Origin of the sequence: Nitrosococcus wardiae, from assembly GCF_004421105.1 — a bacterium.
GTDB lineage: Bacteria > Pseudomonadota > Gammaproteobacteria > Nitrosococcales > Nitrosococcaceae > Nitrosococcus > Nitrosococcus wardiae.
The window spans coordinates 1085441-1200783 of record NZ_CP038033.1 but is presented as its reverse complement, the minus strand read 5'-3'; the positions used below and the strand labels follow the sequence as shown (position 1 = coordinate 1200783).

Annotated in this window: 113 protein-coding genes, 1 tRNA gene and 3 pseudogenes (2 of these 117 running past the window's edge); 49 read left to right on the top strand and 68 right to left on the bottom strand. The window is 52.1% G+C overall.

The genetic code is table 11. The features are described 5' to 3' along the window. Positions 1 to 1692: the 3' portion of a chloride channel protein gene (locus E3U44_RS05870; RefSeq protein WP_206054908.1), read on the top strand. The gene continues 27 nt to the left of window position 1, outside the view; 1692 of the gene's 1719 nt are visible here — the last part of the coding sequence; its start codon lies off the left edge, out of view; it ends in the stop codon at positions 1690 to 1692. A gap of 33 nt (positions 1693 to 1725) precedes the next feature. On the opposite strand, the gene E3U44_RS05865 is transcribed toward E3U44_RS05870, so the two are convergent. The 4 genes from E3U44_RS05865 to E3U44_RS05850 form a co-directional block, all read right to left on the bottom strand. After that, a complete protein-coding gene (locus tag E3U44_RS05865; protein ID WP_134357121.1) occupies positions 1726 to 2172 on the bottom strand; it encodes a hypothetical protein in 447 nt (148 codons plus the stop codon). A gap of 156 nt (positions 2173 to 2328) precedes the next feature. Then, positions 2329 to 3216 (bottom strand): protease HtpX, encoded by an 888-nt coding sequence (gene htpX, locus E3U44_RS05860; protein WP_134357120.1) that lies wholly within the window; start codon positions 3214 to 3216, stop codon positions 2329 to 2331. Positions 3217 to 3330: 114 nt separating this feature from the next. Further along, entirely contained in the window at positions 3331 to 4956 is a 1626-nt protein-coding gene (locus tag E3U44_RS05855; protein WP_134357118.1) for an alpha-amylase family glycosyl hydrolase, read from the bottom strand. 226 nt (positions 4957 to 5182) lie between these two features. Beyond that, positions 5183 to 6337: a polysaccharide pyruvyl transferase family protein gene (locus E3U44_RS05850; protein WP_134357117.1), complete on the bottom strand. Its 1155-nt coding sequence runs from the start codon at positions 6335 to 6337 to the stop codon at positions 5183 to 5185. Between the two features lie 314 nt (positions 6338 to 6651). On the opposite strand from E3U44_RS05850, the gene E3U44_RS05845 reads away from it, so the two are divergent. The 6 genes from E3U44_RS05845 to E3U44_RS05820 all read left to right on the top strand — a co-directional run bounded on the left by E3U44_RS05845 (position 6652) and on the right by E3U44_RS05820 (position 13692). Further along, positions 6652 to 8787 (top strand): DUF2868 domain-containing protein, encoded by a 2136-nt coding sequence (locus E3U44_RS05845; RefSeq protein WP_166805003.1) that lies wholly within the window; start codon positions 6652 to 6654, stop codon positions 8785 to 8787. Beyond that, a complete protein-coding gene (locus E3U44_RS05840; RefSeq protein WP_134357114.1) occupies positions 8784 to 10250 on the top strand; it encodes a DUF3482 domain-containing protein in 1467 nt (488 codons plus the stop codon). The genes E3U44_RS05845 and E3U44_RS05840 overlap by 4 nt, the downstream gene beginning before the upstream one ends. Before the next feature lie 130 nt (positions 10251 to 10380). Continuing rightward, positions 10381 to 10587, top strand: coding sequence for a hypothetical protein (locus E3U44_RS05835; RefSeq protein ID WP_134357112.1), 207 nt, complete (start codon positions 10381 to 10383; stop codon positions 10585 to 10587). 173 nt (positions 10588 to 10760) lie between these two features. Further along, on the top strand, positions 10761 to 11207 hold the full coding sequence (locus tag E3U44_RS05830; RefSeq protein ID WP_134357110.1) for a DUF2892 domain-containing protein: 447 nt from the start codon (positions 10761 to 10763) through the stop codon (positions 11205 to 11207). A 109-nt stretch (positions 11208 to 11316) separates the two neighbouring features. Continuing rightward, positions 11317 to 12129 carry an OBAP family protein gene (locus E3U44_RS05825; RefSeq protein WP_240761740.1) on the top strand — a complete coding sequence of 271 codons (813 nt, stop codon included), beginning with the start codon at positions 11317 to 11319 and terminating at the stop codon, positions 12127 to 12129. Positions 12130 to 12153: 24 nt separating this feature from the next. Beyond that, complete coding sequence (locus tag E3U44_RS05820; RefSeq protein WP_134357109.1) at positions 12154 to 13692, top strand: FAD-dependent oxidoreductase; 1539 nt, start codon at positions 12154 to 12156, stop codon at positions 13690 to 13692. 172 nt (positions 13693 to 13864) lie between these two features. Here the strand turns inward: E3U44_RS05820 and E3U44_RS05815 are convergent, their stop codons facing one another. The 4 genes from E3U44_RS05815 to E3U44_RS05800 all read right to left on the bottom strand — a co-directional run bounded on the left by E3U44_RS05815 (position 13865) and on the right by E3U44_RS05800 (position 17281). Further along, positions 13865 to 14017 (bottom strand): metallothionein, encoded by a 153-nt coding sequence (locus tag E3U44_RS05815; RefSeq protein WP_240761804.1) that lies wholly within the window; start codon positions 14015 to 14017, stop codon positions 13865 to 13867. 110 nt (positions 14018 to 14127) lie between these two features. Then, positions 14128 to 14424 carry a hypothetical protein gene (locus E3U44_RS05810; RefSeq protein ID WP_134357106.1) on the bottom strand — a complete coding sequence of 99 codons (297 nt, stop codon included), beginning with the start codon at positions 14422 to 14424 and terminating at the stop codon, positions 14128 to 14130. A gap of 217 nt (positions 14425 to 14641) precedes the next feature. Further along, entirely contained in the window at positions 14642 to 16072 is a 1431-nt protein-coding gene (locus tag E3U44_RS05805) for an FAD-dependent oxidoreductase (protein WP_134357104.1), read from the bottom strand. Positions 16073 to 16075: 3 nt separating this feature from the next. Then, positions 16076 to 17281 carry a mechanosensitive ion channel family protein gene (locus E3U44_RS05800; protein WP_240761739.1) on the bottom strand — a complete coding sequence of 402 codons (1206 nt, stop codon included), beginning with the start codon at positions 17279 to 17281 and terminating at the stop codon, positions 16076 to 16078. Positions 17282 to 17814: 533 nt separating this feature from the next. Between E3U44_RS05800 and E3U44_RS05795 the strand changes: the two genes are divergently transcribed. The 4 genes from E3U44_RS05795 to E3U44_RS05780 all read left to right on the top strand — a co-directional run bounded on the left by E3U44_RS05795 (position 17815) and on the right by E3U44_RS05780 (position 20682). Beyond that, entirely contained in the window at positions 17815 to 18036 is a 222-nt protein-coding gene (locus E3U44_RS05795; RefSeq protein WP_134357100.1) for a hypothetical protein, read from the top strand. Between the two features lie 21 nt (positions 18037 to 18057). Next, on the top strand, positions 18058 to 18765 hold the full coding sequence (locus E3U44_RS05790) for a metallophosphoesterase family protein (protein WP_134357099.1): 708 nt from the start codon (positions 18058 to 18060) through the stop codon (positions 18763 to 18765). A 139-nt stretch (positions 18766 to 18904) separates the two neighbouring features. Next, positions 18905 to 19474, top strand: coding sequence for an alpha/beta fold hydrolase (locus E3U44_RS05785; RefSeq protein WP_134357097.1), 570 nt, complete (start codon positions 18905 to 18907; stop codon positions 19472 to 19474). Then, positions 19471 to 20682 (top strand): hypothetical protein, encoded by a 1212-nt coding sequence (locus E3U44_RS05780; RefSeq protein WP_134357096.1) that lies wholly within the window; start codon positions 19471 to 19473, stop codon positions 20680 to 20682. The genes E3U44_RS05785 and E3U44_RS05780 overlap by 4 nt, the downstream gene beginning before the upstream one ends. Here the strand turns inward: E3U44_RS05780 and E3U44_RS05775 are convergent. Continuing rightward, complete coding sequence (locus tag E3U44_RS05775) at positions 20679 to 20981, bottom strand: hypothetical protein (protein ID WP_134357095.1); 303 nt, start codon at positions 20979 to 20981, stop codon at positions 20679 to 20681. The two genes, E3U44_RS05780 and E3U44_RS05775, sit on opposite strands and share 4 nt — an antisense overlap. Positions 20982 to 21284: 303 nt before the next feature. On the opposite strand from E3U44_RS05775, the gene E3U44_RS05770 reads away from it, so the two are divergent. Together E3U44_RS05770 and E3U44_RS05765 are read left to right on the top strand one after the other, a co-directional pair. Beyond that, positions 21285 to 22037 carry a YgaP-like transmembrane domain gene (locus E3U44_RS05770; RefSeq protein WP_134357093.1) on the top strand — a complete coding sequence of 251 codons (753 nt, stop codon included), beginning with the start codon at positions 21285 to 21287 and terminating at the stop codon, positions 22035 to 22037. A gap of 20 nt (positions 22038 to 22057) precedes the next feature. Then, on the top strand, positions 22058 to 23227 hold the full coding sequence (locus E3U44_RS05765; protein WP_134357092.1) for a zinc-dependent alcohol dehydrogenase: 1170 nt from the start codon (positions 22058 to 22060) through the stop codon (positions 23225 to 23227). Here E3U44_RS05765 and E3U44_RS05760 read toward each other — a convergent pair. Then, complete coding sequence (locus E3U44_RS05760; RefSeq protein WP_134357091.1) at positions 23216 to 23452, bottom strand: PQQ-dependent sugar dehydrogenase; 237 nt, start codon at positions 23450 to 23452, stop codon at positions 23216 to 23218. The two genes, E3U44_RS05765 and E3U44_RS05760, sit on opposite strands and share 12 nt — an antisense overlap. On the opposite strand from E3U44_RS05760, the gene E3U44_RS05755 reads away from it, so the two are divergent. After that, positions 23447 to 24454 carry a potassium channel family protein gene (locus E3U44_RS05755; protein ID WP_134357089.1) on the top strand — a complete coding sequence of 336 codons (1008 nt, stop codon included), beginning with the start codon at positions 23447 to 23449 and terminating at the stop codon, positions 24452 to 24454. The genes E3U44_RS05760 and E3U44_RS05755 overlap by 6 nt on opposite strands. A 114-nt stretch (positions 24455 to 24568) precedes the next feature. Here the strand turns inward: E3U44_RS05755 and E3U44_RS05750 are convergent, their stop codons facing one another. From E3U44_RS05750 to E3U44_RS05735, 4 genes are all read right to left on the bottom strand, one after another. Continuing rightward, entirely contained in the window at positions 24569 to 24886 is a 318-nt protein-coding gene (locus E3U44_RS05750; RefSeq protein ID WP_206054905.1) for a hypothetical protein, read from the bottom strand. A 245-nt stretch (positions 24887 to 25131) separates the two neighbouring features. Further along, positions 25132 to 26469 (bottom strand): metalloprotease PmbA, encoded by a 1338-nt coding sequence (pmbA, locus tag E3U44_RS05745; RefSeq protein ID WP_166805001.1) that lies wholly within the window; start codon positions 26467 to 26469, stop codon positions 25132 to 25134. A gap of 67 nt (positions 26470 to 26536) precedes the next feature. Continuing rightward, complete coding sequence (locus E3U44_RS05740) at positions 26537 to 26941, bottom strand: M67 family metallopeptidase (protein WP_134357088.1); 405 nt, start codon at positions 26939 to 26941, stop codon at positions 26537 to 26539. Positions 26942 to 26964: 23 nt separating this feature from the next. Then, positions 26965 to 27711: a HesA/MoeB/ThiF family protein gene (locus tag E3U44_RS05735; RefSeq protein WP_134357087.1), complete on the bottom strand. Its 747-nt coding sequence runs from the start codon at positions 27709 to 27711 to the stop codon at positions 26965 to 26967. Between the two features lie 398 nt (positions 27712 to 28109). On the opposite strand from E3U44_RS05735, the gene E3U44_RS05730 reads away from it, so the two are divergent. The 4 genes and pseudogenes from E3U44_RS05730 to E3U44_RS05715 all read left to right on the top strand — a co-directional run. Beyond that, positions 28110 to 29072: a MerR family transcriptional regulator gene (locus E3U44_RS05730; protein WP_134357085.1), complete on the top strand. Its 963-nt coding sequence runs from the start codon at positions 28110 to 28112 to the stop codon at positions 29070 to 29072. A 157-nt stretch (positions 29073 to 29229) separates the two neighbouring features. Further along, positions 29230 to 29997: pseudogene (locus E3U44_RS05725) on the top strand (SDR family NAD(P)-dependent oxidoreductase). 8 nt (positions 29998 to 30005) lie between these two features. Then, the gene (locus tag E3U44_RS05720) at positions 30006 to 30146 is read left to right on the top strand and encodes a deoxyribodipyrimidine photo-lyase (RefSeq protein ID WP_134357084.1); all 141 of its coding nucleotides are present in this window, start codon (positions 30006 to 30008) and stop codon (positions 30144 to 30146) included. Between the two features lie 10 nt (positions 30147 to 30156). Then, positions 30157 to 30774 (top strand): annotated as a pseudogene (locus E3U44_RS05715) (FAD-binding domain-containing protein); the annotation flags it as partial. A 76-nt stretch (positions 30775 to 30850) separates the two neighbouring features. On the opposite strand, the gene E3U44_RS05710 reads toward E3U44_RS05715, so the two are convergent. Both E3U44_RS05710 and E3U44_RS05705 read right to left on the bottom strand, forming a co-directional pair. Continuing rightward, the gene (locus E3U44_RS05710) at positions 30851 to 31693 is read right to left on the bottom strand and encodes a transposase (protein WP_134357082.1); all 843 of its coding nucleotides are present in this window, start codon (positions 31691 to 31693) and stop codon (positions 30851 to 30853) included. Further along, positions 31645 to 32277: an FkbM family methyltransferase gene (locus E3U44_RS05705; RefSeq protein ID WP_166805000.1), complete on the bottom strand. Its 633-nt coding sequence runs from the start codon at positions 32275 to 32277 to the stop codon at positions 31645 to 31647. Before E3U44_RS05705 ends, E3U44_RS05710 begins: the two co-directional genes overlap by 49 nt. Positions 32278 to 32831: 554 nt before the next feature. On the opposite strand from E3U44_RS05705, the gene E3U44_RS05700 reads away from it, so the two are divergent. Continuing rightward, a complete protein-coding gene (locus tag E3U44_RS05700; protein WP_134357079.1) occupies positions 32832 to 33197 on the top strand; it encodes a TraK family protein in 366 nt (121 codons plus the stop codon). A gap of 11 nt (positions 33198 to 33208) precedes the next feature. Further along, positions 33209 to 34057: a P-loop NTPase family protein gene (locus E3U44_RS05695; RefSeq protein WP_134357078.1), complete on the top strand. Its 849-nt coding sequence runs from the start codon at positions 33209 to 33211 to the stop codon at positions 34055 to 34057. Between the two features lie 94 nt (positions 34058 to 34151). Here the strand turns inward: E3U44_RS05695 and E3U44_RS05690 are convergent, their stop codons facing one another. After that, complete coding sequence (locus E3U44_RS05690) at positions 34152 to 34739, bottom strand: OsmC family protein (RefSeq protein ID WP_134357077.1); 588 nt, start codon at positions 34737 to 34739, stop codon at positions 34152 to 34154. Positions 34740 to 35139: 400 nt separating this feature from the next. Between E3U44_RS05690 and E3U44_RS05685 the strand changes: the two genes are divergently transcribed. Beyond that, the gene (locus tag E3U44_RS05685; RefSeq protein WP_134357075.1) at positions 35140 to 36177 is read left to right on the top strand and encodes a GlxA family transcriptional regulator; all 1038 of its coding nucleotides are present in this window, start codon (positions 35140 to 35142) and stop codon (positions 36175 to 36177) included. A 227-nt stretch (positions 36178 to 36404) separates the two neighbouring features. On the opposite strand, the gene E3U44_RS05680 is transcribed toward E3U44_RS05685, so the two are convergent. From E3U44_RS05680 to E3U44_RS05645, 8 genes are all read right to left on the bottom strand, one after another. Then, complete coding sequence (locus E3U44_RS05680) at positions 36405 to 36719, bottom strand: HigA family addiction module antitoxin (RefSeq protein ID WP_134357074.1); 315 nt, start codon at positions 36717 to 36719, stop codon at positions 36405 to 36407. Between the two features lie 15 nt (positions 36720 to 36734). Beyond that, positions 36735 to 37016, bottom strand: a complete 282-nt coding sequence (locus E3U44_RS05675; RefSeq protein WP_134357073.1) for a type II toxin-antitoxin system RelE/ParE family toxin — start codon at positions 37014 to 37016, stop codon at positions 36735 to 36737. 452 nt (positions 37017 to 37468) lie between these two features. Beyond that, positions 37469 to 38599 carry a RelA/SpoT domain-containing protein gene (locus E3U44_RS05670; protein WP_134357071.1) on the bottom strand — a complete coding sequence of 377 codons (1131 nt, stop codon included), beginning with the start codon at positions 38597 to 38599 and terminating at the stop codon, positions 37469 to 37471. 300 nt (positions 38600 to 38899) lie between these two features. Then, complete coding sequence (locus E3U44_RS05665) at positions 38900 to 40399, bottom strand: TIR domain-containing anti-phage reverse transcriptase (RefSeq protein ID WP_166804999.1); 1500 nt, start codon at positions 40397 to 40399, stop codon at positions 38900 to 38902. A gap of 648 nt (positions 40400 to 41047) precedes the next feature. After that, positions 41048 to 42064 (bottom strand): YbgA family protein, encoded by a 1017-nt coding sequence (locus E3U44_RS05660; RefSeq protein ID WP_206054904.1) that lies wholly within the window; start codon positions 42062 to 42064, stop codon positions 41048 to 41050. A 63-nt stretch (positions 42065 to 42127) separates the two neighbouring features. Further along, positions 42128 to 42979: a peptide chain release factor N(5)-glutamine methyltransferase gene (gene prmC / locus E3U44_RS05655; RefSeq protein WP_134357069.1), complete on the bottom strand. Its 852-nt coding sequence runs from the start codon at positions 42977 to 42979 to the stop codon at positions 42128 to 42130. 488 nt (positions 42980 to 43467) lie between these two features. Then, a complete protein-coding gene (locus tag E3U44_RS05650; RefSeq protein WP_134357068.1) occupies positions 43468 to 44514 on the bottom strand; it encodes a response regulator in 1047 nt (348 codons plus the stop codon). Between the two features lie 155 nt (positions 44515 to 44669). Next, complete coding sequence (locus E3U44_RS05645; protein ID WP_134357067.1) at positions 44670 to 46034, bottom strand: NAD-dependent succinate-semialdehyde dehydrogenase; 1365 nt, start codon at positions 46032 to 46034, stop codon at positions 44670 to 44672. Between the two features lie 151 nt (positions 46035 to 46185). Here E3U44_RS05645 and E3U44_RS05640 point away from each other — a divergent pair, with 151 nt between their 5' ends. The 3 genes from E3U44_RS05640 to E3U44_RS05630 are packed head-to-tail and all read left to right on the top strand — an operon-like array spanning position 46186 to position 50028. Further along, positions 46186 to 47169, top strand: a complete 984-nt coding sequence (locus E3U44_RS05640; protein ID WP_134357065.1) for a complex I NDUFA9 subunit family protein — start codon at positions 46186 to 46188, stop codon at positions 47167 to 47169. An 8-nt stretch (positions 47170 to 47177) separates the two neighbouring features. After that, positions 47178 to 48389, top strand: a complete 1212-nt coding sequence (locus E3U44_RS05635; RefSeq protein WP_134357063.1) for a multifunctional CCA addition/repair protein — start codon at positions 47178 to 47180, stop codon at positions 48387 to 48389. 58 nt (positions 48390 to 48447) lie between these two features. Then, entirely contained in the window at positions 48448 to 50028 is a 1581-nt protein-coding gene (locus E3U44_RS05630) for a bifunctional aminoglycoside phosphotransferase/ATP-binding protein (protein WP_134357062.1), read from the top strand. A gap of 96 nt (positions 50029 to 50124) precedes the next feature. Here the strand turns inward: E3U44_RS05630 and E3U44_RS05625 are convergent, their stop codons facing one another. The 8 genes from E3U44_RS05625 to E3U44_RS05590 form a co-directional block, all read right to left on the bottom strand. Continuing rightward, on the bottom strand, positions 50125 to 51282 hold the full coding sequence (locus tag E3U44_RS05625) for a transposase (protein WP_206054903.1): 1158 nt from the start codon (positions 51280 to 51282) through the stop codon (positions 50125 to 50127). 328 nt (positions 51283 to 51610) lie between these two features. Next, positions 51611 to 53701: an EAL domain-containing protein gene (locus tag E3U44_RS05620; protein ID WP_134357060.1), complete on the bottom strand. Its 2091-nt coding sequence runs from the start codon at positions 53699 to 53701 to the stop codon at positions 51611 to 51613. Further along, a complete protein-coding gene (locus tag E3U44_RS05615; RefSeq protein WP_134357058.1) occupies positions 53661 to 54575 on the bottom strand; it encodes a lysophospholipid acyltransferase family protein in 915 nt (304 codons plus the stop codon). The genes E3U44_RS05620 and E3U44_RS05615 overlap by 41 nt, the downstream gene beginning before the upstream one ends. After that, positions 54568 to 55107 carry a D-glycero-beta-D-manno-heptose 1,7-bisphosphate 7-phosphatase gene (gene gmhB / locus E3U44_RS05610; RefSeq protein WP_134357056.1) on the bottom strand — a complete coding sequence of 180 codons (540 nt, stop codon included), beginning with the start codon at positions 55105 to 55107 and terminating at the stop codon, positions 54568 to 54570. Before gmhB ends, E3U44_RS05615 begins: the two co-directional genes overlap by 8 nt. A gap of 27 nt (positions 55108 to 55134) precedes the next feature. After that, positions 55135 to 57210 carry a glycine--tRNA ligase subunit beta gene (glyS, locus tag E3U44_RS05605; protein ID WP_134357054.1) on the bottom strand — a complete coding sequence of 692 codons (2076 nt, stop codon included), beginning with the start codon at positions 57208 to 57210 and terminating at the stop codon, positions 55135 to 55137. Beyond that, a complete protein-coding gene (glyQ, locus tag E3U44_RS05600) occupies positions 57203 to 58147 on the bottom strand; it encodes a glycine--tRNA ligase subunit alpha (RefSeq protein ID WP_134357052.1) in 945 nt (314 codons plus the stop codon). Before glyQ ends, glyS begins: the two co-directional genes overlap by 8 nt. Before the next feature lie 108 nt (positions 58148 to 58255). Continuing rightward, a complete protein-coding gene (locus tag E3U44_RS05595) occupies positions 58256 to 62020 on the bottom strand; it encodes a translocation/assembly module TamB domain-containing protein (RefSeq protein WP_134357050.1) in 3765 nt (1254 codons plus the stop codon). Further along, complete coding sequence (locus tag E3U44_RS05590; RefSeq protein ID WP_240761738.1) at positions 62017 to 63798, bottom strand: autotransporter assembly complex protein TamA; 1782 nt, start codon at positions 63796 to 63798, stop codon at positions 62017 to 62019. Before E3U44_RS05590 ends, E3U44_RS05595 begins: the two co-directional genes overlap by 4 nt. 204 nt (positions 63799 to 64002) lie before the next feature. Between E3U44_RS05590 and gshB the strand changes: the two genes are divergently transcribed. The 11 genes from gshB (at position 64003) to E3U44_RS05535 (ending at position 72547) form a co-directional block, all read left to right on the top strand. After that, entirely contained in the window at positions 64003 to 64965 is a 963-nt protein-coding gene (gene gshB / locus E3U44_RS05585; protein WP_134357048.1) for a glutathione synthase, read from the top strand. A gap of 8 nt (positions 64966 to 64973) precedes the next feature. Then, positions 64974 to 65888 carry a TonB family protein gene (locus tag E3U44_RS05580; protein ID WP_134357047.1) on the top strand — a complete coding sequence of 305 codons (915 nt, stop codon included), beginning with the start codon at positions 64974 to 64976 and terminating at the stop codon, positions 65886 to 65888. Positions 65889 to 65927: 39 nt separating this feature from the next. Continuing rightward, complete coding sequence (locus E3U44_RS05575) at positions 65928 to 66491, top strand: YqgE/AlgH family protein (protein ID WP_134357045.1); 564 nt, start codon at positions 65928 to 65930, stop codon at positions 66489 to 66491. After that, positions 66488 to 66931 (top strand): Holliday junction resolvase RuvX, encoded by a 444-nt coding sequence (gene ruvX, locus E3U44_RS05570; protein ID WP_134357043.1) that lies wholly within the window; start codon positions 66488 to 66490, stop codon positions 66929 to 66931. Before E3U44_RS05575 ends, ruvX begins: the two co-directional genes overlap by 4 nt. A gap of 43 nt (positions 66932 to 66974) precedes the next feature. Next, on the top strand, positions 66975 to 67508 hold the full coding sequence (gene pyrR / locus E3U44_RS05565) for a bifunctional pyr operon transcriptional regulator/uracil phosphoribosyltransferase PyrR (RefSeq protein WP_134357042.1): 534 nt from the start codon (positions 66975 to 66977) through the stop codon (positions 67506 to 67508). Then, positions 67505 to 68479, top strand: coding sequence for an aspartate carbamoyltransferase catalytic subunit (locus tag E3U44_RS05560; protein WP_134357040.1), 975 nt, complete (start codon positions 67505 to 67507; stop codon positions 68477 to 68479). The genes pyrR and E3U44_RS05560 overlap by 4 nt, the downstream gene beginning before the upstream one ends. Continuing rightward, positions 68479 to 69768 (top strand): dihydroorotase, encoded by a 1290-nt coding sequence (locus E3U44_RS05555; RefSeq protein ID WP_134357039.1) that lies wholly within the window; start codon positions 68479 to 68481, stop codon positions 69766 to 69768. The genes E3U44_RS05560 and E3U44_RS05555 overlap by 1 nt, the downstream gene beginning before the upstream one ends. Next, positions 69765 to 70640 (top strand): dihydroorotate dehydrogenase electron transfer subunit, encoded by an 876-nt coding sequence (locus E3U44_RS05550; protein ID WP_134357037.1) that lies wholly within the window; start codon positions 69765 to 69767, stop codon positions 70638 to 70640. The genes E3U44_RS05555 and E3U44_RS05550 overlap by 4 nt, the downstream gene beginning before the upstream one ends. Before the next feature lie 128 nt (positions 70641 to 70768). After that, positions 70769 to 70987, top strand: coding sequence for a hypothetical protein (locus E3U44_RS05545; protein ID WP_134357036.1), 219 nt, complete (start codon positions 70769 to 70771; stop codon positions 70985 to 70987). After that, complete coding sequence (locus E3U44_RS20555; protein ID WP_134357034.1) at positions 70984 to 71262, top strand: ParE family toxin-like protein; 279 nt, start codon at positions 70984 to 70986, stop codon at positions 71260 to 71262. The genes E3U44_RS05545 and E3U44_RS20555 overlap by 4 nt, the downstream gene beginning before the upstream one ends. Positions 71263 to 71863: 601 nt before the next feature. Continuing rightward, on the top strand, positions 71864 to 72547 hold the full coding sequence (locus tag E3U44_RS05535) for a lipid-binding SYLF domain-containing protein (RefSeq protein ID WP_134357033.1): 684 nt from the start codon (positions 71864 to 71866) through the stop codon (positions 72545 to 72547). A gap of 428 nt (positions 72548 to 72975) precedes the next feature. On the opposite strand, the gene E3U44_RS05525 is transcribed toward E3U44_RS05535, so the two are convergent. After that, on the bottom strand, positions 72976 to 73905 hold the full coding sequence (locus E3U44_RS05525) for a mechanosensitive ion channel family protein (RefSeq protein ID WP_134357032.1): 930 nt from the start codon (positions 73903 to 73905) through the stop codon (positions 72976 to 72978). Between the two features lie 152 nt (positions 73906 to 74057). Between E3U44_RS05525 and E3U44_RS05520 the strand changes: the two genes are divergently transcribed. Then, positions 74058 to 75845, top strand: coding sequence for a glycoside hydrolase family 15 protein (locus E3U44_RS05520; RefSeq protein ID WP_134357031.1), 1788 nt, complete (start codon positions 74058 to 74060; stop codon positions 75843 to 75845). A gap of 103 nt (positions 75846 to 75948) precedes the next feature. Here the strand turns inward: E3U44_RS05520 and E3U44_RS05515 are convergent, their stop codons facing one another. Beyond that, positions 75949 to 77883, bottom strand: coding sequence for an AsmA family protein (locus tag E3U44_RS05515; RefSeq protein ID WP_134357030.1), 1935 nt, complete (start codon positions 77881 to 77883; stop codon positions 75949 to 75951). 437 nt (positions 77884 to 78320) lie between these two features. Here E3U44_RS05515 and E3U44_RS05510 point away from each other — a divergent pair, with 437 nt between their 5' ends. The 4 genes from E3U44_RS05510 to E3U44_RS05495 all read left to right on the top strand — a co-directional run bounded on the left by E3U44_RS05510 (position 78321) and on the right by E3U44_RS05495 (position 82217). Next, the gene (locus E3U44_RS05510) at positions 78321 to 79220 is read left to right on the top strand and encodes a phospholipase D-like domain-containing protein (RefSeq protein ID WP_134357029.1); all 900 of its coding nucleotides are present in this window, start codon (positions 78321 to 78323) and stop codon (positions 79218 to 79220) included. Then, positions 79213 to 79449: a phospholipase D-like domain-containing protein gene (locus E3U44_RS05505; protein ID WP_134357028.1), complete on the top strand. Its 237-nt coding sequence runs from the start codon at positions 79213 to 79215 to the stop codon at positions 79447 to 79449. Before E3U44_RS05510 ends, E3U44_RS05505 begins: the two co-directional genes overlap by 8 nt. Positions 79450 to 79632: 183 nt before the next feature. Continuing rightward, the gene (nirK, locus tag E3U44_RS05500) at positions 79633 to 81393 is read left to right on the top strand and encodes a copper-containing nitrite reductase (protein WP_206054902.1); all 1761 of its coding nucleotides are present in this window, start codon (positions 79633 to 79635) and stop codon (positions 81391 to 81393) included. 248 nt (positions 81394 to 81641) lie between these two features. Further along, positions 81642 to 82217, top strand: a complete 576-nt coding sequence (locus E3U44_RS05495) for a queuosine precursor transporter (protein WP_240761737.1) — start codon at positions 81642 to 81644, stop codon at positions 82215 to 82217. Positions 82218 to 82261: 44 nt separating this feature from the next. Here the strand turns inward: E3U44_RS05495 and E3U44_RS05490 are convergent, their stop codons facing one another. The 3 genes from E3U44_RS05490 to E3U44_RS05480 form a co-directional block, all read right to left on the bottom strand. Continuing rightward, positions 82262 to 83383: an RNA-guided endonuclease InsQ/TnpB family protein gene (locus E3U44_RS05490; RefSeq protein WP_134357027.1), complete on the bottom strand. Its 1122-nt coding sequence runs from the start codon at positions 83381 to 83383 to the stop codon at positions 82262 to 82264. After that, positions 83384 to 83779, bottom strand: a complete 396-nt coding sequence (gene tnpA, locus E3U44_RS05485; RefSeq protein WP_134359671.1) for an IS200/IS605 family transposase — start codon at positions 83777 to 83779, stop codon at positions 83384 to 83386. Between the two features lie 256 nt (positions 83780 to 84035). Beyond that, entirely contained in the window at positions 84036 to 84722 is a 687-nt protein-coding gene (locus tag E3U44_RS05480; protein ID WP_134357026.1) for a hypothetical protein, read from the bottom strand. A 437-nt stretch (positions 84723 to 85159) separates the two neighbouring features. Between E3U44_RS05480 and E3U44_RS05475 the strand changes: the two genes are divergently transcribed. The 3 genes from E3U44_RS05475 to E3U44_RS05465 are packed head-to-tail and all read left to right on the top strand — an operon-like array spanning position 85160 to position 87733. Beyond that, positions 85160 to 86620, top strand: a complete 1461-nt coding sequence (locus E3U44_RS05475) for a M48 family metalloprotease (RefSeq protein WP_134357025.1) — start codon at positions 85160 to 85162, stop codon at positions 86618 to 86620. 33 nt (positions 86621 to 86653) lie between these two features. Beyond that, positions 86654 to 87217: a Slp family lipoprotein gene (locus E3U44_RS05470; protein WP_134357024.1), complete on the top strand. Its 564-nt coding sequence runs from the start codon at positions 86654 to 86656 to the stop codon at positions 87215 to 87217. Positions 87218 to 87238: 21 nt separating this feature from the next. Continuing rightward, entirely contained in the window at positions 87239 to 87733 is a 495-nt protein-coding gene (locus E3U44_RS05465; protein WP_134357023.1) for a Slp family lipoprotein, read from the top strand. A 131-nt stretch (positions 87734 to 87864) separates the two neighbouring features. On the opposite strand, the gene E3U44_RS05460 is transcribed toward E3U44_RS05465, so the two are convergent. Beyond that, positions 87865 to 89064, bottom strand: a complete 1200-nt coding sequence (locus E3U44_RS05460; protein ID WP_166804998.1) for a hypothetical protein — start codon at positions 89062 to 89064, stop codon at positions 87865 to 87867. 213 nt (positions 89065 to 89277) lie between these two features. Beyond that, complete coding sequence (locus E3U44_RS05455) at positions 89278 to 89952, bottom strand: hypothetical protein (protein WP_134357021.1); 675 nt, start codon at positions 89950 to 89952, stop codon at positions 89278 to 89280. Between the two features lie 257 nt (positions 89953 to 90209). Between E3U44_RS05455 and E3U44_RS05450 the strand changes: the two genes are divergently transcribed. Continuing rightward, complete coding sequence (locus tag E3U44_RS05450; RefSeq protein ID WP_240761736.1) at positions 90210 to 92072, top strand: PQQ-dependent sugar dehydrogenase; 1863 nt, start codon at positions 90210 to 90212, stop codon at positions 92070 to 92072. Positions 92073 to 92202: 130 nt separating this feature from the next. Here E3U44_RS05450 and E3U44_RS05445 read toward each other — a convergent pair whose 3' ends face one another. The 4 genes from E3U44_RS05445 to E3U44_RS05430 all read right to left on the bottom strand — a co-directional run bounded on the left by E3U44_RS05445 (position 92203) and on the right by E3U44_RS05430 (position 96164). After that, positions 92203 to 93129, bottom strand: coding sequence for an alpha/beta hydrolase (locus E3U44_RS05445; protein WP_134357020.1), 927 nt, complete (start codon positions 93127 to 93129; stop codon positions 92203 to 92205). Between the two features lie 215 nt (positions 93130 to 93344). Next, positions 93345 to 94160 (bottom strand): SDR family oxidoreductase, encoded by an 816-nt coding sequence (locus E3U44_RS05440; protein ID WP_134357019.1) that lies wholly within the window; start codon positions 94158 to 94160, stop codon positions 93345 to 93347. 141 nt (positions 94161 to 94301) lie between these two features. After that, a complete protein-coding gene (locus E3U44_RS05435) occupies positions 94302 to 95084 on the bottom strand; it encodes an enoyl-CoA hydratase (protein WP_206054901.1) in 783 nt (260 codons plus the stop codon). A gap of 210 nt (positions 95085 to 95294) precedes the next feature. Further along, positions 95295 to 96164, bottom strand: coding sequence for a DMT family transporter (locus E3U44_RS05430; RefSeq protein WP_134357018.1), 870 nt, complete (start codon positions 96162 to 96164; stop codon positions 95295 to 95297). A 473-nt stretch (positions 96165 to 96637) separates the two neighbouring features. Here E3U44_RS05430 and E3U44_RS05425 point away from each other — a divergent pair, with 473 nt between their 5' ends. The 3 genes from E3U44_RS05425 (at position 96638) to E3U44_RS05415 (ending at position 99455) form a co-directional block, all read left to right on the top strand. Then, positions 96638 to 97153 (top strand): hypothetical protein, encoded by a 516-nt coding sequence (locus E3U44_RS05425; RefSeq protein WP_134357017.1) that lies wholly within the window; start codon positions 96638 to 96640, stop codon positions 97151 to 97153. Positions 97154 to 97256: 103 nt separating this feature from the next. Continuing rightward, positions 97257 to 97490 carry a hypothetical protein gene (locus tag E3U44_RS05420; protein ID WP_338040782.1) on the top strand — a complete coding sequence of 78 codons (234 nt, stop codon included), beginning with the start codon at positions 97257 to 97259 and terminating at the stop codon, positions 97488 to 97490. 288 nt (positions 97491 to 97778) lie between these two features. Beyond that, the gene (locus E3U44_RS05415; RefSeq protein ID WP_240761735.1) at positions 97779 to 99455 is read left to right on the top strand and encodes a tetratricopeptide repeat protein; all 1677 of its coding nucleotides are present in this window, start codon (positions 97779 to 97781) and stop codon (positions 99453 to 99455) included. A 357-nt stretch (positions 99456 to 99812) separates the two neighbouring features. On the opposite strand, the gene E3U44_RS05405 is transcribed toward E3U44_RS05415, so the two are convergent. Both E3U44_RS05405 and E3U44_RS05400 read right to left on the bottom strand, forming a co-directional pair. Beyond that, a complete protein-coding gene (locus E3U44_RS05405; RefSeq protein WP_134359668.1) occupies positions 99813 to 100250 on the bottom strand; it encodes a DUF29 domain-containing protein in 438 nt (145 codons plus the stop codon). A gap of 107 nt (positions 100251 to 100357) precedes the next feature. Continuing rightward, positions 100358 to 101398, bottom strand: a complete 1041-nt coding sequence (locus E3U44_RS05400; protein ID WP_134357016.1) for an ORF6N domain-containing protein — start codon at positions 101396 to 101398, stop codon at positions 100358 to 100360. A gap of 1331 nt (positions 101399 to 102729) precedes the next feature. Between E3U44_RS05400 and E3U44_RS05390 the strand changes: the two genes are divergently transcribed. Next, positions 102730 to 103773, top strand: a complete 1044-nt coding sequence (locus E3U44_RS05390; protein ID WP_134357014.1) for an LPO_1073/Vpar_1526 family protein — start codon at positions 102730 to 102732, stop codon at positions 103771 to 103773. A 234-nt stretch (positions 103774 to 104007) separates the two neighbouring features. Here E3U44_RS05390 and E3U44_RS05385 read toward each other — a convergent pair whose 3' ends face one another. The 11 genes and pseudogenes from E3U44_RS05385 to E3U44_RS20300 form a co-directional block, all read right to left on the bottom strand. Beyond that, positions 104008 to 104220, bottom strand: coding sequence for a type II toxin-antitoxin system HicA family toxin (locus tag E3U44_RS05385; RefSeq protein WP_134357013.1), 213 nt, complete (start codon positions 104218 to 104220; stop codon positions 104008 to 104010). Then, positions 104217 to 104423: a type II toxin-antitoxin system HicB family antitoxin gene (locus E3U44_RS05380; RefSeq protein WP_134357012.1), complete on the bottom strand. Its 207-nt coding sequence runs from the start codon at positions 104421 to 104423 to the stop codon at positions 104217 to 104219. Before E3U44_RS05380 ends, E3U44_RS05385 begins: the two co-directional genes overlap by 4 nt. Positions 104424 to 104465: 42 nt before the next feature. Next, entirely contained in the window at positions 104466 to 104651 is a 186-nt protein-coding gene (locus E3U44_RS05375; RefSeq protein ID WP_338040781.1) for a type II toxin-antitoxin system RelE family toxin, read from the bottom strand. A 171-nt stretch (positions 104652 to 104822) separates the two neighbouring features. After that, the gene (gene relB, locus E3U44_RS20550; protein WP_420812606.1) at positions 104823 to 104936 is read right to left on the bottom strand and encodes a type II toxin-antitoxin system RelB family antitoxin; all 114 of its coding nucleotides are present in this window, start codon (positions 104934 to 104936) and stop codon (positions 104823 to 104825) included. Positions 104937 to 105123: 187 nt separating this feature from the next. Further along, complete coding sequence (locus E3U44_RS05365; RefSeq protein WP_134357011.1) at positions 105124 to 105297, bottom strand: type II toxin-antitoxin system HicB family antitoxin; 174 nt, start codon at positions 105295 to 105297, stop codon at positions 105124 to 105126. Between the two features lie 109 nt (positions 105298 to 105406). Continuing rightward, positions 105407 to 105670: a hypothetical protein gene (locus E3U44_RS05355; RefSeq protein WP_134357010.1), complete on the bottom strand. Its 264-nt coding sequence runs from the start codon at positions 105668 to 105670 to the stop codon at positions 105407 to 105409. Positions 105671 to 105713: 43 nt separating this feature from the next. Next, positions 105714 to 106163 (bottom strand): DUF29 domain-containing protein, encoded by a 450-nt coding sequence (locus E3U44_RS05350; RefSeq protein ID WP_134357009.1) that lies wholly within the window; start codon positions 106161 to 106163, stop codon positions 105714 to 105716. A gap of 213 nt (positions 106164 to 106376) precedes the next feature. Then, positions 106377 to 106559 carry a hypothetical protein gene (locus E3U44_RS05345; RefSeq protein ID WP_134357008.1) on the bottom strand — a complete coding sequence of 61 codons (183 nt, stop codon included), beginning with the start codon at positions 106557 to 106559 and terminating at the stop codon, positions 106377 to 106379. Between the two features lie 161 nt (positions 106560 to 106720). Then, the gene (locus E3U44_RS20305) at positions 106721 to 106903 is read right to left on the bottom strand and encodes a terminase gpA endonuclease subunit (RefSeq protein WP_276321980.1); all 183 of its coding nucleotides are present in this window, start codon (positions 106901 to 106903) and stop codon (positions 106721 to 106723) included. After that, positions 106839 to 107306: a terminase gpA endonuclease subunit gene (locus tag E3U44_RS19860; RefSeq protein WP_240761734.1), complete on the bottom strand. Its 468-nt coding sequence runs from the start codon at positions 107304 to 107306 to the stop codon at positions 106839 to 106841. The genes E3U44_RS20305 and E3U44_RS19860 overlap by 65 nt, the downstream gene beginning before the upstream one ends. Before the next feature lie 110 nt (positions 107307 to 107416). Continuing rightward, a pseudogene (locus E3U44_RS20300) lies at positions 107417 to 108016 on the bottom strand (phage terminase large subunit family protein); the annotation flags it as partial. A 193-nt stretch (positions 108017 to 108209) separates the two neighbouring features. Here E3U44_RS20300 and E3U44_RS19545 point away from each other — a divergent pair. Beyond that, on the top strand, positions 108210 to 108383 hold the full coding sequence (locus tag E3U44_RS19545) for a hypothetical protein (RefSeq protein ID WP_206054899.1): 174 nt from the start codon (positions 108210 to 108212) through the stop codon (positions 108381 to 108383). A 14-nt stretch (positions 108384 to 108397) separates the two neighbouring features. Here E3U44_RS19545 and E3U44_RS05330 read toward each other — a convergent pair. The 11 genes from E3U44_RS05330 to ruvB form a co-directional block, all read right to left on the bottom strand. After that, positions 108398 to 108473: transfer RNA gene (locus tag E3U44_RS05330), tRNA-Lys, on the bottom strand. A gap of 59 nt (positions 108474 to 108532) precedes the next feature. Then, entirely contained in the window at positions 108533 to 109207 is a 675-nt protein-coding gene (queC, locus tag E3U44_RS05325) for a 7-cyano-7-deazaguanine synthase QueC (protein WP_134357007.1), read from the bottom strand. After that, complete coding sequence (gene queE / locus E3U44_RS05320; protein WP_134357006.1) at positions 109204 to 109845, bottom strand: 7-carboxy-7-deazaguanine synthase QueE; 642 nt, start codon at positions 109843 to 109845, stop codon at positions 109204 to 109206. The genes queC and queE overlap by 4 nt, the downstream gene beginning before the upstream one ends. Positions 109846 to 109890: 45 nt before the next feature. After that, on the bottom strand, positions 109891 to 110661 hold the full coding sequence (gene ybgF / locus E3U44_RS05315; protein WP_206054897.1) for a tol-pal system protein YbgF: 771 nt from the start codon (positions 110659 to 110661) through the stop codon (positions 109891 to 109893). Positions 110662 to 110663: 2 nt separating this feature from the next. Continuing rightward, a complete protein-coding gene (gene pal, locus E3U44_RS05310) occupies positions 110664 to 111236 on the bottom strand; it encodes a peptidoglycan-associated lipoprotein Pal (RefSeq protein ID WP_134357004.1) in 573 nt (190 codons plus the stop codon). A gap of 34 nt (positions 111237 to 111270) precedes the next feature. Continuing rightward, positions 111271 to 112557, bottom strand: a complete 1287-nt coding sequence (tolB, locus tag E3U44_RS05305) for a Tol-Pal system beta propeller repeat protein TolB (protein WP_420812605.1) — start codon at positions 112555 to 112557, stop codon at positions 111271 to 111273. 6 nt (positions 112558 to 112563) lie between these two features. Then, positions 112564 to 113454, bottom strand: a complete 891-nt coding sequence (gene tolA / locus E3U44_RS05300; RefSeq protein WP_134357002.1) for a cell envelope integrity protein TolA — start codon at positions 113452 to 113454, stop codon at positions 112564 to 112566. A 9-nt stretch (positions 113455 to 113463) separates the two neighbouring features. Next, the gene (tolR, locus tag E3U44_RS05295) at positions 113464 to 113910 is read right to left on the bottom strand and encodes a protein TolR (protein WP_134357001.1); all 447 of its coding nucleotides are present in this window, start codon (positions 113908 to 113910) and stop codon (positions 113464 to 113466) included. 9 nt (positions 113911 to 113919) lie between these two features. Next, on the bottom strand, positions 113920 to 114597 hold the full coding sequence (gene tolQ / locus E3U44_RS05290; RefSeq protein ID WP_134357000.1) for a protein TolQ: 678 nt from the start codon (positions 114595 to 114597) through the stop codon (positions 113920 to 113922). Further along, the gene (gene ybgC, locus E3U44_RS05285; RefSeq protein ID WP_134356999.1) at positions 114587 to 114994 is read right to left on the bottom strand and encodes a tol-pal system-associated acyl-CoA thioesterase; all 408 of its coding nucleotides are present in this window, start codon (positions 114992 to 114994) and stop codon (positions 114587 to 114589) included. The genes tolQ and ybgC overlap by 11 nt, the downstream gene beginning before the upstream one ends. Next, on the bottom strand, positions 114987 to 115343 hold the final stretch of the coding sequence (gene ruvB, locus E3U44_RS05280; RefSeq protein WP_134356998.1) for a Holliday junction branch migration DNA helicase RuvB. 690 nt of this gene lie beyond the right edge of the window; the window shows 357 of its 1047 coding nt (coding positions 691-1047); the start codon falls outside the window, past its right edge — the gene reads right to left on this strand; its stop codon occupies positions 114987 to 114989. The genes ybgC and ruvB overlap by 8 nt, the downstream gene beginning before the upstream one ends.

The window sequence follows — 115343 nt, the reverse complement described above, 5'->3', positions numbered from 1 at the left end:
AATTTACGAATACGCGTTGCCTCAGTAGAAGCCCTGCCCCAACTCTCTCTTCTCGGTTTGCTAGCTGGGCTGTTGGCAGGGACCGTCACGGTAGCCTTTCGGCTAGCAGTAGATATAGATCAGACTGCCCTCCTCCCTAGTCATCAGGTCGATGACTTCGAAAGCCTCAATTGGATCGGACGGTTATTGCTTCCCACCCTGGGGGGGTTGGGTATCGGCTTACTACAAGAGATTGCCCATACCTACCGAACAGTAGGAGTAGTCCATGTCCTGGAACGGATCGCCTATTATCAAGGCCGTCTGCCTTGGCGCAATGCCCTGCAACAATTCGTGACTGCAGCCCTTTCAATTATCTATGGGCACTCGGTAGGGCGCGAAGGTCCCAGTGTGCACTTAGGCGCTGCCAGCGGCAGCTTACTGGGACAATGGCTGGAATTACCTAATAATGCTCTCCGTACCCTGGTGGCCTGCGGTATTGCCGCAGCTATTGCGGCCTCCTTTAATACTCCCTTGGCGGGAGTCATCTTCTCTATGGAAGTGATCATGATGCAGTATCAGCTCGCCGGAGTGGCACCCATCATCCTAGCTGCCGTAGTAGGGGCAGCTATCGCTTGGGCCGTGTTTGGACCTTCTCCAGCTTTTTCCGTACCTCCTACCGAAATGCAGTCCCTGCTCGATCTCCCTTACCTGGTGCTAATTGGGCTCGTAGTGGGCATTTTAGCAGCCACCTATAATTGGCTACTGCGATTTTTTTCCAGACTGGGAAATAGCCGGCCTGTTTGGCAACGCTGCACTGCCGCCGGGCTGCTGGTCGGCCTTTGTGGGATTGCCGTCCCTGAAATTATGGGCCTTGGCTATGATACGGTAAACGCCGCTCTCCTCGGTCAGCTTGGCCTGGGGACTCTGGTGGCCATTACGACCCTTAAATTATTTGCTACCACCGCCTGTGTGGGCTTAGGGATACCAGGGGGACTGATTGGTCCCACCCTCGTCATTGGTACGGCGGCAGGTGGAGCACTAGGCATTATCGGTACGGCCTTGCTCCCACAAGAGGCCTCCCCTCTCGCCCTTTATGCCATGGTGGGAATGGCTGCCATGATGAGCGCTACTTTACAAGCGCCTCTGGCAGCTCTCATGGCCTTAGTGGAACTGACGGCCGATCCCCATATTCTCTTTCCAGGAATGTTGGCGGTGGTCGTGGCCAATCTGGGAGCGAAAGAACTGTTTCATCAGGAAGCCCTCTTTCTGATGCTGTTGCGAACCCGCGGTCTGGATTATCATTATGCGCCTACGGCCCTCAAACTCCGACAAACTGGAGTTGCAAGCGTGATGGATCGTCGCTTTGTGGAACTCCCCGTTACCATAGACCGAAAAACCATGGCCCAAGCCCTAGCAAAAAATCCCCGCTGGGTAGTGGTGAAGCAAGATTTCCGACCCATCTCCGTGATACAAGCCGCTGATGTGGCCCGGGCCTTAAGTGAAGAAAGCCTGGATCTTCTTGATCTCATGGAAATCCCCGCAGCCCGAGAAGATATCCGACCTATCCCCTTCCACGCAACACTCCAGGAAGCCCTGGAAATCCTCGATACCAGCCATGCCAACATGCTGTATGTCGAACGGCGCATAGGGCCTACCAGCACGCGAATTTATGGGGTATTAAGCCGGCAAGATATCGAGTCTTATTACGGCTAAATGTCAGCGGAAAACAGCATGGATTTTATTAACCTAGGGTTCTATTTTGGATTTCTTCTGCTGCGCATAAACTACGGCGATCCCGTAAATTATCGCAACACCAATTAAATCAATCCATAAGGCAGGGGGAGTAGCAATTACAAGGCCCATGAGGAAAAGAGGCCAACCGAGAATGGGGGAGAAAAAACGGTGAGTGAAAGGATTCCAATAACTTCCTAGCCCCTCAAGCGCACGAAGCACGGTATCGGGATGTTGCTTGGCGATTAGCGTAAGCAGACCCAACATGCTTAGAAAGATTCCCAATTTAGGCTCGAAGCCACCGGCTTCAGCGGTAAGGAGAATTCCACTGAGAAAAGTAACCCCAGCCGTCACGCCCGCAACTTGCTTTTCATGCTGCTGAAGGAATTTTATCGGGACCTGATTGCGGAGAAAATAGGCTCCCAGCAAAAAAACAGTGATTAAAAAAAGTAATGTGTACATCCCAGCACCGATAGATAAATTTGTTAATTTTAAAGATAGTGCTCAGCGAGCAGGGTTTCAACCCCTTTAATAGGGGCTCGTCGTGTCCCCACTGGTTCCACGTCCCTCTCGGCGCTTCCTTCACTTAGGGAATAAGGGAGAGAATAAAGCGAGTGCTTAACGCAAAGCCTTTAAAGCCGCGATGCGCTCTTCCAAAGGAGGGTGGGTACGAAACAGTTTGGTCAGGTGCTTTCTCATTCCCCCATTGATACCAAAGGCCCTCATCTCGGAAGGCAAATGTGAGGGCTCTGCAACACGCCCTAGACGCTCTAGAGCAGCGATCATCTTCTGCCGACCCGCTAAATTCGCTCCCCCCGCATCAGCGCGGAACTCGCGGTAGCGGCTAAACCAAAATACAATCATGGAAGCCAGAATACCAAATAGGATCTCGGCAATAATCGTAGTTATCCAGAAACCCATACCCGGTCCTGCATAGGCCTCTTCGCTGGGACGCAGGGCGCGATCTACCATATAGCCCACGATCCGGGCCAGAGCGATGACAAAGGTGTTGAGCACCCCTTGAATCAGAGCCAAAGTGACCATATCGCCGTTCGCCACGTGGCTTATCTCATGAGCTAATACGGCTTCTATCTCATCCTGCGTCATCTGCTCTAACAGACCTGTACTCACTGCGACCAAGGCATTATTACGGTTGCCACCAGTGGCAAAGGCATTAGGAGCTGGCGAAGTGTAAATCGCTACCTCTGGCATACCAATTCCTGCCCGTCTAGCCTGGGCCCGAACTGTTTCTACTAACCATTGCTCAGCCGAGTTTTTGGGCTGTTCGATAATCTGAGCGCCCGTAACACGCTTGGCAATCCACTTGGACAGGGCAAGTGAAATAAACGAGCCGCCCATCCCAAAAATGGCTGCAAAGATAAGCAAGCCAGTCATATCGATACCCGCCTGACTGAGGAAGCGATTGGCACCGAGTACATTAACAACAATGCCAAGCACTACTAGAATGGCTAAGTTAGTGAGCAGAAATAGCATCACGCGTTTCATGGGATCCTCTCGATAAAAAAGCTTACTACGTACTCCTGCAAACTGCCCGTGAGTGCAGGAGAATTCACGCCCATCATCCAGCACCCGGGAAGTTTATGAACGCGCTGACATTTCCTACTCTGCCTCTTTGCAGAACTGGATGATCACCGCTTCATTCGGCCGCAGTGTCATTGCTTCTGCCAACCTGTTTTTTCCCGGTGAAATTTCCTCTGTGGATAGCACCAACCGTGCCACACCCGTCTCCTTGGGCACTTGAAAACGGTGGTATTCCTGGCTCACATTGAGTGCCACCACAAAGGTGTCACTTTCGCCGTGGTAACGACGATAGGCCAGCAGCGGAGGGGTAACGGGAATAGGGTCGTACTCCCCGACACACAGTGCCGGGGCACTTTGCCGCAGAGCGATAAGGCGCCGGTAAAGCGAAAGCATGGACTGGGGGTCTGCGCGCTCCCGCTCGACATTGATTTCTTGAAAGTCCTTGGTGAGCGGCAACCAAGGCATGCCCTCACTAAAGCCCGCATTGCGCCCGGGAGTCCACGGCATCGGCGTGCGGTAGGCGTCGCGGCCAAGTCCTTTGCCGGGGCAGTTGAGTCCACGGGGGTCCATCACCTCCTCCGGTGCCATAGAGACATTCTCCATGCCAAGCTCATCCCCATAATACAGGGTCGGCGTCCCCCGCAGTGTGAGGAGTAAAACAGCCGCAGAACGCGCCTGCTGGCGGCCAATGCGGCTCGCCACCCGGGGCTGGTCATGATTGCCCAGCACCCAGTTCGGCCACTCATCTTCGGGCACGGAGGCTTCGTATTCATCAATCACTTCACGCAGGTGCGCGGCATCCCAAGGCGTGGAGAGCAAGTGGAAATTAAAAGGCAGCTGTGCCCCAGATTGCTCAAGGCCATAATACTTCACCAGATTAGCAATCGGCGCATAAACTTCAGCGATGAGCAGCCGCTCATCATACGCATTGATCACCTTCCGCATTTCCGCCACCACCTCATGGACCTCCGGTTGATCGGCCGAATAAGCAGGGATAAGGGCATTATAGGGGGAATGGGTAGCTGCATCATAATCGGGATTGGGCGGGTTGTCCCGGAGATGCTCATCTTTGATCATATGCCAAACCACATCCACCCGGAAACCGTCGACTCCTTTATCGAGCCAAAACCGCATCACCTCCGTCATCGCCTGGCGCACCTCGGGATGACGCCAGTTGAGGTCCGGTTGCCCGGGGAGAAAAGCATGGTAATAATATTGGCCGCTTGGCGCATGCCAGGTCCAGGCACTCCCACCGAATTCACTGAGCCAGTTGTTGGGAGGGCCACCCCCTGGCGCAGGATCAGCCCATAAATACCAATCCCGCTTGGCGCTCGTGCGTGACTGACAAGCCTCTTTGAACCACGGGTGCTGATCCGAGGTGTGATTGGGCACGAAATCCAAAATAAGTTTGATACCTCGCTGGTGGACTTCCGCGAGAAGACGCTCGAAATCCCTGAGGGTGCCAAACAGGGGATGGATGGCGGTGTAATCGCTGATATCATAACCGAAGTCTTTCATCGGCGAAGGATAAATGGGTGAAATCCAAATCCCATTGACGCCTAGCCATTCCAAATAGTCGAGACGCTGGCGAATACCCTCTAAATCACCTACCCCGTCGCCATCAGCATCGAAGAAAGATCGTGGATAAATCTGGTAGACAATTCCCCTCTGCCACCATAAATAATCATCCTGCGAACGAACCACCTATATTTTTCCTCCCTTTATCTCACGGCGTTTGGGTCAGCTGGGGTTTTCAGTTTCCTGGTACCGTGGCTTGCTCCTGCAAAAACTACCCTTGGTATTGGATATAGCCCATTATCAGGAAAGTCACAAGGAATGGGGTTAAATGCAGAGAGTGAAGGATTCTGAGAAGGTCAGCCCCTGAAATCAGCCTCACCTAGGGGCCTGCAATGAGTATTGCCCCTTTAAATCAATTATCTTCGTTGGGTGGAGCTAATGCACTCTGGCTGGTTTTAGATCTGGCTTTCTCAACCAATAATTGAGTAGCCAATGTATTGTTCTCCTCCGCTCTGCTTTTCAAAGAGGGCAGTGCGCGCCGTATTCTAGCTTGCAAGGAGCGGCGCCGATCCCATGATTGATCGAGATGAGCGATCAAACGACCTGCATTGACCAGCTTAAATGGGGGCGTTTCAATATCCAAATCTTCCAAAAATCCGCCCACTTTGGAGGAATAAGGCAAAGCAACGAAAGGTATCCCCTGTAATGCAGCAAAGATGAGGAAATGCAGCCGCATACCGACCGCAAATGAGAAATAGCTCATCAAGGACAGCATTTGCCCGGGAGTGTATTCGCCTTTTAATACTGTTGCCCTCGGGGCACGCAGCATCTGAGCAATGACCGCATGGGCATGTTGCACATCCAAGACCTGCCGCTCCATAGGAATAAACACCACATCTGCATCAAAGCGATCAACCATGAAATCAGCCGCATTTGCTAACAGGGCATGATAGACCTTCTGGTCAATATCCGGTGCTGCTACTCCGGGTTCACGCACGGACATACCGACGATACGATGTCTTCCGGCTAAGCCTTCATTTTTTAATGCACCCCCCGCAAGAGGCTCGGGCACCGCCAGCAGGGCGGGATCGGCGGTGACGATAATCTCGCGATAAACGCCTACTTCTTCTAATAAATACCTCGCCTTTTTTTCCCGCACGGTGACAATGGCCGCCTGATTTAAATTGTCTCGTACCAGTTTTTGTGCACTCGGATCATGCAATGGTCCAGCACTTACTGCATACACCATCACAGGCACTCCCAATTCATGGGCCAGTGCCACTTCCCTCAAATAGATCTTAGCCTCCGCATCGAACAAAATCCCCCCACCGCCAAGTAGGAACAAATCAAGGCGCTGAATTTCTGGCAATACTTCGTCCCGCGATAATTTGCGCACGGGAATTGCCCGCTCCACTTTCTGGCGCTTTAGGGTATCTTCGGGATCTCTAGAGAAAACGGTAATCTCTACGGGCACAGTGCGGCGCAACTCACTCACCATAACCTGTAGTATGGCTTCATCCCCAAGGTTCAAACCACCATAAGAGCCGGATATGCCTACTTTAAACATTACCTTAAACCGTTTTAACCGCAGCTTGCGTGAAATAGCGGACTAGTTCATGGTTAATATAGCTATATTTCCTGGGACTGATAATTACTGCGCAAAGTCTCTTCCTATGGAATGCAAAAAACCCCAGGGAAGAAATTACCCATAGAACCTTTCCCCAGAATAATGGCGAGAAATCGATTAGAATACCTCGTAATACTGAAAGCGAAAGCGGAAATGGCAGCTATGCTGTCAAAGGAAGCTCTTTACTTATCGCTATGATTACCAACGCAAATAGACCCAATCCACCCCATTCAGCCGAGGAGGGCACTTCACTGGTGCGGCCTAATCTAGACCGGCGACTTTTGGCCGAAGCGGTTCGGTTCCATGAGGAAGCCCAAGGACCTTCCCTCAATGAGGACCAAGCCGATACTGTAGGTCGAAAAACAGGAGGGAATCTGGAACAGCGAATTATTGCTCGCGCCCAATCCCTGTCCATCGCCCCATCCTTGCAAGAGGCTTTGCATCAACTGCATAGCGCCTTCGCCTTAGCCACTGTCATCGGCTTGGTGCTCGCCATCTTCGCCGGAGCAACGACGGCGAGGATGGCCCTGGGATCGGAGACCGAAGGGCCCGTCAATTTCTTCTGGGTACTCGGTAGTATCCTCGGCGTAAATACTATCGCTCTCATCGCCTGGATAACCTTGATATTTATTCAGCCGGGTATCACCACTACCGGGTCATTGGGCGCCGCTGCTTTTGCCCTAGGACGGCGGCTTAATTATTGGCTGCACAAAGGGCCACCCCATGTGGCTGCAGCTCAAGCGGTTGGTTCAGTATACGCCCGTAGCCCTATTGGCCGTTGGACCCTGAGCGCTGTCAGCCATGCCATATGGCTCGCCTTTCTCGTCAGCAGCCTGGTGTTAGCTATTTTTCTTCTAAGCATTAAAGAATACAGCTTTGCTTGGGAAACAACGATCTTATCTGACCGCACCTACGTCGCGTTAACACGGACCCTGGCCAGTGTGCCCGAGGCCTTAGGATTTACCACCCCCGATACCGACCAGATTGTGGCCAGCCATTGGACAGGAACAGGGGATTTTTCTCCCGAGGCCCGAGAGGCCTGGTCAGGATTGCTGGCAGGATCTATCATTGCTTACGGTATCTTGCCGCGGGCCTTACTGCTGTTATTAAGCTTGCTGCTGCGTTGGCAGGCAGGACGACACTTTAGGCTAGATACCAGTCGGCCAGGCTATTCCCGCCTGCGGAACCGGTTGATGCCCGTCTCCCGAACTATCGGCATCATTGATACTGAAGAAACTCCCGAGACCGCCTATGGGGAGGAGACACTCAAAGATGAAGCCCTATTAGCTCAAACCACTGGCCCCATCGCTATTCTCGGACTTGAAATCGACCCCCCCCAATCGGATTGGCCTCCTCCCCTGGAAGGCATTGACTGGCTGGATCTGGGCTTTGTGGACGATCGTAGTCAGCGGCACCACGCCCTCGAGAGAATCCTATCGGCACTCCAAAAGCCCCGCCTCATTGTGGTCGTGTGCTCCCTCACGGCAACGCCGGACCGGGGAACCCGGGCCTTTGTCCATGAGCTGCAGCATACCAGCCATCTTCCCGTCATTATTGTCCTGACAGAAGGTCAACATTTACGCAATAGGGGCGATGGTAAGCAAGTGGCCCAACGCCTTGCCGATTGGCGCCAAATCGCTGCCGAGGCTAAGGTAAAAAATGAACGAGTTATGGAAGTAGATCTCGATCACCTAACCGATGTCAGTCGCACTAAGTTGGCTAAGCGATTGGGAATCAAACCGAGCACTTTGGTAACCCAGCGTCGTGTTGAAAAGGCTTTTGCAGTTATTCTTGAACATCTAAATCACTGGACTCAGGAGCCCAATGCTAGCGAGCAGGCCGAACTGCACCGCCAAATCGCACAACTTTATCGCGGCGAACGCCAGTCCTGGCAAGCGCTATTACAAACCAAGGCCCAGGAGGGCGGCAATCAAGTGGCTCAGCTCCAAACCAGCGCGTCCCGCATGATGGATCTGCTGCCCGACCGGCTGCGCCGGAGTTCCAAGTGGTTGGCTGCGGGTGCCCTCACGGGTGCGATGGGCTGCGTGGCAGCCTCTACCTTAGTTACTCCCGCAGCTATTGCGGCCTTACCCGCTTGGGTTGGACTGGGAGCTGCTATCTCAGCGGCTCTGCAGCCCCTTATGCCGAAACGGGAAAACGTCATCGCACCGGAGCGGATTGATCTCACCGAGGCGGTGAATAGTGCGGCCCTGTTTGCGATTGTGTTGGAGCTGCAGGGGCGCGATGAGGCGACTATCACGCGAATTATCGATCAGGTGGCTATCGAAAACGAGCCACCCCCGATTGCTAATCCAGCCGCTGCGCGCACTTGGCTGGATACGCTGCGCCAGCGACTGGATCTAGCCTTAGCCAGGGAGAGAGGGGCGTGACGCTGCCGGTGCTCAAGACCGCGGTAGTGGGCCATACCAACACCGGTAAAACTTCGCTGCTACGCACACTGACCCGAGATGCTAACTTCGGCGAGGTATCTAACCGGCACGCCACCACCCGCCATGTGGAAGGCGCCTCTCTGCTTGTGGAGGGAGTTCCCCTTATCGAACTTTACGATACACCCGGTTTAGAAGATTCCATCGGTCTACTAGAACACCTAGAGTCTCTAAAAACAGACCGCTACACTGCTTGGATCGAAGTGTTGCACCAATTCCTCGATAGCCCGGCAGCACACGGCGAGTTCGAGCAAGAAGCCAAAGCCCTCCACCAGGTGTTAGCCAGCGATATCGCATTATATGTGATCGATGCCCGAGACCGGGTGCGAGGCAAACACCGAGATGAATTGGAAATTCTGGGGCGTACTGCCAAGCCCGTCGTACCGGTGCTCAACTTTGTGGTCAGCCCCGAAGCTAGGACGCAAGAGTGGCGGGAGCATTTAAGCCGGGTCAACATGCATGCGGTGGTGGAGTTCGATACGGTCGTCTTCAATGAACTGGGAGAACGGCGGCTATTCGAAAAAATGCAGACCTTATCGGATCAGTTCTACCCAACCTTGGAAGCTGTGATTCAGGACCGGGTCCGCCAACGGGCGAATTTGATCCGTGCTTCGGCAGACCTGGTAGCCGATCTACTAATTGATGTCGCTGCCTATATGATCACGATTCCCGCCGATACCCAGAGATCCGTAACTGCTATGGAGTCTCTCAAACAGGCTGTGCGTAAGCGGGAACAACAATGTGTCGATGATTTGCTGGAGCTATTTCGGTTTCGAACCGATGATTACGAATCTGATATCTTGCCTATTGAAGAAGGACAATGGGGACTCGATCTGTTTAGCCCGGCCTCTTTAAAGCAATTCGGTATCAGGGCCGGCAGTGGTGCAGCCGCGGGTGGAATGGCAGGTTTAGCCGTTGATGCTATGACAGGAGGACTTAGTCTAGGTGCCGCCGCCGCTTTAGGCGCTGCCTTGGGGGCTTTATGGAGCGGGTCCCGGACCCATGGTAAGCGCCTGGCTGACCGGCTGCGGGGGTTCACTGAACTGCGTGTCAACGAGGCAACGCTACGTTTGCTAGCCGTCCGCCAGATCGACCTGGTCCAGGCCTTACTGCGACGGGGCCACGCCAGTCAGGAAAAGATCCACTTAAGCGCTAAAAGTGAAGTCGGCAAAAAGGTCTGGATGGCTCAGAAACTGCCCGACTCACTTGAGCAGGCACGGCTCAATCCCTCCTGGTCACGCTTAGGAAATCCCGATCCCACAGCCATCAACATGGCCTCCAGCCGATTAGCCGCTAAAGAGGAATTGGCTGGAATCGTGGAGACCGGCTTAGTGGAGTCTATGGGTGATCCCGCCCTGACAAACAATGGCCGGCGCTTGAATCCTCAGTATTCGGGTAACGCCTAAGCGTTTTTTACATCTCAAGGTTTATAAATACCACCTAGGCAATTATCGCTCGTCTACTATAGTTAATTAGTACACTACCAGACTTTAAAAGAAGGTACAGGGTAGGAAATATGGACGAAAGGAGGAAACGATGGCAAACGTTCCTTTTAAAGATAAAGACTATGATCTCGTCAGTACTATTTACCATGCTTCCCAAGGAGCCTCAATCTGCAATCAGTATGCTACCGATGCAGACAAAGAAGGCGACAGCGAAGCAGCCCAGTTCTTTAAAGAAGTTCAAGAGCAAAATATGAGGCTAGTGCAAAAGGGTAAAGACCTGCTTAAGAAACGGATATAACATCGCTGCTTAAATACCGCAGGCTACTTCTTATTACCATCCAAAAAGGGGCTTTTACGCCCCTTTTCCTTTTTTAGCGTGCAGCTACTAAATTTTTTTCTAGAATAACAGTAAAGCTTGCGGTATAGCCGTATTTCTATGAAATGCCTTATAGACCCACAGGAGGTGCTCTCATGGCATGGGCAGAAACACCCTACCGAGTTACTGAACATACAGCCGAGAAAATTAATTGGCGCATTGAGGAGGAAATGCGGGAGCGGTTAAATCACTATGCCCTCTATCCCGAGGGTATCAACCAACGGCTGCAGGAATTGGATGAAGAGTGGGATATTGAGCGTACTTTGGAGGCCAATGCTGCTAGCTTCTCCCTGGCGGGGTTGACGCTGGGGTTAGCAGTGAACCGCAAATTTCTGCTATTACCGCTGGCGGTATCGGCTTTTCTTTTGCAGCACGCTATTCAGGGCTGGTGTCCACCGCTACCGCTGTTCCGCCGCCTAGGCGTACGCACCCAGCACGAGATAGAAACCGAGCGCACTGCATTGAAGATCCTACGCGGTGATTTTGATGAAATCAGTCATGAAGACCACCCCGCTACGGCGGTAAATACCGTGCAAAGGTAAAGGTAACAGGGGCCTGAAAGTGGGATATTGTCTCCCTTGGAAATTTAGGGGAAACGGGGGCAATTCACCGGAACACCACATCATGTGCAATGCCTCAGGAGAATGAATAATGGTTAAAAAGGGAGCACGAATGTTTTTTGCCGGTAGCGTTTTTATCACTCTTGAAACAGGATGTACAGACAGCGATACGGTGGGACCGGCCGTAGAGGCGGAAGGACAACCTGAAAGTACCAAAACAAAGGTGCTAGAAGCGGGAGCCGGAGTTCTGCAACGTGATGCGCCTACGGACAAGCTCAATATTTATCTTGTTGGCTTTCATCCGCTGAAAAATGATCCCCAACACCAATTCGAGGCGCACCATTTCTGCCAGCAGGTTAACGAAGATTTCATGCAATGCGTCCTTTACGATGGCAACACATCCGATGCTAATCTTAATGGTATCGAATACATTATCTCCGAGCGTTTGTTCGACAGCCTGCCTGAGGAGGAGCAGCAGTATTGGCATCCCCATAACGGGGAAATCCTCTCAGGTCAACTTGTTGCTCCCAATCTGCCCGAAGTAGCAGATAAAGAGTTGATGCAAAGCAAAATGAACAGCTATGGTAAAACTTGGCACACGTGGAATGTCACCTACGGCAACGAGTCCAACGATCGACTGCCGCTTGGCGAGCCGGCACTTGGCTGGTCTTTCAACCGTTTCGGTGAGGCTCAGCCAGGGCTACTGGAAAACCGCGATCGACGAATGGGTATCAGCACCGAGGAGCGGCGGCGCCAGCGTCAGGATCTCATCCCACTTGCCCACCCCCAGGCAGGGGTCGATGCGCTCAAGGGCGCTTTCGAAAGACCGACCAAACCCATTCCGGACGTAGTAGACAAATCCACATCTGCCGCCTCTGATCTAAAGAAAAGACCCAACCCCTAACTTGCCCTCCTGGAGGAAACTTTTATGGCCGATGTGATATCTGCTAAATCGGAGCCCTACTGGGTAGCCACGGCGCCAAGTTCTTCCTTTCAACCCCTTAAAGAGGAACTCTCCGTCGATGTTGCCGTCATCGGGGGCGGCATTGTGGGAATTAGCGCAGCCGCCCTCGTAAAGCGCACTGGGCGAACGGTGGCCGTGCTAGAAGCACAGCGCGTCGGCACTCAAGTGACGGGGGGCTCCACGGCCAAGATCACTTCTCAACATCGATTAATTTACACGAATTTAATCAAAAATTTTGGCAAAGAAAATGCCCGCATCTACGCCCAATCCAATCAAGAGGCGATAGAGAAAATTGCCCAATTTATCGCAGAGTACCAAATTGAATGCGATTTCGAACGTCAGGCCGCCTATACCTATACCCAATCCAGAGATAAAGTCGCGGCTATCGAAAAGGAAGTGGAAGTGGCCGCTGAACTTGGGCTACCAGCCTCTTTGGTACGGGAGACATCACTGCCATTTCCCATTGAAGGTGCCATTTGCTTTGATCATCAAGCCCAGTTTAACCCCTGCAAATACCTAAAATCCATCGCTCAAGCCATTGCCGATGAGAGTTGCTATGTTTTTGAAGAAACACGGGTTTTAGATGTAAAGGAGGGCACTCCTTGCGAAATCATTACGGCCAGTGGAAAAGTAAAGGCTAAGGAAGTGATTGTCGCTACCCACATGCCGATCCTGGACCGGGGAGGATTTTTCAGCAAGGTTTATCCTCAGGCTCACTTGGCGCTCGCGGCACGCCTTGAGAACGACAGAGTACTGGAGGGCATGTTCATTAGCACTGATGAACCGACCCACTCCATCCGTACTGCCAATGATGAACAGGGCACTATCCTCATTGTAGTTGGGCCTAGCTTTAGACCCGGCCACGAGACCGATACCGCACAAGGATATAAGAATCTTGAAGCGTTTGTCCGTTCTCACTTTACTATCCGATCGGTAGAATACCGGTGGATGAATATGGATTACCATTCCATGGATGGTGTACCTTATATTGGTAAGCTCCTGCCAACCACCAAACACATCTACGTGGCCACCGGGTTTAATGCCTGGGGCATTACCAATGGCACCGTCGCCGCTCTGATTCTATCGGACGCCGTTCTGGGTAAATCAAATCTCTGGGCTGAATTCTATGACGCCACCCGGCTCAAGCTGGCCGTCTCGGCAAAAAATTTTATTGAGCAAAACATCCATACCGCCAAAGATTTCATTCAAGATCGTCTGACCTCCTATCCGGACAAGTCCCCCTCCGACTTAGCACCAGGAGAAGGTTCACTCATGAAAGTCCAAGGTGAAAAGATAGCGGCTTATAAAGATCCCCAAGGCAAACTACACTTGCTCTCTCCGGTGTGTACCCATATGGGATGTCACGTGGCCTGGAATAATATGGAAAAAAGCTGGGACTGTTCTTGCCATGGCTCGCGCTTTCGCTACGATGGCACTGTCCTCCACGGACCGGCGGTTAGAGCTCTTGAGCCCAAATCAATCTCCTTGCCAGAGAAAGAATAATCAAGATGCCCGTTCAGATTAAAGCGCGGAGGCGATAGAGGCGGGATTTAAAAACTTCCATAACCCTGTTTCCTCTACCCACCGTTCGCCTCCGCAATGATTCGGGTTGAAAGAGAGTAGCGAGCAGGTGTAGTGACTACAGCGCTGTTTGCACTTTTAAGAAGCCGTTACCCTATGTATCACGCTGGCTGCTGCTGCAAGAACATTGTTCATGTTCGCAACCTTGGCCCCTAGCACAAGCCTCGCTGCAGTATAGCCGTTCGTTTTTCTTCACAGCTTGCTCAGCAGTAACAACACATAAGCACGAATCATAGGCACATTTCATCGTCGGACTCTGGGTTTCAGTATTCATTTCCTTTCTCTACCTAGTCTCCTCTTTATAGAAGTAAGAAGCACAGGGCAAAAAATAGTCAAATTAGACGATTGTTAATAACTTTATTGCTCTGCCTCATTTTTCTTTTCATCTGGCATAGTGACCTCCACATCGGGCACGGTGACGGTTTTCTCTTCTTTCTCCACCTCTACCTCAGGCACTTCTATCTGCTTTTCCTCTGTACCCACGTCAACATCCGCTGTATCAACATCGTATTCTGGCATTTGACCAGGCTCTGTTTTAACATCCATATCAACTTCTGGCATTTTACCCTCTTGCGTTTCTTCAACCTCGCAACCAACAAGTAAGAGCGCAAGTGCCAAGAAAAATGCATTGAAACTCAGATTCTTGTAATCCATAGTGTCTCCCATTCGCTTGATTTTCCTACATCCTGGAAACAAGTATTGTGGTAATCTCTCCCTTGCTCCCGCCACAGTACTCCTATCTTTAATTAAAGACTTATCTTGAATAGTAGTACAGGCTAAACATGCCTGCCTGAATATTTAACCTGTTAGACCTATGAGAGAGAAGAAGGATCAGATGGCCAAAAGCTTTAGTGGGGTTGGGGGTTACTGCTTATCTTGCCTTACCTGGGGGCTTTCCTAGGCTTGCTCTCTGCCGTATCAATTCATTTTGCACTTCCTTAGCAGGCACATCCCTAGGCACTAACCGCTTATGCGCGGCCAAGGCCGCACAAACCCCAGCCCCTTGGCCTGTGGCCATGGCAATAGGCATAACGCGGTAGGAGGATAGCGCTTCGTGGGTTCCCGAAATACAACGGCCGGCCACTAATATCCCCTCCACTTGCTGGGGAATAAGACAGCGTAGGGGAATATCATAAAATTCGCCCGGAGGGAGCCTTTTAAGTACCGTACCCGGACCCGTCGGATTATGAATATCCACTGGGTAAGTGCTACGGGCAATAGCATCATCAAATTTTCGCGCCTGCAAAACATCATCAACGGTAAGTTCGTATTCGCCTTGTATCCGCCGCGTCTCGCGGACTCCCACCGTCGTTCCTGTTTGTACCGCATAGGCTTTTTCAAAGCCGGGCACATAGTGGCGGAAAAAAGCCATGATCTGGCGCAGTTGCCGCCGCCCTTCCCATTCCGCATAGGCCAAATCCCAAACGTCAGTACCCCAAACGCGGGTGATGCGGGTCATGTTGACGGCAATCTCTCGCTCATGGGGCGTGGCAAAAAACAAAGCCTCTTCACGCGGCAGATCAAGTTCGCCCGATTCCGTGGCCTTCTTCACCAAATCCCAAAGGCCATGCACCCCACGCCACTGATCGGGATGCTCCCGCACATAATTTTCAAACGCGCTACGCTCAAAGTCCACCATACGACACATTAAAGTCATCGGCTGCACCAGATTGTCATCCTCGCGACCAATAGTAAAAGGCGCCCCAGCATGAGCGGCAATATCCCCATCGCCGGTGCAATCGATGAAGATGCGCGCTTTAATCACTAGCGGACCTGATTTGGTTTCAAATACCACACCGTCCAAATTGCTGTCGCCTATCACGTCAGTGGCTAAAGCATGGAATAAAAACTGCACCCCCGCCTGATCCAACATCTCTAAGGCGATAAATTTAAATATTTCAGGATCAAAGGGCACCACGTAGCCTGTTTCTAAAGAGGGGGAAATGGCTCCTCCCGCTGCTATCAACCGCTGAAGAAAATCCGCTACGGTACCGGCAATCACCGGATCACCCGGCCCATGATCAGTAGGCAATAGGGTGGCTACGCCTGCCTTTTCCTTGGCGGGATGTTGGGTATGAAAGGACATCAGCGGCATGACTAAGGCCGCCGTTGCATTGCCTCCCAAAAAGCCATAACGCTCAACCAGGATCACTTCAGCTCCCGCTTGAGCGGCGCCCATGGCAGCGCCAATACCGGCTGGTCCGCCACCAACCACAAGCACATCTGTTTCTGCAGCTATTCTCGCAGTTCGAGCGGGGATTTCTATTTTTGGTAGCAATAAAGGACGGCTGAGTACAGGCACAACTTAGCTCCTTAGCCTCGAGTCTTCGAGTAGATCAACTTCCCTGCGGGGATACCCACCAATGATGCGATCCTGATGTTCAGGGCGTGCTGTTTCAATAGAGAGGGCTAGAATCAGCTCACTCGCCCATCGCCGCCGCTGTCTGACCGGCACCAAATAGCGGATGGTGCAGTTGGTCCACGCCTCTGCCAACGAGAAATACACTTGCGGTTCGTCTTCCACATCGAATGCCAACCGCTCGCGCTCTAACAAGCGCCGATACTCGGCGGCAGGTTTACGCATCACCGGGCCAACAACTTCCCGGGCGACGCGCCGGAAGATCTCGACGGTGTAGGCGAGATCACTCTCATTGGCGATGGCGAACGCCACTTCATCCCACACATAGGGAAAATCGCGGCTGTAGTTGATGATATTCGAGCGGAGAATTTCCCAATTCGGAAAAGTAATAAAAGCTCCCGTCGGTTGTGCACCAGCTACGTGCTTATCAGGCCCACCTGCCTCCCAGACGGTGGTCGTTAAAATGTCAATGCGGTATACATCACCAAAGACCTCGCCAACGGCAATGCGGTCCCCCGGCCGATAATAGTCTCGCAATGCATTAAGCACCCAGCCGGTAAAACTTTCAATCGGCGTTTGCAGCGCCCACGAAAGCGCCAGCCCAGCCAACCCCACCGATCCCACCAAGGCTCTCGGATCACCCGCAACAACACTGAGACCTGCGCCAATGGCGATTAAGAAAAAAGCGATGCGCACCAGTGCTGCAATCGCTTCACTACGTTCCCACCCCCGAAGAAACCTATGGGTAACGGCGCGAAAGGCCTTGCCTAACAGCCAAGCTGCCACGAGGAACAACAAGGCGATCAGAATTTTCGGCAACAACCCGTAAAAAACGCTTAGAAAATCACGGATAGTGGTGGTCGCCTCCTCCAGCGAGGCCTCCGGATCCGCCTTAATAGGTTGTTTAACCGCCGACTCATTGGGCGCGGGGGCTGTCTTAGTGCTATTCGGCTCTTGGCCAGCCGTTTCCTCCACACCGCCGAACAGCAACAGCAGCACTGCGGTCAGCGCAACGGCTAAAGCCGTTCCTTGCCGAAATTTTTTCAGTCGAGACCGCGCGCCGCGCTCATAAGCGCGGGCATTTACCTTTCTGCGTGGCGAATGCGCAGCTTTTCGTCGTGCCGGCGGCCTTAACCGAATCCGGCTTTTCATTGGTTTAGCTAGTCGCTTCCTTAGGCGTCGCGGCACGGATTGGTCCTAATGCTTTATTTCAAGTAAGACTAGCAGCTTGCTACTATGAAACAAGCATGCTTCGCCGATTACCACTGCCGAAGTAGGCTAGATTTTGCTGTACGGCAGGGGTTTAATGACTCGCCGACTTTGAGCCCCCTTATTGCCTTAACTCTGCCACTTGCTAAGATAAAATGAGTTCCACGAATGATTAGGAAGCTAAAACCCATGACCGAGCAATCGCAACTTGCGCCATCTGAGCGCTTTTATCGCGATACGTTGGTTAAACTGCAAGAGCATAATTATTCACAGTGCAGCTAGTGGACTGACGCCAGTCAATGATAACTGGTTTGAGCGTACGCCCCGAACAAAACTCTATGGTATTGAAGTGAGCTGTATCCGAGTCGAGGAACTGATTTGGTCTAAACTTTATGTACAGGACCGATACCGCTTTGACGGAGCGGAGGTTAATCATTTGCTGTTAAGGCAAGGACTGGAAACGTCTATCGCAACATATGGAACAACATTGGCAGCTTCTTTTGTCTGCATTAGTCAATTTTCAGTTCGTTTATCCAACAGACCGGGATATTGTCCCCGGCTGGCTAATCACGGAATTGCTTGATCGCTATAAGCAGCTGATGAAAATGCCATTGCCCTATCGTAAAGTCTGCCGAGGGCCGCTTTTGAGCCACTCTCAATATGAGATTGACCAACGTGAATGGGGCTATCTTGCCTAAAAATTAAAGAGGAGAAAACCATTGCGAGTTGCTGCCATAGGGGATATTCACCTAGACGAGCATCGCCGAGGAACAATGCAGCTACTTTTTTCCCAGATTTCGGAACAGGCCGATGTCCTGGTGCTTGCTGGAGATCTGACTAACCACGGGACGCCTGCTGAGGCTAAAGTGGTGGTAGAGGAGCTAGCTGGCTGCCAGATTCCCGTAGTTGCCGTCCTTGGAAACCATGATTACGAAAGTAATGCAGCAGATGAACTCCGAGACATTCTCAAATCTGCCCATATTAGCCTCCTCGACGAGGAATCCTTCATCCATGGAAACATCGGTTTTGTAGGCCTTAAAGGGTTTATGGGCGGATTCGGCCGCTATATTTTGACCCCTTTCGGGGAGCTCGACATTAAACGCTTTGTTCAAGTAACCGTGGATGACGCCCTCCACTTGGAAGGCATGCTCTCCAATTTGGAAACCGATCGGAAAATCGTCGTGCTCCATTATGCGCCAATTCCAGACACAGTGATAGGCGAGCCGCCGGAAATCTTTCCTTTTCTCGGTTGCTCACGCCTGTCCCATCCGATTGATAATTTCCAGGTCGATGCTGTCTTCCACGGCCACGCTCACCATGGAACACCTGCTGCTAAAACAGCAGCAGGTGTTCCCGTATACAATGTCGCCTATCCTCTCATGGCTAAGCACTTTCCCGATCAACCCTACCGGCTGGTTGAAGTATAAAACTCTCCAGTTTATCTTGGCATACTTCTTCTGGATTGGACTTTCGTCAGGGGTGGGTAGCCGCTTCACCCAGGTGAGAAATGCACTCAGGATTATCTCGCTTTTCCTAAATCGCCGTTATGTTAAGAGAGGCGACTGAATGGGATCCTGGCAACTCCTCTTTAAAACTGCTTGGAAAACCGGCCTCCCGGTGGATGCCTGGGAGGTCGATGCACACCTTGGATACTATACCCGCCGTCTGCTGGTAAACCAACTCCATACGGATGTGGTGGAAAATGCTCGAAATACCGGTTATACCCGAATTTGGCTCATAGGTATTTCTCTCGGCGGACTCGGCTCTCTTCTCTATGCCCGTGAGCACCCTGAGGCGATAAGCGGTATGGTTGTGCTCGCGCCTTTTCTCGGTAATTCATCACTGGTACGCGAGATCCGCAAGGCAGGCGGTGTTGCAAATTGGAAGCCAACAGCCGTTCAGCCCGGTGATTATCAGCGGCACTTATGGCAATGGTTGCAGGGTTATCTAAACCCACACACTGCACTACCGCGCCTTTACCTAGGCTTTGGGGAAAACGATAAATTCGCACCAAGCAATCGCTTATTAGCGGAAATTCTTCCTAGAGAACAGGTTTTCATCGCTTCAGGTGGGCACAATTGGCCTACCTGGAAGCACTTGTGGCAACGAATTCTTGCAGCAGGATTTTTTAGATGACCCACGACTTCCAGCATAGCGCTGACGGTGAACATAAGGCTCACCTCATTGAATTGGGATGGCTTATTATCAATCCGCTAGAGCCCGTGGAAGAGGACTCCATTTCTCAAGGGCGGACTCGAATGCTGCAATATCTGCAGTATCAATTTCCTCAATTTGAGTGGCGGATGCCCGTTATCAAGCGAGCAGAACCCCCTCAAGACACGCTGGAGGCACCGGCAGACTTATTACAAAAAGGCATACATGAACGGGAAATCCGGCACTGGGACTATGCCTTTGTGGTCACCCGCGCTGATTTAAAAAGCTATTACAAACCCTATGCTCTGGCCATCTCCTCCCGGGCAGTCAGTGTCGCCGTACTTTCTACTGCGCGGCTCTCCTTTCAGTCGACTGCGGATAAAGATAACGCCTTAATGGCTCAGCAGATCTTCGCCCTGGGGATGCACCTATTAGGTGATTTAAATGATCTTCCCCATGAAAATGATCCCCAAGGATTTATGTATCCCCCTCAAGCCATTGACGATCTGGACCAGATGAATAGCTACTCGCAAAAAGAACAAGATCAGCTTGCGGAGGCCTTCTCGGAGGTGGCCGACATTCGCTTGGAGGAACAATCTCAGGCAAGCAAAACTCGGCCCTCACTGTTCTATCTTAAAGTCCTCTGGAATAGTAGCGGCGATATTGCCAACGCTGTTATTCAAGCCAAACCTTGGGAATTTCCTTTTCGCTTAAGCCGCTTAACGGCGGCAGCCCTTTCCACTTTACTGATCCTGATAATTACCGCCGAAGTATGGGAACTAGGAATGAGTCAACCGCCGCCTCTGGTCGCTGGACTCTCCTTTGTGGCCTTGATTGGCACAAGCCTTTTTATTCTAAAACGACAACGGTTATTGTTGCGCCGTAGCAAGCGAAGGTTAACTGAGCAGGCGGTGATTACAAATGTTGCGATTACCATCGTTGTGGTATTGGGTATGATGACCACTTACCTCATGTTATTTTCATTAGCGCTATTTTTAGGCATGGTTTTCTATAACCCAACTCTCCTCCAAGGATGGGTCGCTTCCCTGGAGGGCCATATTTACCTCCAGCATTATTTAGTACTTGCCGGATTTATCGCCTCATTAGGGATACTGATGGGTTCACTGGGCGCATCCTTTGAAGGCCAGCGTTATTTTCGTCATGTGACCTACGTAGATGAGGAAATTTAAGGTTGGCTGTCTTTTTTCCTAAGCCCTTCCCCACGTTGGCGCTTGATGAACAAAATAAAGGCGGCCGGCACATGGACTGCGCCAAAACCGTTAAGAAAAGCTAAAAGAGGAAAAATCCCTTCCGCTTCTTGGTAACGGTCTACCGAAATAATTCCTATCCCCACGCCAATCACTCCTAGGATTAGACGCGTTACCCAACTCTGAGCAGCATTGGCGGTATGAAAGGGTATACGATATTGGGCATAGACTGCTGCGCCTAGCATGATCAAAGTCCAAATAAAGGTTCCTATCATTTCCATGCTACCCCATTCCTCTTACTACCCACTTTGCATTTGATCTCTTTCATTTCGTGTTTCCAAGCAATTTTAGGCGTTTTTCTAGGTTTTATTTGCTTTTTAAGGATAACTTAGGGATAACCCTTATTGTAATAGCTGTAAAAGAACTCTTAATTCTAAATTAAAGAAGGGGACCCTGTTCTAAAGATCTGCCATAGACGCTCTTCCAAAGTCCCTGTCATGTCAGTACCTATGAATAAAATATGAAGTGTTTTAGGAGTACGTCAAAACCTTCACTGAGATACTTATCCTATTGGGAGATCCATCATGACAATCAGTTCAACCTACACTCCAGCTTCCTCCCACGCGATAAGAGTACCGGTTGAAGAATCGAGTGCTGTGAATGTGGGCCAAACGGAGCGCCTACTCTCTACGTTTGGCGGAGGATTTCTGGCATACAAAGGCTTGCAAGCCCGGAGTAAAGGCGGAATTTTGTTGACACTGATGGGCGGCGCACTGATTTATCGAGGGATCACCGGCCATTGCCCCGCTTACCAGTCGTTAAATATCGACACCTCTGAACCGGAAGAAAAGATTTCTCCCATTGAAATTCACGAAACACTTACTATTAATAAACCACGCGCCGAAGTCTACGAATTCTGGAATCATCTGGAAAATCTACCCCAGGTGATGCACCACCTTCAATCTGTAACCACCACCACAGATAAATACTCCCATTGGGTAGCCCGTGCGCCTAAGGGCCTCACCACCCTCGAATGGGATGCAGAGATTATCGAGGTACGGGAAAATGAACTTATAGCCTGGCAATCGCTGCCGGACGCCGATGTAAACAATGCGGGCATTATCCGCTTCCAGGATGCACCGGGTGGACGCGGTACTGAAGTGCATATAAATATTATATATCGCCCTCCTGCAAGTGTAATTGGTACTGCCCTGGCACGACTGCTCAACCCCATCACCTCACAAGTAATCAAAGAAGATATACGCCGTTTCAAAAGCCTGATGGAAACCGGCGAGATACCCACCACCGAAGGACAGCCCCAGGGCGGTAACCTCTAAAGCCATTAAGGAGCACCCTAATGAGAGCACTTTGCTGGTACAGTTCCCATGATGTACGAATTGAGACGGTGCCTGATCCAAAAATTCTAAATCCCCGAGATGCCATCCTTAAAATCACTTTAACGGCTATCTGCGGTTCGGATCTGCACTTGTATGACGGCTACATTCCCACTATGGAAAAAGGTGATATTCTCGGCCATGAGTGTATGGGCGAGGTGGTCGAGGTGGGAGCTAAGGTTAATAATCTTAAACCTGGGGATCGGGTAGTTGTCCCTTTTACCATCTCCTGCGGGAATTGCTACTTCTGCACCCACAGTGAATACTCTCTGTGCGACAACTCCAATCCTAATGCCTATATGGCTGAAAAGCTATTTGGTTATTCACCGGCCGGGCTATTTGGCTATTCCCATATGCTTGGTGGCTATGCCGGTGGTCAGGCCGAATATGTGCGCGTCCCCTTTGCGGATATCGGTCCCATCAAGATTCCTGAAGGCCTAACCGATGAGCAGGTTCTGTTCCTTTCGGATATTTTTCCTACCGGTTATCAAGCCGCTGAAAACTGTACCATTCGTCCTGGCGATACCATAGCAGTCTGGGGCTGCGGCCCAGTAGGCCAATTTGCAATTGTGAGCGCCTATCTGCTCGGTGCCAGCCGTGTCATCGCTATCGATCGTTTTCCGGAGCGCCTGGAAATGGCCAGAACCCAGGGCAAGGCGGAGGTGCTTAATTATGAAGAAAACGATGTCCTAACGGCGCTTAAAGACATGACGGGTGGACTCGGACCTGATGCCTGTATTGATGCGGTAGGTTTAGAATCTCACGGCTTCGGCATTGTTGGCTGGTATGATAAGGCCAAACAGGCTGTACGTCTGCAAACGGATCGACCCACTGCCCTGCGCGAAACCATCCAGGCCTGCCGCAAAGGCGGAACAGTTTCCATCCCTGGCGTCTATGGTGGCGTCATAGACAAGCTGCCTATGGGTGCAGCTTTTAATAAAGCACTAACCCTGAAGATGGGCCAAACCCATGTACAACGGTACCTGCCTAAATTGCTTGAGCATATCGAGCAAGGAGACCTCGATCCCTCCTTTGTGATTACTCATCAGCTAAACTTGGATGAGGCTCCTGACGCCTATGAGATCTTTAGAAACAAACAGCAGGAATGTATTAAGGTGGTATTACGGCCTTAGACCACCTTTTAACTGGATAAGCTGGCCACTATCAGAAAGCACCAAGAAAGAGCCATCAGGAGCAGCAGCCACATCCCGGAGGCGGCCAAATTTATTCTTCAACAGAAATTCCTCTTCAGTGACTTCCCCCTCGTCGCCCAATTTCAAGCGAAGCAGTGATTGGCCGCGAAGATTGGCCACAAACAGATCGCCCTTCCATTCTGGACACGAGAGGCTATTATGCACTGGATCAGTTTTATCTCAGGTCTGCTGATACTTTTATGCTTGGTTTTCGAAATTTTTTGGACCACTCTGGGCGAAGGAGGCGGGCCCTTAACGAACCGCATCACACAACTGCTCTGGCACCTTCTGCGCAGTCACCCTATACCCCATCGTTTACTCTCATTTTTTGGAATTCAAATTGTATTAGCCGTTATTGCTATCTGGATTTGTCTTCTGTGGCTTGGCTGGCTACTCGTCTTTTGGGGGAGTACTGAAGCTGTTATCAACAGCCAGACTCGCCTGCCCGCCGATTTCGGGGCCCGCGTTTACTTTACCGGCTTCACTATTTTTACCCTCGGAACAGGCGACTATGTCCCCCAAGGTAGCTTCTGGCAAGTGCTGACCGCTATCGCTTCCCTCAGCGGACTATTCCTGATAACTTTTACCATTACCTATCTAGTCCCGGTGGTGCAAGCGGCTGCGCACAAAAGGATGGTGGCACTGACACTTTTCAGCCTCGGTAGCACGCCACAAGCCATCCTAGCCAATACTTGGAATGGACGAGACTGGTCCACCTTGGAGCAGCATCTGACTACGTTGATGCCCGAATTGGCCACCTTGAAGCAACACTATGTCACTTACCCGGTGCTGAACTATTTTAATGCTTCTAACTCCTCCGAGGTTATCAGCCTGCGCCTAGCGGCATTGGACGAAGTGCTTACTATTCTTGCCTATGGCCTCAAAGAAGGGGAACAATGCTTCCCACACGGCTTGCTTCATCCTACTCGTCAATTGCTGTCGAGTTGCCTACAGGTTATGGCACGCGCTTACGCGCTCAAGCACCCCCAGAAAATTCCACCTTCACCGAATCTTTCTATCCTAGCCGATCACGGCATGCCCGTAATCACTCAAAAGCAGTTTCAATGCAATTTAGCCCAGTTAGAAAAGCGTCGCGCCCTTTGGCTGGCGCTGATACAAGAAACAGGTTGGTCCTGGCTCAAACAGCAACCCCATACTCACATTTGAAAGCAGCACATCTGTTTGTAATACAGTATCCTATACTGCTTCCTTTATAAAACAGCGCGTTGTGGTGTTTATATTAGGGAGCCCCTAGGGGGCCAATAAAATCAAACCTGAAAATCAACTTACCGCAGGGTTATGGCGACTGATAAGTTTATTGAACCGGCTCTTATCTCCCTCTGGTGATTGCTTCTCGATCACTAACGCAAGCTCTCTTTCCTCGAACTTATCAAACCACTGCTCCCAAGAGATGCCCTCAAGCGACTGCTCGCCGCTGTAGCCGGGAAAATCAATGCGAATCATCCCCACGTCATCGGTGTCTCCCGTACCTTTGACCCGAGCGGGGGTACCCCCTCGCTCTTCAGCCCACTTCTTAATCTTCTCATGGTCTGTCAGGACCATACTCTTCTGCGAGCCTGATGTCTTTGAACGTGCCATAATGCTGTCCCTCTTGCTAAAGCCAATGAGCTGCCGCAATCTACTGCTTCCCAGGGGGGTGAGCTATCCAATCAATGTCGCATACCGAGCGAAAAAGCTGCTAGAAAACTAACCCTTATAAGGCTAGCGAAGAAGCTGCCAAAAATCCAAGAAATCAATCCTACACTGGAGCAGTTTTGGCTGAATGACTCTGAAGAGTAACGGCAAAAGCAAGCGCTATCAGGTGCCCGAGATAGAATGCTTCTCTATTTACCGGCTACCATCATCCCTTGGATTAAAACGGAACCGGTGCGAATATTGCCCCGCTTTTCCACATCCGTACCCACGTCCTCTATCCCCAAGAACATATCCCGCAAATTGCTCGCGAGAGTAATTTCGCTCACCGGGAACTGAATCTCACCATTTTCTACCCAAAAGCCGGCCGCCCCATGGGAATAATCACCAGTCACTAAATTAACCCCCATGCCCATTAACTCGGTCACCAGGAAGCCACGGTTCATTTGCTTGAGGAGAGCAGGCTGATCCCGCTGGCCAGAATCGATGATAAGGTTATGAACCCCACCGGCATTCCCAGTCGTTTTCATTCCCAGTTTCCGTGCCTCATAGCTGCCTAGAACATAGCCTTGAAGCACACCGCCAATCACGATATCCCGGGCTTGGGTAGCCACTCCCTCATTGTCAAAGGCGGCACTACCCAGCGCCTTATGCAAGTGAGGCTGTTCGTGAATGTGGAGAAAAGAAGGAAAAACTTGCTTGCCCAGATGGTCAAGGAGAAAAGAGGACCGGCGATACAGAGCCCCACCCCGAATTGCGGCAACGAAATGGGCAAACAAACGGGACGCCACTTCCGCGGCAAACAGCACCGGCACAATGCCCGTCGGCAAGCGCCGCGGGTTAAGGCGGGCTACCGTACGTTGAGCCGCTTTGGTACCCACCGCTTCGGCAGACTCCAGTTCTCTCCAGTCCCGGGCCGTGGTGTACCAGTAATCCCGCTGCATTCCTGCTTCAGTCCGGGCCACCAGGGCGCAACTCAAACTATGTCGAGTGCTGGCATACCCCCCCAAAAAGCCATGGCTATTGGCATACACCCGATAGCCCTCCCGAGTAGAGAGATCCGCTCCCTCCGAGGTGACGATCCGATTGTCAAAGCCACGGCCCGCCTCCTCGCAGCGACGAGCCACGGCAATGGCCTCTTCCACACTCAATGCCCAAGGATGGCAGAGATCCAGATCCGGGATTTCCCGAGCCATCAGCTCGGGTTCGGCTAATCCCGCGCAAGCATCAGGAGCAGTATAGCGGGCAATACAGGCTGCCTCACGAACCGTCTCTTTCAGAGCTACAGCGCGCAAGTCAGAAGTGCTTGCCGAGCCTTTTCGGTGGCCGAAGTAGAGCGTCACGCTAAGCCGCTTATCATTGTGGTGCGCTACTGTTTCTACCTCGCCTAGGCGAACGCTTACCGAAAGACCAATTTGCGCACCAATCTCCACCTCGGCCGCTGTCGCCCCAAGTGTCTGGGCTTCATCCAGCACCTCTTCCGCCATTTGCTTCAAAGTAGCCGGCTCTCTATTCTCGGGCAAACTCATGAACTCTCCTGGTGCCAAATTCTCGGCAGGGGAAGTATCGCCATTGGCATGTCCACGCTAAGGTAAATTACAACTGGAGTTCAATTTCCTTATAGGCTTCCCCCTGTAACCGAAAGCCCCGCATCTCCAGCACCCCTTTCGTATTCAGGGAAATAATGAGATACAAAGCATCCGGATAAGCTGCCTGGGCCAGATCACTTTTTGAAGGCAAGGGGGGAGTCTCGGGATGGGAGTGGTAGATGCCAAATAACTCCTCCCCCCCCTCGCGCATACGACGCATAGCCTCGATCTGGCCTTGCGGGTCCATGAAAAACTGCCGTTGCGGGTCGGAAGCAATATTGTTTATCGGATAGCAGTTAGAGGGAATGCCATTACGGGCACCAATTAATCCACAGATTTCCCGCCGGGAACTCGCTTGTGCTTGATGCAGCAGTTGGTTAACCATAGTTCGCGGAAGCATTACTTCTGTCATTTGGCTAACTCCTGTGATCTATCTTAGAAATCATTACAGATAGGGCATTGGGGATCCCTGCGAATCCGGATCTCACGCCAACGCATCTCCAAGGCATCGAGCAACAACAATCGATCCTGCAGGCTTTGGCCTATACCCAACAGCAGCTTGAGAGTTTCCATGGCTTGAACACTCCCAATCATACCCAACAAGGGCGCGATTACTCCCGTTTGGGAACAGGTCTCTTCGCTTTCTTCTCCTTCACGAAAGAGGCAGTGGTAGCAGGCTCCGTCTGGTCGCCGGCTATCAAACACCGCCACCTGCCCTTCCATGCGGATGGCAGCACCCGAAACCAATGGCCGCCCTCTCTGAACGCAGGCGATATTTACGGCAAACCGGGTGGCAAAATTATCACTTCCATCCACTACCACATCTGCCTGAGCAACTGCTGCCTCTAAGTCCTCACCCTCCAGCCGATCAGCCACTACTCGCACCTCCACCTCCGGGTTCAAACCTTGGAGGCGACGACGGGCTGATTCTACTTTAGGTAAGCCAATAGCTTCGCTATCGTGCAGAATTTGTCGCTGTAAATTGGAGAGTTCTACCTGGTCAGGATCCACAAGAGTCAACTGCCCTACCCCCGCTCCAGCAAGATATAAGGCGACCGGTGAACCTAAACCGCCGACCCCGATCACTAAGACCCGGGCATTAAGCAGTTTTCGCTGGCCTGCAAGATCAATCTGAGGCAGCAAAATCTGACGGCTATAACGTAAAAGCTGCTGATCATTCATATTGCCACCGATAATGTGCCTGAAGCTTTCGGGTGAGATACTAGCATAATCCTAGAACGGCAGTGGGACGTGCCAAGTAGTAGGGCCACGACGCGACGGCACCGTGCCCCCCCCACAAAGAGGAGCAACCTCCCCAACCAGCCGCCAGTCGTGCAATCGGGCACGTAGCCGCGTCACCTCAATGGGAAAGCAGATCAGCGGCTAGAAAGTCACCATTCATAGCACCTCTCCTGTGCTTCCAAGCGCTCAACTGCCGTTTCCAGGATTATAGGCTACCTCCCGTGGGCATCGGAGCAGGCGAGAATGAAAATGAATAAGTTCCCCTTTATATTCCTAGTTGAGCTCCAGATAATTGTTGTCTATTATTGTACAAAACTTATACAACAATATTTATTATCATGGCAGATCACAGTCCAGACCCCAAAAACCCGCCAATACCTCCTCCCAAGTTCCAGGAGGAAACCCCAGAAGCCCTCTACCCCATTCGCGAGGTAGCCCTACGCACGGGGGCCAATCCGGTGACACTTCGCGCCTGGGAACGCCGTTATGGCCTCATCAAACCTCGCCGTACTCCCAAAGGACATCGTCTTTATTCCGAAGCGGACATCAACCTCGTCCACCGCATTATCACCCTCCTGAGCTCGGGTCTTGCGATTAGCCAAATTCGCCCTTTGCTAGAAAAACCGGAGGCTACCAGTGAAATGGGAGAGGCAATGGCCACGACTACTTGGAAAGAGCAAGCGGAAGCATTACTAGAGGCCATTCACTACTTCAATGAAAACGCTATTGACGCCATCTATCATAATACTTTTTCCCTCTACCCTACTGAACTCACGTTACGGCGGTTGCTTCAGCCTACCCTGGACAAACTGCGCCAAGACCGGGAACGCCTAGAACTCGGAGCCGCCGAAGAAGGTTTCTTCAAAAATTACCTGAAATACCGGTTAGGTGCACGAATTCAGCAGCAAAATCCACGCAATTCTGGTCCCAGGCTTCTTTTTGCCTGTTTGCCCAATGACCATAATGAAATGGAATTGCTGATTAATACTTTTGTTATTGTCAGCCACAACTACCGGGCGCTTCTACTGGGGGAGAACATCCCCTTAACCCAGATTGCCCAAGCCGCCAGTAAAGCAAGATTCCAGGGGGTAGTGCTGCAAGGGAACGTCGCTCCCACGCCCCATATCATCGAATCAGAGTTACCCGAACTTGTACAAAAACTTTCAATACCCCTATTTATTATGGGGCAAACCGCAGCTCGTTTTGAATATGAGATTAGCGCCCAAGGGGCCATTCCACTGCCTATGGATTTTCAACCCCTGCTGGAAAAACTCAATACCCAATTGGTGCATCAGGATTAGTCCCCACAAACAAATTAAACCGCTTGCTCTAAAGAGATATGCACAGGTGTCTAAACGATAGCATCAAGCCAAGAAACCAGGAGGTTCCTAACAGTTCCATTTTTTACAGACGGAAAATAATTTTGCTAAATAAGCCCAGCACTTACACCGGGGTACTTTGACTAAAAGGAGGTGCCCACTGACTAAAACCGCGCTCATTACAGGCGCAGCCGGCGGACTCGGACATAGCCTTGAAGAACGTCTGAGCGGTAAAGGTTGGCAACTTGCCCTTGTTTCCCGTGATTCGGATCGTCTCCAAAGCCTCGATAGGGGTGGAACGGCATTATACCTCACCGGAGATGTCTCCACTGCCCAGGGCGCTGAACAAATCATCACCGAATGCGTCGAATGCTGGGGTCACCCCCCCTGAAGCCCTCGCCCATTGCGCAGGCAGCACCCTGATTATCCCCCTACATCGACCCCCGGAGGAGCAATATCGGGCCTGCCTTGCCGCCAATCTGGATAGCGCTTTTTACACCCTGAAGGCTTGGATTCAGCTTGCCTGCACCATAAACAGGGAGGCACAGCGGTGCTCGTCAGCTCTGTAGCAGCCCGCATTGGGGTGGTTAACCATGAGGCCATTGCCGCAGCTAAAGCGGCAGTAGAGGGATTGGCTCGCTCTGCCGCGACCACTTATGCCAGCCACGGCATTCGGGTCAACGCCATCGCCCCCGGACTTCTGCGTAGTCCCGCCACGGAGCGGTTATTCATGGGGGGGAAAGCGGAAGCGCAAATCGCTGCCCAATATCCTCTGGGCCGCTATGGCAGCACCGAAGATGCCGCTGCTGCCATGGCCTGGCTGCTCTCCGATGAAGCCCAGTGGATCACCGGCCAAATTTTACCCGTGGACGGCGGCTTTTCTGCTTCCCGACCCTTAGTCCGTTAGCAATCCCCATGGCTCAGCCTACTGCTTTGGTCTGGTTCCGCCGCGACTTGCGATTAGGCGATAATCCGGCCTTAGCTGCGGCCTGCGCGCTAGGGGGACAAGTGATCCCTGTCTATCCAGATCCAGACTCAAATGGACAGGTGAGCTGAACTTACTGCCGGCGGCCAAGCCTACCTCCGGCAGCTTGGCTGGCGGGAGTTTGCCTACCACTTGCTCTACCACTTCCCGAAAACACCAGAGAAACCCTTACACGAGGGTTTTACCCATTTTCCCTGGGCCGAAGACTATGCTGAAGCCCTAACCGCCTGGTAACAAGGCAGAACAGGCATTCCCCTGGTGGACGCGGGGATGCGAGAGCTATGGCAAACCGGTTGGATGCATAACCGGGTGCGGATGATTGCCGCCTCCTTGCTGACCAAAAATTTGCAAATCCCGTGGCAAGAGGGGGAGCGTTGGTTCTGGGAAACCCTAGTCGATGCCGACCTGGCCAATAACACCCTAGGCTGGCAATGGGTGGCGGGATGTGGGGCCGATGCCGCCCCCTACTTCCGTGTTTTCAACCCGGTGCTCCAGGGTAAAAAATTTAATCCTGAAGGGAAATACGTACAACAATGGGTTCCTGAACTCCGGAAAATCTCCAAACAACATATCCATGAACCTTGGAAAGAGGCGAGGCAACCCCTCTCAACCCCCGGGAGTTCCAGTGGATATTATCCACTCCCCGGAAATGTTAGGGGTCAAGTCTTGATTTGTGCTTTACTACACATGATAACCTAAAATCCGCAGGTATGCACAGACGGCAATTTAAGTTCAAAGATAAGCTATCTTTCCCACAAGTAGCAAATACCCAAAATTATGTTTTATCGGCAGCCCTGATGATGCGACTAATACGCGAATAGTGAAGGCCAAAGTGTGCACCAATTTCCTTCATACTGTACCCACCACTAGCGTATGCCTGCACAATAGCGGTATCCCTATCATGATACTTTTTGGAAAAGTACTCTAAGGGTTTCGCCACCGGCCGTCTTTGGGCTGAGGGGATTTCGCTCAAATCCTGTTCAGAGTCCAGCTGCCGCTGCATCTTCTCCACAAAGGACGCCGACCCTAAATAGATTTGATTCTTAAGTTGCTCCCAGGGACTGGGTTGATTCTTCCCCTCGGAAACAAAAGCCCGGTAACGTTTTATCGCCTCTCCCTTGCGCCGGGAAAAAGCTGATAATATCCACTTACTGTGCAGCCACATCGGCCCTTTTCCCAGCCCTGCAGTAGCCCGATAACTGCTCCAGGGCCAGTCCTTTGCGCTTCGCGCCTTCCGAGCACGAACGGGATTAAGCACGATGTAGCGCGCCAGTTCTAATAAATAAGCTTTTTTTTGCACAAGAATGGCTTTATAGCGCCCCTGAAAAACATGCCCTACCCGTTTGTGCCTGGCATTAAAGCGCTGAGTGTAGACACCGTTAAGGTGGCGCATCCCCTTGGCCAGGTTGCCATCGGGCGTCTCGACCAAGAGGTGATAATGGTTATCCATCAAGCAATAGGCATGCAGGACCCAATTGAACCGCTCACATACCTCCCCCAGGACACCAAGATATATTTTTCGATCAGCATCATCCTGATAGATATCTTCCTTCCTGTCACCCCGGGAGGTCACATGATAGAGCGCACCAGAAAATTCAATACGTAAAGGACGAGCCATAAGACAAACATTACCACAAAATTTAACAAAAAGCAGCCAACAAGACCTGACCCTAAAATTCCTTCAATAGCCAATTGCTGAATTCGTGGCCAATGGGACCCCTCGATACCGCAAAGCACCTGCCATTCAGCACGTTCAACATCCACTTTCAGCAGGTCTACATCAAGTTCTGGACGCTCCGCAAGAAAGGTCGATAATCGTCGTATGGAAATATTCATATGCTGGGGCCGATCCCACACTTTTCTAACCAGCGCTCGGAATAAAGGACGACCGATGAGGCGTGCCCACCAACGGCTCTCAACTGCTCGGAACGCTACAAACATCTTATCCATTAGTTCGGAATCCAACTGACGAGGGTGAAGGGTAGAGTTTCCTGGCACTAAGGGGTAGTAACTCAACTCTCCCTCCCCATCGAAGTCAGCAACTCCCTCCAGAAACATTTCTACCGACTGACCTTGCAGGTTCTTCTTCAGAATCTCAAAGGTAGGAGGAGCTGGCTCAAAGCAGAAGATCCGAGCTTGCGGGTAAGTACGAAGCACGCGCCAGGCAAAGAGCCCTATATTGGCTCCTACATCCAGGACCACGGGCTTTTCCGGCAGAGGGTCGAGAGAGCCCAGATAGCAGTCCTCTTCAAAAATTTCTTGATAGATATAGTGGGCTTCAGCCGGGCTGGGAGCCAGAATCTATCGAAACGGATCAAACGAGGTATCTCTCAGTACATGTTACCTGCTCGCCGAACCTGCCAGGCCAGAGCAAGGGGGCGGAAGGGGGACTCCAAAAGAAGAACACAACTAAGTTTAGAGGCTCTAGATACCAATGAACAGATTACATGACCCACTATTGTCAATGGTAGTTGAAAATCGACACCCAGTAAGACCAACCCACCCCACCGAAATTAGACAGACGAAACAACATAATATAATGCGGAAGATGGGGACTCTTCCTATGCATAAACCTCCCATAACTTTGGCGTAAGAAAACCAGGTCCTCCTGGTGAATGTGCTCCAATATATCGCTCCCAAACCTACTGGCTAAGGGAAAAACCGTTGAGAGTCAAAATGTGCTTACAGTGCGGTTAAAGTGTGGTAAAGTGACGTTGCGTGTGGGATAGTGAGGATAGATGCGATAAGGGGGATCTATGGCCCTATCTGACGAATTAAAACAACGTACTCAGGCCCGTGGCGGCCAACGGGGCGATGGGCGGCAAGCATTTTTAGCTCAACGCCGTGAGATCGCCCGGGCGTTGAAAGACGGCTACCCGGCCAAAACCGTGTGGGCGCTGCTGCACGAGAAAGGAACCATGCCAGTCCAGTATCGGACCTTTATGGAATATGTGAACCGTTACCTCAAGGACTGCGAGCAGCCACAGCAGACACGTCCTTCTGAAAAACCGCCCTCACCGCCCCTGAACAAACCCAAGAAAGCAGTCAAACCAGCTAAAAAATCCTTGACCAAACGCTTTAAGTTTGACGCGAGAGGCAAAAGCAAAGAAGATCTCATTTAGGAGAGTACCCCATGGCACGAGCGCATTTTACCCTGCAAGGAAAAGGCGGCGTTGGCAAAAGTCTGGTCTCCGCGCTGATTGCCCAGCATCGCCAAGAAAATCACGTTCCCCTGATCTGTGTGGATACCGACCCGGTAAATGCCACTTTTTCCGGTTATACGGCTTTTTCGGTCAAGCGGATAGAGTTATTAAAAGAGAACACGATTGATGAGCGGGAATTTGATCGGCTCATGGAACTCATCGCGGAAAACCGGGATGCGGAAGTAGTCATCGATAATGGAGCGTCCAGCTTTATCCCCCTGTCCTCCTATCTGGTGGAGAACGAGGCAATAGACATGCTCCAGGCTCTCGGCCACTCGGTCGTCATTCACCCGGTAGTCACCGGCGGTCAATCGCTGCTCGATACCCTCTCCGGCTTTGATGCCCTCGCCAGCCAATTTCCAGCCTCAGCGGAAATGGTGGTATGGCTGAATCACTATTTCGGTCCTATTGAAAAAGAAGGCAAGACTTTCGAGAAAATGAAAGTTTTCCAGGACCACCAAGGACGGGTAAAGGGGATTGTGACGATTGACCGCTATAACCAGGCAACCTTTGGGGAAGACGTGCAACAAATGCTCGAAGACCGGATGACCTTTAATCAGGCAATTGAGTCCGAGCACTTTAAACTCATGTCCAAACACCGCCTCAAAATAATGAAAAAGTCTCTGTTTGAGCAAATGGACCGGGTATTAGGGGTGCCAGAAAAGGAAAAGCCTATAGCTGCAAAACCCGCCACGGCAAAGCCTGCGGCAAAAGCCGCGACGGCAACGGCCGAAGCGGCAAAAAAACGGAAAAAACCGAGCAGTGCCTCTAAAACTTGATTAGAAGGAAGGGAAAAGAAACCTTAGGCTCTTGCAGCCAACCCATAATGCCCGACTAAGGCGAGTCATCTAGGTTGGCTGCTAAGCCAAGCTCTTATTTTGCTTCCACTTGAATATCCACGTTCGCTCCCTGGGTAATGGTATTAAACACCGGCGAGTACTCGGTTAATTTTTTAAGGCGTTCCATATTATCCACATCAGCCTTAACCTTAAAGCTCACCCGGATGTCGCTAAAGCCCTTCGGGACATCATTAGAAAGCCCCAAAAAACCACGCAGATCAATATCGCCTTCAATCTCAGACTCCAGTTCCTCAATGTGGATGCCCCGCACTGCGGCATGAGCCACCATGCTGGTGGTGACACAAGCGGCTAGGGCGTTAAGCAGATATTCCACCGGATTGGCGCCCTCATCACCCCCCGCCAATAGAGGGGGTTCGTCTGCATGCAGTACAAACGCTTGTTTGTGTGCTATTTCTTGCTTGGCACCGTAGAAACCAGTAATCGTGCTGGAATTATGGTTACCCCCTAGCCATGTATTGCGCGCGCGGAATTTGCATTGCCCTAGAGCAGGCTCCTGCTCGATAGCATGAACAGTTCCTTGCAGAATATCCATATTGATGCCATTGGCATACACGCTGTTGGTGAGGGTTTGCTCCTGCTGATTCGTTGTCTGAGTGGTCATTGGCTTTCTCCTAATAAAGAGGTCGATTTTCAGTGGGCCGCCTAGGTGGTGTAACAATCTGGAAGCGACTTGAGATACACAATAAACCTTGACAAGCGGTTACATAAGATGGATTGTGGCCAATAACGGGGCATTTGTGCCACTAATTAAAGAATCTACCCGCAGAGAAGAGTCCGAGACCTTCCGACTTCAGATAAGGGCTCTCCTCTAAGGGTATTCCTGGATAGAACTCCCGTGAGCATAAAAATAAACTTACACTTAAGAGCCTCTTTAATGTCGCCTGGCCACGAGGCGGAAAATTCGTGGTATTTGGCCTTCCCAATAGCCCGGATCCCCCTCATTTCTTCCGGGCTATTTTTTTTATGGGCCCCCGGTGCTCCAGTCAGCAAAGGCAATCGTTATGGCAGGTTCCAATAAGGGCCCAATAGAAACCTTGATTGTCGCCGTACCAGAGACTGCGGGCTCCGCCCTATACGGGATGGTGGATGTACTCCTAGCAGCCGGAAATATATGGCAGACTCTGGTGCGCACAGAACCGGAACAGAGGCTATTCCAAATCCGCATCGTCGCCCCCACTAGGGAAGCCTTCAAATGCGGTCATGGTATTCCAGTTGCCCCTGATTTCTCGGTCGCGGACAATCCCAAGGCCCGAATCTTGATATTGCCTGAGCTCTGGCTAGGTCCGGACGAGGACCTACATGGGCGCTATCCAGAACTCATGGAGTGGATCTGCCGTAAGTATAAAGAAGGCACCCTGCTTTACTCTGCCTGCTCCGGTACAGTGATGCTGGCCGAAACCGGTTTGCTCGATGGTTGCGAGGCCACTTCCCACTGGGGCTATCAAGATCTTTTCGGTAAACGATATCCGAAAATCCGTTTCCGTCCAGAACCGAACCTTGTTTTTGCCGATCCGGCAGGCCGGATCGTCACTGCCGGCGGCACCACTTCTTGGCACGATCTTGCCATCCACATCATCTCGCGCCATTGCAGTCCGGGAGAAGCACTGCGTATTGCCAAAGTGTATCTTCTGAAATGGCACGGGGAAGGCCAATTACCCTATGCCACTCTGGTGCGCAGAAATCCCCATGCCGATTCTGTGGTGCGGACCTGCGAGCAATGGCTTAGCCACCATTTCCGAGAAACAGACGCCATCAGGCAGGTGATCGAGTTATCCAAAATCCCCGAACGCACCCTGAAGCGGCGCTTCAAGGCAGCTACCGGCTCTACGCTTATCGAATACTTACAGAACTTGCGCGTGGAAGAGGCAAAGCGCCTACTCGAATCTGGATCAATGCCTGTAGACGAAATCAGTGTGGAAGTCGGTTACGAAGACCCCTCTTTCTTCCGGAGGCTGTTCAAACGATTAACCGGCCTTTCCCCGAGTCAGTATCGCCGCATGTTCCAACCGGTTTTCAGAGCTTCAGAGACCATAGAGTGATTACAGTAATCTCCTTTTCTGGCTGTACCAATAGGGTCAGGTCTTAATTAGCATCCAATGGGATCAGGTGTTGCTTAATACGTATCTGCGATCTTAGTAATAGACCAGATATGCAAATAAAGAAAACACAAAATGTGCGTTGATTTTCTTACACCAAAAATAGACCATAAATCAAATATTATTGTGCATCGGTAAATAGCAATAGGAAAGGCCTGGCCCCTTGCCCATTATGCAGCGTCCAATGGCTTGATTCGGGCAATCTCGTCTTTAACTGACTTAGCTGCCGCCCACAGATCGATTGCGCGCTGCGCATTCAACCAAAACTCTGGAGAGTTACCAAACAGACGACCAAGCCGTAGGGCCATTTCCGGACTGACAGCCCGCCGTTCACGTAGTAGTTCATTGACGGACTGGCGTGATACACCGAGCGCTTCGGCCAAACCCGCTACAGTCAACCCATAGTCTGGAATAAAATCTTCCCGCAGCATTTCCCCCGGATGAGTCGGTTTGCGTTGCATACCAGTAGTGTTGGGAATAGCCATAGTTGTCACCTCATTTCAATGATAGCCGCACACTTCAACATCGTATGCGTCACCGTTTTCAAAACGAAAGCAGATACGCCATTGAGCATTGATTGATATGGCATGCTGCCCCTTCCGATCGCCAGAAAGCGTGTGAAGCCGATTACCAGGCGGAACTTTCAAATCGCCCAGTTGTTCCGCCAAATGAACATATTCAAGTTTACGGGCTGCCCTTGGAGCAGCATCTGCAGGGAATTTCTTTGAAACTCCTTTGCAAAAAAGCTCTTGGGTGCGCTTATCTGCGAAGGTCTTGATCATACAAGGAAGCGTATTCTGTCACGTGACGCATGTCAAGAAGTGGGTAGGTTGAGCTGCATAACGTGGACGATGAGTCGCGCTTAAGGATGACGGGGCTTTGCGGCGCGAATAATTTACTTGGTCAGCCCATCTGTTCGGCCGCCGTAGATGCACCGACCGACCGGCGGGTAAACCTTGTCATCAAGGACCATTAGTTGGTGTTGGTGACCACCAGGCATGGTTATGCATCCAATGGGATCAGGTGTTGCCTAATACGCATCTGCGATCTTTTAGTAATCAGCCGGATAGACGAATAGTGAAGGCAAAAAGTATACGTTGATTTTCTTACACAAAAAGCGGACCACAAATCAAATATTATCGCGAATTGGTAAATAGCATAGAGAAAGGCCTGACCCTGTTTTCGATGGTAGACCCCACTTTGATTAGGCGCGAAGTTGATTAACTTGTTACACTCATAACCCTGATTCATTCAAAATTCGACGAAATAAGTTGGGCCTTATCGAAGATTTAATTATAAGCATGAGATATTTTAAAAAATCAGTGGAATCTGCAAAATAGTTCGGATAAGCCTCTTTAATACCTCCTACCGCAGTTGTAGATACTAATGCAACAACTATATCCTTATTTTCTGCTGTTTCCTTTTCATACTCTAGGTACATTTTCTCCGCCTCTTCGTTCTCCGTATCATCAAATAACGTTGAGGACACTTCCGCCTTCCGGGTATCTACTTTGAGCAACACGTATCCTTCAACTTTTCTTTGAGAAATGTGCTCGTCTGCAGCTTTAAGTGAATGAGCAAAAGCTTCGAGATTTTTTACGACATCTAAGGATGATTCATAGGCCTGGATTTCAAAGCGTGTTTCTGCGAATTTTGTTTTTTTTTCTATTTTTGATTTATAAGCATTTAGTTGTTCTTCATATTTTTTAGTGTTAAATAAATGAATTTCATCCATTAATGCAAAATGCTCAGAAACTAGCTTGAAAAAATCCTTCCAGTCTTGCTCACCCTGGCTTGACTTTAGTGCCTGCCCCGTGAACAGATCGACTATTTCCAGGGCTGTTGCCCAATCATGTTGTATCGTCGTCCTTAGTTGAATCTCTATTAGTTTGTGATCACCCCTTTGATCTTCAAAGCTACCTATTAAGTGGTAACCTCTATATCCATCGTCTTTGGGTTTTTTTATGTAGTCCTTATATCGAATTTTTCCTAATTGATTTCTAAACTCTGGACGTCTTCTCAACTCCCGAACTATTTGATAAAGCTTCTTTGTATTAGAAACAATGGCCCTGCACCCGCCAATATCCTGCATATTCTTCAACTTCATCTTCGGAAAACGTCGCAGTTTTGCGACGATAGAGACATAACGTTTTAACCGCTTTGCAAAAATTGCAGCTTTGTCACGGTTGCCAGCTTCTTCTTTTAATATGGAAAGTGCTTTCTCTAGTGGATATTCGTGCTGAAAACGCCAGTAGGAAAGTACATCCATAGCTTTGTTGAACTTATCTATGTCATCGAATATGTTATCGGAGAGAAACATCTCACCAGCTTTAATAATCTCTTTTCCCGAGTATTTTTCTTTCATCTAGCCTTTATCAATAACAACTGGAGAGAATGTAATCGGGGAGTTGGCCAGGAGTTACGGGGTCAGGCCTGGTATCATGCATTTCTGCACCCCACCCATGGAGTTAGGTCTCGCGCCGTGCATTCCTGAAATCTTGATAATTAGCCTAATAGAAAAATCATGAAAACCGATCTGTAAATAGAAGATTAACATGAACCAGACAAAAAGGCATTATACAAGACCTGAGCTCGTTTTTCGGAAAGGCCTCCCCCTATTTTCATTCACAAGAGCTGACCTAACTATGCTAAATATACGTCATCGTTAGGCATATTTACTAAGTATAAATTTCAATTTCTCCGCAATCTCGTCTGGATTATTTTTCCAGTTTACATACAAAAGATCATTGGTTAATCCAAAAATATCCATATCTGGCGAACCGACGACGAGTGGAAGAAACTTTTGCTTGCCATCCATTTGACGCGCTAAGGCCGCATTTATTTCTTTTCTAGGCCATTTTTTGCCAACTGAATTGTTGGATAACACCGCCAGAAACAGTTTACTTTTTCCTAACGCATGATTAAGTACTTCTGTTAGCGAGTCACCCCAATCTATTTCTTCTTCATCTAGAAAAGCCGATATTCCCAAAGACTTACATGCGTCATATATTGGCCTCACGATATCTATCTTATCTTCGCTCGCGTGAGATATAAACACATCGTACATCTTATATTGTTCCTTCATTCTCTTGATAAGCTCCGGTGGGGCTTTGTCTAGCTCGGCAGTTTGCAAACACAATTTTAGATACAACTCATCTTCGCCTCGAACCATTCTCAGAAAGGCTAACATGCCATATAGGGCTTCCTTGAAATAATGTCTTTCGGTATCTACAAGGCGCGACTTATTTTTTGCATATTTTCTTCTGTATATTACCTCCACACCATCTGGACCAAATTTCCGCCAAGCGTGAAGCAAAGCTCGAATGTTGCGGATATATGAACGTCGTACATTCGGAAATTCATTAACCGTCAAACCCGTTACATCTTGTCTAACGCCGCGGATTTGTAGCCGTGTTTTTTCATGGTTAATTGAAAACCCACAGCCAGAAACGGTTTCTTCTAGCACCTGTCCAACAAAACAATCGTTCGTTATTGGATTATTTCCATCGTAAAACGCAATTCCCTCTGGGAAATTTCTATTGTTAGAAGAAAATGTAATATCATCAGCATATCGGGTGTACGTTAGCTTGTATCTCCTGGCCAATCTTGAAAGTTTACGATCAAGCTCCGATGCAATGAAATTAGATATTATTGGCGAGGTTGCCGCCCCCTGCGGCAAGCTATTCTTAAATATACATATCTGAGCCACAACCGAAGCTGCTTTTTCGCCCATTTCAAACGGCTTTGCCCTAAATAACCCCCTAACCCTTCCAAAATTTATAGTTCCATAGAAGTCACTTAGATCAACATTAAACACGTAACGTTTTCGCTTGTGCTGCGTTGCATTAGAAACGATATTTCTTTCTTTTACGAAACCATGTACAGGATTTTTTAGTCTGTAATGGGAAGCAAGTAGCGGGGCCAGCTTACTTTGAAGCACTCTTAACCCGCCTTTAGCCGCTTTTATATTTCTATATCCTCCATTCTTTTTTTTTATGTCAAACGAAATGTATTTCTTTTCATCAGGATATGAGTAAAGAATGTGAAGCAATTGGCCTTTCGGGACTTCTAGTACTTCTGCGATATCATCAGCTGTTTGCGCACCAACTATTTGCGCAGCCGCTTCTTCCAGGGGTTTATTTAGATGAAATTGTAGTTTAGACAAGTGAGCCTTCCCCCTCGCACCTTGCGCAAGATGAACGCGCAATCGCATAGTCAAGCTCACGGTAGCCAGGGAGCCGAGGATGCGTAAAGGAAGGTATTGGTTTCTCTACCGCAGTATCAACGGCAAATGTAGAAGGGGAAGGCTCATAACCCATAACTAATCGAATTTCTCTTTGCTCTCCACTTTCATTGCCTACTGGGGGAGTTGATATTGCCCAATAATTCAGACGTTTTTGCCATGATAATGGCCCATTCAGGTAAATCTGCCTTGATAACGTGATATTGATTTAAAAATCAACCAATTATACCTATCTATCGATTGGGGATCAGCAACTGATTTTCCAAACAACAGCCAGACTCCCATCAACGTCGTCTTCTCGCTAGCAAACTTTAATCATCCTGCGCAGGGAACCTATAGCAACGGTTTGCCCGTCATCCCCTCCAAGGTAACTACTTAGAAACAGCGCGGAAATCTCTATAGCATTTCCCGAATAATTGAGACACGAATATCGACGTAGCAGGACCTGAATTTCTCAATCTAACCTAACCGTATCTCTGCTAATAAGGGAAACGCTCTACCCGAATTTTCACCAAGACAAAAAGAGCACAAAGGGAAAATAATTTAAGCGAGTTGGGGAAATTGAGGAATTTAGATTAAATTCCGCAGCATCAATTCGGGGGGGTGGGGATTAAGATAATATTGCTTGTTCACATAGGGATTGGGGTGGCGCCGGAAATGATGCTTGAGCAAAGTGATGGGAACAACTAAGGGCACCAGACCCAGGCGGTAATTTTCAATGGACTCTAGGAGTTCCGCCCGGTCTTCTTTATCTAGCTGGGTGCGTAAAAATCCTAGCAGGTGCATCAGCACATTGGCATGTCCCCTTCGGGTGGCGCATTTTTTCAGGGCGCTCATCAATTCCGCCTCATAGGCTGTCGCCAATGTTTCAATGGGCTCGCTGCCCGCCTTTGCCACCAAGCGTCCCAAACGCCGGTAGGCCGCTTGGCTATGGGCCATGACCGCAAATTTATGCCGACTGTGGAACTCCACCAAAGTAGCAGGCGTCATTCCCTCCGCCTGCATCTGCCGCCAGCGGTAATGGACAAAAACCCGCTCAAAAAAGTTCTCCCGCAATACTGGATCATTTAAACGCCCCTCTTCCTCTACCGGCAGCCAGGGTCGCCGCGCCATAAAAGCCTGGGCATACATCCCCACCCCTGTCCGGGAAGGGGCGCCCCCAGTGCCATGAACCCGCACCCGCTCCATCCCGCAGCTTGGGGAGTCTTTCTTCAAGATATAGCCATCGATATCCCCCAGTTCTATATCCCCCAGTTCTTCGGCCATGGCTTCTCCAAACTGGCGCAGCTTGTCGGTGACATCCAGATCCCTATGCCGTGTACCCCTCACCCGTAGCCCCTGCTCGGTTTTCACAATATGAATTGGCTCCCGGGGGACGCTCATCCCGATGGCCACTTCCGGACAAACGGGAACAAAGTCAAAATAGGCTGTCAGGGCTTCAGTCACATAAGTATCTCGCTTATGGCCCCCGTCAAAACGGACCTTCTCCCCCAGGAGGCAACTGCTCACCGCAATGCGTATTCGGGGAATTCCAAGAGATTGGGGAGACGGGGCTTCTCCCTTGAGAGGGGCGGGGGTCATAGACATCTTTGGGAACCTATCAATTTATCCGAGGCAAGACCACCGAAGAGGGCTGCACTTCCCTTAATCTTAGCAAGGCCGCCATTGCCCGACCACCACCCGGGGCACCCCAGCCAAATCGCAAAAATCCACCACCTGCCGGTAACCTAGCGTTGTAAGCAATTCTAAAAGGGACGGTCCCTGATCATAGCCATGTTCCAGCAATAACCACCCCCCCTCAACCAGGTGTTCCCGAGCCCCTGTGGCAATATGGCGTATCGCCCCTAAACCCTTGTCTCCCGCAATCAAAGCCGTGTCAGGCTCAAACTCTAGCCCCCCTTGGGTCAGATGGGGATCCCCCTCCGCGATATAGGGTGGATTACTAACCAGGAGGTGGAAACGCTCCCCCCCCAAGGGAGTAAACCAATCCCCTCGCCGAAAAGTGACATTTTCAAGCCCTAGGCACCTCCCATTCTCCCTCGCTACGGCAAGGGCGGCGGCTGAAATGTCGGTCCCAATCACCTGGGCCCGGGGCCGTTCGCTCCCAATGGCCAGCGCTATAGCTCCGCTGCCCGTTCCCAAATCGGCGATTTTAAGGGGTTGTTCTGAAGCCATCCGTTTTAGGGACTCTTCCACTAGTTGCTCCGTTTCCGGGCGGGGAATCAAAGTCGCTTCAGTGACCCGCAGGTCAAAGGACCAAAATTCTTGCCGGCCACGGATATAAGCTAAGGGTTCCCCCTTGGCTCGGCGCTGCAATAGTTGCTCAAAGCGGCTCCATTGAACCGACGTTAACTCCCGCTCAGGCCAGGCGTGGAGGGAACTTCGCTCTACTTCAAGGAGAAAACTTAACAACAGCTCGGCCTCTAAGCGCCCGCTGCCCGTAGAAGCTAAGCGGTCTGCGGCAAGTTCAATCACCGAGGCAATAGAAATATTGGGCACCATAATTAAACTTATCTATTAAAAATGGGTCAAATGTGATTCAGGGTTTGCAATCCTTGACGCAATGGATTATAGTGTCAGCTAGGTTAGCTCAGGACGATCCGGTAATGGGATATCTTACCCTGATAACTAAAAGTTTGCTCATGCTCCCTCAAGACCTGCAGGGGAAGACATGAGTAGTCACATTCTTAAAGCCTTTTCTTTTCGGCTGAAGTTTCCTTTCTTTTGTCTCTCCAAAGAAGATCCGGACTCTAGTAGCGCCTAATGAAGATAACTGTTTTATAAAAATAATAAGTAGAGAGAGGCTCAAGACCTATTAAAAGGCTCCAACAGGAGCCTTTTTTTTTTGCCTTATCCCCTATAAAAAATGCCCGAATTGGTTTTCCCCTTACCAATCCGGGCATGAAAAATAGCAGCCCTTACGGCCTGCTAGCTTCCCCCCTCCTCCCCATGCAATTATCCTAGAAACAGCATCCGCCAAGCTCTTTAACTTAGGACCTCCCCCAACGCCACTTCCACAAACCCGAGCGGTTTTGCTGAGACGCCTCCTTTGATACGGCTTCTTCCTGTGCTGTCTCCTCCATGATCTGCCGGATCAAAGCCCGGCCCTGTTCTTGCACATAACGGGAGAAGCTCGAAGCCACATGCCTTTCTGCGGCTGCCGCTACCGTTTGCTCGGCAGCCTTTTGCAATGTCTCCCGGAATTGGGCTTGTTGCTGCTCCAAAAATGCCGCTACAGCCTGGGCACTGGCAGAACGGGCCATGGCTTTAACCGCTTCTTCAGCCTTACCCATCACTTCCTGACCGGCTTTTAGGGCAACCGCTTCGGCCGTCGCCTGTGCTTTTTGTTCCGCTTGTTCCTGGACGGCGACCAGCGCCTTGTTAGCAACTTCCTGGGACACTGATTGGGCCGTCTCTCTCGCGACTCGTTCGGCTAATTCAGGAACAAGTTTTTCAACCAGTTGCCGGCTTACGCGCTCCGCCACCTCCCGGGCAATGCCTTCTGTTAGCTCTTGGCTCGCCCGACGGGCCTCAGCGACTGCTTGCTCAATAAGCTCTTGGGTAGCAAGGGTCTCTGTCCCTCCCCTGGCATCAACCCCTTGGGTCGCAGTGGGCATCCTTTCATGAACAAAAGCATCCACCTCTCCAGTAGCCGTCGCGGCTGAAGAATCGGTCACCAGCGCCTGCAGGACACGATCTAGATTTTCTTCTCCCGCTGGCTTGGCCAAGACATCCCTAGCACCGACTTCCAGGGCGAAATTTTGATCGGCTGCGGTTTCCTTCCCTGTACACATCACCACAGGCAATGAGCGGGTCGCTTCCTGCGACAAAATGGCGCGGGTCGCTTCCAGTCCCCCCATACCAGGCATCATGACGTCCATAAAAACAATATCAGGCCGGTGGTGTTCCAAATACTCCAAAGCCTCTTCACCGGAAGCAACGTCATCTACATTAAAATTGCGTTCCTTAAGTAATTTAGAGATTGCGATCCGGGCAACCCTGGAGTCATCAACGACTAAGGCGGTACGTGGGGCCATAAACTTGCATCCTTATCTTTGTAAGAGAGAAAGACGGTGGCAATTGTTTTTAATCTCAATGTTTACCATCGGACAGATGGTGGCAAACTTGAGGGATGAGCGTGATTCCTTTCTAAAAACCCCACGCAAAGAGTTTGTTAAGATAGATTTTGCCGTTACTTGATCCATACGGTCTTCTGATTAACAAACTCCCGCATCCCGTGCCAAGACAGTTCCCGCCCATAGCCGGAGCACTTAACCCCGCCAAAAGGCAAACGGGGATCGCTTTTCACCAAACCATTGACAAAGGCCGCCCCGCATTGGAGTTGCAAGGCTAGCGCCTCAGCCCGTGGCACATCCCGGCTCCAAACACTCCCCCCAAGACCATAACGGGAGGCATTGGCCAGGGCGACCGCTTCCACCTCGTCCGCAACCCGGATAATGGCGGCCACAGGCCCAAAAAGTTCCTCCTCGAAGGCCGGCATTCCTGGTTGTACTCGGTCTAGAATAGAAGGAGCATAGTAGGCCCCCGGTCCGGCCAAAGGGTGGCATCCGGTGACCGCCACTGCCCCCTGTTCAATACTCGCCTTCACCTGTCGGTGGAGCTCCTCACGCAAATCCAACCGGGCCAGCGGTGCCAGGGTGGTCTGCTCATCCAAGGGATCACCTGGCCGCAGAGCTTCCAAACTAGTCTGAAAGCGAGCGACAAATTCATCCGCCACTTTTTCCATCACAATAAAGCGTTTAGCGGCAATGCAGCTTTGTCCTCCATTGACAAAACGGGACTGCACGGCCACCGGCACCGTTTGCTCCAAATCGGCATCCGCCAACACAATAAAAGGATCTGCGCCTCCTAGCTCTAGCACCGTTTTCTTCAAGTGCTGACCGGCGCATTCAGCCACCTTACGCCCAGCAGCCTCACTCCCCGTAAGGGTCACCCCCTGGACTCGAGGATCGGCAATCACCTCTGCCGCTTGAGCCGAAGTGACCAACAAGGTGCGAAACACCCCGTGGGGAAAACCGGCCTCTAGCAAAGTCTGCTCAATGGCAAGGGCACACTGGGGAACGTTGGAGGCATGCTTTAATAAAGCCGTATTCCCGGCCACCAGGGCAGGGGCGCAAAAGCGAAATACCTGCCAAAAAGGAAAATTCCAAGGCATAATCGCTAATACGGTACCTAGCGGCTGTAAGGCCACATAGCTACGGCCGGCATCGCTTTCAACCACCTCATCGGCGAGAAATCGGGGAGCCTGCTCGGCATAATATTCACAGACCCAGGCGCATTTCTCAATCTCCGCCCGGGCCTCAGTGACAAGCTTACCCATTTCAAGGGTAATCACCCGAGCCAAGTCTTCTTTGCGCTCCCGGAGCTGCCGGGCGACCACCCCTAATAAGCGGCAGCGCTCCGAAAGGGGGCGGGTTGCCCAAACAAAACGACTTTCCTGTACCTGCTGGAGGGCCTCCTCAATGGTCCCCTTGTCCCAGGCGCTAAAGGTTTTGAGAGATTGGCCCGTGGCCGGATTGACAGATTCAAAAGCCATAATAACGTCTCCTTGTAAGACAAAATAAGCCATTAAATTTAAGTATAGGAGGGCATACTTTTACCTGACTAAAAGGGGATGCGTTTATAATTCTAAAAACGGATACCTGTATTTAATTTTGAAGTTGAGATAACGGAGAATAACGACGCTAATGAACGAACAGACCGTCTGCATCCTGGGAGGTACAGGTTTTGTTGGTCGATGGCTAGCTGCCCACTTGGTGGACCATGGCTATAGGGTGCGGGTGCTAACCCGGCACCGGCAACGGCACCGGGATTTACTTGTCTTGCCCGCTTTACAACTCAAGGAAGCCGATGTTCACGATCCGGCCCAGCTCGCAGCCCAGTTGAGCGGCTGCCATAGCGTGATTAATTTGGTGGGCATTCTTAATGAAAAAGGACGTGATGGCAGCGGCTTCCGTCGAGTTCATGCGGATCTGGCAGCGAAAGTGGCCCAAGCTTGTCTTGATACCGGCATTCAGCGATTGCTCCACATGAGTGCACTTAACGCCGATGCCAACCAGGGCGCCAGTCATTATCTGCGTAGCAAGGGGGAAGGGGAAGCCCGGGTGCTGGCCTTAGCGGAACAGGGACTTCAGGTCACCATCTTCCGACCCTCTATCATCTTTGGCCCCGGCGACAATTTTTTTAACCGTTTTGGTGCCTTACTCAAGCTGTCGCCTTTTGTCTTCCCTTTGGCCTGTCCGGATGCCCGCCTTACTCCGGTCTATGTGGGGGAGGTAGCCCAAGCCTTTGTCCGCACCCTCCCGGATAAGGACAGCTTTGGTCAGAGCTATGAATTGTGTGGCCCCAAGATCTACACGCTGAAGCAAGTAGTCGAATATACGGCCAAGGTCCTAGGCCTCAGGCGCAGAATCATCGGACTTTCCGATAAACTGAGCCGTCTGCAGGCGGACATTTTTGAATACCTGCCTGGAAAACCTTTTTCCAAGGACAATTATGACTCCTTGCAGGCACCTAGCATCTGCCATCAAAATGGGCTGAGCGAGCTGGGGATCGAACCTACCACCATTGATGCAGTGGTCCCTACATATCTCGGCCAACATAATCAAAGGAGCCATTATCTTGAATTGCGGCAACATGCCCATCGCCCTGAAGAAACTGGTTTGAGCTAGTAATACTCGTGGAAATCTATCTCGTCGGTGGTGCTGTCCGGGACAAGCTTCTAGGACGCCCGGTTAAGGAGCGGGACTATGTGGTCGTGGGAGCCACCCCGGCCAGCCTGCTCGCCCAAGGCTACCGCCCCGTCGGAAAGGATTTTCCTGTGTTTCTTCATCCTCAAACTCAGGAGGAATATGCCCTGGCCCGGACTGAACGCAAGACCGGGCCAGGCTACAAAGGCTTTGAGGTTTACGCCGCCCCCGACGTTACCTTGGAAGAAGACTTACAGCGTCGGGATCTCACCATCAATGCCATTGCCGAATCTCCTGAGGGTGTGCTTTTCGATCCCTTTGGAGGACAGCAGGATCTGGAACAGGGAATCTTGCGGCACGTCTCCCCCGCTTTTGTTGAAGATCCCGTCCGTATCCTGCGGGTGGCCCGCTTTGCTGCCCGCTTTGATTTTGAGGTGGCTCCTGAAACCATGGCCCTCATGCAAGCAATGGTGGCCGCCGGCGAGGTGGATCACTTAGTGCCCGAACGGGTGTGGAAGGAATTAGAGCAAGCCCTCGCCGAGTCCTATCCCCGGCGATTCTTTGAAACCCTAAGGGCCTGCGGTGCCTTGGCCCGGATCTTTCCTGAGATTGAGCGCCTATTTGGTGTTCCCCAACCTAAGCGCTACCACCCCGAAATCGACACCGGCATCCATACTTTGAAGGTCCTAGACATAGCCGCCCGCCTAAGCCAGGATACCCAAGTCCGCTTCGCCGCCTTAACCCATGACCTGGGCAAGGGGGAAACCCCCCCCTCTGAATGGCCCCACCATCGCGGCCATGGGGAGCGGGGAGCCGCTTTGGTCCAGACCCTCTGCCAACGCTTGCGAGTTCCCAAAGCTTATCAGGAGCTTGCCGTCCATGTGGCCCGCTACCATGACCAAGTCCATCGGGCTCAGGAGTTACGCCCCGGGACCCTCCTCAAACTGCTCAATAGAGTCGATGTTTTCCGTCGGCCTTCCCGTTTCGAGCAGTTCTTGCTGGCCTGTGAAGCGGATGCCCGGGGACGGGCTGGATTAGAAAGCCGGCCCTACCCTCAGGCTGACCGGCTCCGATCCGCCTTTCGCGCGGCGGCGGCAGTAACCGCACGGCCTCTGGTGGCAGCGGGCCTCCAAGGTGAGGCGATTGCCCGAGAACTCCAGCAGCAGCGAATTAAAGCCATTAAGCAAATCATAATGAATTGAGCTAATTTAGAATTATAAGACGAACCAAAACCTGCAATCACCTTAAGGGAGGGGGAATATGACTGAACCGGTGGGCACCCTGATTAAAGCCCTCCAACAGCCTAAAGTTTACAATCATGCCGTTGAAAACCTTACCCTGATTGAAACCCACATTTCCTGGCTGGTGCTGACTGGACCCTATGTCTATAAAATCAAAAAACCCCTTAATTTAGGTTTCCTCGATTTTTCCACCCTAGACAAGCGCCGCCACTATTGTCATGAGGAATTACGGCTCAACCGGCGGCTTGCCCCCGAAATCTACCTGGAGGTGGTTCCTATCAGCGGCAGTCCCGCCCATCCCTGTCTTGGCGGTGCCGACGCCCCCATAGAATACGCAGTCAAAATGGTCCAATTTCCCCAGCAAGCCCGCCTAGACTACTGCTTGCAGCGGGGCGAATTGTCTCCAGAACTCATCGGGAGCTTAGCCAATAAAGTCGCGACCTTTCACCAAAGCATTGCCATTGCCCCCCAAGACAGCCCTTATGGTACCCCCGAGGCGGTGCTGCAACCGGCCTTAGAAAACTTTGAACAGGTGAATACCTTTCTTGCAGAAGAGAAGGAGGATCAAGAATGGCTGGCTCGCCTTCGGCAATGGACGGAGGAAAAATGGCAGCAACTGCAACCAGAATTTATCGACCGTAAAAAGGCAGGTTCTGTGCGAGAATGTCACGGCGATTTGCATCTAGGCAATATCGCCTTAAGGAATAGCCAGTTCGTCATTTTTGACTGTATTGAATTTAATGAGAACCTACGTTGGATTGATATCATGAGTGAGCTTGCCTTCCTGGTCATGGACCTGGAGGATCGGGGCCGCCCGGATCTGGCCCATCATTGCCTTAACCGCTACCTAGAACACAGCGGCGATTATCCTGGACTGGCGGTACTGAATTACTATCAAGTTTATCGTGCTCTCGTCCGGGCCAAGGTCACCGCTATCCGCCTGGGACAAGCCCCCTCGCCCCCCGAGGCCCAAGCCGTCAAGGAAGACTACCGCAGTTACCTCAAACTGGCCTTAGGCTATATTCAACCGGCCCAAACCTTTTTAATCATTACCCATGGTCTCTCCGGGAGCGGTAAAACCACCTTGAGTCAGCCCCTCCTCGATCGCCTCGGCGCCATCCGCTTGCGCTCGGATATTGAACGCAAACGCCTCCATGGTTTGAAATCCCGAGACCGTCTCGGTGAAGGGGTAGCTACCGGAATTTATTCTGCACAATCCAGTCGCCAAACTTACCAGCACCTCCAGCAACTTGCCCAAACTGTGCTAACAGCGGGGTACCCTGTCCTTGTGGATGCGGCCTTTCTCAAGCAAGTACAACGCCAAGCCTTTCAGGACTTAGCCCAAACACTAAGCGTGCCCTTTGCCATCCTAGATTTTCGCTGCGATCCCCAGCAGCTACAGCAGCGGATACGGGAACGCCAGCGTCAGGACAGGGATGCCTCCGATGCCGATCTCGCTGTCCTGGAACACCAGCAAACGACTCAGGAACCCCTAACTGAAGCGGAGCAAAACATCACCCTTCCCATTGAAACTTCCCAGCCTTTGAATATGGAGAGCCTGGCGGAGCAGCTTCTTCATCAATTGCACCCAACCCCCTAAAAGGCCACTCTTTTGGTCTATTATTTTGATTGCTAGAAACAACGCGGCGACACCCCAATTTCTTCTCACTTCTTTCAAGCAATACTCCAGACAGTTTTAAGCTGCCGTAGCCCCATAGTTTTGCAGGGTTTCATAGGCGGGATGGGATTTTATCAAACTGAAGTCTAAACCTAACTTTTCAGAAAATCGTTGGAGCAGATGCGCGTTGAATTTACGGATTTTCCAGCTCATGATAGAAATGACGTGCCCCTGTGAGTTTGAAGCTTGCTGACGGTCTTCAAGTTTAAGCAGATTCAACACGGTCATGGCGGCATTGAAGTGAAAATGAAGGGCTTCTTTGCTTCGCGCCTGGCAGTCGGACAAGCCGGTAAATTGCTTAGCGTCACGAAATAGAAATTCGATTTGAAAACGGGCTTTGTAGTACCGATACATCTGCTCCGCAGAGAGTTCGGTATCGGTCGAAAATAGCAGAGCGGTCTGCAACCTGTGCCCATCTGGCTTGAGCAAATAGGTGATGCGGATCGTGCGTTTGAGCCCGACACTGTGGACGACTGTGGTGTAAATATAGACCCCCTCCATTTCCCGGACCCACTTAAGGCGGCTCAAGTCGTCAAATTGCACCTTGCCGTCGTACTGCCTGCGACGGCCCCGGGGTTTTTGTGGACCCTGGTAGAGATAGCGTAGGTTGGCGTCGTGGCGAAGCTTGCCGATCTGATGAAGACCGATGTCCACGACCCCATCAGTAAACTTCTTTTTGCTGTAATAGCCGTCGGTGACCAGGTAATCGATGGTGTCGGGCAACGCGTGCCGGTCTTCTCTGAGATGCTGCAAGTACCCATCCACTCGTGTTTCATCCGGATGCTCAGGGGGAGGCGTCTGGCGGGTGGAGAAGCTGTAGGCGGTAGCATATTCCACATCCACGAAGGCCAGCGTAGAGATTTCCAGACCCTTCTGGGCCCTATCGTGCGTGCTGTTGTAGAACTTATCCAAACCATAGGTGTGCCGACCACTTTTTTCACTAAAGCTGCAATCCATCACGGCAATAAGCCGGGTACGCTGCGCCAAAAGATCGGCTAAACACAGACGATTGAACTCGACAAAATCAAACGGTCGCCGGAACCACCGGGCGTACGTCTTCTCATTGAGTTGGCTATAACGGCTTAAATTACGAAAGGTGGCTTTGCCACGCAGACACATCCACGTCGTTAATAACACCTTCATAAACTTACGTTGCGCCGTGGAGAGACTGGACATTTGAGCTAAAAGGGTTTCTATTATCAATGTAGGGGCCTTTGGTTATCGTCAAAAAATGGCGTTGTCGTAGACACCATTTTCCGATACCAGCAGGCCCCTGCCTACAGCAACAAGGTATAAAAACTGTCCGAACTATTGTTCAAGGAGGTAAAGCGTGGGACTCCTATCTCGTATGGCTACTATCTTAAAAGCGAAGATGAAGTTTTGTAGGAACAAAATTGATATCAGTCATGGCGAAACTCCAAAAATGAGCCGCCTCTTCGTGCGCACAGCGCACGCGCTACTTGTTGCCTTGGAGGGAGGGTGAAGAGGTGGCGGCAAAATCGCGCTATTGGATATCCCCAGAAAATTCATAACTTAGCAATTCATTAGGCTCCTGAATGTAATGGCCCTGGGCATAATCCACGCCAAACTGCCAAAGCAGCGCCAAAGTATTGGCATCGGAGACAAATTCAGCAATAGTCGGTTTACCTGCTTCTTTAGCCATATCAATAATGGTCTTGACAACTGTTTGGTTTTCTTCTTCTTGGAGTAAATTTTCTATGAAAGCACCATTAATTTTGAGGTAATCCACATCGAGATGCTTTAAGCAATTGGACATATCCAGCCCGGTGCCAAAATGTTCTAGGGCAAAGCGGCATCCTAAAGCCCGAATTCCCCCAATGAGTTGTTGCATCCGTTTTAAATAGTTAAGGGCAGAATTCTCGCTAATCTCAAAAATGAGCGAACTGGCATCTAACTGATTCTCTTGTAAATGCCTCTCAAGCCAAGGCAATAGATTTTTATCATGGATCGAAAAGTCCGACAATTTGATAAAAAAGCGGGTGGGCTGGCCCGCTTGGTGTCGATCCCGTAATACGCTACTGGCCTTGGCAATCACCCAACGATCGATCTCGCCCATCAGCTTAAGTTGAGCTGCGGGCCCTAAAAATTCTTCCGGTGAAATATATCCCCCCGCCTTATCAGTCATCCGCAACAAGGCTTCAAAGACTTCTTCGGTCTTGCCATGGAGACTCACTACAGGTTGATAGAGCAGGCGAAAACCATCCTTGTCCATCGCTTCCCGGAATCGGATCTCCCACTGCTTGATTTTTTCCTGATCGGTAAGATCCGCAGCCACTGGGCTATAACGCTCAACCCGGTTGCCTCCCGCTTCCTGAGCTTTGACACAAGCCTTATGGGCCCGCTCCAGTACCTGCTGTACTCCTGGCGTATTCTCCCCCATCCGACAGAGCCCAATACTGCACGTCACATTGATGCTCCGCTCACCAATCTCCACCAAATGCTGATCTACGGCTTGGCGCAACTGCTCAGCCAATGTGTCCACTTGCTCATCACTCGCTTGAGCGACTAGGAGAATAAAAATCTCATCTCCAAAACGGGCTAGAACCCCCTTTTCATCACAATACTGCTGTAAAGTCCGGGCCACATCCGTGATAACCAGGTCGCTAGCCCCAATACCTACCCGTATTCTGACCCGGTTAAACTGATCCAAAGCAATATAGAGCAAACTGCTCTCCTTTTCTCCTACCCTGGCCGCAGATACCGCTTCTTCCATCAACTCAAAACAATGGGACCGGCCAAAGAGACCGGTTAACACATCCCGCTGTTGGGCCTGTTTAATCTTTTCTTCCGCAGCAGGATTATAAGCCTCATCCCGGATAACAATTTGGGTGCAAGGTTCACCTTCAATGCTTGCAGGGGTGAACTCTAAAGTGGCCCTAAAGGTGCTACCATCCAACTTACGCCCCTTTAAGGGAAGCTGGGCCTTTCCCCCCTCGCTAGCCCCATATTCTCTGAGAAAGGTCTTAAAACGGCTATGTTCCTCGGGCGCCACCATATCCAGCAGAGGCATCCCCTCAATTTCATCAAGATCATGGCAGCCAAAGAGTTCCAGGTAAGCCCGATTAGCGTAGAGGTGCATACCTTCGTGGACATAACCGACAGCGTCCCGGGAACTTTCTAATAGCGCCCGGGCCCGACGCTCACTTTCTCCTAACACCATCTCACTGCGACGTCGCGCCCGGCGACTTTCCAAGTCCCGCAGCTCCCGTTTGACCACATATTGAAGGCGGAGAAGACGGCTTTTGAGTACCACATCCCGGACACCATCAGCATACATCTCGTCGATATCATCCGGATCAGTTTTCTCGTCGACCACGACAATCAGCGGGATATCCTTTTCGGACTGGGCCAGCATCTGTAACATCTGTGCCACCCTCAACTGGGGGAGTGTAGCGGCACAAACGATTAAATCCCAGGCTTGCCCCTCCAATGCCTCCCGGATTTCCTCCTCTTCCTCCACTCGCGAGGCCCGCACTGCAAAGCCCATATTGCGCAGCAGGTTGGTAACCATTTCGGCATTTTCAAAGGAGGCATCAACGATTAGCAACCGCACTATATCTTTGGGTGTTAGCATTAAGTTTCCGGTACTTTTCAATCGGCACAACTAAATTTAAAGCATCTAAGTTGGATGCTTCAGGACATTCATCGGCCTCAGGAGGGTCGATTTCCTCCATGGCTTGTTTTATCCAATCGTATGCTTCTTGATTTACTTGAGTCGCCGTCTTGCCTTGAGTATCAATGGGAGGCCCAATAACGACATCGATCACCCCAGGATATTTGATAAACCCACCGCGGGGCCAATAGCGTCCTGCGTTATGAGCCACCGGCACCACCGGATAGCCTGTGGCTTGGGCCAAGGCCGCCCCCCCAATGCCAAAACGACCCATCGTTCCGGGTGGCATCCGGGTACCTTCCGGAAACACCACCACCCAACGGCCCGCGGCAAGACGCTGGCGACCTTGTTGTATAATTTGCTCCAGAGCCTTACGCCCTGCCTTACGGTCAATGGCAATAGGCTCAAGTAAGGCCAACCCCCAGCCAAAGAAGGGAACCCATAACAGCTCCCGTTTCAGCACCCAAATCTGGGGCGGGAAAATCTGCTGTAGGGCAATCGTCTCCCAGGACGACTGATGCTTGCATAGTACTACCGCCGGACCCGAGGGAATGTGCTCTACACCTCGGACTCGAAAGCTAACACCACAGGTTTTCTTAAGCCACCAAAAATTGAGGCGGCCCCATTGGATGAGAAAACGGTAACGGTAGGAAAAGGGTAGGAAGGACAAGCATAACCCCACCAAACCAAAAACAAGCGTAGAGAGTACCTGCCCTAAGCTAAAAATAAGGGAACGCCAGACCAATCCACTGGACCTTGACTGCTGCTGGGCTGGGAATGATTGACCAGAGGCCTCGTTCAGGGACCGGCCGGATTTCGGAACTTGGCTATCCATGTTTTAACAACGCATCAACCACTGAAGATAGATCATCATAAACCTCCACCCCGGGGGGTAAATTAGGACTTTTCGCCGTCATCTCGCCTTTACCGGTACGCACTAACAAAGGTTTGGCCCCAGCGGCTTGGGCCGCTTGCAGATCCCGCAAAGAATCCCCAATTGCCGGCACGCCTTCTAACTGAATACGCAGACGCCTGGCAAGTTCCTGGAACAAACCTGGACGAGGTTTACGGCAGTTGCAATTATCGTCGGGGGTATGGGGGCAAAACAAAATAGCTTCTACTCCTCCCCCCATTTGTGCTAACAGGTGGTGCATTTTGCTATGGATCCGATTGAGCGTGGGCACATCCAAAAGCCCTCGCCCTACCCCCGATTGGTTGGTAGCGACCACAATTCGATACCCTGCCTGATTGAGCCGGGCGATGGCTTCTAAACTGCGGGGAAGCGGTATCCATTCAGCTGGGCATTTGATATAGGCATCAGAATCTTCGTTAATGACCCCATCCCGGTCCAAAATAACTAGGCGCATGGCTATTCTCCTTCTTCCTAGTCCGCTTTAGTTCTGCAATCGGGAGATATCCGCCACCCGGAGGAATAAAGTTTGTAAGCGATCCAACAAGGCTAAACGGTTAGCCCGCAGGGTGGGGTCTTCGACCATGACCATCACTTCGTCAAAAAATCGGTCTACCGCCCCCCGTAAACTTGCCAAGGCCCTTAATGCAGCCTGGTAATCCTGCCTCTCCAACAAAGGCGACACTTCCTGTTCCAGATCGTACATTTGGGTGGCCAGGGCTCGCTCTGCGGGATCTTGCAGCAGTTCAGGTTCCACCTGGGGCGGAATCTTCTCCTCGCTCTTGCGGAGAATGTTGCGGATCCGCTTATTAGCGGCCGATAAGGATTCCGCCTCGGGAAGTTCACGAAAAGAGGCGACTCCCTTGAGGCGGCGATCAAAATCCCAGGGCTGTCCCGGCTTTAAAACCAAAACTGCTTCGATTTCATCGGGCCGGAAACCGGCTTCCAAATAGTAACCCCGAAGGCGCTCTAGCAAGTAATCATGAACTTGAGCTGCGGTATTGCTTTCCGTCAGACGACCCCCATAGGCCTGACAGCCCCTCTCCAGTAAAAGACGAAGATCCAGCCCAAGCTCAGCTTCGATAATAATACGCAATACGCCCAAAGCAGCCCGGCGTAGACCATAGGGGTCCTTATCACCACTTGGCGGTTCCCCAATACCAAATAATCCCACCAAGGTGTCCAAGCGATCCGCCAAACTGAGCGCCTGACCCGTGGGGGTCCCTGGCAGCCTATCACCTGCAAAGCGGGGCAAATATTGCTCCCGAAGCGCCTCCGCCACTTCCCCCGATTCATTATCCCGGAGAGCATAATAACGGCCCATGATTCCTTGTAGTTCCGGGAATTCGGTGACCATCTCGGTGACCAGATCGCACTTCGACAACAGCCCAGCACGCTCCGCCCAATCCCCATTACCACCCATACTGATAGCAATGCTCCGGGCAAGTTGTGCCAGCCGCTCAGTCCTTTCAAAAACGCTACCTAGCTTCTCCTGGAAAGTGATTTTTTTAAGTTTCCCGCAGCGGCTGGCGAGGGACTCCTTGCGATCAGTGGCATAGAAAAAAGCCGCATCAGCAAGACGGGGCCGAATCACTCGCTCATTGCCTTCCACCACCGCCTCTGGCTGTTCGCTTTCGATATTGCACACGGTAATAAAATAGGGCATCAAACGCCCTTGACCATCCCGCACCGGAAAATACTTCTGATGGTCTTGCATCGTGGCGATGAGAACCTCTTCCGGCAACTGGAGAAAGTCCGGCTCAAATCGGCCCGCCAGGGCCACCGGCCATTCAACCAAACCGGTGACTTCATCCAGCAAAGCTTCCTCCACCAGGGCATCCCCGTCTAATTGCTTGGCCGCCTCCACCACCTGGGCATAGATGGCCTCACGGCGGACAAAAAAGTCAGCAAGCACCTTGCCTTCGGTCTCCAACAGCGGCCCGTAGGCGGCAGGTTCCGCCAGATAGAGGGGTGCGGGATGATGAAAACGATGACCCCGAGTCTCCCGGTTAGCTTGAACCCCCAACAGCTCCGCAGGAATAGTTTCATCCCCAAAAAGGAGCACTAACCAATGGACGGGGCGGATAAACTCTACCGGGAGGTTATTCCAGCGCATGCGCTTGGGAATGGGCAAGGCCTGGAGGGACTGAGCCAGAATATCCGGCAGCAATTCCCGGGTGGGCGCCCCCTGCTGCCGCTGCCGATACACCAACCAAGCCCCCTTCTCGCTCTCTAGGCTCTCTAGCTCATCCACCGGCACACCACAACTGCGGGCAAAACCCTGGGCCGCAGCAGTCGCTCTGCCCTCTTCATCAAAAGCCGCTGTCAGTGCCGGCCCGCGACGCTCCAGCACCCGATCGGGTTGGGAAACAGTTAACTCCTGCACCCACACCGCCAAGCGTCGCGGCGCGCCATAGCCTGTCAGACTCCCATAGGCTAACCCTGCCGCCTGCAACCTTTGGCCGAGTTCTTGGGTTAAGCTCTCGGACAATTTACGCAGGGCTTTAGGGGGCAGTTCTTCGGTACCAATTTCGATCAACAGATCCCGGGTTTCAAGCACAGGCCGCCTCCTTGCTGACTCCCGCCAACATGGGAAATCCCAAAGCTTCCCGCCGCGCCAGGTAAGCCTCGGCTACCGCCCGCGCCAGGGCCCGGACTCGCAAAATATAACGCTGGCGCTCCGTGACCGAAATGGCATGACGGGCATCCAGAAGATTAAAGGTATGGGAAGCTTTCAAGACCATTTCATAGGCAGGCAAGGGCAAGCCGGCTGCAATCAAGCGCTTGCTTTCAGCCTCGCAACTGGTGAACCAAGCAAATAAACTTTCCGTGTCGGCTTGCTCAAAATTGTAGGTGGACATCTCCACCTCATTCTGGTGAAAGACATCTCCATAAGTAATGCGCCCTAAAGGACCATCCGTCCAAATTAAATCGAAGACGCTACTAACACCCTGTAAATACATGGCAATCCGCTCTAGGCCATAGGTAATTTCGCCGGTGACGGGTCGGCATTCCAATCCTCCCACCTGCTGAAAATAGGTAAATTGGGTAATTTCCATACCATTCAGCCACACCTCCCAACCCAGTCCCCAGGCACCCAGGGTAGGGGATTCCCAGTTGTCTTCCACAAAGCGGATATCATGCACCAGGGGGGATATCCCCAACATCTGCAGGGATCCTAAATAAAGTTCTTGGATTTCTAGAGGCGCCGGTTTGAGCACCACTTGGTATTGGTAATAATGCTGGAGCCGGTTAGGATTATTCCCATAACGCCCATCCGTGGGCCGGCGCGAAGGCTGGACATAGGCGGCACTCCAGGGCTCAGGGCCGATGGCGCGCAGAAAAGTGCCGGGGTGAAAGGTCCCTGCGCCCACCTCCATGTCGTAGGGCTGGAGAAGCACACACCCCTGCTCAGCCCAATATTGTTGCAGCCGCAAGATGAGTTCCTGAAAAGTTGCAGGCATGGTTGCTGCAACATGGCGGGGCTTGCTGATCAAAAGATTTCCTCTCCTTTTTCCAAGGTCTAAAGTATACTGCGCAGGGACATTCCAATGCTTAGGAAGATAACCCGTCATTCTTGCAAGAGCATGATAGCTCTCCCCTTCCTAGCGCTCCAAGTTGTAAAACAGATCGACACCGCTTTCAAGGCCAGTCTCGGCTTGTAAGCTCCAGTGCTCGCTCAAGGTATAGCGCATCTGAAAAGCACTAAAGCGTTCAAATATCCCGATTCCATAACCAATATAAAGACGCGGTGAAAGGTGTTTACCTAGCACCAATGCCTGGCTCTGGGTCTCCCCTTTGGCTTCAATCCCTACTTCCTCCAAGCCAAAGGTTTCCCCAATTCGTTTGGCTAAAAGATTGCCGCCAGACAGGCCAAGAGAAGTCGCAGCTTTGGCCAATAAACTGCCTTCATCACCGGAAGCGGTGGCCAAGGGCCGTCCCAGAAGTAGATAGGCCAAAATATTATCCTCATTCATGGTCGGCTCGGAAAATAAAGTCAGCACCGGGGCATTCGCCAAACCCTGAATCCGAACTCCAGCAATCACGTCACCGATCTGGCGCACCGCTTTCACATTTAGCCGAGGATTATTTATAGGCCCAGCAAAAATCACCCGCCCCTGCTGAATATCCAGTTGCTGTCCATAGGCCTTATACTGGCCCTCCACCACCCGCAATTCACCATTTCCCGTGGTAACTTTCCCCGGAGTCTCGGTCACTAATAGATTGCCTGCTACCTGCCCTTTAAAGCCAAAGGCCTGCACCGAGACGTTATCCCCCAAGGTAATTCTAACCCGGGCATAGATGGGGAGAGCCTTGGCTTCAGCTTCCTTTTCCTGGGAGACCATCACCACATCCTTAGAGACCGGCACTCCTCCCCTTCGCTTGATATCCGTAATTTCTAAGGTCGCCTCAGGGACCGCAACTTCCCCTTCCACCCGAATACCCTCTGCCGCCACCCTTATCTCCAACTGGGGCGAAATCAATACTCGGATTTCAGCGGTTCGCATGGCTTCAAAGCGCTCCCCTGCCACCGTCACCCTGGCGGGCCAACCTGCTGCCGGATCCAGGCGAACCTGGCCATTGAAAGCCAGTTGCCCCTCACCGGAATGGACCTCCCCTGCAAACGTTACCCTGTCCTGCCCACTGGCCTCTACCCGCAGCCGGATTCCCGTCAATGCCAAGCCCAGAGGAACCACTTGGGCACTCCCTTCTTGCAGCACCACTTGCCCACGAAGCTGGGGGGCAGCCACCCGCCCCCCCAAATCCAGATCTACCCGCAATTGTCCCTGAACTGCCTCCAATTCCGGCAGCAACAGCGCGACAAAAGCGAGGTCATCGAAAGCGGCTGAAATCTGACCTGCCAAGGGCAGTTGGCCTAGGGCCGTTAGATCCCAAGGGGCGGGAGGCAAACGCAGGGAAGCCTGAACCAACGCGGCACTGGGTTCTGCCAAAAGCAACTGGAAACTTCCTGCCCCGCCTTCCTCTTCCAGGCGAAGCTTAACTTGTCCCCCCTCATGGGCAAAACGCAGGATCTGTCCCTCTGGCGTCACTTGGGCCAACTGGCCCGCGGAAGCGTTGAGTTGCAGCTGGGCTTGAGCTAATTGATGGGCCTCTCCTTGCACTCTAGCCTCACCGGCAATGGTCCCTTCTAACGTGGTTTTTTCCGGCAAAAGAGGCGCCAATACCGCTAAAGAAAAGTCCGCCATACGAAGCCTAGCTTGCCAAACGCCTCCCTGCTGCCAATGCCCTCCTAGGCAAAGCTGAGCACGCTGTTGCTGCCAGCACCAGGGAGCAAGGTCAACCTGGCTGGGGCTCAGGGTGAGGGAGGCGGGAGCCGCTGTCTCCCAGTGGCCCGTTTGAGAGTCCGTATACAAGGCCTTGGAAAGTTGCCCTTGCCACGCCATTTCCTTCCAGGAACCCTGGGCCTCAAGGGCCAGGGAACGCTCCGGGGCTACCACCTCCAGGCGCAGCTCATGTTGCGCCGGTGTGCCCCTTCCTTGGAGTGCCAGGGAACGGAGCGCCTGTGTTCCCAAAGTAAAATCGGTTGCCTCGACCCATAGCTGTGAGGACCGCTTTCCCTGTAAATCCACATTTACATCAGCCGCGACCGATGCCAGCTGAAGGTCTTGATAGGCCAATTTTTCTCCCTGGAGGCGAAGGGTCAGTGCGGGTTGCTGGAGTGGGCCCCGAAGATGACCCTTGGCCTTCAAATCCCCCTGGGCGGTAGGCAGCAATTGGGAAAGATCTGGGGAAGCAAACCGCCAGTCCAATGCCACCCGCTCGTTGATCGTTCCCGCCATTGAAAATTGGGAATCCCCCGAGCGGACTCTCAAATCGGCAATGCGCCAAGTCGTCTCTTGCAGTTGGACTTGCCCTTGGGCCGCCACCGGATAGCCCCGCAAGGATCCGGAAAGAGTTTGGAGATCGATCATGAGGGCCCGGGCGCTATCCTCAAGAGTACCACGGGTATCGGTGCTAAAGGCCAGTTCCCCTGGCCATGCAGGCCATTGTTCCGCGGGGTTGAGAGATTTCCCCTCCAATTGCAACTGCCAGGTCAGAGCGGGAGACCAATGAAAACTTCCCGAGCCCCGCACGCTCCCCTGCAACAACTGCCCCTGTAATTTTTTCAGTCCAAACTGAGTGGTATCCCCTCGGCCGGCCAAATGCCACTCGCTAGTGGGGATGTTCTGGCCCGCAAGGGCACTGCTCACCTGCAATTGGTAGGCTGCGGGAGAGCCCACTAAAGCCAATTGTCCCCAATCGCTGGAGAACTGGGCCGTGCCCGTCAGGGGCCAAGCTAGATCCTGCCACTGCCCCTCCAGACTCAGTTGGGGCTGGCCCTCTGCCATCATCACCTCCCCCCGAAAGGATAAATGGGCAGGGCCCTCAATTTGCTGCAGGCTCAGTTGATTTAAGACCCAATGTCCCATCGCCCGCTGTTCCCCTGAGAGCTTGCCACTCAGCTTGCCTAATCGGGCTTCCTGGATCTGGTAAGAACCCCGTACCTTAAACTGGTTGAGGCCGCCAGCTCCTTTAAGATTTAACCCCAAACGTAGGGGGGGCCACTGGGAAGATAACTCTTCCAACTCGGTTTCGGGAATCTCAACGACCGCGACCCAGTGTGGCTGTTCCAATAATTCAAATAATCTGCCCCGGAATTGGAGGGAAAAAGGAGTTTGAACTTCTTGGCGAAGAGTCAATTGGCGCAGATCCCCCTCCACCTTACCACGGCCAACCACTTCCCCTAGTTCAGGAGTCGGGACTTTCCATCCCATGGCAAAATCCAGGGGATAAGCCCCCTGAAAAGCGATTTTTCCACTCACCGCCAGTTGCCCGTGGGGGGCGGAGATTCCCAGCTCGGCCACCTCTAGGAGCTGGCTATCGAAATTCCCCCTCAGGACCATAGTGTCAATCACTACCGGAGACGCCCCTAATGGATGTAAGGAAAGCTTCTGGAGCCGAACGCTTTCTGCCTTCACTTTTAAGGGGAGTTGTATCTCAGGAAGCGTCATTGGCGCTTCCGAAGCACTAGGCGCTGATGGGCGCTCCTGACGCCAACTGACTTCCCGAAGGTGCAGCTGCTCAACCCAAAAGGTCGCCTCCAGCAAGGCTGCCGGTCGCCAGGCAAAGTGAAGATACTCAATGTCCAGAGTAAAATCCGGGGTTCGGTAGCGCAGCCCAGTGAGGGTAAGGGCCTCTCCCAAACGCCCCTCCACCTGGGTGGTCTGCAGCTCTCCTGGCACCATACGCCCTACTTGGGTCAATAGCCACTGGGTTCCCGTCTCGGTCTGGGCCACGTAGGCGATACTGCCTATAAGCAGGACCAGAACCAAGAGGATAAGGGCGCCCACCCACCGCAGAAACTTCACAAATCAGGACCTAAGTAGACATGTAAGCGAAAAGGGGTACCAGGTTTGGAAAGGGCCCAGGCGAGATCCACCCGGATGGGCCCTACCGGGGAAATCCAGCGGATACCCACTCCCGCTCCCTGCTGTAAATCCAGGGAGAAATCATTAAAAGCATTTCCCGCATCATAAAAGGTGGCCACCGCCCATTTATCGAGCAAACGATATTCATACTCTAAGCTACCTACAAAAAGATTTCTTCCCCCCACCACCCGATCCTCGTCGTCTTTAGCCCCTAGGGTATTGAAGGCATAGCCGCGCACGCTCTGATCACCACCGGCAAAATACCGTACCGAGGGGGGAAGTTCTGAAAAGTCTGACACCAAGCTCATTCCCAGCGCTCCCCGCACCAGCACCCGACTGCGGGACCCCGGACTGCGGACCATTTTCCCCCGCAGGGTAAACTGGGAAAAGGTATTATTTGAAAGCAACTCCTGCGCCGCTCCCCGCAGTTCTAAACTGATACGGTGGCCACGGCGGGGATAGATAGGATCGTCGGCCTGGCTCCGAAACCAAATGACCCCTGGTATTAACAGCTTGGCTGTCCCCGACTCCCCATCAATCTCAAAATCCTCCCAACGATAATTCAAAGACAGGGTTTCCCGCCAATCGCCCCGCGCCGTAACCCGACGAACTCCCAATTGGGCGATGCGGCTATCACTGGTGCGGGTCGATTCGCGGCCAAAGCTCGACGCAATTGCCAATTGGTCCGTACGGGGGTCTCGGATAGGAATCACATAGCTGGTATCAAAAGCCTGGCGAATCCCTGAAGCTCTCAGGGCGAAACCAAAGCGATGGCCGCGGCGGTTAACATACCGATTTTCCCAGCCCAAATTAATTCGCGGCCCCGTGTCTGTCCCAAAACCGACTCCCGCCGAGTAGCGATGGCGTTTCACGGCCTGTAAGCGAACTTCTATGGGGACTTTCTTATCCACCGCTTGCTGGGGCTGAGGTTCCACTTCCACCTCAGCAAAATAATTGCTGTCCACTAAAGCCGTATGAAGTTCAATCAGGTCTGAACTTTCATAAAGCTCCCCTTCCTCAAAAGGCACATAGCGGGCTAAGAGTTGAGGCCGGACGACGGTCTCGGAAAAAGTCACCGGACCAAAGCGATAGCGAGGGCCGGTGCTAAAATGCAAGACCACGGTGGCCACATAGGCTTCAAGGTTCACCTGCAACTTCTGCTGGGTAAACTCCGCCTGAAAATAACCGCGTTCAGCAGCTAATTGCTGCAAAGCGGCCTTCCCCTGTTCATAATCGGCGTGATTCAGAGGGTTTTTCTTTTTAACGGGAAAATCCTCTTGTAACGCTTGAAAAGCAGGGTCATCCCTCCCCTCACCGGTAAGGTTTAAATTTACCTCCTCCACGCTCATCCGGGGACCCGGATCAATCCAGTAACGGGCCAGCCATTGCCCGGGATATTGTTGCAAATCCGCCTGGATCTGGGGCCGGTAATAACCATAAACTTCTAGGGCAGTCTGGACCTCATCCACCACTTTGTCATGAAGGCGGTGGATTTGCTCCTCGGTCAGTTGGGGGTCCTCTTGGTGGTGGACAATACTAAGATAAGCCATCACATTTTCCAGGGCTTTCCCTTCCACACCCTGCACCTCTACTTCAAGACGGGCTTGAGACCAAGCAGATCCGATCCCCAAGAAAAGGAGTAAAAAGCCGAATAAGATCCGCTGAAACATCACCGCCTTTATTTTTAGATTCTCAAAATTGATCGATTTAGAATCCAAATCGGTATTCCAAATGCCTAGGGCATCGTCGCCAGGTATGGGATACTTAAGCAAGTTGAAAAGGGGGTTTAAATAGGCTCCTGGGGATGCTCATATTAACGGATAATGGGTATACCATGCTTATTATTTTATAAGGAGTCTCGACCTAAAATGGCTTTATGGTAAAGCTAGTGTCTAAGTGACTAACAACTTGGGGTATGAGTGGTGACCATTCGACTCGGTGTGGTAATGGACCCTATTGCCACCCTCAATATCAAAAAAGACAGTACCTTTGCAATGCTATTAGAGGCCCAGTCTAGGGGCTGGACCTTAACCTACATGGAACAAAGCGAACTCTATCTCAAGGACGGTCATGCCTATGCCCTGCTCCGAGATCTGAGGGTCAAAGACGATCCTGCTGACTGGTATCAGCTCGGTCAACCCCACTCCGTATCACTGACCGAATTAGATGTTATCCTGATGCGCAAAGATCCCCCCTTTGACATGGAATATGTCTACACCACCTATCTGCTTGAGCGGGCAGAGCAGGCCGGGGTGCTGGTAGTAAACAAACCTAGTAGCCTACGTGATGCGAATGAGAAACTCTATACGGCCTGGTTTCCCCAATGCTGCCCTCCTACCCTGGTCACCCGCAAAGCAGCGCTACTACGAGACTTTCTGGCTGAGCAACAGGATATTATCCTCAAACCCTTAGATACCATGGGAGGGGCCTCTATTTTCCGGGTTCGTCAGGAAGATCCTAACCTAGCGGTTATTATCGAGACCCTGACCCACCAGGGCCAACGCCAGGTGATGGCTCAGCGCTACCTACCGGAAATCCGTTTGGGCGACAAACGAATTTTAATGGTGGATGGCCAACCCATCCCCTATGCCCTCGCCCGCATCCCAGCGCCAGGGGAAACTCGCGGTAACCTTGCCGCCGGAGGTCGAGGTGAGGGGATTCCCCTTAGCGCACGAGACTATTGGATCTGTGAACAGGTGGGTCCCACCCTGAAGGCACGGGGACTCATCTTCGTAGGCCTCGATGTAATTGGCGATTATCTCACTGAGATTAATGTCACCAGCCCCACTTGCATCCGGGAATTGGATGCCCTTTATGGTCTCAACATCAGCGCCCAACTAATGGATTGCTTGGCCAGCCGGCTAGAACCACAAGCAAGGATTTAAAGGAAGCCATGTCCTTCACAGCTTTCATTAACCCCACCAGGAATTACCGGTTGAGCTTGGCGCTGCTCCTCTCGGCTCTTCTCCATGGGACTGTGATCCTGGGTATAGGCCAATTGAATATTCTCCCTCCACCACCCCCAGCCCCCCCCCCTCCCTTGGAGATTGTGCTTGTCCCCATCAAACAAGAACAAGCCCCGGAGAAACCGGATTTGCTGGCCCAAGCCAATCGGCTTGGTGGAGGCCAGAGAGAGGAAAAACCCCCACGACCTACGCCCCCGCCCTCTGCTTCAAAGCCTTCCCAGACACCCTCCGGCTTGGCAGCTCCACCCTCAGGAGGATCCCAGACTGAGAAAAAACATCCTCCTCCCGAGCCCGTCACCACGCCCCCCGTGCTGACTCAAAAACACGCCTCCCACTCTGTGAACAACCCTCACCAGATACCCCAACCTGAGGCACTCGACACCGTGGAAGTGGACGACTCTCCCAAGCCTCGGCCCTCAGCCCGAGAGCTAATCGCCGCCCTAGAAGGGCAACTGGCCAAGGAAATCCAGCGTTATGCCAATCAGCCCCGTAAGCGGCACATTGATTCCAATACTAAACAATATGCGGCGACCGCTTATTTAGATGCTTGGCGCAAGAAAATAGAGCGCGTCGGAAAAATGAATTATCCAGAAGAGGCCAAGCGGCAGGGACTTTCCGGAAGCCTCATCCTCGTGGTCGATCTTAATGTAGACGGCAGCGTCGCCAATATTTTGGTACGCCGCTCTTCTGGCTATCAGATTTTGGACGAAGCGGCCATCCGCATCGTGCGCTTGGCCGCCCCTTTTGCCAAAGTACCCGAGAACTTACTTCAGGGTCACGATATACTGTCTATTACCCGCACTTGGCAATTCCATAGCGGGAAAGGTTTTAGCTCCAACTGAGATCGCAAGAATAATGCTGCTTGGTATAATGAACTTACCATGAAGACGATGCGCTATCTCCGTAATCATTTTTTGATAGCCATGCCTACCCTGGAGGACACCAATTTTGCTCGCACGGTCACCTATATCTGCGAGCATAACCGGGATGGCGCCATAGGCCTCATTATTAATCGCCCTTTAAATATCACCCTGGAGCAAGTGTTGCAGCACATGAAAGTTAAAAACTGCCCTCAAGAGGTGGGGGCAAGCCCTGTACTTCTGGGGGGGCCTGTCCAACAGGACCGAGGATTCGTGCTGCACCGCCCTATTGGCCAATGGGAGGCAACGCTAACGGTCAGCGATGAGGTGGGCATCACCACCTCCCGCGACATTCTTGACGCCATTGCCCAAGGGCAAGGCCCCCAACAGACCTTGATTGCTTTGGGCCATGCGGGTTGGGGACCTAATCAGTTAGAGCAGGAGCTGGCAGAAAATGCTTGGCTAAGCACCCCCGCCAACAGCACGATTGTTTTTGACACCCCTTACCCACAGCGCTGGGAAGCGGCTGCGGCCTTAGCCGGAGTCGACCTCTCCCGCCTCTCCGGAGAGATTGGACACGCATGAAGGGGACTGCTGTCACCCCCCCTCCCCAAAAGCCCCGAGTGGTTCTTGGCTTTGACTTTGGCATGCGTCAAATAGGAGTTGCGGTAGGCCAGGAAGTGACCCACAGTGCCACTCCCTTGACTACCCTGAAAGCCCGTGATGGAAAACCCCATTGGGACCAAGTCACTCAGCTTATCGAGCAATGGCGTCCTGACTTGCTGATCGTCGGATTACCTCTTAATATGGATCAATCCGAGCAATTCTTGACGCAAGCGGCTCGCCGCTTTGGGAATCGCTTGCACGGTCGGTATGGTTTGGCCGTAGAATGGATCGATGAGCGTTTATCCACCATTGAAGCCCGAGAGCGGTTAAATCTTAAGACCCCTTTCCTTGGCCGTCACCCGAAGCTTGATCAGGTAGCTGCCCAGTGTATCTTGCAAACTTGGCTAAGAGAGCAGTAAACAATCCGTCACTAAAATTGCGGATTTCCGGTGCGAGGTCCTTATGAATCTTCCGCAGTCCCTTTCGTTAGATGTGGAGGCTTTATGCCGTAAGCTAGCGACCGATCTAAGCCAACGGATGGCCGAACAACAACGGGACAAGCCGGCCATGATTGGTATCCACACGGGAGGGGTGTGGGTGGCAGAGCGTTTATTGGCCCATTTAGATAATCTTGTTTCTGACCCCTTAGGGGTACTTAACATTGCCTACTACCGGGATGATTTCACCCGCATCGGCATGCACCCCCAAGTGCAACCTTCCCAACTGCCCTTTTCTGTCGCCGATCGGCACATTATCCTAGTAGATGACGTGCTTTACACGGGGCGGACGGTACGAGCGGCGTTAAATGAGATTTTTGACTACGGTCGCCCCGCCAGTGTTACTTTAGCCGTCCTCGTAGAACGCGCTGGCCGGGAACTGCCGATACAAGCAGATGTGCTTGGCCACCATTTGGATCTAGCTCTTAACGAGCAAGTCAAACTGACCGGCCCAGAACCTTTGCAATTCAGCATCCAGTGTGTTGAGTCTAACGAATGAATAATATTCAACTGGACAGCGAAGGCCAATTACGCCATTTTCTCAGTATCCAGGGGCTGAAGCGGGAGTTGCTCACTCGTATTCTAGATACCGCCGAGTCCTTTTCTGCCATTGGCGCCCAACAGGTGAAAAAGGTTCCCCTGCTGCGGGGAAAAACCATTGTCAATCTCTTTTTTGAGAGCAGCACCCGAACCTTAAGCACTTTTGAACTGGCAGCCAAACGCCTTTCGGCAGACGTCATGAATCTCAATGTGCGCACCTCCTCCACCAAGAAAGGGGAAAGCCTACTGGATACCCTCCGCAGCTTGGAAGCGATGCACTGCGACATGTTCGTGGTCCGCCATTCCGACAGTGGCGCCGCCCACTTCATCGCACGCCACGTTCCCTCCCATGTCAGTGTTATCAACGCCGGAGATGGTTGCCACGCTCATCCCTCCCAGGCCATGTTAGACATGCTCACGATCCGCCGGCATAAGGGTTCATTTCCCAATCTCCGGATAGCGATTGTGGGGGATATCCTCCACTCCCGGGTGGCCCGCTCCGAGATCCATGCCCTGTCAACCCTGGGAACAGGCGAAATCCGCGTGATTGCCCCCCGGACCCTGCTGCCACGCAGCGTGGACTCCTTGGGAGTTCACGTCTTCCATAATATGGGGGAAGGTCTTAAAGATGTGGATGTGGTGATAATGCTACGGCTCCAGCGGGAACGCATGCAAGGCGCGCTCCTTCCCAGCGAACGAGAATACTTTCGCCTCTACGGTTTAACCGAAGAAAAACTCGCCCTGGCTCGGCCCGATGCTATTGTGATGCATCCGGGCCCCATTAATCGGGGCATAGAAATCGAATCGGCCGTTGCCGACGGACCCCATTCGGTCATCTTGGAACAAGTCAGCCATGGCCTCGCTATTCGCATGGCGGTGATGGCCATGGCCATGCAGATACCGGTCCCTGAAGCCAAGGAGGCCCGTTAATGCGCTTGGTCATTAAAAATGGGCATCTCATTGACCCCTACAACGAGGTGGATGCCGTCCAGGACCTCTATCTGGCCGATGGCCGGGTAGTGGCCATTGGTAACGCCCCAGAAGATTTTAGGGCCGAGCAGGAAATCAACGCCCAGGACCAGATTGTGTGCCCTGGGCTGATTGATTTGCGGGCCCGATTACGGGAACCGGGACAGGAGCGGAAGGGAACCATTGCTACGGAAACCCTGGCTGCCGCCAAAGGGGGCATCACCACCCTCTGTTGTCCGCCAGATACCATTTCCGTCATCGACACCCCTGCCGTGGCCGACCTGATTGCCCACCGGGCAGCGCAGCATCAGCGAACCCGAATTCTGCCACTCGGCGCCCTCACCCAAGGATTAGAAGGCTTACAATTGGCGGAAATGGCTATCCTCCGGGAAGCGGGTTGCGTGGGGGTGAGCAATGCCTTAGTTCCCATCGCCAACAGTCAGGTGATGCGCCGGGCCATGGAATATGCCGCCACCTTAGGGATCACTATCTTTCTCCATCCCCGGGATCCTTGGCTTGGCATTGATGGCTGTTGCCACGAAGGAATCGTCAGCGCCCGTCTAGGCCTGACAGGCATTCCCGAAACCGCAGAAACTGTTGCCCTGGCCCGGGATCTATTGCTCATTGAGCAAACCGGCGTTCAGGCCCATTTCTGCCATCTCTCTAGCAGCCGGGCAGTTCGAATGGTGCGGGAAGCCCGGGCCGAAGGACTCCCCATTACCGCCGATGTGACGGCCTATCACCTCCATCTTACCGAACACGACATTGGGGAATTCAACAGCCAGTGCCACGTCATTCCCCCCTTGCGTTCCCTACGGGACCGGGATGCTCTCCACGAGGGCCTGCGGGATGGCACCTTCAGTGCCATTTGCTCTGATCACCAGCCCCACGAGATCGATGCCAAACTGGGCGCTTTTCCTATTACTGAACCAGGAATCTCGGGACTGGAAACCCTCCTTCCCCTTTCTTTGCGCCTCACCCAAGACGATATTTTGACTTTTCCAGAAGTCATTGCTTATCTCACCTACCAACCCGCTCAAGTATTAGGTGTTGAGGGTGGTCATTTAGCCCCTGGACAGCGGGCCGATATCTGCATTTTTAATCCCCACGACCATTGGGTTCTCAAGCCTGAAGAAATGGTCAGTCAGGGGAAAAATACCCCCTTTGAAGGATGGGAATTTCAAGGGCGGGTCACTTACACTCTGCTGGAAGGCCGGGTGGTTTTTGCTGCTGAAACCCAAGACCCATGAAACCAAAATCCCACCGGGGCACCATTCTAATAGAAGAGTGCGAAGTCTTGGCCCATGATCCCCACCCGGGTGATCAATATGTGCTGAGAGTCACCGCCCCCAGCATTGCCCCCCGCGCGGCCCCTGGGAGCTTCGCCCATCTCCAGTGCGATCCTAGCCTTCCCATGCGGCGGCCCCTCTCCATCATGCGGGTCGATGACCGGCACCGCTGGATGGAATTTCTCTACAAGGCGATAGGCCACGGTACGCAGTTACTGGCCCAGCGAAAGCCTGGTGAGAAAATCAGTATCCTGGGTCCCATCGGCCAGCCCTTCCAAGTGGACCCTGCCTATCCACGACCCCTACTTCTCGGCGGCGGCGTAGGTATTCCCCCCATGGTGTTTTTGGCCGATACTTTGCGCCGGGACAAACAGTTCAAACCCCTGGTGCTAATGGGTTCAGAAGTCCCTTTCCCCTTTCGACCACGGCCCTCCCAATATCTGATCCCAGGTCTGCCGGAGGGGGCCATCGGCGCCATGCCCCTGTTAGAAGATTGGAAAATCCCCAGTCGGCTTACCAGCCTTCAGGGCTATCCGGGTTGCTTCGAAGGCTTTATCACCGACTTAGCCCGCCACTGGCTGCAAACCCTAGACTCCGTCCAACGCCAAGAAGTCGCCATTTACGCCTGTGGTCCCCACCCCATGCTAGAGGCCACAGCGAAACTCGCCCGGGAATTCGACCTTCCCTGCCAGGTCTCCCTGGAAGAATTCATGGCCTGCGCTGTAGGCGGCTGCGCCGGCTGCGTGGTAAAAGTTCAAACCTCCCAAGGACCCGCCATGAAACGGGTCTGCGTAGACGGACCAGTGTTTGACGCTAGGGCGGTGTTTGCCTAAAAGATACTTTTATAGAGGAAAGGTCTTAAAACATAACCTGACGCCCAAGAGCAACGCTCTTGAATTCCCTCTACTTCGCTCAGCGTGGGTGAGCTTGAACATTAGCGTGGAATTAACTGAGGTGAGTCGTGACTAAACTGCTTAAAAAAGCTTTTGAAGAAGCTTCAAAGCTTCCAGAGATCGAGCAAAATTCCCTCGCGAAGTGGATGCTTGAAGAGCTTGAGGCTGACAAGAAATGGGATGAAACATTTGCCGAGTCTGAAGATATTCTTGACCAACTTGCTGATGAAGCGCTTGAAGCGCATAAGCAAGGCAAAACAAAGCCTTTGGATATCGACAAACTGTGAAATCCAGGACAACTGAGCGTTTCTGGAAGTGTTACGCTGAATTGCCGCAGCCAATTAGGAAGCAAGCGAAAGAGGCATACAAGCTATTTCAGAATGATCCTTATCATCCGGGTCTGCATTTCAAGCGAATACACTCAACGCGGCCTATATTCTCGGTACGGATCACCAAAAACTATCGCACAGTAGGGATACAACAGAATGGCGAAATGGTATGGTTTTGGATTGGTTCGCATTCTGAATACAACAAATTGCTCAAACAATTAAGAAACATCTAACATCTAAGTAGCAAAGGGGTCTAGCAAAGGGGTCAAGCCTTTCATTGTGCCTTTTGGTAGTGTAGTTCCTGGAGGCATTCAGCAAGACTGACCCTATATTTCCTACGATCCTAATCACTCCTGAGGAACTTACGGTGCTGCCCGTGTTACGGAAGTCTCCGAAAACCAACAGACAGTCCGCGATTACTACGATAAATTAAGCTTCTTCTCAGGTGGAAATGTAAATATTACAATTTCGTTTGCAGCCATTGCGACAAGCACGCCGGAGCGGTCACCCTAGATACTCCTGATAAGCCCTACTGCATTTGCTCTCCGACCGTCTATGCTAAGGAGATGGGCTTTGAATAGGTCCACCTGGCATATGCCTTGCTAGATGACCATTTAGGAATAATGGAGGTAGCACCATGGCGAGACGTTGCACTAACTAAGCTGATCTAGTCGATATAGTCAAAATTGGCGCTTGCCCATATGCAACATATTTAGTAGACGCGCGCTCTGCCTGGGCTCCTCTCGAATGGGAAAGTAATGCGACGGCCACGCTCTATTTCAGCTGAGCGAGCCGTGTACCCATCACATTCACTAAGAGTAAGGAGAAGATGGCATGAATGATAGGATCACAGCACTGGCAGCCGCTGGCTTTTTCGCAATAATGTCAGTAGTTTCTCCAGCGAACCCTGCGCAGGCTGCCCAGGGGGGGACTGAACAACTGGAAGAGTCTCAGAATACAGTAAATGAAGCAGCCAAAGTCGTGCAGCAAATAAAATCTAACCCTCAATTAGTGCGGCAGATGGCAGCGGCAAAAGGCATTTTTATCGTGCCCAACTACGGGCGGGCCGCTCTGGGCGTGGGCGGTTCCGGCGGTGAAGGAATACTGCTCGTGCATCGCAACGGCCGATGGAGCGGCCCAATATTCTACAATCTCGGCGGCATCAGCGCAGGGCTTGAGGCCGGCGTTGAAGCGGGGCAGATTGCCATGCTCCTGATGACCGAGAAAGCCATAGAGAGTTTTATGACCAATAACAACTTCTCCCTAAATGCCGATGCCGGACTCACCATCATCGACTATTCCGCACGCACTCAGGAGTCCTACGGCAAAGGCGATATTCTCCTCTGGTCCGATACCAAAGGTGCCTTTGCCGGCCTGGCGATCAATGTGGAGAATATTGTCTGGGATGAGGAAGAAACCGTCGCTTATTACGGCGACAAAGCGGCATATCCCGCAACCATCGCCAAAGGTTCCGTGGAAACCGACCGTGATGAAGTCATTCAGGAAGTCCTGCCCTGAATTCTGGCCTAATTAGAGAGGGAGAGGCCTGTTTAGTATAATTAAGTATAATAAGGGATGGCGGGAAGGAATTTCACTTTTCTCCGCCTCCCTTTTCCCAGTTTGATCCAAGCTGACCATAAGCCACTAACGCCAAAGCAATCCATTAGAGGTAAGGGTTAAGGATTAAGTAAAACAAAAACTTAGACCCTTTTTCTTTTAACACTTAACTCTTGAAACTTTCCACGATAGGGACATTAACGCGGCCAAAAATGTTTTGAGTTTGGGTACGGCGGAGAGCACCGGAACCAATAAAGCGCGTGGAGCGGTAGAGACCCCAAGGGCCGTAGCCTAGCCACCGCCTGAGGACCGCATTGAGGCGCGAATTCTCAGACTAGCCAGGTGAGGAGGGACCGAACCGAAGCTCGTCAGGGCGAAACTCCAATATATTAGCCCCTATCCCCCCCACTCTCCTTCAACAGCTTAGCTTCCAGGGGATGCTTAAAAGTCAAGGTACGATAAGGGAACGGAATCTCGATCCCCGCCTCATCCAAAGCCCCCTTGATAGCCGTGACCACCTCGCCCCGCGAACGGCGAATATCCACCGGCGTAGGATCGGTCCACCAGGCCACCTCAATGTCAATACTGCTGGCGCCAAAGCCCTGGGGAAAAATCTGAGGGGAGGGGGCTTTATGGACTGTCGCACACCTTCCCAACGCTTGCTTAATTACTTCGACGGCCTCGGTGACATTCTCTCCATATGCCACCCCTGTGATAATCGTTACTCGTCGCCGGGGTAAATTAGTGAGCACCTTGACAGGATTAAGGAATAGAAAAGAATTAGGCGCGACTACCAGCTCGCCGGAGACCTGGCGAATCAACGTCTGCCGCACGGAAATATTTTCCACCTGCCCGCTAATTCCCTCACACTCAATAAAATCGCCATTCTCGAAGGGAAAACGCCAAAGCAACAAAATCCCAGCGAAAAAGTTCTCAAAGATATCCTTAAAAGCAAACCCCACGGCGATGGACACAATACCCATGGCGCCTAAGGTCCGTGCTGGCGTAATACCGGGGAACGTCACCATGGCGGCGAGCAAAATGCCAACAATCCAAATCCCGATGCTAAGGAGCCGAACCAGCAATTCACGCAATGATCCCCGCATTCTGGAACGGCGTAAGGAAGCGCTCACCAGCCGAGTGGCGAGTGCGGCCACTCCCCAGGTAAACAGCAGAACCAATATGCCCATGGCCAGAAAAGGGCTATGATCCACAAAATCTACCCAAATTCTCTCCAAAGTATCTTGAATGGAAACGACAATCCCCTCGACACTCGTGGGCGCATTTTGAGAAGTGATAGAACTCGCAGCATCGGGCATAGCTTTCTCCGACAAGGATCTAGCGTTATTTTTTCTTAGAGTATAGTCAATCCACCCCCTACGTTATCTTGACCTCATAGATTAAACCCCCATGATTAATATATCAGGCACCCTGATCCACCTTCCTCCTACTATCTCATGAAAGGCTAAATATGAGCAAAGCTATCAAAGACTATGCACTCATCAGTGATTGCCGGACAGCTGCTTTAATATCGCAGCAAGGCTCAATCGATTGGCTTTGCTTGCCAAGGTTTGATTCGGAGGCCTGCTTTGCCGCACTGCTTGGAGATCGCGAACATGGCCACTGGCAGATTTATCCGGAAGGGAACGTCCGGATGACTCGCAGACGCTATCGTGACGGTACGATGATTCTTGAGACTGAATATCACACCGCTAGCGGTACCGTTTGCCTCACCGACTTCATGGTGATGGAAGGCGCCGTACCGCAGCTCATGCGTCTCGTCAAAGGGGTGAGTGGTGAGGTCGTTATGACCGTGGAGCTCTTCATTCGCTTTGATTATGGTGACCTGATCCCCTGGACGCAAATTGAAAATGGCAGGCTGATCGCGGTCGCAGGCCCGTCCACGGTCCAATTAACGTCGTCCCTGCCGCTGGCCAAACCTTATCCCAAGATGCGGCAACAGTTTGTAATCCGCGAAGGGCAATGGCACCACTATTGCCTCTTGTGGTCGGAATCCCATTGCAAGCCCTCTCTGCCAGTAGACCCGCTCGCGGCACTTAGCGATACGCAGTGCTGGTGGCGTGATTGGATCACCCGTTCGAATTACCGCGGACCGTGGCGTGGAGCCGTCGAGCGTTCGCTTTTGACGCTGCGCGCGCTTATTTATGAACCGACAGGGGGTATGGTGGCGGCACCAACGACCTCCCTTCCTGAGCATCCAGGAGGCGTTCGCAATTGGGATTATCGGTTTTGCTGGCTGCGCGATGCGACTATGACCCTTTATGCCCTCATGAATGCCGGATACCGACAGGAGGCTTATGCTTGGCGTGAATGGCTTTTGAGAGCAGTGGCGGGCGAACCCGAGCAGATGCAGATTATGTATGGCCTAGCAGGCGAGCGGCGCTTGAGCGAGACTGAGATTCCTTGGCTGCCAGGCTATGCTGGATCGCGGCCCATCCGTATTGGTAATGCCGCTTATCAGCAAAAACAGCTCGATGTTTATGGTGAGATCATGGATGCTTTTCACTTGGCAAGGCGTGCGGGTATCGAGCCTCATGAAGCCGGCTGGAAAGTGCAAAAGGCGTTGATGGACTATTTAGAATCCCACTGGGATGATCCTGATGAAGGCATCTGGGAAGTGCGCAGCGCCAGGCGTGATTTCGTGCACTCGAAAATTATGGCCTGGGTAGCCTTTGACCGGGCTATTAAAGCAGTCGAGGACTTTGGCCTTGATGGTTCACTAATGCGTTGGAAAAATACTCGCCAAAAGATTCATGAGGAGATTTGCAGCCAAGGCTTCGATTCTGGACTTAATGCTTTTGTCCAGTCCTATGGTAGCAAGGAACTCGACGCCAGCCTGCTTATGATCCCAACCCTTGGTTTCTTGCCTGCCGATGATCCCCGAGTTCAAGGGACGGTTAAAGCCATCGAATCGCAGCTCGTCCGCAATGGCTTTGTCTACCGCTACTCTTCCAAGGAAGGCATTGACGGACTACCACAGGGCGAAGGGGCATTCTTGGCCTGTAGCTTCTGGCTGGCTGATAACTATATCCTCCAAGGGCAAAAGCAGCGGGGGATTGAGCTTTTCGAGAAACTCCTCGCTATCCGCAATGATGTGGGGCTACTCTCCGAGCAATACGATCCCGAACAGAAAGCGCTGCTTGGAAATTTTCCCCAAGCCTTTTCCCACGTCTCACTTATCAACACAGCAACCAATCTGACTAACCAACATGGGCCTGCACTGGAAAGGAAAAAATAATATCCCGAGACTTAGGCTCTTCGTTGCACCCAGGCGTGAAAGCCGTAGCCAGCCTTGTAGGTGGGAAAATAAGAAGAATAAACGCCCCTTTTAAAACCCTATATTATTCCGCTTGTCGTTGGATACGGGCAATTTCATCTCTAAATCTTGCACAACGGGTGAGCTTTTCACTTCCATCATTCTCGCCAAAAATCTCTTTAAATCCCTCAACAATGGGGGTAATAACAGCATCGGCAGCAACCTCAAGTAGTGAATCTTCATCACCACCAATGTCAAGCTTAGGATTTATAAGATCGCCCTCTATTTCCATATTAATTGGCGCTCCTGTTATAGAGAAATCTTTTGCCCTTGCAACCAAAGTATAATCCACTGATTCATTATCAAGGTTAACAACCCCACTACCAATGATGTTGGAATCATCAGTATTAATAACGACTGCCTGGGTTGTCATTCGTCCAGAGTTAATGTTAAACAGTGCCACCATGCAGTTTATCTCTGTTTTTGGGTTATCCGCTAGCCAGGAGGCAAAAGCCTCAGTCACATCAAGCTGCAAGGCTTCTACCAGCAAGCTACCCATATAGCCATCCTCCATAACAGCATTTAAATCCCCGGTGAGACTCGAAGCCATTCCTTGTGGTGAATTGCCGCTAAAGTGCAGACTTGCCACCATATCAAAATTTCCTCCAATAACTTCATCAACATTTAGTTCATTATCGTTATCAAGGTTGGCTAACGCCCCAGAAATTTTATTAAGTTCAAAGTCATCAACTTTTATTTTCAGGTTAGCTTCTGTTAACTTATCCGATTGATCAATCAACCCCTCAATGGCAAGATCTCCTCCCAACATCCTTACTCTCACGGGATAGAGCGCTAGCCGCTCTCCCTTTATCGCGAGATGACCCTCGCCTCCCTGAATGGTCCTGGCCCAATCACCACCAATGAATTTCTCAATTTTGGTATGCAGATAAAGTTCAAGCCCACCTGGAATTAGAGACCCGATGGGATCATCATCAAAGAGTTTTTCCTTTTCAACTTCTTTTTCCTTCGCTTTAATATAAGGTTTAAGATCAGCACTAACTAGTACGGGAAAAACTAAATCTCCTCTAATATGGGTTCGATCCCCATTTAAATTCGCCTTTATCATGCCCGTCATTTGACTCTGACCATACTTAAGATTGATGTTAGTCAGATCTATTGTCGTTCGTTCTATATTTGCATCAACCGTGGCAAAACCATCATAGGAATGAAGAGTCTTGATATTTAATCCAGCTAGGTTAATAATCCGTGTCAATGATTCACCGGGACCCTTTACACGAATTCGACCCTTTACCCAATTAAAGTTATCAGAAATATCACCCGTGAAATAAATTTCCGCCGTACCGATACGCCCAGTTAATGTAAGCAGCCTATCTACATTTTCTGCTTCAACTAGCTTTTGCTCAATTTGAAAACTAACCGGCATGGAATCAAGTTGTCCATGAAAAGAACCCTGCCTTTGGGGGGAAAAAAACTCCTGCAAATGAATACTTTCTGCAAGCAATTGATGGGTTTCGTCTTCTACCCTATCTTGGTAATTCACTATGACATTATTTAATTTAAAATTCTCAAGTTGTTCCACCGAGAAATAACCTGGCTCTCGCTCTTTTTCTAAAAAAACGTCCCAATTAGCCTTGGCTTGTTGCTCAACCAAAAAAATTTGGCCATCCGTAATTTCTGCATCTAGAATTTTTATATTTCCTAATATCAATGGCAGAAGTTTAAACTGGACAAAAACTTTGCCGATATCTGCCATCCAGTCCCTATCAGCCCAGTTTGCATTTTCTAGCTTTACTCCTTCTACTGTGATACTAGGTTGCAGAGATAACAAATCCAGCTCAAGATCTCCTGCCACCTTAAGGTCACGACCGTACTGCTGCTCGATGTAGCTAGAAGTCCACCCCTTTACCGTATCTTCATCAATGACGAGTACAGCTATGATGATCACCAACAGCAGAATCGCAGGGATACTCGCCAATATAATAAGTACTTTTTTTAACATAAATGTCACCCTTATATGTGGATTCTGCTGTTCTTAAGAGATATCCGCCTCTTCTCTCATATACATATATAAGAAAATAAACTAACCTCTATTCCATTACCCCAGGCACTTCTGGCATGAACGTTATTGTTTGGAAAAGGTTTAAGGTGCTAGAACTACAATATGTTAATACGGGAAAGAATTGGTCATAGGGGAATAGAAGGCATGAATACACTTCTCCAATAAATAAAAATGTAGTCAAGGTATGATGAGGTGTCAATCATAAAAGCGATGGACACAAAAATAGAGTTTTATAGTGTTTGAAGCATGCTCCCTGCCCAGGGGCTGGACCCCTGCTAACACTCGGGACGGATAGCAAGCAAAAGAGCAAGTTTCCAGAAATGAGTACTAAGTCTAATCTGTAAGAGAGTAACGAGTTAATAGAGAATCAGTCGAGAATGAGTCCTTTATTTCGCAACAAATTTAAGGTCTTAAAAAATGGTGAGATCTTCTATCCAAGAATTGCCGAAGTGATTTCCCAAGCACGAAGACACATTGAAATAGAAAATTATATCTTCGAACCTGGACAGGTAGCAGACTGGATTTTACTGCAAATCAGAGAACGTCTTCAGCAAGGAATAAGCGTTAAACTATTAACTGACCGAATTGGTAGTCATCGTACTCCAAGAAAAACATTTCGATTAATTGAAGAAGCAGGAGGGGATTTTAAATGGTATCGTCCTCTCAGTTGGAGAACTCCCCTTTGGTTTAATAATAGGAATCATCGCAATTTAATTATAGTTGATGATCAAATAGGATTTATGGGAGGGGCAGGCATTTCTGATCGTTGGCTTACTGGTAATCGTCACCTGCCACGATGGAGAGATACGATGCTAGAAGTAAGAGGCCATCTAGTTCCTGTGCTGAAAAATGCTTTTGAAGATCATTGGTGGGAAGCAACGCATCATCATCTATTTTCTGCTCACAGTAAAAGCAATCCCTATTCTAATTCTTCCTTATCTCAAGATAACGAAGCAATCATTATCAAAAGTGGAAATTCTGGTCAGTCAACACAAAATTCAGGTTTTATTTTTCGAAGATTAATTCAAAATGCACGTAAATGCATTTTCGTAACAAATCCCTATTTTTTGCCAGGAGATCCGATGACATCTGAGATAAAAAAAGCTTCTGAGTCTGGAGTAATGATTAAAGTAGTCACAGCAGGGAAACATGCGGACCACCCATTTATACGCTGGGCTGCACGGAGCCACTACTCTGAGTTAATCGATTCAGGTGTTGAAATTTATGAGTATACCCCGACCATGATTCATGCGAAAACAATGATGATTGATGATTGATGATCGATGGTCCGTTATTGGAACCTCCAATTTTGATAATAGATCATTCATATATAATGATGAAATTGATCTCTTAATTGATAATTCCAAACTGGCCTCGCAAGTTAGAAGTGATTTTGAGGATGATTTAGCAGAATCCGTCCAATTAAAAAAAGAAGATTTGAATTCTCCCTTGTATCTTAACCCTCTCAGTCAATCGGCAGCCCGTTTTGTTAGGCAATTTGCTTAAACTGGAAATCTTATTTAGTGTTGTTAGATAATCTCTGAAACTGAAGACAAGCTGAAGAAAGGGACAAGTTCACTTTATAAAAAAATAAAAAACAAGCGCGCAGAATATGCCAGTCCGCGCAAAATCAAAAAAGACAGAAGTGACTTTGCGGCTCGCTTGGTTAAAAGGTAAACAGGAGTAGATATGCGTGCCAGGAGTCTTATCGCTCTCATGCTCACTAGTGCGGCCATTGTCCTTATAAGTCACCCGATCTTCGCTAAAGGTGATCCTCAAGCCGGCCGCGAAGTATTCCGCAAGTGTCAGGCTTGTCACAGGCTTGAACCTGCCCAACACCAAGTTGGCCCCCCACTCGCTAATCTCCTTGGGCGTCAGGCGGGTAGTCTTAAGGAGTTCAGTTATTCCCAAGCACTGGAAGAGGCCGATATTATCTGGACGGAAGACACTCTCAATAAATTCTTAGCCAGCCCGCAACACTATCTACCTGGGAACCAGATGCACTTTGCGGGTCTACGCAATGAAGAGGACCGCGAGAATGTCATTGCTTACCTTAAGCAGGCGGTAAACGCCTTCCCACGACACGCTCCTGTCTCCCCCGAAGGAACCAAACTACAGCAAGTAAACAGCACAGAGAGTGTAGCGGCCTACACCCCCGATCTTACCTTGACCTTGAAAACTGGGATTGCCGAGGGGCGTCTCGTTTTCATCGGTGTCGGCGCCGACATTGAAGGGGAGGTGAACCCTACTCTAGAGGTACATAAAGGAGAGGTAGTCCAGATCAACCTGGTCAATGGTGAAGGCACGACCCATGATATTTTTTTCCCTGAATTTAACGCCCGCTCTGAGCAGGTGACCACTTCAGGCAGTAGTACGACTCTGGCTCTCCGAGCCACCAGCGCGGGTGAATTCACTTATTACTGCACCCTTCCCGGGCATCGGGAGGCCGGAATGGAAGGGCGCCTCCTCGTACGTGAAACACCCCGGGAAGAATTGGCAAAGGCTCGGGATATTGTGCGCAATCCCAATGATGTGCCTCAACCCGTGGGAGACCGAGAGTCCAAAAAGCTTGAGCTCGGCCTTGAGGCGGTAGAATTGGAAGGAGAGCTTGCGGAAGGCACGACTTATCACTACTGGACCTTCAATGGCACGGTACCCGGTCCCCTCCTCCGTGTCCGGGTTGGCGATACCGTCAAACTCAAGTTCGCCAATGACATTGACAGCGACATCATTCACTCAGTCGATCTCCACGCAGTGACCGGACCTGGGGGAGGTGCGGCTTATCTTCAAGTCCCCCCAGGCGAGGAGAAATCCATCACCTTTAAGGCGCTTATCCCAGGGCTCTATGTTTATCACTGCGCCACTCCGATGGTGGCCCATCACATTGCCAATGGAATGTATGGCATGATTCTCGTCGAACCTGAAGGCGGGCTACCGCCCGTCGATCGCGAGTATTACGTGATGCAGGGGGAAATCTACACCCAGGCCTCCTTCGGCAAGAAAGGACGCCAGGAGTTCAGCGTTGAGAAACTCCTGGATGAATCCCCCGAATATTTTGTCTTCAACGGTGCCACCGGGGCGCTTACCCAGGACTACCCGCTGCACGCTAAAGTGGGTGAGACAATACGCATTTTCTTCGGCGTGGGCGGACCAAACCTCACCTCCTCTTTCCATATCATTGGGGAGATATTTGACCGCGTCCATGAATGGGGCGGGCTTAGGAATAGACCGGTCGAGGGAATTCAGACAGTACCCGTCGCCCCCGGTGGCGCCGCTATTGTGGAGCTTGAACTGGAGATACCCGGCAAATACATCCTGGTCGATCACGCCTTATCACGTATGGAGCGGGGGCTGCGCGGATTCCTTTACGCCGAGGGCAAGGAGAAACCAGCAATCTATCAAACTGGCGCTTCTTTCGAGAGCGATGACAGACACCCTATTAGGCGGTGAAAATTCCACCGACCGATAAGCGGCTCTCGCTCCTATTGGAGTAAAAAACTAGCAAAACCCTGTATTTCCCAGCCATCTTAAAGTTCTTCCTTTCAGCCAGTAATCCGCCGAAGCAGCGCGAAGCATGCTTCCTCTTTAGTTGACATGCTTTGGTGATAAAACAGACATACAGGGATCCTTATCTAAGTATCTGATGACTAAAGATGTACCGATGAGGCATAATAAAAAATTGCAGAGGGAGGTACATCATGGATCCTCAGACAATCAACCCAGCAAGGAGCAAAAACAGCTATTCTCCTGCCTTCCTGGTGATCCTAGCAGGCTTCATCACCTCCTTGCTCATCGCCAACATTATTGCCGTCAAGCTAATCGATATTGGGGGCTGGGTTATGCCAGCCGGGGTGATCATCTTTCCCTTGAGCTATATCATCGGCGATGTGCTGACTGAGGTCTACGGTTACCGCCGCGCCCGCCAGGTGATATGGCTGGGCTTTTTCTGTAACCTCTTGGCCGTGGGCGCCATCACCTTGGCCATGGCACTGCCTCCCGCTACATTCTGGGAGGGACAGGAAGCCTTTGAGCGCATCCTGGGCTATGCCCCTCGCCTGTTGTTGGCTTCCTTCCTGGCCTATTTGGTGGGCGAGTTCACCAATGCCTACGTGCTTGCCAAGATGAAACTCGCCACCCAAGGACGCTGGCTATGGACCCGCACCATCGGCTCCACACTTGTGGGTCAGGGGCTGGACTCGGCCGTGTTCATCACCGTGGCTTTTTTGGGCACCATACCGCTGAAAGGTCTGGTGCTGGCCATTTTAATTCAGTGATGAACCGTCAGCTAAAACAGACGGCTTCTTGCGGCACGCTCGCGCTAATGCGCCACGTTAAGCCACACAGGCTCCATCCGAGCCTGGCCACGCGCCAAGATATTTCTGGCCGCGTTGACATCTCTTTGCAGAGACAAACCGCATTCGGGGCATCTGTGCTGGCGCACGTAGAGCGCCTTTTGCACGACTGCTCCGCAGCCGGAGCACGCTTGCGATGTGCCTTGCGGAGGAACTTCGACAAACACCGACCCGGCGCTTTCAGCCTTGGCACGGAGTATGTTCAGAAACTGGCTCCAGCCAGCATCCGAAATCGACCGACTCAACCGGCGGTTCCTGACCATGTTTTTTACGGTCAGGCTTTCCGCCGCGATGAAAGCGTATCGACTCACGAAATCGCGGGCCACCTTGTGGTGGTGGTCCCGTCTTTTGTTGGACACTCGGGCGTGTATCGAGCGCAGCTTGGAAACCGCTTTACCTCGGTTTCGGCTGCCTTTTTTCTTACGCGAAACAACGCGGCCAACAACGCGCAGCCGGCGCCATGCTTCTTTTTGGTAGCGCGGATTATCGACGTGCTCGCCTTGATCGGTGGACAGGAAATGCTCCAATCCAACATCAATACCGACAGCCGTATCTTCAGTCCGAGGCGGTGGCGCATCACCGATTTCGCAACTGGCTATGACGAACCACTTTCCGGCTTCAATCTTGATCTGTACGGTTTTGATCGTGCCTTGCGCAGGGCGATGTTGGCGTACCCTAACCACGCCAATGTGCTGAAGGCGCAGTTTGCCATCGAGCAACCGCGCGCCGTCGCCGTGCGCCGGGTATGTCCAGCTATCGAAGCGACCACGCGCCTTGAAGCGCGGATAACCGGGTTTATCGCCTGTCTTAATGCGCTGAAAGAATGCCTGAAACGCCTTGTCGAGGCGCCGCATCGTTGCCTGGGCAGAGGAGAAATTGAGCCTAGCGTACCAGTCGTTCGCGCCGCGGGCGGATTTAAACCAAGCCGATTGCTGCGTGTACTTCACGCTTTCTTGAGCTGTTTCGTAGCGCTCTTTTCGTTGAGCAAGACACTCGTTATACAGGCGTCGGTGCGTTTCAAGCATGATCTCAAGCTCACGCACCTGGGCGGTGTTCGGATACAGTCGGTATTTGAATGCTTTAATCAACTACTTTCCCGTTTGGTTTTCAATGTAGCGGCGAACGGTCTCTTCGGACACGTGGCCCACCGTGCCAGCGTAGTAACTGCGACTCCAGAGGGTCGGCAAACGGCTACGCAAAACTGGAAATTCGGAACGCAAGATACGACTGCTTCGACCCTTAAAGCGATTGACTATCTCGGCAACGCACCAGCGAGGGTCGGATTCGACGAACAGGTGTACGTGGTCCGGCATGATCTCCATCGCATGCACTGTCATTTCAAATTCGTTTGCGACTTCGCGTATCAACTGATCAAGACGTTTAGCGATGCCATCAACCAACACGCTGCGACGGTATTTGGGGCACCAGACCAAGTGATATTTGAGAGCGAAAACCGCCCCAGAATTCTTGGCGTAACGAGACATGCCGTTAATTATGCGCCCGGCAGACATATACTAGCAACAACCAAACGTAGGGCCGCGCTTCCTCTGCCGCCTAAAGTCGGCAGTCCCCGCGCGGTGTAATTTATGGGTCGTGAAATCCGCCTACGAGATAATAGCAACTCCCCTCACTTATCTAGTGGTCAATTACTTGAAGCGTACTGAGGGGGCCGACGTTTACGACCATGAAACGAATTTCAATCCATTGGAGCTGAAGAATTAAATCATTTCTGCGGAGACATTACTGCACAAGGAATGGAATCCGCACCTCGCCGAAAAAATGATTATTTTTCGCGTTAACCAGATCAGCCCGGAATGTCACGCGCGACTGCTCGTCCGGTACGCGCTCGAAATAAAGATAGCCTTCCAGGTGACCCCCGGCCTCTAGTACACCCTCGGGCAGTGCCCGTTCAAACATCTCTGCGGTCGGCAAGGGGATGGCGACCCAATAGGTGCTGTAGCTATCATAGTAGAAAGGGTCGTACGCGAACACACTGGGATAGGTTGTCAGGGTAGGATAGATAGGGCCGTAGAGCGGAGCGACCGTAAAGCTGTCGTAGATGAAGTCCGGGTTGGCAATCGGAGTGTAGTCGTCGACAAGTACAAACTCCAGCACTGATCCCTCGATTTGGTATAGTGGCAGGGCGGCGTAACGCATGCCGTCGGCGGCGACCAGGGCGAACTCGTTGTAGCTCAGGCGCAGCGGCATCTTGCTGTGGTGGTCGATGACCACTCGCACGGGTGTTACTTCGTTTCGGATGGGTTGCGGACCGGGCCATTGATGAGCCTGGGCGATGATGCAGACCCCCTTTACCCGGTCGACGGCAGCCTCCTCTAGGCGTGCCATCTCATTCGCCGCCGGAGCCGGCTGCAGATCAGCTGTCGGCTCCAGATCGGCCATCGTCGCACAGCCGGCGACAAGCAGCATGACCCCCAAGGCGCGTAGCAGCTTAAATTGCTTTATGATGCCTTTCTCCTCTCCGTTGCAGCCTTTTGCAGACCCTGCCTTAAGCGGAGATATTAAAAATAAAAATAGAGAAGAGGATAATACCAATTTGATGTAATTTTGCACTGTATAGGTCTAATTTAAACAAACACTTACAACCTTAATAAATTGCATTCTTTTGTTAAATTGGTATAAGAACTTCAATGGGCTTTGCCCTCCAGGCGGTCTAGAGAAGGCGTTCGGGCAGGGGGCGTTGTCCCCCCGGAGAGGATGCAGGAGGCGCTATGGGCGCGGGTGAAAGGGGCAATTCACTGGCGCGAAATTAGAGCATTCCGCAACGGTTATCTACACTTTATAGTAAGAGAAAGCAACCTCCTGTCGGTCCTAGCGGATTGCCAGGAAACTAGTATGAGTGTTGTATGGAAACGAAATACTTGCTGCGGCAGGTGGGCGCGCTCGTGCTCTGTCTTTGTGTTGCCACCGCCTGCGCCGTGAACCCCGTCACGGGCGAGCGCCAGTTGGTGCTGATCTCCGAGGCGCAGGAGATCCAACTCGGCCGACAAGGCGCGGAGCAGATCCGGCAGACCATGGCCCTGGTGGAAGATGATGAACTACAGGCCTATGTCGACCGGCTTGGCCAGCAGTTGGCCGCGGACTCCGAGCGGCCCCATTTGCCCTGGGCGTTTGCCGTGGTCGACGATCCCACGCCCAATGCGTTTGCCTTGCCCGGCGGCTTTATTTTTGTGACACGCGGCATGCTGACATTGATGGATAGTGAGGCCGAACTGGTGGCGGTGCTCGGCCATGAGATCGGCCATGTCACAGCGCGCCATTCGGTGACGCAACTTAGTCGCGCGCAACTGGCTCAGCTGGGGCTTGGTCTTGGCGCTATCATTATGCCCGAGATCCAACTGTTGGGAGACATCGCCGGGCTGGGCTTGAATCTGCTATTTCTGAAATATGGCCGCGATGCGGAACGTCAGGCCGATACACTCGGTTTTCGCTACGCCCGGGCGGAGGGCTACGACGTCGCCGAGATGGCCGACATATTCGCTTCACTACAGCGCGCCGGTGAACTTGCAGGACAAAGTCCGGTGCCGAGCTGGCTGGCCACACACCCGGCACCCGAGGAACGCGTCGAAGCCGTTGAGGCACGGCTACGCCAACTGCCGGAAAACCCCTTTGATGCGACGGTCGGGCGCGCTGAATTTCTGAACATGATTGATGGTCTTCCCTATGGCCCCAACCCGCGCAACGGCTTCTTCCGCGGCAACACATTCTACCACCCGGGGCTTGCATTCCAGCTCGCCGTACCCGAGGGCTGGCAGCGCCAGAATATGGCACAGGCCGTGGTGGGCGTGAATAGTGCGCAAAATGCCGCGTTTCAACTCACCCTGGCCGGTACCGACAGCGCGGCCGAGGCGCTGCAGCGCTTCGCTTCGCAAGAGGGCGTACAGACAGAGCGCGGCGCGCGCGAGGACATCAACGGCCTTCCAGCCCTGATTGCGCGCTTTCAAGCGCAAGGCCAGCAAGAGACGGTTGGCGGTTATGTGGCGTTCTTTGAGTATGGCGGGCGAACCTATCAATTGCTGGGGTATACGCCGGCGCAGCTGTTTGCAGAATATCAGCGCCTCTTCCAAAACCTCATCACGAGTTTTGCGCCAATCACCGAAGCTTCAATACTGAACATTAAACCGCCCGTGATTGAAATCGTTCGACTGCCGGAGGCAATGAGCTTGGCACAATTCCACAGCCGCTCTGCATCGGATATCTCGCTTGAACAACTGGCATTGATCAATCAGGTGCAGAATACGGATGCCGTGATTTCGCAAGGTACGCTGCTCAAACGGGTGCGCGGCCGGGTGGCCGACGTGGACTGAAATGGGGCCAAGTAATTTAAAGGGAGAGGACCGATGAAGAAACAGAGCTACCCCATTTTCATCCTCGGGATGTTAGTGTCCGCGTGCGCCCAAATGCCCAAGGCCATTCAGGAAGAATTGCCTGTTAACCCGAGCATTGAGACCGTGCGCGCCAATATCGATGATTTTCAAGGGCAAAGAGTGCGATGGGGTGGCGTTATCCAGGAAATCAAAAATCTTGAAGCGCGCACGATTATTGAAATCGTCGGCAAACCTCTCAACAATGAGGGAAGGCCGAGGGCCATCGATGAGAGTCCGGGGCGCTTTCTGGCCGTCTTCCGGGAGTTTATTGATCCGGCGATTTACACCAGCGGGCGCCTTATCACCGTCCTGGGAGAAGTAACCGGTGCTGAAACAGGTGAGATTGGCGCGTTCAACTACCGCTACCCCGTGGTCCATGTGGATCGTGATTACTTGTGGCCTAGAGAGATCGTGCAATATGCCTATCCGGATCCCTTCTTCTACGACCCATGGTTTTACTCTTGGCCCTACTATCGTTTCAGTCCCTTTTTCTACGATCCCTGGCTTTACCCTTGGCGGCGGCCTTATTATTGGTAAGAAAGCAGTAGGAGGCCCCTTGTGAGACTTTTTTTTCTAGTGATTGCCGCGTTAGGGCTGAGTTCCTGTGCCACCGCACCTAAGTTGGAGACGGCTGGCGCCGCCCAAGACCTTGCCCCCGCTGAAGTGGCCGCCCACTTTGATGCTTACCAGGGGCAAAGGGTGGTCTGGGGTGGCCTTATCGTTAATCATAAGAATCTGGAGGAAAGGACCATGCTGGAAGTGCTGGCCTACCCGCTTTCAGCCAACCTAGAGCCCAAAACCCAGGCTCAACCTCTGGGCCGCTTCATTCTCCAAAGCGACTCTTTCTTGGAGCCGATCGATTATTCACCGGGGCGAGAGATGACGGTGGTGGGCAGTCTCACCCACACCACCACAGGAAGGATTGGCGAAATGGAATATACTTATCCGGTTTTGCGACCGGAGCAGATTCATTTATGGCCCCGCGAGCAAGAAGCGGGAGGCGGTGGTAGAACAGGCTTTCATTTTGGAATAGGAGTTGGAATCGGGCTATAAGGATAGATCCCAATCGAAATCGATTTCTAAGATGATGAAGCGACGTAGTTTTATAAAACAAATCAATAGGCGGGGGGCGGCACCCCCCGCCGCGCTCTCCTTTTCCCGGCCACCCCCCATTATCATCGGCCTTATAGCCGTTTAAGAAAGGTGATTAGGGCCCACTTGTCCCAATTAGACAGATCCGTGCCATAGTAGTGGCCGCGGTCCTCAATGAAGTCGGGGCCCCGGTTCAACTCCAGGGCCTTAAACAAGGCGGCTCGAATACCGCTTTGCGCATAAGCGGCGACCACCTCCCGCAGGTCGAGGGGGTGCAGGTTGGCGAACAAGTTGACCGGTGTCCGGGCCGGAACAATAAGTGGGCTGGCGTTGCCCTGGGGGCGTGGGACCATCACGGGGTTGCCAAGGGAGTCGGTCAACACGCTAGCTGTCTGGGTCCGTTTGATTGAGCGAATACCCTGTCGCGCCTTGGGCCACAGTAGCTTCCAGACTCCCTCGTAGAAAGCCTCCATGCGACCACCAACGCTGGGGTCCTGGTTAGGCCTACCCAGGGAATCGTTATGCAAATAGGGGGCCGTAGCCCACATGGAGATCAGGCTGGGGGTACGGTAGTAACCGCGCCCACCAGCGGGTAAGTCAAAGCTGATCCTGTTCCAAGGTCTTAGGGGGTTAAAGAGCCCTTCCAATGTACCCGCCGAAGGTAATTGCTTGTAGCTCTCCGACGAGAACTCTTCGAAGATATGGCCTTCGGTCGTGTTGGGCACCAGGGCACGGGCGGCGTTGGTCTGGATCTCCGTGATGGGATAACGCCAATCATCGGAGAGGAAGTTGTCCTCCAGAAAATCGGGCGATAGAACCAGTTCCTCATACGCCAGACGCAACTGCTCGGGATCCGTGATAGACGGGTCCGGGTGTTTACTGGAGTGGCATTGGGCACAGTGGCGGGCAAAGATGATCTTGCCTCGCTCGACGAGTTGCGGGGGATCCCGGAGGTATTCCGCGCCGCCGGGGGCTTGACTGAGGGGCGTCGACTCCAAGCTGGTCAAGAATGCCTTCAAGGCCGACAGGCGCTGTTCCATCGCTTGCCAGAGTCCATGGGAATTGGTCTGCGCCTCTTCCAGTCCGATCGGTATCTGTTGATAATTATTTGCCCCGCTGGGGAGGCTACGCAGGAACTGCAAGGGGACAATCCCCCCCATATTGATGTAACCCCGCAAGCTATTGAGGGGGAGGCCCATCGAGGCACGCCCGTCGATAAGATTCAGAATGGTCAAGATTTTGGGCGGTTCTCCCGGCTCTATAATCAATTGCTCCTGGCTTGGCTCCATCATGTGATTCAAGATGAACCTGGCCTGCGTATCACTAATCTCCTCAGCAGCCCGGATCTCCAATCGCGCCGATAAACCAACAATAGTATTGACAGTGGCGGGGTTGTTGATGAAATCGTTGGGGATTCGCGAGAAGTCAAACGTCCCTGGCGGCTGGGTCTCGCGGACGTGCCAGCGAAATTCGTCCCGCGAGGCCTTGGCGAGGAGTATCGATGCCTAATTCAGGAACCGGTTGCCAAAGGCTGGCGCCAAGTTCTCCCAGTTCGGATCGGCCGGGTCCCTCGACGGGTTGAGCGGGTCGAAGGACGCGTGGCAAACGGCGCATGACATGCCGATCAGGTAGGGTGGCTCCAGATCTTGATCGAAGGTCTCCTGGGTCTGCGAGAGATACTTCTCCGCACCGCCGGCCGCGGCCCAGTAGTCGGGGTCGAAGTCCGGGTTCGGGAACTTGCGCAGACCCACAATGCCGGTGGGCTCACCGAAGATCTGCTTCTCCTCAGAGGTCTGCGGCTCCCTGCAATCGTCCAGCAGGAAGCCATGCTCGCCGGACTGAGTGGGGGCCACACAACTGGGATCATTTATCGTTCCCAACACTTCAAAGCGCTCCTCGCGCGAGAAAACGCGGGCGTCGAGCAGCCGGAGCAAGTCCACCTCGCCGCGCGTGGCGAGGGGGAGCCCCCGACCCCAAAACGCCTGATTGCCGGCGGTCCACAGAAACCAGGTGTCCATGCCGGAGCGCTCGATGGGATCGCCTTCAGTGAAGGCCTGAGCGTACTCCTCGTAGGTGGCAAACAACGGCCCATCATTGGCCGATGAGGCAAAGGACCCGAACCATCCCAATAGGAGGGTCGCGTAGATCCATCGGGGTGGTGCTCTTCGCAACAATTTCATGGCGAGACTCCTGAACTAAGATTGAGGTGTCCTGATAATCGTGGACACTTTATTTCAAATGGTGAGCCTTAACTTGAGAAGGTGTAATAAATCATCCAATCACAATAGGTAAGTTAAGTATGTCAATGCATCGATTTCGAGTAACAATTTTTTTGGGAAAGGCCTCTACGCCATCACTACACTGTTAATCATAGTGATGACAAGCTGGCTGCGAGTTCTGGCCTTACCGAACTTGCGCGACCTTACAAGGAGGCAGGATGATGAATAAGATAATGCACCTAGGGGGGGGCGCGATGCTTGCAACTTTGCTGACAAGCCTCGTCTCCGCTCCTGCCCATGGCAACGAGCCGCTTGAAAATCCCATTCCCAGGTCAATCCCAGAAGGCCGTGTCCCCATCGCACTCGAAGCGGTGGCCGAGGGTCTGACGGCCCCTAATTGGGGAATGGCGGTACCAGGCTGCGCCAACCTGCAAAACCGTCTCGTGGTCACGGACCAAGACGGGATTCTCTGGGCGATCCAGGTGACAACAGGCGACAAGCGCGTGTTGCTCGATGTTAGCGATCGATTAGTCTCTCTCGGCGTGGCGGGTCCAGGTACCTTTGATGAGCGGGGTTTTCTAGGCGTGGCCTTCCATCCCGAATTTGCAGATAACGGTCTTCTCTACACCTATACCTCAGAGCCGGTGGATGGTCCGGCGGATTTCTCCACCCTACCCCCAGGGGAGACAGCCAATCACCAGAGCGTGGTACTTGAATGGCAAATCCCTGAGCCCTGCGAGCCAAATTCGGTCGTCGATCCCACCACGGCTCGGGAATTGCTTCGTATTGATGAACCTCAATTTAACCACGACGCCGGTGCCCTGAACTTTGGAATGGACGGGAAGCTCTATATTTCGCTCGGTGACGGGGGCGCTGCCGATGACCAGGGGGTAGGTCATGTGCCTGGAGGCAACGGTCAGGACCCTAGCAATATTCTCGGCACCTTGATCCGGATCGATCCCGATGGAGCAAACTCAGCCAACGGCCAATACGGTATCCCCGCTGATAATCCCTTTGTCGGCCAGCCGGGTTTTCTCGACGAGATTTTCGCCTATGGCTTTCGTAATCCCTTCCGCTTTTCCTTCGATTCCCGCACGGGGGAGCTGTGGATTGCGGATGTGGGGCAAAATGATATCGAAGAAATTGATGTGGGCATTGCCGGCGGCAATTACGGCTGGCGCTTGAAAGAGGGGTCGTTCTGTTTTGACCCCAACGGCAATGATTCTGGCTTTGTCTTTGAATGCCAACCGGAGGATGTGCCTGCTGATCTTATCGACCCGATCGCCGAATACGACCACGACGAGGGCACCGCTGTCATCGGTGGCTTCGTGTATGGTGGTATTGAGCTGCCCTCACTCCGGGGGCGATATGTGTTCGGGGACTTGTTCGATCCCGCCAGCGGCAGTGGCCGACTTTTCTACCTGGAAAGGAATCCCCGAATCTTTAAGTTCCCCTCTGTATTTGGTGATTTTTCCGATTCTCCCAGCGGCAGTGGCCGGCTTTTCCCTCTTGAAAAGAATCGCCGAATCTTTGAGTTCCCGCTGGCTAATCAGGAGAACCTGGGTCTGTCGCTGCTCGGCTTTGGCCAGGATGCCTTCGGCGAGTTGTATGTCCTCGCCAACATGACCGGCACGCCTTTCGGCGACACGGGTGTTGTGCTCAAGATCGCTCGGGACCGGGGCCAAATCCCAGCCCGCTTTTCAGCTCACTTGAGCGGAGATGAAGAAGTCCCGCCAGTGGATACGCAGGCCCAGGGGCAAGCCCTTTTCACAGTGAACCAAGCGGCGACCAAACTGACCTTCAAGCTCATCGTTGCCAACATCGAGGAGGTGATTGCAGCGCATATTCATTGTGCGCCCCAGGGCGTGAACGGTCCCATTGGCGTGACGCTCTTTAGTGGTGGCCCGGTGACTGTCAACGGCATTTTAGCAGAAGGGACCCTCACCACACCCGATGCCGGTAATGCCTGTGCTTGGGACGACATAGCGGATGTCGAGGCTGCCATGGGCAACGGCGGTGCCTACGTCAATGTCCATACCTTAGCTCATCCGGCGGGTGAGATCCGGGGACAGATCCGCTGATCAACTGAACGCTATTTTGTGGTTATGGGATATTCCTGGGAAGGGAAGCCCATCAAGCAGCGAGTGGGGATGTGTTCGACCTTCGGCCACGCCATCGCTACAATCGACTCCTTTGTCCTTGGTATTGGGCTTAAAGGTATCGTTTAAAAAAACTTGTGGTCCTGCGTAAGAATTCCTCGCGCAAGGGGGAAGGTTTATCGCAATCAGGCACGAGACGAACACCCTGCGTATGTCCACGGCCTGGCAATAACCACAGTTGGGTATTGGGTCCACCGGCTTGGTTTAAACGGCGTGCATGGTCGGGGGGAAGAATTTCATCCTCTTGTCCATGTATCAACAAGAGTGGGCGCTGTTGTATTTTACGGACTGCCTGCAAAGGCATAGCCTTATCAATATCAAAGCCATACACGACTCTGCCCATCAGTTCAAATCCTGGGGCGAACATGACACCCCATTCTGAAGGCAAGCCTGTCTGGCGCTCCAATTCACCGCCAACTACATCAAAGAGATTCGCATAAGCGCTGTCAGCAATCACTGCTTTGATCGCCTCAATGTCGGCTGCGGCAAACAAAGCCACTACCGCGCCATAAGAAGTGCCATGAAGCCCGATACTTCCCGGCGGGATAGCCGCCTCGGTTTGCAAGTAATCAACTATCGCTTGAATGTCGTGACGCTCATGCAGACCCAACCCAATATGTTCACCACCGGAACCACCGTGGGCCCTTAAATCGAACAGGAAAACCTGAAAACCGGATGCCTGATAAGCGCGTACGACATCCGGCGTCTGACAGTCCCAAGCATTAGAATGGATTCCATGTACCAATATAATCGCTCGAGACTGGTTGGCGGGCACCAACCAACCACGCAAGCGGATATGGTCTTTTGAAGTTTCCACCCAGACAGATTTGGTGTTGGGAAAACCCAATTGCACCGGAGTTTGTGTCATCGGCTTATGTTCGGGAGTGAGCAATAAGTGTAGCACCGCCCAGGAACTACCAAGATACCCGGGCAACACCGATGCGACAATAATAAGTACTCCCCTCTTGAACCCCATCATAGCACCTCCATTGCACTCGGCACGGGCGAGTAAATGCCCGCAAGTCCTATTCCTGCCACTCACAAAACTGCTCGCCGGTGAAGAGCCGCTTTCTCTTGCGTTTAGGCCGGGAAAAAGGCTATAAGACCCCACCTATCGGTACCATAAAGTCAATCTCCAATTTTTGGTATAGCAGATAAAAAACCTCTTACTCCAACCCCGTCGGTTCTTTCCTCTCACATCTTTTTTTTCTTCAACATTTTTGCAAAACCCATCCCCATCATACCTGCACCTCCCTGCACCCAGCCGCCATCCACCGGCAACACGGCACCAGTGATATAGCTGGCACAGTCCGAGGCGAGAAACAGGCAGGCATGGGCGATGTCATCAGGTGTGCCCATGCGCTTGAGCGGAACTGAGTCGATAACTGCCTGACGAGCTGATTCCGTAGGGGCCAAACGCCGCATACCCTCGGTGCCATCGGTGGGGCCAGGAACTACAGCGTTGACGCGTACCCCTTGTTCGCCCCATTCCAGCGCCAAGGTACGGGTGATCATATCCACCCCAGCCTTGGCAGCACAGACATGGGATTGGGCCGCCATGGGAATCAGCGCCTGCGGAGCGGAGATATTGATTACCACGGCGCCCGGCTTTTGCAGCAGCGGATAGACAGCTTGCATGACATGAAAGGTGCCTAATAAGTCGATCTCCACCACTGAGCGAAATCCATTGGCAGACATATCGGTTGCCAGCGCGGGAAAGTTGCCCGCGGCACCAGAAATCACCACTGTCAGATCGCCCCAGGCATGATGCACCCGCGCAACGCCGGCATTGACCGCTTCGGGATCACGCACGTCAGCAGCAAACCCCATCGCCTCTGCTCCCATGGCTTGCAGGGCAGCGACTGTATCATCCACTTTTGCCTGCGTGCGGCTGGCTACAGCCACCCGGGCTCCGACGTGAGCAAAAGCTTCGGCAATGCCCCGGTTAATACCGCGGGTGCCGCCAGCGACAAAGACGTTTTTCCCGGAAAAATCATACCAGGGCTGCATAAGGACACCTCATATAGAACTAGAACGGGTTTTAATCTCTGCACAACCTGCATTTCCCCCGCCCAGGCTGTACTCTTCAAACAAACCAACGCCGCGAGAGCACCTGCCGAATTGCGCTCTGGGGCACGATTACCGGAATATTTACTTGCATCGAGAGAAATCCGGCGCGCGCTTTTCGAAAAAGGCAGTTACCGCTTCATTGTGCTCAGGGGATTGCAAACACTCGGCAAAGGCAGCAAATTCCGCGGTCATGGCCATATCGATCCCCGGTTGCTGGCTTTGTTTCAGCAGCGCTTTGCTACGCTGCAGGGCGGCAGGGGGTTGGCTGGCCAATCGTGCTATCTGGTTATCCACCAGGGCATCCAGCGCTTCCTCGGACACAACGGCATTAATGAGCCCTAGCGCCGCAGCCTGCTCTGCGCTGAACGCCTCTCCCAACAGCAGTAATTCGGCGGCCTTGGCATGCCCCAACCAACGCGGCAACAAATAGCTGGCGGCATATTCGGGACAGAGGCCAAGATTAACGAAGGGTAGCTGCAGTTGCGCACCCTGGGCGGCGTAAACCAGATCGCAGTGGAATAGCAATGTGGTGCCTATACCCACCGCAGGGCCGCGCACCGACGCCACTACTGGCTTACGGCAATGCTGCAAGGCACGCATAAACCGAACTACCGGATGATTCTCATGGATCGTCGATGCCTGCCTGAAATCCTTCAAGTCATTGCCGCTAGTAAAACAACCAGCAGTGCCATAAATCAGAACCACCCGCACATCATCAGTGTCGTCTGCCTGTTCCAGGGCATCCGCTGCGGCGGTGTACATGGCCAGTGTCAAAGCGTTTTTATATTCTGGCCGGTGAAACCCGATAGTGAGCAATAGTTGTCTCTGCCCCACCAACAACTGAGGACAATCACTGTGAATCACTATCCTGTCCCTTCCGGAGTACTCATCAATTTGTGGTCTCCTGATCTTCAATGAAACCAGGATTTCTCACTGCCTGACTGATTAGCTTAGAGTCTTTATTTTGAAATGTCGACGATTTTTGCCGTGCTAAATCTTGCGCAGTTTGAATGTCGTAAACCCTAAGCGGCAATAAACAATATTTGATCCTTAAACTGACCCTTAAACTTCAAGTCAAAGTTTTAAGGTCAGTATCATAGCCCCAATTACAACCAGCATAATACCCAGCAACTGCCATACAGCGAACAGCTGTTCTAGAAACACCCCCTCGAGTACAACAGTGACAACAGGCGATATGCTCACCATGGCTGCCGCCAATCCCGCTTTCTTGATAGCCATAGCCCGATAAAACGCAAAAATACCAAGTGATGTAGCGGCACCTCCAAGCACTGCCCAGTACCACCCATGCTTGATTGCACCCAATGCCTCCAAATTTGTTAATGGCAAGATCATGAGAAGAAACAGTAATCCAAAAACGAACCGACCCGCTGTTATGTCACTTGGATTAAGCGCTGACATCGTGCGTTTGGCATAGACATCGCAAAAACCCATGATGGGCAGTGTCGCAAGCAATAACCAAAATCCGAGATTGAATGAGACATGACCTTCCTCAGTATTCACAAGAAGGATTCCCACGCTCATGATAACGATGAGTAGGTAGTGCAGGGCGCGTAGTCGTTCATCCAATATCCACCAGGCAAACAACGTTGTTGCTATGGGGTACATTGCTTGAAAAACCGCCCGGTTAGTAGCAGTGGTAACTGTAAGAGCTCCTGCATTCATCAACACCACTAAGCCCGAACTCAGTACACCAATTAGGGCCAGATCAAATAGCGCCCAGCTAAAACCAGGGAGGGGGAATCGTCGCTCACTGAAATACCTATTCAAAACCACTGCCGCCATAGCAGCAGCCACTGCGCTAGTCAGTGCTAATGCAAATGCACTCATTCCCTCGGCAATGGCGATTTTCTTGAAGAAAGGCATGGCTCCTAGAGCCGCCACAGCGATGGCTATATTGAAGTAGAATTTTTTATCTGTATTCACGATCCATCCTTTGGTTAATCAGGGTTGATGATACCCAATATCCGTTTCTCTCTAAGGCAATAGTAGCAACATCTCGCAAACTCACAGGATTGCCCGAAAAAAGTGGATCATGAGCCGAATATGGCCGTAAACCACAAGTGCCAATAAGCAAGATTTTATTCCAAGAATCTGTCTTCAGCCGCATAAAAAACATGATTTTTGAACACTACCCTAATCCTAATTACTATCTATACTTAAGTCAGGAGCCAAGATTTTGCTGAAAATACGGATTATTAACGCGATTTTCTTTATTATCTAAATAATGAAACAAAAGCTAAGCAGTAACTAGAGTTTTTTCACATGTCGGTTTCGAACCACGACATGGAAAAAATTTTTTTAGCACAAATGGGGCTTTTTATATCAATAGATTGTTGTCGCTTGTCGAGGGAGAAAGTCGAGTTTAGTAAAGGAACAACTCAGATAGGAGCAAGACAATGAATCTGAAAAGGCCGGTTATCCATGGATTCCTCGTTATGGGGCTCATTACTGGGGTCGGATCTATTACGATCGCCGATGATGATAATAAGCGACCTTCGCAAGAACAGATTGAGTTCGCTAAACGGATGAGTGATCTCCTACTCGCCACATTATTTGCGGCGCTGACGCAGGAGTTCGACGAAACCACTGTGCACAATGTAGAGGAAGGCAAGCTATCCATCTCGCTGATATTCAATAACCAGAACAAGGATATGCGGTTAGTTGGCACTTTCGATCCGCTCCAGGAAAATAATCTTCCTCAGGATGCCTTTGAACGTACTGCGCTTAAGCTTGCGCTAACAGGACAATCTCATACTGCCATCCAGCGGGTGCAATGGTATGACGATGGCGACCCATGGTACGAGGATCAATGGTACGACGACAACAGCCAATGGTACCGCAAAAAAGGGTCAAGTCTTGTTTATCGCTATTTGCACCAGGCCGAACCTAACGACATAAGAACCGCTCCATAACTCTTACCTTGCTTTGGCGTTTAACGTTATATCTTCTCACCATGATCAAGAGCTTCCGTTGCCAAGAGAGCCAACGCTCGTTTGAAACGGGTAAATCCCGCCAGTGGCAAACATCCGCCCCGTGGTGGAACAAAAACTGGCCCAACTGAACGCGGTGCGGGAACTGCGGGACTTAGCCTCCCCTCCTGGGGCAATTAACTGGAAGCATTGGATAGCGACCGAGCCGGACAACATAGCCTCCGTATCAACAAGCAATGGCGGGGGTGCTTTCGCTGGACGGATGAGGGTCCGGAAGATATTGAAATTGTGGATGACCACCGACGGATTTGCCCCCTAGCTGCATAAGGTCTGGCGAGTTGAGAAAGATTATAATTTTTAATTTTATTTTTAAATCTGGCGGGCTGTTATTAACCTCACCCGGACCAACCATGCATTTCATTTTAATTTGGCTGTCCTTAATATGATCGCTTACGATCGAGGGCACCACCATCGCTGTATAAAACTGTCTAACCTTCTCTATAATTTATTTATAAGCGATGCGAACGTACCTATCCCATGCTGATACGGTTGGGTATTGATATGGAGACAGAGAACCCACATGCTTTCAGATAACCGTACAAGCAGAATGAGTGTTATTCTGATTCTTGCAGCAGACTTGGCTATTGTTTCTACAGGCTGTGCTAGAGATGTCCACATGCCCAACGACGGGGCCATCCATACCGAGGAGGCCATTGGCACGGTGGATTTCCAGGCCTCCTGCGACGATGCCGTGCAAAATGATTTTGACCATGCCCTAGGGCTGCTGCATCACATGATGTATGTACAAGCGCGGGAGGCTTTCAAAGAAATTACCGAAACCGACCCCAATTGCGCCATAGCCTACTGGGGCATCGCCACTAGCCTGTTTCAGCCGTTGTGGGGCACGCGTCCGAGCCAGGAAGAACTCCACCGGGGCTGGCTTAAGATAGAAAAGGCCGAAGCCCTGGTCGACGACGAGCGGGAATATTATCTCATTAAGGCGACTAAAGCGTTTTTCCAAGATCCCGAAAGCGAGGATTTTCGAGGCCGTATCCACCGATGGATCCAAGGCATGGAAGCGGCCTACCACGCTAATCCGGGTGATTTGGATACGGCGGCCCTCTATGCATTGTCCCGGTTGACATTAGCGCAGCAGGTCGAGGAGCGCGATCCGCTGCATGAGGAAGCCGAAGGCATTCTTCGAGCGATCTACGAGAAAATACCTACTCACCCCGGCGCGATTCACTACACCATTCATGCCACCGACGCCAAAGGCCGTGCCAAAAATGCGCTGGACATGGTAGCAGCCTATGGAGAAATCGCCCCGGAAGTCCCCCATGCTCTCCATATGCCTTCGCATATTTATGTGCGTTTAGGCGACTGGCCCAAGGTGATCAACTGGAATCGGCGTTCGGCCGATGCGGCATTGAAAGACACGGTTAATGGCGCGGTTTCGCACCATTATCTTCACGCTATGGATTACCTGCTGTATGCCCACCTCCAGCAGGGCGAGGACGACAAGGCCCGGACGGTTTTAAATGAAGCTATAGCCAAGGATCCGCACCAGGCATCTTTTGTCAGTGCGTTCCACTCTGCTGCCATGCCGGCACGTTATGTTGTCGAACGACGCCAGTGGAACGAAGCTACCGGTCTTGAACCCCGGACCCCAAAGTACCTGCCATGGGACGAGTCGCTGTGGGCGGAAGGTTTGACCTGGTATGCCCGCGGTCTGGGCAGTGTATATACGGATAACCAGAAGACGGCCCGGCAGGCCGAAGAACGGCTTGAAGCGCTTCGTGACCAGGCCAAAGAAGCAGGGGACAAGAGTTTTGCAACCTATATCGAAGTTGATCGGCGGATTCTCGCCGGCTGGATTGCATGGCATGAAGACGCCTTCGACAATGCCGTGGCGCTGATGCGCTCGGCCGCCGAGTTGGAAGCCAGTGTGGAAAAGCATCCTGTAACACCGGGTGCCCTGTTGCCACCGAACGAGGCCTTGGGCCATCTGCTGATGGACCTGGGCCGTCCGGCGGAGGCGCTTGAGGCTTACCGGATCTCCGAAGAAATGCGGCCGGGACGTTACCACACGCTGCTGGGCGCAGCTCGCGCCGCAGCCGCGGCCGGTGACCAAAATGCTGCCCGGACCTATTATCACCGGGTGCTTGAGATCACGCTGGATTCACAACGCCCGGGCGTGGTTGAAGCAAGACAATTTCTCGGCAGATCGTGTCTGGGGGAGGACCCCCCCAAACCCCGGGGTCTACTTAGCCGAGAATGGCTGTAAATTTATATTTCTACTGGACTATCCTCCTTCTATCCGACTTTCGCTACTTAAACCCCCACTTCTCCCACTGCCGAGAACCTAATACCATTCTATTTGCATGCTTTAGAAGCTGTTTTCCACAATCCAGGCAGCGGCAATCTGGAATGGAAAAAAATAAAGGAAAGCTGAACTGGCCCGGCGACTGGGATGGCATCTGCCTCAAGTGGATCGACTCTTCGATCTTAGGCATGCCTCGTGCCTGGATCAAATCGAAGCGGCGGCGCGGGCGCTTGGCCGGAATATCGAGGTGCGGGTGAGGTAGCCGACCCCGCCGTGTGAACAGCGGAGCCGTCTGAGTGTCAGTGCTGCAAGTGCGCTTTAATCTGGAAGATACTCCATGTCCTGCACCTGCTCCCAACTCCAGCCCGTTTCCTCAAAGGTGGCGGGGAAGACATCCTCTTCCAAGCCTGTCTCCCGTGCGGCGGCAACCACTGCGACCAAATAAGCATCTTCTCCAAGTTCAGACAATCGCGGCTTTAGGCTCAGGCTTTTTTTGAGGCGGATCTTTATTTTCAGCCGCTGCTCTTTGAGGATTAGTTGCCAACTCCGGCCTCTGTAGTTCGGCTGGTACTTCCACTTGAGTAAGTGCATCAGTAGCACGGTCAAACGGTTCTCTAGCTCGTTGCGCTCACTGCCCCCCATCTCTTCTAATTCCTCGATAAGATCCTCCATATTCACCTCGCTAAACTTGCCCTGACGCAACTTCTCAATAGTCTCTTGGGTCCAGGCATAATAGTCTTGGGTAGGATTTGTCATCATCCCTCCAGTCAGTGTTTACTCATTCATATTTGGTAAATGATTTCACAAGTGCATCTATTATGTTAGCCCCGCCACATCGGCAGCGAGGCCGGAGTGGAGAGCTTCTAGTTATCCTCGGCTTGGCCCAGCAGTTTCTCGCGCATCACCAGCCAATCCGGGCGAGGCGGCACAGCCTGTTTCAGCTCCGCCATCCATTCCTTGGCCAAATGAGGAGTCCACGGGGTACCCCCGCCGATGATCTCCCGGCAAAGAATCTCCCGTTGCTTGGCGCGGTAGGCCAAGTAACCGTCCAGGTCCTGACTCAGCCATTCTAGTTCCGCCAGCGCCAAGGGCAGCTGGTCCGGGCGCATGTCCTCGATGTGGCGAAGATTGAGTTTTACCCGCAGGCGGTTGCGGACCCATTGTTGGCCGCTCTCGCCGCAGTCACGGGACACCGCGCTGCCCAAGGCCCGGTCAATGGCGTGATTGAGTTCCTGGCGTTGGGCGTGAGAGATACGGGGTTCGGGCTCGTAGTAAGGGGCGTCATCCTTGCCAATGTACTCGCCTTCCAGAACCACCCGTTCCAGGAGTTCCCCCACCAGGGTCATGGCCTTGGGGATTTGCTCCAGGGTGAGGGCTTCCACACTGTCCACGCCCATTTTCAGGTTGATGATGCTGTGGGCGTCTTCATAGGTCAGGGGCCTACCCTTGGCGTGGGAGACGCTGACCAAACGGCACATGGCTTTGATGAGGGGTTCGCGTTGTTCTTTGGTGGTGAGGCGGGGTGGTTCGGGTTGGGTGGCTTCGGCTTTGCGGGTGAAGTAAAACGCTTCCAGTTGGTCTTGCACTTCCCAGGCTTTATCCGTGCCTAGCATTTTGGCATGGCGCACGGTGCCCCGTTCGGTCCAGAGCATCAGAGCGCGTGTTTTTCTGGAGATTTGTGAATAGAAATTTTCTACTTGCAAAGAAAATTCCCTTAAATCTTGGCCAGTTATCTTAAAATGATGAACACCTTCAATAAAGCGGTCAGTATTATTTTTGAAGTTTTGGCGGATTTGGTGTTCTTCAACGCCATACACCGACGCCAGTAATTCAGTGGTGATGACTGGTTGGCTTTTCCAGCAGATTAAGGGAAGGGTTTTGACGGTTTGAGCACGAGAATTCATAGCGGTCTCCGGGCGTTTGGGTAGGAACCGCCACCCCCTGTCAATAGGGTGACGGGCCACAACGGGTTGACAGACCGGAGCACCCGGTGTCCGGCAGACCCAGAGGTCTCCCGAAGTGGCCCGCCATAGGTAATCTTGCGGGCATAAAAAAACGCACCCAACGGATGTTGATGGCGCGTTTGCGCCGGGCTTTTGTTCGGGCTGTCAACCCCGGCAACGGATTTTGCCGTTGCGCTCTTAAAGCTAGTGGAAAGGGAGGGGGTTGTCAATTACCTTGGAGGGTTAAGGATAATGGTAGGGTGCCGATAGGCTACTGATAGATTTTGCTAGGGAGGAAATGTTAGACCAATTCCATGAATCAAGATCGTAGATTTGTTGCCCATATCGACATTCTGGGAATGCCAGCAATCGTGAAAAAGGATGCCGACAAGGCTTGGAGTATGCTTTCTGATTTAGTAACCGTAAGAGATCGGATTGGAAACTATGAAATAGAGTTCCTCCACCCCAATGAAAGAGTGATGCCCTCAAAAGCCATTCGATCTACTACATTCTCAGACACGATCATCTTATTCACAAAAGGGGACACGGACACTGAGTTACGCTGTATGGTTATAGCTGTGACCGAAATTTTCCATAAGGCTATGCGCCGGTTAGGGCGGGATTAGCCTGGGATAGGTTCTTTTTTAACCTAGACCGATCAATGCTGCCGGCCCAGCACTCATTGAAGCATATTGTGTTGGAGAATCCGCACAATGGCTAGGCATCACACTTGCCGAGTCATTTCAGGAAAAAGCCAAAAACTTAGCGATGAAGAGCGGCAATAGCAACGTAATTATAGAATGGCCTGTTCCATTAAAGGCTGAGGTAAAGCATCGTTTCATAGTGAACTGGCCTGCAGTGGTGGCGCGTGACTTCAAGGTTAGCCCACCCATCTCAGTCCCACAGTTCTAGCAGGGATTCGAGAGTACCTTCGGACCTTTCGAGCAATTACCAGATGAAGTGCAAGCCAAATATAAGAGCACGGTCAAATTCGTAAATGAACAGTTGTCTAGGCATGATCAGGCCTAAACCAATTCATAAAGCCAACGCACACTCCGCTGTACTGTATTCGCGTGTCTTATAAGCAACGTTAAATCCTCTAATGGAGAATAAAGTGCTAGATTACATAATGAATAATAAAGAATGGATCTTCAGTGGTATCGGCGTTGCAGTCATATCGTGGGTTTCATTTCGAAAATCATCAAACACAAAGATGACACAAAAAAGCGGCGACAATTCAACAAATATTCAAGTTGGTGGCAGCATTAACGTCTCGAATAAGAAGGATAGTGGTGATAAGTAAGAAGACACAAGAGTCAGGCGATAAATCTATAAATATGCAAGCGGAGAACATAACTGTAAATACAGGCCTGTCAATTTCTCATGTTAAGGAAATCGCGCTAGAAGTGTTCGAAGGCAATTTCTACAAACTTGCTGGCGTGGCCAAAGAAACCGCCGATCAACGAGCGAAAGAGATTACGGAGCAGTTTCTGGGAGAGCTTTCAGAGAAGAATCCAGATAGCTTAAAAGCATCTGAAGACCCTGATTTCCAATATTCTCTGTTTCAAGTACAAAAAGAATATGCTCGCTCTGGAGACAAAGAGCTAGGAGATATTCTGGTTGATATATTAGTTGATCGTTCGAAGGAAGAAGAAAGAAGCCTGCTCCAAATAGTACTAAATGAATCTTTATCAATAGCACCGAAATTGAATGGCACGCAGCTTGATATACTGGCATGTTGTTTTAATCTCGCATATGCCAAAAGAGTCAACATCGCTAACCCGCAGATGTTTGCTGATCACTTGAACGATGCTGTACTAGTATTTGCAGATGCCGTCGGCGAAATGGACTCAAACTACAGACATCTAGAGTATGTTGGATGTGCTGGGATAAGGGCAGGCTCTAGGGATATTGTGAAAATATTAATGCAAAACTATAAGGCCGTATTTTGTAAAGGTTTTGAGAGAGAGCAGCTAAGCGATATTGCAGAAGAAAGCCCAAATATTTGGAACGTTATTATCCCATGTCCGCACAACGTCAATCTTGTTCAGGCTAGAGGAATGGATGATGACATAATCAAAACTCTTTGCGAGCAGCAGGCTATCTCGGATGAAAATACCAACAAATTAATCCAGATAAATAATGGCCAGATGATGAACAAGCAAGAGGCAACTGACTATCTGAAGTCAATATCCCCCAAGTTCGAGAAATTTCTTGAAGACATGAAAAAATCATCATTCAAAAGTCTTGACCTGACTAGTGTGGGCATTGCAATAGCTCATGCGCATTCTCGAAAAAAGGTAGGATTTGATGCGGATTTATCAATCTGGATTTAACAAGGCCTTCCAGTAAATACCAAGGGGTCAAGCCTGGCCTATTGCTGACTAAATAACAAAGGGATCAAGTCTTGTCTTTTACAACCTCAATATCAAGTTCCCAGAGAAGCACTGAACAAAGCTAGACTCTTTACCTGTGCAGGCTCCAAGGTGTGCCCGCCCCGCTATACCCCAACCTGGTTGCAAGTAGAAGTCGGAAAGGAAGGGAGTTGTCAAGCAGAGGGTTGCGCTCCTTCAAAGATCCTCCGGTCTTAGCCCCGTCTTTTTTGCTATTCGAGCCAACATTCGGGGGCCAATTTCCTCTCGGTCGTGAAAGGCGAAGACGAAATCGGGATATCCTTCCCGGGATAGCGTTCGGTGTGAGCCCGAAAAGCGTTTGACCACCCAACCTATGCGCTCCAGGGCAGCCAGGACGCGTCGTGCTCGTGTACTCGGCCACTGACTCATACAGCGGCAAACGTGATCTGGATCGGCTCCACCGGATGCTCGCCCGCCTCGATCTGATCGGCGAGCACTCGGAGCGCCAGCGCTTCCACTTGGAGGATAGCCGTATCACGAGTCTCGCCATACATCATCACTCCAGGAAGTTCGATGACTTCGGCTATCCACCGGCCATCCTCTTCTTGCTCCGTCTCGATGGTGAACTTCATAGATGCCTCCGCAGTAAAAACAAAAAGCAGGTGACCGCCAACTCACCGCTTGTAAACCTCCCGGCGGTTGCCAATCCGCACCACCAGAATCAGCAATTCGCTATCCTGAATGTCGGCGATAATGCAATAATCACCGACACGGTATTTCCAGAACTCGCCCAGCTTCGCGCCCTTGAGGGGATCGCCGACACTACGTGGGCCGTCCAGCTTGGCGGTCCGATCATTCAATTCGTTCCGCTATCTGTTTATCCAGTCCGTGCAGGTTTTTTTGCGCTAGTCCCGACAACTCAATCCGCCAGGCCATATTGCTTCATGACGTCTTCCAGAAGCACGGGGATGCTGCGATCCGCACGAACTTCTTCTAGCTCACGCTCGGCCAAGTACACGTCTTCCAGATCGTCAATGTACTCCAGGAATGGCTTGGCGGGCGTAAAAGGTTTTGGTGCGTCCGGTAGCAGCGGCCAGCGCCTCCAAGCGTTCCTCTATCTCCTTGGGGAGTCGGATAGTCAACATGGACCTCCAAACAGTCGATTGCTATACGCAGCATCAAGGGGTCTACCATTGGATTTTTCCACTTGGGAGTTTGTCCGCTCTACCGGATACTCGCCTGCCTGATAAGAAGTTTCAAGCTCCGTCGTTCAGAGCTAGCGGAAAGTGGGGAGGGTTGTCAACGAAGCGCCGAATTAATATACATCAGCTTTCATTTCGGCTCAGGAATAGCGCGGCCTAACGCTTGAGCCGTTTCGATCCACTCCTGGATGACCGTTTCAGCATTGGCAACGGCTTCTTGATAAGTGGAGCCATCGGCCCGACAACCGGGCAGCTCTGGCACTTCCACTGGTGAAGATATGATGATCGCCCTTATTTTTTTCATCGAATCCGAGACGCCTGAGGAGCTGGCATCATTCTGAGAAGAAGTTAATACCCGCATTCGAATGACCACTCAGAAGTTTCTGTCGAAGCTTGCCATATTTTCCCAAGAATTAAATTCCCGTCATGAGCAGCAAAAACAGCACGGCAACCGATAACGCCAGGTTAAAGCCGAGCATCCACTGGAGCAGCCGCTGAGTGCCCTTGACCTCCATGATTTGCTTGTCGGTGTCATTGAAGCGGCGATCCATCTCCCGCTCCAAATCATGGAACCTGTCGCCATAGCCGGTAAGCGCTTCCGCCGCGCTTCGGGCGCTTTCCTCGCTGACCCCCGCTTCCTTGAAAGCCGTGTACACCTCTTGGACAATAACCGTCATCACACACCTACCGAATTATACAAAAAAAATCAATTACTTGCCTTCAGTCTGGAAAACAGTCCTCAGCTAACACTTGCTCCAAGGTCCAGCCGGTTTCTGAGAATGTAGAGGGAAAGGCTCTTTTATTCATGTTGGTCTCTTCCACGGCTTTCTGGATACCTCTTTGGTAAGCCTTCTCTAGGTAGGCCGGAAGCTCAGGCCTAAGGCTAGGGTTATCCTCCAGCAAGTCGTCAAGGTCGCTTCGTTGCCCGTTGATAGTCCCTTCCCAGCTATAGCTACGCGCATCGGGTTGATATTGCCATTTGAGCAAATGCGCCAGCAATACCGCTAATCTATTTTTAAGCTCCCTCCTTTCACTTTTTGCCCTATCCTCCAGTTCCTCAGCCACTTGCTCCAGCTCCTGCGGGGTTAATAGACCCGCTCTAGCCCGTTGGGCAGCGTTCAATGCCCAAGCATGGAAGTCCTGTTCAGGGGAAAGCTCTTGGTGTGCCATGTCTGCTCTCCTTAATCTCAAGGTATTACTTCTTACCCCAATAGTATAAGGCAATCCCTCCCGGTGGGCGTGGAGCCCCTCCAGTTGGATTTGCGGCCATACCCCGATCTACCCCAAAATCCGATAAAACTGCCTTTTCGATATCCCATAACAGCCGCATAGCTCTTCCCTATTCCGGCCATTGAAGGCATCCCGAATGGCGGCATTGCGCCGTTACCGGTCCAGTTTGGGCACATACAGCTCGCTGCCCCCCGCCAGGGTGAACAAATTCTCGGCGATCCGCTCGGCCAGGGGCAGGGCGACGTTCTCGTTCAAGTCGAAGGCCTGGCCGATGGCGGCGGTGAGGATGTTTCGCAGCTCCACGGCGGCGGCGTCTTGGGTGTTGTCGGTTCTCATGGGCGTTCCTGTTTTAGTTAGAGTTTGCTGTTCCAATCGGAGGTCCCTAGGGGAGAAGTCACCGGACGGGGCGCGGGTCTTCTGGGTCGATGGGCTGGCTTGGCTGGCGTGGGGTTCCTGCCCTCGAGGGTGTTTTGGCGCTGCTAGCCCTGAATGAGCCGCTAGTAGCGGTCCCAATCGGCGTGGGTGGTCCGGTGGAGGCGCAGTTCCGGATGATGGGCGGCGGCGAAGCTGTAGACCCAGGTATCCAGGGGTTCGTTACGTACATTGCGCTTGAGCTCAAAGCGGTTTTTGGCCGGATTGTAGGTCTCTGAGATCAGGCCCGGGAAGAATTCCGGCGGCAGTTGGCTGGAGAGGTGGCAAAGGCCGTTGCTCTGGTTCTTTCTCGGTGCCCCGGGACAGGCGGGCATAGAACCAGTGCTTGGCGGCGACGGTGCCCACCTGGTAGAGCATCACCCCCCGCTTGTCATAGCGGCCCCGCCAGTCCACATCGGCCATGGTGGGCTTGCCCAGAACCGGGGCGATGTTGGCACTAGCCCCTTTGATGGCCATGGGGCGGGCGATGCGCCGGTCCCGGACGGAGGACTTGATCGCTTCGGTGCGGTGGCCGCCCAGGTCGGTGGCGGTGGCGAGCACCTGAAGAAGCGCGCCGTTGTCGTGTTCGATAGGTCGGTTGAGGAGATCGGTGAGGGCGGTCCAGACCTCTTCTTCTGCCGGATCGCCGTAGAAGGCGGCGTAGTCCAGCACTCAGAAGCGCAGCTTGCGGCCCCAGCCGATGATGACCGCTTCCAGACGATTTCTTGGGTGTCCACCCCGGCGGTGACCGCCAGGACGCCTTCGGGGGCCGTGCGCAGGGGGTAGGGTTGAGCCCGTTCGGCGATGGCGTTGTGACGGAGCAGGCGGATAATGGGATCTTCCAAGGTTTCGGCCAGGCGGTCGAAGGTTTTAAGCCGGGCGGGATCGTCCTGGACTTCCAGCCCGTTTTGGGCTAATTGTTTCCAGGTGGGGCCGAGGCCCACGGGATAGTAGAGGCAATTAACCGTATAGCCCCGCCGCCAGTGGCCGGGATTTTCCGGGACCCAACGGGCGTGGGCGAGCATTTGGGGCTTGTGGCTTTCGTCGATGAGGGCGCCGCAGTCCCGGCAGACGTAGGCGACGCTAATGATCTTTTTCTTGCTCTCGTCGGTGAGCCATTGCAGGCCCTTCCACTCCAGGGGCTGCTGGTGGCCGCAGTGGGGGCACGGCACGTAGGGACGGCGCTGGTCGCTGTCTTGGTATTTTTCGTCAATTCGGAAGAGCCCCAGGATCGTGGGCGTGCCGATGTAGAGCTTTTTGGCAACGGAGATGAAGGCGGAGACCCGCCCCTCAAGGAGGGCGGCGAATTCGTCCAGCTCGTCGACGATGAGCAGCTTGACGCAGGTGGACTTGAGCCGGGCGGGGCTGCCGGCGTGTTCCAGGTAGAGTTGGCCACCAGCGAATGATGTGGCATGAACTATGATGATAGGCTGCAGGCCATTTTCTTGGGTGCTCTAGGAGGTCTTATGCTGAGGACTAATACCAATTTAGCAAAAGGATGCAATTTATTAAGATCATAAGTGGTTGTTTATACTCATCATTATACAATGCAAAGTTACATGAAATTGGTATCATGTGCTCCAGGAACTCGGAGGCTGGGAAAGTGCAGAGATGGTTCGCCGCTATGGTCATCTTGGCGCGCATCATTTTGCAGAGTACGCCGAGAAGCTTTCTCAACCGCGCCTTATGGACCCGGAGGGCACAAATCTGGCACAAGGAGAGATTGAGAAGGGAAGCAAAAGTGCCTAACTATTTGTTTTAAATGGTGGGCCGTGAAGGATTCGAACCTTCGACACACGGATTAAAAGTCCGGTGCTCTACCAACTGAGCTAACGGCCCCCGGGATAGGATAAGCGTGTAATTTTACCTGAGTTGCCGAGAATCTCAAACCATCATTTTTAATAATAACGGGTAGGATCAGGCACGCCGGCTTCCTGAAAACCCTGTTTGCGGAACCGGCAAGAATCACAAACCCCACAAGCACGCCCGGTTTCATCTGCCTGATAGCAGGAAACCGTGGGGGAATAATCAATACCTAGGCGAATGCCTTCCCGGATAATCTCAGCCTTGGAAAGATGAATTAGGGGCGCTTGAATACGAAACTGCTGCCCTTCCAGGCCTGCGCGGGTGGCAAGGTTAGCCAGGTGCTCAAAAGCTTCAACAAATGCCGGGCGGCAATCAGGATAACCGGAGTAGTCCACCGCATTAATGCCAATAAAAATATCCTGGGCTCCTAGTACCTCAGCCCAGCCTAGGGCGAAGGCCAAAAATACCGTATTCCGCGCCGGCACGTAGGTGACCGGAATGGTCTCTGTGGACGCCTCCGGCACGGCAATACTAGGATCCGTCAGCGCAGAGCCTCCCATACCCCCCAGATCAATGGTGACAAGTTTGTGCTCAACGGCCCCTAACAAGCGGGAAATTTCGGCGGCCGCCTGAAGTTCGGCCCGGTGCCGCTGGCCATAATCAAAGCTCATCGCATAACAAGCAAACTTCTGCTCCTGGGCGATAGCCAGTACCGTAGCTGAATCCAGACCTCCAGAGACTAGAACCACCGCTTTAGGGGAGCTCATCGTCCAGGTTCCTCTCCCCAGAGATATTTATGTAACTGAATTTGCATCCTCACTGGCAAGCGGTCTTCCAGTATCCACTCAGCCAGATCGGTGGGGCTCAGCTGTTCATAACTGGGGGAAAATAGTACCTCGCAACGTTCAGCCAGGCGATGACGCTCAAGGGTCGCCTTAGCCCACTCGTAATCATGGCGGTCACAGAGCACCAACTTTACCTGGTCCTGGGGTGAAAGATAATCAAGATTAGTAGCGGAGTTCCGTGCTTCTTCCCCTGATCCCGGGGTCTTTAGATCCATAACCTTGACTACCCGCGGATCAACGGCGGAGATATCCAACGCCCCGCTGGTCTCTAAAGAGACCTCATACCCGGTATCACAGAGTCGGGTTAAAAGTTCCAGGCAGGCCGGTTGAGCCAAAGGTTCACCACCGGTCACTGTCACATGGCGAGCGCTGAATTCGGCGACAGTGGCGAGAATCTCATCTAAATCCATCCAAGTCCCGCCCTGAAAGGCATATTCAGTATCGCAGTAATGGCAGCGGAGGGGGCAGCCGGTTAAACGCACGAATACCGTCGGCCAACCCACGCTGCGGGATTCCCCCTGGAGGGAGTGAAAAATTTCAGTGATACGTAGACGCTTCATAGCAACCGCATCAGGGGAGGCGGTAACTCCACCATGGCAATAGAATTAACGATGACCCTCGCGCTTCATTTTTTCAAGGCGCTCTTCGGCCAAGCGGCTAACGGTCGAAGCAGGATAGCGGGCCATCACTTCCTGAAGCTGCGCTTTCGCTTGCTCCCACTGCTCTAATTCGTAATAAGCCAGCCCTTGTTTGAGCATTGCATCAGGAACTTTAGCGCTTTCCGGGTATTGTTCCACCAGGGCCTGAAGGGCCTCAGCAGCAGCGCTAAAATCCTGCAGCATATAATAGGCCTCTCCCAGCCAGTACTGGGCATTAGGCCGATAACGACTTTCTGGATACTGCTGGGGAAACTGGCGAAATGCCGCAATCGCCTCTTCATAGCGCCCTTCCTTGAGCAATTTCAAGGCAGCCTGATAGGCCTGCTCTCCAGAATCAGGGACTGGCTCCACCGCACCAGCCTCTGTCATTTCTCCAGAGGAAACGGGGGATAAGCTCTCCTTGGAGGTGCTTAGCTTTTGTAATCGCCGGTCCAAATCCAAATACAATTCCCGCTGCTGTTCCTTGAGATTATCAATCTCATACCCGAGTTCTTCATTTTTCCCCTGAAGTCGCCGTACCTCACCCTCTAGCTGTTCTAGCTGCAACAACAACTCAGACAATCCCTGCCCTTGGACGATCCGTTCTAGGCGCTGGAGGCGTTGCTCCAACTCGGCCATATCAACCACCTCGGCCACTTCCACTTCAGCCCCAGACACAGCCGATACCTGGAGCAGCAGACTCCCTGCCAATAGCCAGTGGCTCCGGCACGACGCCATCATCACTCTCCTGAATAAATGATTTCGACCCGACGATTGAGTTGCCAAGCCCCTTCATCATGACCGTCCACCGCCGGCCGCTCTTCACCATAGCTGACCACTTGGACTTGGTCTTCCGATGCCCCCATCAATAGGACCAGACGACGCACTGCATTGGCCCGCCGCTCACCCAACGCTAAATTGTACTCCCGGGAACCCCGCTCGTCGGTATGGCCTTCCAAAGTCAACCTCACATCGGGATGTTTTGCCAGATAATCGCCATGGGCCTCCACAATAGGCCGGTCATCTTCTTGGATCTCACTGCTATCAAATTCAAAATAAATTACCCGGTTGGCCAAAGGGCTTGCAGGATCGGCCAAGGGATCACCTTGATAGGCAGCTCCCTCGCCTATGCCCCAGGCGGTTGCCCCTTCATCTTCCAAGGCTTCACCTTCAGGATAGGCGCTCTCGTCAACACCTATACCTCGTTCCTCCACTACCACGTCGCTGGGCTCGCCCTGGGTTGCAGGACCTCCAGCACATCCTACTAGCCCATAAACCGATGCTAGCAGGAAAAAGGGAATGACTAGACGCATCGCTAGAACTCCTTAAAAATTTTATTTTTTTAGTTCAAGGTGACCAGGCTGGCTCCCGGACTTCATCGCCTTTCTGAGCCAAACGGTGACGAACCCGTCCATCAGTAGACACGGCGGCCAATGCCCCTCCCTGGGAGCCTGAAGTGGCGTAAAGGATCATGCGGCCATTAGGGGCAAAGCTTGGAGATTCATCCATCTGAGTCTGGGTCAAGACTTGCAAATCTTTACTCGTTAAATCCAATACGGCAATATGGAACTGTCCCTTATCTCCATGAACGAGCGCTAACCGCCGGCCATCCGGCGCAAAAGAGGCGGAGGCATTATAAGTCCCGTCAAAAGTCAAGCGCTGCGCCTGCCCACCCGAAGCAGAAACCTGATAGAGTTGTGGTCGCCCTCCTCGATCCGAGGTGAAGACAATACTCCGCCCATCGGGGGCCCAGGTGGGCTCGGTATCAATACTAGCGTTGTGGGTCAGGCGGGTCAGCCTGCCGGTCGCCAGATCCAAAATATAGATCTCCGGATTACCCTCCTTGGACAGTACCAACGCAAGCTTGCGCCCATCCGGGGACCAATCGGGGGCACTGTTGATCCCAGGGAATGAGGCAACTGACTGCCGCTGGCCGGTGCGTAATTCCTGAACAATGACCTCAGAACGCTTTCGCTCGAAGGACACATAGGCGAGCTTAGCCCCATCGGGAGACCATACGGGTGACATAATGGGTTCCTTCGATTGCAAGATGGTGTGGGGATTATGGCCATCCACATCGGCCACTTGGAGAGAATATTCTTTAGCGCCATCGACCGCCTTGGAAACCGTGACAAAGGCAATGCGGGTGGTAAAGGCTCCTTTTTCACCCGTCAGGGTCTCATAGATCAAATCCGCAATCTGGTGGGCTAAATGGCGTAATCCCGTCGCCGGAACCTGATAGCGGCGTCCCACTAATTGCTCTGCCTTATAAATATCAAAAAGTTGAAAGCGCACTTCATAACGATCTGCCCCCAAATGAGTGACCTCACCGATCACCAACCCTTCCGATCCTAGCCGCCGCCAATCAGGGAATTTGACTTCAGAGGCACGGTGGGGGCGGGAAAGCAGGTCCTTTTCTGGCAATGGGGCAAAACGCCCGCTGCGGGCCAAATCAGCGGCGACAACAGCAGCCACATCTTCAGGCGGGATACCGCCCTGACTCCCAAAGGGAACAATCGCAATAGGTAAGGCTGCCTCCGTACCGCCGGTGATTTCAATAGTGAGTACCGCCGAAATATTTTGTGTCGGCACCAGCAGTATCCACAGCCACAAGATCTTAGACCAAACTTTCATGCCCATTTAGCTACCGGAAGTAAATTTAAAGTTAAAGCTAGGCAACAACTTTGCCGCTGCTGCCCGATCAGGTGGTACCGGCAAAGGCGCAGCTTTATAAACAGCAGCCTCCGCCGAGCGGTCGAAGGCCCGATCGCCACTGCTTTCAACCACTTTCACATTGCGCACCTCACCATCGGATAACATTTCCACCTGCAGCACAACCTCTAGATTATCGCGGCTACTAGGAGGACGAGTCCAATAGCGCCCCACCCGTTGTTGTATCTGTGCCTCAAAGCGGTTGAGGGCAACTTCAACTTGAGCCGCATTTTGCTCCGCCTCGATACGGGCCTGAAGTTCCTGCTGGCGGCGTTTTTCCTCCGCCTTACGACGGGCCGCCGCTTCCGCCTTTTTACGCTCTTCCTCCGCTTTTCGCTTAGCCGCCTCAGCCCGGCGCTGCTCTTCTTCCAAGCGCCGTTTCTCAGCCTCAGCTCGGCGTTTTTCCTCCTCAGCGCGCTTCCGTTCCGCCTCTGCCTTCCGGCGAGCTTCTTCTTCCTTAGCTTTCCGTTCCGCCTCCAAGCGTTTGAGCCGCGCTTGCTCCTGCTGCCGTTTTTGTTCCAATTCCTGCTGTTTTTTTGCCTCCTGCCTGGCCTGCTCCGCCATTGCCCGTTGCTTGGCCGCTTCCCGCTTTTGCGCTTCGGCTTGCTGGCGGGCTAATGCAGCTTGTTCTGCCTGCCGTTGCTCCGCCAAAAGCTTCTCCCGCTCCACAACCGTGGCCTGCACAATCTCCATGGAACGAGTATCTACCGGCTCGGGTTTAGGGGTCCAACCAAAGCTAAGGACGATCACCCCAAACAAGAGGCCATGGACCAAAAGAGCCAGTAAAAAGGCAGCCAACGGCTGACGTGACTTCCCCATGGGCAAAAATCAACTAGGCTTCTGCCGTGACGGCGTTTCTGTGATCAACCCGATATGGGGAGCACCCGCCTGCTGCAACAGGACCATCACTTGCACCACGGTGCCATAAGGAACATCCCGGTCCCCCCCCACGAGAACCGGAGTATGGGGTTTACGGCGCAGGATAGTGGCCACCTTGGTTAAAAGCTCATCGGCCGTTATCGGTTGGTGCGACGCTTTGCCCATATTGAGATAGTAGCGCCCTTGGGCATCCACATTGACTAGTAAAGGGTCCTGATCCTGGGGCAGCTCTACCGGTTTAGAGCCTGCCTGGGGCAGATCCACCTTCACTCCCTGGGTCAACATGGGTGCCGTAATCATAAAGATCACCAATAACACCAACATCACATCAATATAGGGCACCACATTAATTTCTGATAGAGGCCGACGCCGCTTGCGTTGCTGAGAAGCATACATTGAACTGACCTAAGAAAGGTGAAGCTGGCGCTGAAGAATAGTCGAAAATTCTTCCAAAAAGGTATCATAGCGGTTAATCAAGCGCTCCACTTCATGGATATAACGATTATAAGCGATAACGGCTGGAATAGCGGCAAATAGCCCCATGGCCGTAGCAATGAGGGCCTCGGCAATTCCTGGCGCTACCATGGCTAAAGTGGCTTGGTGGGCATTCCCCAAAGCCCGGAAGGAGTTCATGATTCCCCACACCGTACCAAACAAGCCAATATAGGGGCTGGTAGAACCCGCAGTGGCCAAAAAAGGTAAAGCAGTCTCCAAATCATCGATTTCCCGCGCCAGGGAGACCCGCATGGCCCGCTGCGTTCCATCCAACACAGTCCGGTGCTCCGCATTGGTCTGTTTACGCAAGCGCACGAACTCCTTAAAACCAGAAAGAAAGATACCCTCCATGCCGCGAAGCGGGGTTTCTCGTGCTGCCAATTCAGCATAGAGGCCATTGAGTTCTTTGCCCGACCAAAAACGATCTTCGAACTCATCAGCCGCCGCCTTGGCCCGTTTAAGCTCACTGCGTTTGCGGAAGATAAGGGTCCAAGCAATCACAGAAATCACCAGCAGTATCAGCATCACTAGCTGCACTAAAAAGCTGGCTCCTGTGACGAGTTCAAAAAGAGAAAGATCAACAGTCACCAGTAATCTCCGCAAGTATCAGTTTAGGAATAGGATGGGGACGAAAGGTTTGGGCGTCTAGGCAAACCACCTTGACCTCAGCCTGACAGAGCGCCGTTTCCTCTCCCCGATGCACCGTCTGGGCAAAAATTAAACTCGCTTTTCTACACTGCAGGAGATGAGTATGCACCTTTAGCCAATCATTAAAACGCCCTGGCCGCAGGTAATCTAAGCGCAAAGAACGCACCGCGAATAACAATCCCTGCTCATTGAGCAAAGCATCCTGCTCAAAGCCCTGACTACGCAACCACTCGGTGCGGGCCCGTTCCATGAACTTGAGATAATTGGCATGATAAATTACACCACCGCTGTCCGTGTCTTCATAGTAGACACGCACTGGCCATATAAACTCATTCATTAAAAAAAAGATCTGGGGTTTCTTGCTGTACCGCTTCTGCCGTCGGCTTCAAACCAAAATGAAGGTAGGTATGACGGGTCGCCATTCGGCCTCGCGGCGTGCGCACAATAAATCCTTGTTGGATCAAAAATGGCTCTATCACATCTTCGATAGTGCCCCGCTCTTCACTAATAGCAGCGGCCAAACTATCGACACCCACCGGCCCACCATCAAATTTCTCGATCATCGCTAGCAGCAGCTTACGGTCCATGGTATCAAAACCATTACTATCCACAGCTAGCAAATCTAAGGCTTTTTTCGCCACCTCATGGGTGACCCGGCCGTCCCCCTTAACCTCGGCGTAATCCCG

Excerpts from the sequence above, each read along its gene's own strand:
- E3U44_RS05865 (WP_134357121.1), bottom strand. The coding sequence starts at position 2,172 with ATGTACACATTACTTTTTTTAATCACTGTTTTTTTGCTGGGAGCCTAT.
- htpX (WP_134357120.1), bottom strand. The coding sequence starts at position 3,216 with ATGAAACGCGTGATGCTATTTCTGCTCACTAACTTAGCCATTCTAGTA.
- E3U44_RS05850 (WP_134357117.1), bottom strand. The coding sequence starts at position 6,337 with ATGTTTAAAGTAGGCATATCCGGCTCTTATGGTGGTTTGAACCTTGGG.
- E3U44_RS05835 (WP_134357112.1), top strand. The coding sequence starts at position 10,381 with ATGGCAAACGTTCCTTTTAAAGATAAAGACTATGATCTCGTCAGTACT.
- E3U44_RS05830 (WP_134357110.1), top strand. The coding sequence starts at position 10,761 with ATGGCATGGGCAGAAACACCCTACCGAGTTACTGAACATACAGCCGAG.
- E3U44_RS05825 (WP_240761740.1), top strand. The coding sequence starts at position 11,317 with ATGGTTAAAAAGGGAGCACGAATGTTTTTTGCCGGTAGCGTTTTTATC.
- E3U44_RS05820 (WP_134357109.1), top strand. The coding sequence starts at position 12,154 with ATGGCCGATGTGATATCTGCTAAATCGGAGCCCTACTGGGTAGCCACG.
- E3U44_RS05815 (WP_240761804.1), bottom strand. The coding sequence starts at position 14,017 with ATGAAATGTGCCTATGATTCGTGCTTATGTGTTGTTACTGCTGAGCAA.
- E3U44_RS05810 (WP_134357106.1), bottom strand. The coding sequence starts at position 14,424 with ATGGATTACAAGAATCTGAGTTTCAATGCATTTTTCTTGGCACTTGCG.
- E3U44_RS05800 (WP_240761739.1), bottom strand. The coding sequence starts at position 17,281 with ATGAAAAGCCGGATTCGGTTAAGGCCGCCGGCACGACGAAAAGCTGCG.
- E3U44_RS05795 (WP_134357100.1), top strand. The coding sequence starts at position 17,815 with ATGGAACAACATTGGCAGCTTCTTTTGTCTGCATTAGTCAATTTTCAG.
- E3U44_RS05785 (WP_134357097.1), top strand. The coding sequence starts at position 18,905 with ATGGGATCCTGGCAACTCCTCTTTAAAACTGCTTGGAAAACCGGCCTC.
- E3U44_RS05780 (WP_134357096.1), top strand. The coding sequence starts at position 19,471 with ATGACCCACGACTTCCAGCATAGCGCTGACGGTGAACATAAGGCTCAC.
- E3U44_RS05775 (WP_134357095.1), bottom strand. The coding sequence starts at position 20,981 with ATGGAAATGATAGGAACCTTTATTTGGACTTTGATCATGCTAGGCGCA.
- E3U44_RS05770 (WP_134357093.1), top strand. The coding sequence starts at position 21,285 with ATGACAATCAGTTCAACCTACACTCCAGCTTCCTCCCACGCGATAAGA.
- E3U44_RS05765 (WP_134357092.1), top strand. The coding sequence starts at position 22,058 with ATGAGAGCACTTTGCTGGTACAGTTCCCATGATGTACGAATTGAGACG.
- E3U44_RS05755 (WP_134357089.1), top strand. The coding sequence starts at position 23,447 with ATGCACTGGATCAGTTTTATCTCAGGTCTGCTGATACTTTTATGCTTG.
- E3U44_RS05750 (WP_206054905.1), bottom strand. The coding sequence starts at position 24,886 with ATGGCACGTTCAAAGACATCAGGCTCGCAGAAGAGTATGGTCCTGACA.
- pmbA (WP_166805001.1), bottom strand. The coding sequence starts at position 26,469 with ATGAGTTTGCCCGAGAATAGAGAGCCGGCTACTTTGAAGCAAATGGCG.
- E3U44_RS05740 (WP_134357088.1), bottom strand. The coding sequence starts at position 26,941 with ATGACAGAAGTAATGCTTCCGCGAACTATGGTTAACCAACTGCTGCAT.
- E3U44_RS05735 (WP_134357087.1), bottom strand. The coding sequence starts at position 27,711 with ATGAATGATCAGCAGCTTTTACGTTATAGCCGTCAGATTTTGCTGCCT.
- E3U44_RS05730 (WP_134357085.1), top strand. The coding sequence starts at position 28,110 with ATGGCAGATCACAGTCCAGACCCCAAAAACCCGCCAATACCTCCTCCC.
- E3U44_RS05720 (WP_134357084.1), top strand. The coding sequence starts at position 30,006 with ATGGCTCAGCCTACTGCTTTGGTCTGGTTCCGCCGCGACTTGCGATTA.
- E3U44_RS05710 (WP_134357082.1), bottom strand. The coding sequence starts at position 31,693 with ATGGCTCGTCCTTTACGTATTGAATTTTCTGGTGCGCTCTATCATGTG.
- E3U44_RS05700 (WP_134357079.1), top strand. The coding sequence starts at position 32,832 with ATGGCCCTATCTGACGAATTAAAACAACGTACTCAGGCCCGTGGCGGC.
- E3U44_RS05695 (WP_134357078.1), top strand. The coding sequence starts at position 33,209 with ATGGCACGAGCGCATTTTACCCTGCAAGGAAAAGGCGGCGTTGGCAAA.
- E3U44_RS05690 (WP_134357077.1), bottom strand. The coding sequence starts at position 34,739 with ATGACCACTCAGACAACGAATCAGCAGGAGCAAACCCTCACCAACAGC.
- E3U44_RS05685 (WP_134357075.1), top strand. The coding sequence starts at position 35,140 with ATGGCAGGTTCCAATAAGGGCCCAATAGAAACCTTGATTGTCGCCGTA.
- E3U44_RS05680 (WP_134357074.1), bottom strand. The coding sequence starts at position 36,719 with ATGGCTATTCCCAACACTACTGGTATGCAACGCAAACCGACTCATCCG.
- E3U44_RS05675 (WP_134357073.1), bottom strand. The coding sequence starts at position 37,016 with ATGATCAAGACCTTCGCAGATAAGCGCACCCAAGAGCTTTTTTGCAAA.
- E3U44_RS05670 (WP_134357071.1), bottom strand. The coding sequence starts at position 38,599 with ATGAAAGAAAAATACTCGGGAAAAGAGATTATTAAAGCTGGTGAGATG.
- E3U44_RS05660 (WP_206054904.1), bottom strand. The coding sequence starts at position 42,064 with ATGTCTATGACCCCCGCCCCTCTCAAGGGAGAAGCCCCGTCTCCCCAA.
- prmC (WP_134357069.1), bottom strand. The coding sequence starts at position 42,979 with ATGGTGCCCAATATTTCTATTGCCTCGGTGATTGAACTTGCCGCAGAC.
- E3U44_RS05650 (WP_134357068.1), bottom strand. The coding sequence starts at position 44,514 with ATGGCCCCACGTACCGCCTTAGTCGTTGATGACTCCAGGGTTGCCCGG.
- E3U44_RS05645 (WP_134357067.1), bottom strand. The coding sequence starts at position 46,034 with ATGGCTTTTGAATCTGTCAATCCGGCCACGGGCCAATCTCTCAAAACC.
- E3U44_RS05640 (WP_134357065.1), top strand. The coding sequence starts at position 46,186 with ATGAACGAACAGACCGTCTGCATCCTGGGAGGTACAGGTTTTGTTGGT.
- E3U44_RS05630 (WP_134357062.1), top strand. The coding sequence starts at position 48,448 with ATGACTGAACCGGTGGGCACCCTGATTAAAGCCCTCCAACAGCCTAAA.
- E3U44_RS05625 (WP_206054903.1), bottom strand. The coding sequence starts at position 51,282 with ATGTCCAGTCTCTCCACGGCGCAACGTAAGTTTATGAAGGTGTTATTA.
- E3U44_RS05620 (WP_134357060.1), bottom strand. The coding sequence starts at position 53,701 with ATGCTAACACCCAAAGATATAGTGCGGTTGCTAATCGTTGATGCCTCC.
- E3U44_RS05615 (WP_134357058.1), bottom strand. The coding sequence starts at position 54,575 with ATGGATAGCCAAGTTCCGAAATCCGGCCGGTCCCTGAACGAGGCCTCT.
- gmhB (WP_134357056.1), bottom strand. The coding sequence starts at position 55,107 with ATGCGCCTAGTTATTTTGGACCGGGATGGGGTCATTAACGAAGATTCT.
- E3U44_RS05580 (WP_134357047.1), top strand. The coding sequence starts at position 64,974 with ATGTCCTTCACAGCTTTCATTAACCCCACCAGGAATTACCGGTTGAGC.
- E3U44_RS05575 (WP_134357045.1), top strand. The coding sequence starts at position 65,928 with ATGAAGACGATGCGCTATCTCCGTAATCATTTTTTGATAGCCATGCCT.
- ruvX (WP_134357043.1), top strand. The coding sequence starts at position 66,488 with ATGAAGGGGACTGCTGTCACCCCCCCTCCCCAAAAGCCCCGAGTGGTT.
- pyrR (WP_134357042.1), top strand. The coding sequence starts at position 66,975 with ATGAATCTTCCGCAGTCCCTTTCGTTAGATGTGGAGGCTTTATGCCGT.
- E3U44_RS05560 (WP_134357040.1), top strand. The coding sequence starts at position 67,505 with ATGAATAATATTCAACTGGACAGCGAAGGCCAATTACGCCATTTTCTC.
- E3U44_RS05555 (WP_134357039.1), top strand. The coding sequence starts at position 68,479 with ATGCGCTTGGTCATTAAAAATGGGCATCTCATTGACCCCTACAACGAG.
- E3U44_RS05550 (WP_134357037.1), top strand. The coding sequence starts at position 69,765 with ATGAAACCAAAATCCCACCGGGGCACCATTCTAATAGAAGAGTGCGAA.
- E3U44_RS05535 (WP_134357033.1), top strand. The coding sequence starts at position 71,864 with ATGAATGATAGGATCACAGCACTGGCAGCCGCTGGCTTTTTCGCAATA.
- E3U44_RS05525 (WP_134357032.1), bottom strand. The coding sequence starts at position 73,905 with ATGCCCGATGCTGCGAGTTCTATCACTTCTCAAAATGCGCCCACGAGT.
- E3U44_RS05520 (WP_134357031.1), top strand. The coding sequence starts at position 74,058 with ATGAGCAAAGCTATCAAAGACTATGCACTCATCAGTGATTGCCGGACA.
- E3U44_RS05515 (WP_134357030.1), bottom strand. The coding sequence starts at position 77,883 with ATGTTAAAAAAAGTACTTATTATATTGGCGAGTATCCCTGCGATTCTG.
- E3U44_RS05510 (WP_134357029.1), top strand. The coding sequence starts at position 78,321 with ATGAGTCCTTTATTTCGCAACAAATTTAAGGTCTTAAAAAATGGTGAG.
- E3U44_RS05505 (WP_134357028.1), top strand. The coding sequence starts at position 79,213 with ATGATTGATGATCGATGGTCCGTTATTGGAACCTCCAATTTTGATAAT.
- nirK (WP_206054902.1), top strand. The coding sequence starts at position 79,633 with ATGCGTGCCAGGAGTCTTATCGCTCTCATGCTCACTAGTGCGGCCATT.
- E3U44_RS05495 (WP_240761737.1), top strand. The coding sequence starts at position 81,642 with ATGGATCCTCAGACAATCAACCCAGCAAGGAGCAAAAACAGCTATTCT.
- tnpA (WP_134359671.1), bottom strand. The coding sequence starts at position 83,779 with ATGTCTCGTTACGCCAAGAATTCTGGGGCGGTTTTCGCTCTCAAATAT.
- E3U44_RS05480 (WP_134357026.1), bottom strand. The coding sequence starts at position 84,722 with ATGCTGCTTGTCGCCGGCTGTGCGACGATGGCCGATCTGGAGCCGACA.
- E3U44_RS05475 (WP_134357025.1), top strand. The coding sequence starts at position 85,160 with ATGGAAACGAAATACTTGCTGCGGCAGGTGGGCGCGCTCGTGCTCTGT.
- E3U44_RS05470 (WP_134357024.1), top strand. The coding sequence starts at position 86,654 with ATGAAGAAACAGAGCTACCCCATTTTCATCCTCGGGATGTTAGTGTCC.
- E3U44_RS05460 (WP_166804998.1), bottom strand. The coding sequence starts at position 89,064 with ATGATGGAGCCAAGCCAGGAGCAATTGATTATAGAGCCGGGAGAACCG.
- E3U44_RS05455 (WP_134357021.1), bottom strand. The coding sequence starts at position 89,952 with ATGAAATTGTTGCGAAGAGCACCACCCCGATGGATCTACGCGACCCTC.
- E3U44_RS05450 (WP_240761736.1), top strand. The coding sequence starts at position 90,210 with ATGATGAATAAGATAATGCACCTAGGGGGGGGCGCGATGCTTGCAACT.
- E3U44_RS05445 (WP_134357020.1), bottom strand. The coding sequence starts at position 93,129 with ATGATGGGGTTCAAGAGGGGAGTACTTATTATTGTCGCATCGGTGTTG.
- E3U44_RS05440 (WP_134357019.1), bottom strand. The coding sequence starts at position 94,160 with ATGCAGCCCTGGTATGATTTTTCCGGGAAAAACGTCTTTGTCGCTGGC.
- E3U44_RS05425 (WP_134357017.1), top strand. The coding sequence starts at position 96,638 with ATGAATCTGAAAAGGCCGGTTATCCATGGATTCCTCGTTATGGGGCTC.
- E3U44_RS05415 (WP_240761735.1), top strand. The coding sequence starts at position 97,779 with ATGAGTGTTATTCTGATTCTTGCAGCAGACTTGGCTATTGTTTCTACA.
- E3U44_RS05405 (WP_134359668.1), bottom strand. The coding sequence starts at position 100,250 with ATGACAAATCCTACCCAAGACTATTATGCCTGGACCCAAGAGACTATT.
- E3U44_RS05400 (WP_134357016.1), bottom strand. The coding sequence starts at position 101,398 with ATGAATTCTCGTGCTCAAACCGTCAAAACCCTTCCCTTAATCTGCTGG.
- E3U44_RS05385 (WP_134357013.1), bottom strand. The coding sequence starts at position 104,220 with ATGAGTCAGTGGCCGAGTACACGAGCACGACGCGTCCTGGCTGCCCTG.
- E3U44_RS05380 (WP_134357012.1), bottom strand. The coding sequence starts at position 104,423 with ATGAAGTTCACCATCGAGACGGAGCAAGAAGAGGATGGCCGGTGGATA.
- relB (WP_420812606.1), bottom strand. The coding sequence starts at position 104,936 with ATGTTGACTATCCGACTCCCCAAGGAGATAGAGGAACGCTTGGAGGCG.
- E3U44_RS05365 (WP_134357011.1), bottom strand. The coding sequence starts at position 105,297 with ATGAAAAAAATAAGGGCGATCATCATATCTTCACCAGTGGAAGTGCCA.
- E3U44_RS05355 (WP_134357010.1), bottom strand. The coding sequence starts at position 105,670 with ATGACGGTTATTGTCCAAGAGGTGTACACGGCTTTCAAGGAAGCGGGG.
- E3U44_RS05350 (WP_134357009.1), bottom strand. The coding sequence starts at position 106,163 with ATGGCACACCAAGAGCTTTCCCCTGAACAGGACTTCCATGCTTGGGCA.
- E3U44_RS05345 (WP_134357008.1), bottom strand. The coding sequence starts at position 106,559 with ATGAGAACCGACAACACCCAAGACGCCGCCGCCGTGGAGCTGCGAAAC.
- queC (WP_134357007.1), bottom strand. The coding sequence starts at position 109,207 with ATGAGCTCCCCTAAAGCGGTGGTTCTAGTCTCTGGAGGTCTGGATTCA.
- queE (WP_134357006.1), bottom strand. The coding sequence starts at position 109,845 with ATGAAGCGTCTACGTATCACTGAAATTTTTCACTCCCTCCAGGGGGAA.
- ybgF (WP_206054897.1), bottom strand. The coding sequence starts at position 110,661 with ATGGCGTCGTGCCGGAGCCACTGGCTATTGGCAGGGAGTCTGCTGCTC.
- pal (WP_134357004.1), bottom strand. The coding sequence starts at position 111,236 with ATGCGTCTAGTCATTCCCTTTTTCCTGCTAGCATCGGTTTATGGGCTA.
- tolB (WP_420812605.1), bottom strand. The coding sequence starts at position 112,557 with ATGAAAGTTTGGTCTAAGATCTTGTGGCTGTGGATACTGCTGGTGCCG.
- tolA (WP_134357002.1), bottom strand. The coding sequence starts at position 113,454 with ATGGGGAAGTCACGTCAGCCGTTGGCTGCCTTTTTACTGGCTCTTTTG.
- tolR (WP_134357001.1), bottom strand. The coding sequence starts at position 113,910 with ATGTATGCTTCTCAGCAACGCAAGCGGCGTCGGCCTCTATCAGAAATT.
- ybgC (WP_134356999.1), bottom strand. The coding sequence starts at position 114,994 with ATGAATGAGTTTATATGGCCAGTGCGTGTCTACTATGAAGACACGGAC.